Raw genomic sequence first — 109,765 nt, forward strand, 5'->3', positions numbered from 1 at the left:
GCGTTTGCGCTGATCCAGATCCCGATCGGCGAGGCGCTGGACCGGATCGGGCCGCGCCGCACCGTGGGCGTGCTGATGGCGCTCGGCGGGGGCGGGGGCGCGGCCGTCTTCGCGATGGCACAGGGGCCGATGGGCATCCACATCGCGATGATCCTGATCGGGGCGGGCTGCGCGCCGGTGCTGGTGGGCAGCTATTTCATCTTCGCGCGCAGCTTCAAGCCGGCGCTGTTCGGCACGCTCGCGGCCTCGATGATCGGGGCGGGGAGCCTTGGCAACCTCGCGGGCGCGGCGCCGCTTGCGGCCTCCATCGAGGCTTTCGGCTGGCGTCCGACGCTCTGGGCGCTCTCGGCGCTGACGCTGCTGGTGGCGGCGCTGATCCTGTGGCTCGCGCGCGATCCCGACCGGGTGGAGCAGCCCGCAGGCCGTCGCGGCACCGCGCTCGACGTGCTGCGCCTGCCGGGCTTCTGGGTGCTGCTTCCGCTGACGGTCGCGAATTACACCGCCGCCGCCGGGATCCGCGGCGTCTGGGCGGGCTCCTATCTGGCCGATGTCTTCGGCGCGGATGCGCAGCTGATCGGCAAGGTGACGTTGGTGATGGGCCTCGCGATGATCGCGGGCAATTTCGCCTATGGGCCGGCGGACAAGATTTTCGGCAGCCACAAGCGGGTCGCGCTTTACGGCAACGCGGTGCTGGCCGTGGCCTTGGCGGTGCTCTTCGTCCTGCCGGGCCAGTCGCTGTGGCTGGCGACGGTGCTTCTGGCGGCGATCGGCTTCTTCGGCGCGTCCTTCCCGGTGATCATGGCGCATGGCCGCACCTTCTACCCGCCGCATCTGACGGGCCGGGGCGTGACGCTGCACAACATGTTTTCGATCATGGGCGTGGCCGCGATGCAATTCGCCTCGCGCCCTGTCTTCGATGCGGTTTCGGTGGGGCACACGCCCGCGGTGGCCTATGGGCTGCTGTTCGCATTCTTCCTCGCGCCGCTGATGATCGGGCTGGTTTTCTACGTTTTCGCCCGCGACAGCGGCGATGGCATGAGCTAAACCCATCGCATGACCCGGCTCGGATTTCTGATCAATCGCACGCTGCGGCGCGAGGCGCCGCTGGCCGCGCTCTCTGTCTCGCAAAAGGCTTTGCTGGGCGATCTGGCAGGCAAATCCGTGGCGCTGGTCGGCAATGCCCGCGCGCTGGCCGAGGGGCAGGCGGGGGCTGCGATCGACGCGCATGACGTGGTGATCCGGATCAACCGCGCGCCGATGCCCTCGGCCACGAGCCACGGCACGCGCACCGACTGGCTGGCGCTTGCGACCTCACTACCCGAAGCCGAGCGCGCCCGCATCGCCCCTTCGCGCATCCTGTGGATGAGCCATAAGCGCAAGCGGCTCGATTGGCAGACCGCCACGAGCCCCGGTTTCTACCTGCATCCGCTGGACGACTACGAGGGGCTGAAGCTCAAGCTCGGCGCGCAGCCCACGACCGGGGCGATGCTGATCGAGATGCTCCTGCGCTCGGATCTGGCGCGGCTCGACCTCTATGGCTTCGATTTCTTCGCCTCGCTTTCGCTGTCGGGGCGGCGCTCGGCCGACAAGGTGCCGCATGATTTCGCCGCGGAAGCGGAGATGGTTGGTGGGTTTCTTGCCTCCGATCCGCGCATCATTCGGAACTAACGGGGCGTCGAACCCCTTTCATTTCCTGACGTAAAGCGGTAGGAAGCCGCGTTCTATTCGAGCAAGGAGGTCCTCATGGGCTATAAAGTCGTCGTTGCGGGCGCCACGGGGAACGTGGGCCGCGAAATGCTGAACATCCTGGCCGAGCGCCAGTTCCCGGTCGATGAACTGGTGCCGCTCGCGTCGCGCCGGAGCCTCGGCACAGAGGTCAGCTTTGGCGATCAGACCCTGAAGACTAAGGATATCGATGGGTTCGACTTCACCGGCTATGACATCGCGCTGTTTGCGATCGGCTCGGATGCCACGAAGAAATACGCGCCCATCGCCGCCAAGCAGGGCTGCGTGGTGATCGATAACTCGTCGCTCTACCGCTACGACCCGGACGTGCCGCTGGTCGTGCCGGAGGTGAACCCGGAAGCCGTCGACGGTTACGCGAAGAAAAACATCATCGCCAACCCGAACTGCTCGACCGCGCAGATGGTCGTGGCGCTCAAGCCGCTGCATGACCGCGCCAAGATCAAGCGCGTCGTGGTCTCGACCTACCAGTCGGTGTCGGGCTCGGGCAAAGAGGCGATCGACGAGCTTTGGAACCAGACCAAGGGCATGTATGTCCCCGGTCAGGAAGTGGAGCCGAAGGTCTATCCGAAGCAGATCGCTTTCAACGTGATCCCGCATATCGACGTGTTCCTCGATGACGGGTCCACCAAGGAAGAGTGGAAGATGGTCGCCGAGACGAAGAAGATCGTCGACCCGGCGATCAAACTGACCGCGACTTGCGTGCGCGTGCCGGTCTTCGTGGGCCACTCGGAAGCGATCAACATCGAGTTCGAGGAGTTCCTCGACGAGGACGAAGCGCGCGACATCCTGCGCGAAGCGCCCGGCATCATGGTCGTCGACAAGCGCGAAGATGGCGGCTACGTCACCCCGGTCGAATGCGTCGGCGATTTCGCGACCTTCATCTCGCGCATCCGTCAGGACTCGACCATCGAGAACGGCCTGAACATCTGGTGCGTGTCGGACAACCTGCGCAAGGGCGCGGCCCTGAACGCGGTGCAGATCGCCGAGACGTTGGGCAAGCGCGTGCTCAAAAAGGGCTGAGCGTTCGGCCTTTTGGGATTTGGGAAACGCCCGGTCGGAGGATCGGGCGTTTTTCTTTTGGCGGTGTTTTCTGAGACGAGGGTTTGCCCGGGCGTCCAGCCCGGGCCGCGCCCGACCCTCCCCCCGGGAGGGCGCATTGGCGATGTCATCGCGCGCATAACCGTCACTCGGGCTTGCGAGATAAAGCGCCTGGCCACAGGCGGATCGAAGCGCCCACCCAAGGCTCGGGCGCGTCCCTTACCGCGTGACCCGCTTCACCCCCAGATACGGCCCTTCGCCCGCCGCCGCGATCCGCGCCTTGGCGGCCTCGATGCCCTCATAGGCCACGCTCATCGTATGACCGTTGGCATGGATCATCGTCTCGCGATCGCAGGCCAGCGCCACATGGCCTTTCCAGAACAACAGATCGCCACGCTTCAGGGGCGCGCCCTCCGGCACCACCTCTCCCAACTCCGCCCATTGTAGATCGCTGTCGCCCGGCACGGACATCCCGCATAGCGCGAAACCGATCTGCACCAGACCCGAGCAGTCGATCCCCCCGCGGCTGTTGCCACCCCACAGATAGGGCGTGCCCAGCAGCCGCTCGGCCACCGCGACCGGATCGTCCTCGGGCCGATCGAGCGCGCGCAGATGCTGGCGCGGCACGAATCCCTCGGCGGTCACGGCGAACATGCCGTCGTCGCCCGTCAGTGCCAGACGCGCGCCCATCGAGAGCTGCATGACTTCGCCGCGCTTGATTGCCGCCTCGCGATAGACATGCGTGGCGGGGGCGGTGACGACATGGGTAGCGGGTTCGGGCGTGCCGAAGGTATCGGCGGCGATCCAGCCACAATAGCCATCCCATGCGGCCTGAACGAAGGCGAAGCCGTCGCGCTGGTCGATCACGGTTACCTCGGCGCCAAAAACAAGCTGCCGGTCGCGCAAGCTTCCGGGCTCGGGGCAGAGATCGGTCACGGGCACGACGATCCGCGCGGGCATGCCGTGGGTGAAGCCTTCCGCCTCGATCTGACCGCGCAGGGTCTCCAACGCGATCTTGCCTGAATAGGGCAGGCGGCGACGATCGGTCATTTCAGCACCTCGGGCAGGGCCGCGAGGATCGCCCGCGCGCCTTGGCCGGCCCCGCCTTTCGGGCGGGCGGGGGCGGCGGCGGGTTGCCAGCCGTAGATATCGAAATGGGCGAAACGCTCGGTCTGGGTCACGAAGCGGCGCAGGAACAGCGCGGCGGTGATCGAGCCCGCCATGCCGCCCGAGGGGGCGTTGTCGAGATCGGCGATGCCGGGCTCGATCTTCGCCTCGTAGGGCGCCCAGAACGGCATCCGCCAGAGCGGGTCTGCCACCGCGCCCGAGGCCGTCGCCAAAGCCTGCGCGACGCCCTCGTCATCGGTGTAGAACGGGTGGATGTCGGGCCCCAGAGCGACCCGCGCCGCCCCCGTCAGCGTCGCCATGCAGATCATCAGATCGGGCGGGGTTTCATCGGCATAGGCCAGCGCATCGGCCAGCACCAGCCGCCCCTCGGCATCGGTATTGTTGATCTCGACCGTCAGCCCCTTGCGGCTGGTCAGGATGTCGCCGGGGCGGAAACTGTCGCCGCCGACCGAGTTCTCTACCGCCGGGACCAACACCCGCAGGCGCAGCTTCGCGCCGGTCGCCATGATCATATGCGCAAGCCCCAACACGGTGGCCGAGCCGCCCATATCCTTCTTCATCAGCCCCATCGAAGCGCCGGGCTTGAGGTTCAGCCCGCCGGTGTCGAAGCACACGCCCTTGCCGACCAGCGTCAGCGCCGGTCCTTCGCTGCCCCAGCTCAGCTCGATCAGCCGCGGCGTGCGCGGGGAGGCGCGGCCCACCGCGTGGATCATCGGGAAGTTCTGCGTCAGAAGATCGTCGCCCTTGATCACCTTGGCCTCTGCGCTGTGACGCTCGGCGAGCAGTCGAGCGGCGCCCTCCAGCTCGTCCGGGCCCATATCGGAGGCGGGGGTGTTAATCAGGTCACGGGTGAAAGCCTCGCCCTCGGCCACGGCTTCGATCTGCGCCGCGTCCAAGCCCTCCGGGCAGACCAGCCGCGCTTTCGGCGGCGCGGCTTCGGCATAGCGGCCGAACCGATAGCCCGCGAGCAACCAGCCGAGCGCCGTTTCCGCCTTCAACTCTTCCGACAGATCGCCCTCTATCCGCCATGTACCTTCGGGCAGGGCCGAGGCCGCCCGCGTCAGAGAGAACCGCTCGCGCGCCCGCGCAGCATCAGTCCCAAGGCCCAGCAGCGCCGCCTCCGCACCATCCGGCCCGGGCAGCAGGGCGACCTGACCTGCGCTCGCCTTGAACCCCGTGGCCTCGACGAAGGCGCGCTGCGCGGGAGGCAGATCGGCCAGAGCCTGCTCCAACCCCTCGGGCGCGACGGCGATCAGCGTGCGTGCGGGCGTGTCCGCCTCGGCGAAGCGCATCGCGGGGCGCGGGGCGAGAAAGGAAAAGTCTGCGGGGACATCGGGGGTCTCGTCTGCGCTCATGGGGGGCGGCTCCTTGGCTCTGGTGGTTGCTTTCGCCCCAGAGCCTAGCGTCGCCGCGCCTGCCCGCAAGGGCCGATCGATCACGCCTCAGGAAGACAGGTTGCCGATATCCCAGACCTCGGTGAGCGAGCGTTCCGCGATCCGGCCCAGCCGCGCCATCACCGCCGCCTGCGCCACCGCATCGCCGCCCGAGATGCAGTCCAGAAGGTCGCGCGCCGTGCTGACCATCGACACCAGCCCGACTTGTTCGGCAAGCTCCATCACCTCGACGATCGCGCGGCGCAGCTTGCCGCATTGGCCCGATTTCGTGGCCTCTTCCAACGCGCTGAGATGGAAGGCGAGATCTTCGACCGTGGCGCAGATCACCCGCTCCGCCCCGTCCTGTCCCAGCTCCGCATAGAGCACCACCAGCCGCGCCGTATCCAACGACATCTTTTCCTTGCAGCGCAAGCGAGACACCTGTGTCACCCCGACACCCCCTTTGATTTCACCATCACCCGGGCGGTAACGTGATCGAGAGGTCTCAAGATTTCGTTGAGCGATACGGAAAATCTTCTCGAAACCCGGCGCGCAACGCGCTATTTGACGCAGCGATAAGACGCCAGACACCAGACGAGGGATCGATGAGAGAGCATGTGAAACCGCTGCCCAGCTACCTTGTGAGCCGTTATCAAGGATGGCACGCCACCGCCTATGACGAGAACCGCGCCTGGTATCGCCGCCTCGCTTCCGAAGGGCAGCGCCCGCGTTCGATGATCATCGCCTGCTGCGACAGCCGCGTGCATGTCACCTCGATGTTCGGCGCCGATCAGGGCGAGTTCTTCATTCACCGCAATATCGCGAACCTCGTGCCGGAATTCACGCCCGATGGCGATCACCACGGCACCTCGGCTGCGGTCGAATATGCGGTGACCAGCCTGAAGGTCGCGCATCTGATCGTGCTCGGCCACTCCAATTGCGGCGGTGTCGCGGGGTGCCATGCGATGTGCTCGGGCCATGCGCCGGAGCTGGAGGAGAAAAGCTCCTTCGTCGGCACCTGGCTGAACCTGCTGCGCCCGGGCTACGAGCGCGTGAGCGAGCTGCCCGAGGATCAGCAGGTGCTGGCGCTCGAGCGTGAGGCGGTGAAAGTCAGCCTCGAGAACCTGATGACCTTCCCCTTCGTGCGCGAGGCGCTCGATGCCGACCGGATGACGCTGCACGGGCTGCGCCACGACATCGGCGAAGGCGTTCTCGAACAGTATGACGCCGACACGGATCGGTTCGAGACGTTCTGAGGCTTTGCCATTCCCGTTGGCCCCCGCGCGGGGCCGACGGCTCCGCTGCGGCGGAAATCCGACTGGTGTTCACGGGCTGTTAAGCTCGATGCGCGAGGCTGGGGGGACCCCGCCAACGCGAACGAGCTTCGACCCGCCATGTCTCAATCTGCATCCCGCTCCTATTCTCAGCACCGCCTTGTCTCCCTGCGCCTGCCGCTCGATCTGATCGACCGCATCGCGGCGGAAGCGCGTGCGTTCGGTCTGCCCCCGGCAGAGCTGATCCGGCGCGTGTTGCAGGACGGACTGGCGGAGGAGGCTGCGCCCGAAACATCCGGTGCGAAAGCGCCGCTGCCGGAAATGCATGCGGTGCAAGAGGCGCTGGATCAGGCGCGCGACTGGTTCGATCTGCAACATCGGCTGCGGGGGGAAGGCTTCGTTCTGCGGCTTGCAGGCGGCGGGGCATTGGGGCTGCATGCATGGCCCACCAACCGCTTCCTGATGTTGCTCGACGAGATCGGGCCGAGCCTCACGGAGCTTGTGCTGCGCTTCGGCGCGCCGTTTCCGGGCGACGATGGCGGGCGCACCAAGATCGTAGGAGCAACGGCGGGGCAGGGTGCGACCGTGGCGGAGGGCGCGTCGGCACGGGCGGCTGCTGCCGAATATGCGGCAGCGCAGGCCGCGCAGGCGGTGGGACCGCAACCCGTGCCGGAGGAGAGGGCGCCCGAGGCGACCGAAAAGACCAGCGGTGCAGAGGCACAGCCCCCCGAGGCGGCGAAGGCCGAGCCCCCCGCGCGCGGGTTCCTGCGCCTCTCGCCAGCTCTGCTCGCGAAGCTGCGCGCTGCGGCCGATCCGCGAAACGCGGCCTGATCACGCGGGCCTTCGCCGCGCGGGGCTGTTCGCGCAGCCTTGCCTTAGCGCAGCACCTGATCCGTCGGCCAGCTGAGCGTGGTCTCGGTGCGGATCGTCTTGGTCTCGCCTGCGCCCAGATCGAAGCGCCATGCGAGCACGCCACGGCGATGGTCGTAGTCGGTCTCGCTTGCAGGCGGGGTCGCCTTGGTCGTGATCTTTAAGTCCTCCTGTTCGGAATAAGGCACCCGGTCGATCACCCGCATCGGCCAGCCTTTGTCGGTGAGGTTCTTCACCTCGATCTCGACCACCTCGCGGCGCTCATTGGATTTCGAGATGAAGCCGCTGTCGCCCTCCATCGTGTCGGGCATGCGGCGCTCCACGCGGATGCCTTCGATCGGCCCGAAGCCAAGCGTCAGGTCATCGCCCGCCGCGACCATCGGCAGATGCGACTGACCCACGAGCGCCCCATCCGCATAGAGGTTCGCGGGGCCGGGCAACAGGATCTCGCCGGTGTCATTCTTGCCCTCGGCCACACGATAGGCCTGCGGATCGGTCAGCGGCGCGGCCTCGGCGAAGACATCCATCGGCAGGGTCTTGGAATCGAGGCTCAGGCGCAGATCATCCACCCCGTCGCGCAGGTCCACCGCGCTCGGGTAATGGTAGGTCACCGTCTCGCCCTGCATCTGCAGATCGGCGCGGTCGCTGATCGCGGCCTCCATCATCGGGGCAGAGGCAGCGCCATCGGATGCCGCGAGGGAACGCTTCATCGGCACCGGCGTGGGCGGCGCATCGGGATCACCGATCCTGGCCAGCCGCGGATAGACCTCGCCGGGCTCGGCCCGCCCGCCGGGACGTGCTGTCGAGAGGGTCAGATCGACGCCGCGCCAATCCTCGCCGGTGGCCTGATGGACCGAGACGAAGCGCTCCATGTCCACCGCGCCCTTGTCGCGGTCGAGCCGCAGATCATAGGAGGGCTGCCAGCCCGCATTCTGAACGTAGGAAGTGATCGTCAGCGTACCCGAGCCCTGCACCTTGGCGCTCAGCACGTCACGATCCGTCGCCGGGTTCAGCAGCGCATCGAGCGCAGCCTGTGCCTGTTTCACCGTCTCTTTCGCGGGATCGAGCGCGGCTTCGGCGCGGCGCGCCTCGGCTTCGGCGGCAATTGCGCGTTCCGTTGCTGAGAGGATCTGATCCTCTACCATCTGTGCCAATGCGCGCAGTTGTTCGGGTGCGGTTACCTGCGAGTCGGTGTTCTTGAGATAGGTGATCTGGTCGCGCGCGGCCTGCGCCTTGGCGCGGATCACCGCCACCGCGTCTTCTTGTTCCGCAAGCGCCTCTTGCGCCGAGGCCAACCGATCGCGCGCAGATTTCACTGCGGCGCTGTCCTGCCCGCTGATCGCAGGCGCGCGCCCGGAGAGCAGGCTCACCGCACCGATCTGTACACCGTCGCCCGAAACCCGCAGCGTCGAGATGTCGGTGCCTTCGGGAAAGCCCGGCACCAGCAGGTCATGGCTGCCCTCGGGCGCATCGAGCGTCACCTGCCGCACCACTTGCGCGCCTTGCGGAAAGAGCGTCACGGCCGTGATCTTGCCCGGTGCCTCGATCGTGTCGGCCAAGGCGGGCAGGGCGGTCGCGGCCAGCAGGGCCGCCGTCAGGGTGATGCGCATCGGTTCCTCCCAAATCCGTACCAGATCGAGCCTGCGTCGCCCCGCGCGCAGATGCAAGCCATTGAAATCCGGCGCGGCTCGCCACTGGCGGGAACTCGCCAGAGCGTCCGGGCGCGGGGCAGGGACGCTGTGCCTGCTTGCCCTTGCGTCCGCAGCCGCGCGCGCTTACGTTGCGCCCTACCTCGGGGTGCCGGACGATCCGGCTGAGATGCGATTCACGCGAACCCGTTGAACCTGAACCGGTTAAGACCGGCGGAGGGAAGGTAGCCGGATCTCCCGGCCCCACTCCGCCCGGCAAGCCCAAGGAGTGAGGCATGAAAACCCACCTGATGCTTGCGGGAGCCCTGAGCCTGATCGCCACGATGGCGGCGGCCGAGGACAAGCCCGTACTCACCGTCTATGCGCCCGATTATTTCACGAGCGAATGGGGCCCCGGCCCTGCGATCGAGAAGGGGTTCGAGGCGAATTGCGATTGCGACCTTAAATTCGTGGCGGGCGATGTGCTGCCGCGGATCCTGCTCGAAGGCGACAAGACGCAGGCTGATATCGCGATCGGCCTGAACACCGACGTGACTGCGAAGGCGCGCGCCACGGGTCTGTTCGCCCCGCATAACGAGGACACCTCCGATCTGACCATGCCGGTCAAATGGGACGATCCGATCTTCCTGCCCTTCGACTGGTCGGAACTGGCCTTCGTCTATGACAAGACCAAGCTGAAAAACCCACCCGCGAGCTTCCAGGACCTGCTCGATGCGCCCGACGATGCCTACAAGATCGTCATCGAAGATCCGCGCAGTTCGGTCGCGGGTCTGTCGCTGCTCTTGTGGGTGAAGGACATCTACGGCGACAAGGCCGAAGAGGCCTGGACGAAGATCGCGCCCAAGGTGCTGACGGTGACGCCGGGCTGGTCCGAGGCCTACGGGATGTTCACCGATGGCGAGGCGGATATGGTGCTCAGCTACGTCACCTCGCCCGCCTATCACATCATGGCCGAGGAGGATGACAGCAAGGTCGCCGCGATCTTCCCCGAGGGGCATTACTTCACTCCCGAACTGGTCGCGCAGCTCAAGACCTCGAAACATCCAGAGCTGGCGCAGAAATTCCTCGATTACGTGCTCAGCCCCGATTTTCAGGGCATGATCGCGACGGCGAACTGGTCTTTCCCGGCGAAACTGCCGAAGGATCAACTGCCGGAGGTGTTCCAGAACCTGCCGATGCCCGACAAGACGCTTTATCTGGGTGAGACCGAGGCCGAGAAACTGCGCGGTCCGGCGCTGGACGAATGGCAACGCGCCTTCTCCAGATAAAACGCGCGCCCCTCTGGGCGATGCTGGCGGGTGCGGCTTTGGCCGCGCTCGTCCTTGGGACATTGGCTGCGGTGACGCTCCGCGCGGGCGGGCTGACGGGGTTGCGCGAGACCGACCTCGCGGCGATCCGCTTCACGCTGTGGCAGGCTGCGGCCTCGGCGCTGATCTCCTGCGCGCTGGCGATCCCGGTGGCCCGCGCGCTGCACCGGCGCCGCTTTGCGGGGCGGGGGCTGCTGATCTCGCTCCTCGGGGCGCCCTTCATCCTGCCGGTGATCGTCGCGGTCTTCGGGCTGATCGCGGTCTTCGGACGGCGCGGGCTGGTCAATGCGGCACTGGCGCCCTTCGGCATCGATCCGATCTCGATCTATGGGGCGCAGGGCGTGATCATCGCCCATGTCTTCTTCAACCTGCCGCTGGCCACACGGATGATCCTGCACGGTTGGGAGGCGATCCCGGCCGAGCGGTTCCGCCTTGCGGCCACCCTCGGGTTCGGCCCGGCCGAGGTTACCCGCCACCTCGAACGCCCGATGCTGCGCAGCGTCCTGCCCGGTGCGTTTCTCGCGATCTTCCTCGTCTGCCTGACCTCCTTCGCGGTCGCGCTGACCTTGGGCGGAGGGCCGCGCGCGACCACGGTGGAACTGGCGATCTATCAGGCCTTCCGCTTCGATTTCGACATGGGACGCGCGGCGAGCCTTGCGCTTGTGCAGGTCGCGATCTCCGTCACGGCGCTGCTGATCGCGGCGCGCGCCACCCTGCCGTCGAGCTTTGGTGCGGGGCATGACCGCCGCGCCACGCCGATCCCGCAGTTGTCCGGCGGGGCGGATCGCGTGGCCTTCGATACGCTCGCGATCCTTCTGGCGGCCGTCTTCCTGCTGCTCCCCATCGGGGCGGTCTTCGCCCGTGGGCTGCCTGCGCTGGCCGAGCTGCCCGAGATGATCTGGCCCGCCACGCTGACCTCGCTGGTGATCGCGTTGGCCTCGACCGTGATCACGCTCGCTATCGCTTTGCCGCTTGCGCTGGCCGCCACGCGGCAACGGTGGGCGGAGATCGCGGCAATGTTGCCGATGACCGCGTCGAGCCTCGTGATGGGCACCGGCGCCTTCCTGATCGCGCGGCCCTTCGTGAACCCCACGGACCTCGCCCTGCCGATGGTGCTGCTGACCAATGCCGCGCTCTCGGTGCCTTTCGCGACCCGCATCCTGATGCCTGAAATCCGCACGCTGCAGGCCGATTACGACCGGCTCGCCGCCTCACTCGGGCTGCGGGGCTTCGCGCGGCTGCGCCTGCTGACGGTCCCGCGTCTTGCCCGGCCGCTGGGCTTTTCGGCGGGGTTGGCCGCAGCCTTCTCGATGGGCGATCTGGGCGTCATCACGCTGTTCTCGGACGGGCAGACCCGCACCCTGCCGCTGGCGCTTTTCCAGCTCATGGGCTCTTATCGCATGGATCAGGCGGCGGGCGCTGCGAGCCTGCTCCTGATCCTCACATTCGCGCTTTTCTGGGCGCTCGACCGCGCGGGGCATTATGCTGACCCTCGATAGACTGACCCTCACACAGGGCGATTTCCGCCTCGATGCCGATCTGAAGATCCCTGCCGGCGCGCGCGTCGCGCTGATCGGCCCGTCCGGCGCGGGGAAATCGACGCTGCTTTCGGCCATCGCCGGGTTCTTGGCGCCCGCAAGTGGCCGCATCCTCTGGCAGGGCGAGGACATCACCGCGACGCCGCCGGGGGAGCGCCCGCTCTCGATCCTGTTTCAGGATCAGAACCTTTTCCCGCATCTGCGGCTCGAGACCAATCTCGCGCTTGGCCTGAACCCGAAGGGCAAGATCGACGCGACCGATCGCGCCCGGATCGAGACGGCACTGGCGCGTGTGGGCCTCGAGGGGATGGAGAGGCGCAAACCCGGCGCGCTGTCGGGCGGGCAGCAAAGCCGTGCGGGGCTCGCGCGGACGCTGCTCCGTGGCCGCCCGATCCTGCTGCTGGACGAGCCTTTCGCGGCGCTGGGGCCCGCGCTGAAATCCGAGATGCTGGCGCTGGTGGCCGAGATCGCCCGCGAACAGGGCACGACGGTGCTGATGGTCAGCCACGATCCCGAGGATGCGCGCGCGCTTTGCCCGCAGACGGTTCTGGTGGCCGAGGGCCACGCCCATGCGCCGCAAGAGACCGGACCGCTTCTCGACGATCCGCCGCCTGCGCTGCGGGATTATCTGGGGAGTTAGGGGCGCTGCCCCTCTTCGCTGGCGCGAATTCACCCGGGGATATTTGACCAAGAGCGAAGGGGAGATCGCTCCCTTGGCTTCGCCTTGGCCCAAATATCCCGGGGGTCCGGGGGCAGCGCCCCCGGACTTGGGCTTAGTAGATCACGACCGAGCGGATCGACTCGCCCGCATGCATCAGATCAAACGCCTTGTTGATGTCTTCGAGCGGCATGGTGTGGGTGATCATCGAGTCGATCTCGATCTTGTCGTTCATGTACCACTCGACGAATTTCGGCACATCGGTGCGGCCCTTGGCGCCGCCGAATGCGGTGCCTTTCCACGTCCGGCCCGTGACGAGCTGGAACGGGCGGGTGCCGATCTCGGCCCCCGCGGGTGCGACGCCGATGATGACCGACACGCCCCAGCCGCGGTGCGAGCATTCCAGCGCGTCGCGCATCACCTGCACATTGCCCGTGGCGTCGAAGGAATAGTCCACGCCGCCGATCTGGTCGCGCTCGGTCTTGGTCAGGTTGACGATCTGCTGCACCACCGGAACGTCCGATTTCGAGGGGTTCACGAAATGGGTCATGCCGAACTTGCGCGCCATTTCCTCTTTGCCGTCATTCAGGTCCACGCCGATGATCATGTCGGCACCCGCCATGCGCAGGCCCTGAATCACGTTCAGACCGATGCCGCCGAGGCCGAAGACCGCTGCAGTGGAGCCGATCTCGACGCCCGCGGTGTTGATCACAGCGCCGATCCCGGTGGTGACGCCGCAGCCGATATAGCAGATCTTCTCGAACGGCGCGTCGTCGCGGACCTTGGCGAGCGCGATCTCGGGCATCACCGTGTGGTTCGCGAAGGTCGAGCAGCCCATGTAGTGATAGATCGGCGTCCCATCGAGCATCTTGAAACGCGTGGTCCCGTCCGGCATCAGGCCCTGACCTTGGGTGTTGCGGATCGCGGTGCAGAGGTTCGTCTTGCCCGAGAGGCAGGACGGGCATTCGCGGCATTCCGGCGTGTAGAGCGGGATCACGTGATCGCCCGGCTTCAGCGTGGTCACGCCTTCGCCGACTTCGAGCACGATGCCCGCGCCCTCATGGCCGAGGATGGTCGGGAAGATGCCCTCGGGGTCGGCACCCGAGCGGGTGAATTCATCGGTGTGGCAGATGCCGGTGGCCTTGATCTCGACGAGCACTTCGCCCGCTTTCGGGCCTTCCAGCTCCACTTCCATGATTTCGAGCGGTTTTCCCGCCTCGAGCGCGACTGCGGCACGGGTTCTCATGGGCGCATACTCCTTGTATAAATTCCGCAATAGCCTGCGTTATCGGCGCGGCCAATGCAATGAAGGGTGCGACATGTTGAAACGATTTTTCGTCATGGGTTCGATGCTGGCGCTTGCGGCCTGCGATCCCGCGGGTCCGATGAGCGAGACCCCTACGGGTGGCGCCTATCCTGCGCCCCAGCCTGGTGCGCCCGCGCCCTATGTCACTTCGCCGGTCAGCGTCACCAAGGGCGGCTTGCAGGAGCGCGAGCCCGACACTTGCGGTGCGGTGAACTACACCTCGGTCCTCGGCCAGCCAGCGGCGCAAATCCAGACGCTGGGGATCGCCAAGCCCTATCGCATCGTGGAATGGCGCGGCGTCGAGGATCAGGTCTACAATCCGCAGCGCGTCGTGTTCCGGCTCGACTCGCGCGGCAACGTCTACAACATCGATTGCGGGTGAGCCTGATGGAACGGGACAGGGCGCGGATCGGTCTGATCGTCACATTGGGCGTAGCGGCTTTCGGGGTCGCGGCCTGCCAGCCGCACCGCATGCCGCCGCGGTCGGGTGCGCCCGCGGCCGGCGCCTGTCCGCCGCCCGGACTCGCGTCGCTCGTTGGGCGGCCTGAATCGGTGCTGGCGGGGCTCACCCTCGCGCGGCCCCATCGGATCATTCATCCGGGCGATGCGGTGACGATGGATTACGCCCCGGATCGCGTGAACTTCGAGATCGACGAGAGCGGCACGATCGCGGCGGTGCGCTGCTACTAGGGCAGAGCGTGCGGCGGAACGGAAAATGAAAAGCCCCGTGTCTGACCAGGACACGGGGCTTTTCTGCAGGAGGGAAAAGCGCCCGACGATACGAACTGGGTGGGGGCTGTTTACCGCACCGTCGGGCTTTTAGCGTTTTCCGCTGAATTGAAGGTGGCTTGGAAACCCGGCAGGAAGGCGCAGGAAATCAGGCATTTTCGCGGTCTTATTCCGGCGCGGCAAAGGCGCGTGCAACCTTAGCGCGGGTGGGCTTGATTTGCGCCACGCGCGATGTACCCTTTGTAAATGACGGTTCAAACGCCTTCCCCCTATCCGAACCCTTCCGGCGTGCCGGAGCAGATCGCTTTCGATCGCTCCGAGCTTGGCGTGATCCTGTCGCTTTACGGGCGCGCGGTCGCTGCCGGGGAGTGGCGTGATTACGGGATGAGTTTTCTGCGCGACGTCGCGGTCTTCTCGATCTTTCGCCGCGCCGCCGAAGTGCCGATCTACCGGATCGAGAAACGGCCCGCGCTACGCTCGAAACAGGGGCAATATGCGGTGATCGGGCAGCAGGGGCAGGTGCTGCGGCGCGGCCACGATCTGCGCCAGGTGCTGCGCGTGCTCGAGCGCAAGCTGATCCGCGCGGTGGAGTAGGGGCGACAAGCCGTGAAGGAGAGTGCCGCGCCCAACGCCATGCGCGTTGCCTCGCAGCCCCTGACTTGCTAAGCCAGCGCCGAAGGAAACCTGCGAGGCGCGCGTCCCATGTCGTTCAACACTTTCGGTCATCAGTTCCGCGTCACCACCTGGGGCGAAAGCCACGGGCCCGCGCTTGGCGCGACGGTGGATGGCTGCCCGCCCGGCATCGAGATCGACGAGGCGTTCATCCAGCAATTCCTCGATCGTCGCCGTCCGGGCCAGTCGAAGGAAACGACCCAGCGCAAGGAGCCCGATGCGGTGCGCATCCTGTCGGGTGTGTTCGAGGGCCGCACGACCGGCACGACGATCCAGCTGATGATCGAGAATACTGATCAGCGTTCGAAGGATTACGGCGAGATCGCGCGGCAGTTCCGCCCCGGTCATGCCGATATCACCTACCACCAGAAATACGGTGTCCGTGATTATCGCGGCGGCGGGCGCTCCAGCGCGCGCGAGACGGCGGCGCGTGTGGCCGCCGGGGGGGTGGCGCAGGCGGCGCTGCGCCAGTTGGTCCCCGATCTGCAGATCTATGGCTACATGGTGCAGATGGGCGCGAAACATCTGGACCGCGCGAAGTTCGACCGCGACGCCATCCTGCAAAACCCGTTCTTCCTGCCCGATGGCGAGGCAGCGGATGAATGGGCCGATTACCTCGCCGCGATCCGCAAGGGCCAGAACTCGGTGGGTGCCGCGATCGAGGTGGTGGCCGAGGGCTGCCCGGCAGGTCTGGGCGCGCCGATCTACGCCAAGATGGATACCGAACTGGCCGCCGCGATGATGTCGATCAATGCTGTGAAAGGCGTGGAAATCGGAGAAGGCATGGCCGCCGCGGCGCTGACCGGCGTGGAGAATGCCGACGAGATGGTGATGGGCCCCGAGGGCGTCGAATATCTGTCGAACCACGCAGGCGGCATCCTTGGCGGGATCACCACCGGCCAGCCGATCACGGTGCGCTTTGCGGTCAAGCCGACCTCGTCGATCCTGACGCCGCGCCGCTCGGTCAATGTCGCGGGGGAAGAGGTGGAGGTGATCACCAAGGGCCGTCATGACCCTTGTGTCGGCATCCGCGCGGTGCCGGTGGCCGAGGCGATGATGGCCTGTGTGATCCTTGATCAGTTCCTGATGGACCGGGCGCAGACCGGCGGTGTGCGCGGCACGATCGGCTGAGGGGGCTCTGCCTCCTTCGCCGGAGGGCGACATTATCGAGGCAAGAGGGGGCTCTGCCCCCGCTCCTTCGGAGCCCCCCGGGATATTTTGGCCAAGCCGAAGACAGGCAGTGGTCTGCCGGGCGCCGGTGCAGAGTGTTATGACGTGGCGTGCGCGACCTTGCGGGATGTGAACCGCCCGGTTTATTCTGCGGGCCCGGGTCGGTTTCCCGGGACCGGAGGGCAGATGTCACAGGCAGATCAGATCAATCGCGGGCGCAAGTTCGATCAGGTGCTCGAAGGCGCGCGGACGATCTTTCTGCGTGACGGGTTCGACGGGGCCTCGGTCGATGACATCGCCAGGGAAGCGGGCGTGTCGAAAGCCACGCTTTACAGCTATTTCCCCGATAAGCGGCTGATGTTCGTCGAGGTCGTGCGCTCGCAACTGAAAGAGCAGACCGACAGCGCGGTCGCCACGATCGATTTCGGTGCCGCCCCCGAGGTGGTTCTGTCGCTCGCCGCTGCGCAGATCGTCGACTCGATGAGCTGCAAGCTGAATCAGGGGCTCTACCGGCTCTGCGTCGCCGAATCCGAGCGGTTTCCCGAACTGGGCCGCGCCTTCTACGCGGCGGGGCCGGAGTTGGTGCATGAGCTGCTGATGGACTATCTGCGCTGCGCTGCCGATCGGGGCGAGCTGGTGATCGACGATATCGACCTTGCCGCCTACCTCTTTATCGAGCTGTGCAAGTCGGAACTGCACCCGAAGCTTCTGTTCGGGATTTGCGACAGCTTCACCGGTGAGCAGAAAGAGCGCGTGATCCGGGGCGCGGTCGCGATGTTCCTCGCGCGCTACGCGGCGAAGGCCTGATCAGGCCAGATCGCGCACCATCCACTGATTGCCCTCGCCGCGCTGCAACTGGAAGCGGCCCGTCTTGATCAGCAGGTCCGACAGCTTCGCGCTGCCATAGGTGCGGGTGTCGAAATCAGGGTTGGCCTGCGTGATGAACTGGCCGAGCTGGCCCAGCGAATACCATTCCTCTTCCAGGCCGATCGCTTTCATCGCGTTGACGATGATCGGGATCGCGGCTTTCGGCTCCTGCTTGCCGCCCGAGGATTTCGGGGCACTGGTGCTGCTGGTCTTGTCCGAAGTCGGCTTGGCGGTGGTGTCGGTTGTGCTGTCGCCATTGCCGAGGTTCTCGACATAGATGAAGCGTTTGCAGGCCTTGCGGAAGGCCTCGGGCGTCTTCTGTTCGCCGATGCCGTAGACGTCCAGACCCTGCTCGCGGATGCGGGCGGCGAGGCGGGTGAAGTCGCTGTCCGAGGAGACCAGCACGAAACCGTCGAACAGGTCGGAATGCAGGAAATCCATTGCCGCGATGACGAGCCCGATATCGGAGGCGTTCTTGCCCTTCGTATTGGCGAATTGCTGATCCGCGACGAGGCCCAGTTCGGCCACGCGCTTGGCCCAGCCCGCGAGGCGCTGCGCCGACCAGTCGCCGTAGATCCGGCGCACCGAGGCTTCGCCCAGCGACGCGATCTCTTCGAAGATCGCTTCGGCATATCCGGCGGGGACGTTATCGGCGTCGATCAGCACGCACAGGCGCGGGGCGCGGGAGGCGGGGCTGATATGGGGCAGCTCGGAAATGTCGGGCATTGTTACTCCTCTTGTCCCTTCCCAGATAGCCCGCTTGCCCGCGACATCCAAGAGCGCGGGCGCATTGCGCCGCGTCAGCGAAGCGGCAGGCTCAGCGCCCCTCGGGGCCGTCATACTGGCGTTCGACCTTGGCGACACGCAGCGCGTAATGGCGATACCAGCGATCCTTGCCGAGTTGCTGCGCGAGCTGGTGCTTTGCCACCGCTTTCCACGCGATCAGCGCCGCCTCGTCGGCCCAGTAGCTGACGGTGAGGCCGAAGCCCGTCGCGTCGCGTGCGCTTTCCATCCCGATATAGCCGGGCTGCTCTGCGGCGAGCGCGGCCATCTGTTCGGCCATCGCGCCATAGCCCTCATCGCTCGCCCCGGGCAGAGAGGCGAAGATCACCGCGTAATAGGGCGGGTCGGGCAGGGGCGCGAAGCCGGGGGGCGGGGTGGACATCGGGTATCTCCAGAGAACGGAAAACGCCCCCTCGCGGGCGAGGGGGCGTTCATCAGTCTAGCAGGTGGAGCCCGGGCTTACAGGTCGAACTTCTTGCCCTTATGCGGCGCCCAGAGCTTCTTGTTGGTCAGGTACAGCAGCGTGCTCAGCACCGCCAGCATCAGCACCGCGACGAAGCCCCAGCGCTTGCGCGATTCCAGCTTCGGCTCGGCGGTCCACATCAGGTAGGCAGCAACGTCCTGAGCCATCTGTTCGACGGTGGCGGGCGTGCCGTCCTCATATTCGATGAGGTCTTCCGAGAGCGGCGGAGGCATGGCGATCCAACCACCCGGGAAGGTGTGGTTGCCGTAGAAATACGAGCCCGCCTCTTCCTTCTCTTCGCCGGTGTAACCGGTCAGGACCGAGTAGATATACTCGGGGCCGCCGATGCCGCGGAAGAATTGGTTGATGCCGAGACCGTAGGGGCCGTGGAAGCCCGCACGCGCTTTCGCCATCAGCGACAGATCCGGACCCATGCCCATGCCGGAGATGAACGGGAAGTGGTCAGTCTCCTTGCCGGGGCGCTCTTCGCCGGTTTCCTTGTCCATTACGGTGAACTCGGCAGCATAGGCGCGCACCCAGGCCGGGTCCATCATCGGGCCGCCCTGATCAGCGAGCGTGCGGAAGGCGACATAGCGCAGGCCGTGGCAGGCCGAGCAGACCTCCCGGTAGACCTGGAAGCCGCGGCGCAGCTGCTGTTGGTCGAAGGTCCCGAAGGGGCCCTCGAAGGAGAAGTCGATATCCTCGACATGGCTTTCGCCGCTTTCGGCCGCCATCGCCGGGGAGGCCAGGGCGCTTGCCCCGATCACCAGCGCCGACAGGGCAGAGATCAGAAGATGTTTCATTTGGTGTCCCTCTTCCTTACTCATTCAGCCGATTTGATGTCGTAGTGGTGGTTGAAGTCTTCCTCGATCGTCGCCGGCATCGGTTGCGGCTTCTCGATCAGGCCAAGCAGCGGCAGGATCACGAGGAAATAGACGAACCAGTAGGTCGCGCCGATCAGCGAGATGTAGGGGTAGATCCCGTCGGTCGGCATCGCGCCCACCCACATCAGCACCATGAAGTCGATCGCCAGCAGCCAGAACCACCATTTGAACATCGGGCGGTAGGCGCCCGAGCGCACTTTCGAGGTGTCGAGCCACGGGGCCAGCGCCATCACGAGGATCGCGCCGAACATCGCGAGCACGCCGAAGAACTTCGCGTCGACGATGCCGAAGGTGATCCAGTTGACGAACATCACGGCCCAGACGTCCGAGGTGAAGGCGCGCAGGATCGCGTAGAACGGCAGGAAGTACCATTCCGGCACGATGTGTGCGGGCGTCGCCAGCGGGTTCGCCTCGATGTAGTTGTCGGGGTGGCCGAGATAGTTCGGCATGAAGCCCACAACCGCGGCGAAGACCAGCAGGATCACGGCGAGCGCGAAGAGGTCCTTGATCACGAAATAGGGCCAGAAGGGCAGAGTGTCCTTCTCGGCTTCCGCTTTCGAGCCGGTGCGGACCGGAACGCCGGTCGGGTTGTTGTTACCCGTGGTGTGGAAGGCCCAGATGTGAACGACGACGAGCGCCGCGATCACGAAGGGCAGCAGGTAGTGCAGCGAGAAGAAGCGGTTCAGCGTCGCGTTGTCCACCGCCGGGCCGCCCAGCAGCCAGGCCTGGATCGACTCGCCGATGCCCGGGATCGCGCCGAACAGGCCGGTGATCACGGTCGCGCCCCAGAAGGACATCTGACCCCAGGGCAGAACGTAGCCCATGAACGCCGTGCCCATCATGCACAGGTAGATGATCATGCCGATGATCCAGGTAATCTCGCGGGGCGCCTTGTAGGAGCCGTAATAGAGGCCGCGGAAGATGTGGATATAGACGGCGAGGAAGAACAGCGAGGCGCCGTTCGCGTGAATGTAGCGCAGCATGTAGCCGCCATTCACGTCGCGCATGATGTGCTCGACCGAGGCGAAGGCCAGATCGACATGCGGGGTGTAATGCATCACCAGAACGATGCCGGTGACGATCTGCAGCACGAGGCAGAAGGCCAGCACGATGCCCCAGATCCACCACCAGTTCAGGTTCTTGGGGGTGGGGATCATGATCGTGTCATAGATCAGCCCGATGATCGGAAGACGCTTATGCGTCCATTTCTCGAAGCCCGTCTTGGGCTCGTAATGGTCGTGGGGAATGCCCGACATTTAAATGCCTCCTCAGCCCAGCTTGATGGTGGTTTCATCGGTGAACTGGGCCACCGGGATATCGAGATTGCGCGGTGCGGGGCCTTTGCGGATCCGGCCGGCGGTGTCGTAATGCGACCCGTGGCAGGGGCAGAACCAGCCGTGGTAGTCCCCGGAGCCGTTGCCGATCGGCACGCAGCCCAAGTGGGTGCACACGCCGATCATCACCAGCCATTCGCCCGCTTCGTCGAGGGTGCGGTTCTCGTCGGTCGCTTCGGCGCCCGGCTTGTTCGCGTTCTCGGCGGAGGTGTCGACCAGATCGGAGAGCGGCACTTCACGCCCCAGTTCGATCTCTTCCTCGGTGCGGCGGCGGATGAAGACCGGCTTGCCGCGCCATTTCACCGTGAGCTGCGTGCCGGTCTCGACGCCCGAGATGTCGACATAGATCGACGAGAGCGCCTTGACGTCGGCCGAGGCATTCATCTGGTTCACCAGCGGCCAGACGGCTGCGCCGGTCACCACCGCGCCGGTACCGGCGGTGGCGTAGTAGAGGAAATCCCTCCGGGTGCCTGCGTTATTATCTGCGTGGGACACGTTGTCTCTCCTTCCCGGGCCCGCGAGGGGGCCGATAGTGACGTGCCGGGGCACGTCGCGAGGTGCCGCCAAACATGGCCGCTCTCATACCAATCACGAATTTGTCAGTCCAGAACACATTCGCCTGAATTTGTGTTGAGGGGCAGTTAAATGTCGCTCTTGCAACAGATCACCCAAGGTCAATGGCCATGCGCATCGGCGAAGGGGGCCGCGCGAGAAGCTCGACGCACAAATACTGCTCCCTATTGGGGAAAAGCGATTCGTGACCTTAAAAACATATAACAAATTCGCATTTTTGAAGATGAACGGGCCCCACGCGGCGCCTATCGCACCCCGTATGGTGGCCCCTCAACATGTAGTATCCGCCGTCCTTTCATTCAGTCGGGCGCGAGCAGGTAACCCAGACCGCGCACCGTCTGCAGATAGCGCGGCTCGCGGGGGTCGCGCTCGATCTTTCGGCGCAGGCGCGTGATCTGAACGTCGACCGCCCGATCGCCGCCGCCTTCCTCGCCACTGCCGCGCTCGCGGCCCAGCTCCTCGATCAGTTCCGTGCGGCTGACCACGTCGCCCGCATGAGTCGCGAAGATACGCATCAGCTGCACCTCGGTTGCGGTCAGCTTCACCAGCGCATCGCCATCCCACAGCTCGCCCCGCTCCTGATCGTATTTCAGCGGCCCCAGCGAGAGGTATTTCGGACCGCTCTCGGTCTCCTGCGGCACCCGGCGCAGGATCGCGTTGATCCGCAGCAGCAGTTCCTTCGGCTCGAACGGTTTCGCGAGATAGTCGTCGGCGCCCGCTTCCAGCCCCTCAATCCGCTCGCGCGTCTCGCCGCGCGCGGTCAGCAGCAGGATCGGCGTCGCGATCGATTTGCCGCGCAGATCGCGGGTCAGCGACAGCCCGTCCTCGCCCGGCATCATCACATCCATCACGATCAGGCTGAATTCCAGCCCTGACAGCAGCGAGCGCGCATGGGCTGCGTCGCGCGCTGCGGTGACGAGAAAACCGTTGCGCTGCAGAAAGCTCTTGAGCAGCGTCCGGATGCGCTCGTCATCGTCGACGATGAGGAGATGAGGGTCGGCCGAGTAGGGCATCAGTCGTCTTTCATCATTTGATAGAGCTTGTGCAGGTCGGGGCCCATCATCGCCTCCAGCACCTGCCGGAAGCCTGCCACCGCCTGCGGCCCCGCTGCGCGATAGGCAGAGCGCATCCGACCGCGCTGCGCCTCGGACAGCGCGCGTTCCAGCGTCTCGCCCTCGGCGGTCAGATGCAACCGCCGCTCGCGCTTGTCGCGGGTGCCGACGCGGCTTTCCACCAACCCGTCCTCGATCAGCGTGCGCAGCACCCGGTTGAGCGATTGCTTGGTCACGCCCAGAACCGCGAGCAGCGTCGTCACCGTCAGCCCCGGCTGGCGGTTGATGAAATGCAGCGCGCGGTGATGTGCGCGCCCGTAGCCGTATTCTTCGAGCAGACGGTCAGGATCGGCGGTAAAGGCGCGATAGGCGAAGAACATCGCCTCGATGCCCTTGCGCAATTGTTCGTCCGTCAGGAAAAGAAGTGTCTCGCCCCCGGGGCTTCCGCTATCTGCCATATCGTCCCTCTCTTTTGCGTGACTTTATGTCAGCCTTGTTGACTATCCAAGACTCAACTGCTACCGCAGAGCAGTTTTGACGCAACAAAGTGTCCACTTCGGGCGCAAGTTGCGCAATATTCGTAAAATGGCGTGACTGCAAGGAGAGTAAGATGTCGGGCTCGTATGACGATCGTGACGGCAAGATCTGGATGGATGGACAGCTTGTGGAGTGGCGCGACGCCAATGTCCACATCCTGACTCACGCGCTGCATTACGCGTCCTCCGTCTTCGAAGGCGAGCGTTGTTACAACGGCAAGATTTTCAAAGGCGAAGAGCATTCCGCCCGCCTGCGCAAATCGGCGCAACTGCTCGACATGGAAATCCCCTATTCGGTCGAGGAGATCGAAAAGGCCAAATACGACATGCTGAAAGCCAATGGCTGGACCGACGCCTATGTGCGTGCGGTGGCCTGGCGTGGCGCGGGCGAGGATATGGGTGTCTCGGCACGCAAGAACCCTGTGCGTCTGGCCGTCGCTGGCTGGGAATGGGGCAATTATTATGGCGATGCGAAGATGCAGGGCGCCAAGCTCGACATCGCGAAATGGCGTCGTCCCGATCCGCGCACCATTCCCGCCGAGGCGAAGGCCGCGGGTCTCTACATGATCTGCACCATGTCCAAGCACGCCGCCGAAGATCGCGGCTATTCGGACGCGCTGTTCATGGATTGGCGCGGCTATGTGGCCGAGGCGACCGGTGCGAACATCTTCTTCGTGAAGGATGGTGAGGTTCACACGCCCAAGGCAGACGTGTTCCTCAACGGGATCACCCGTCAGACCGTGATCGGCCTGCTTAAGGAAAAGGGCATCACCGTCCACGAACGCCTGATCGAGCCAACCGAACTGGCCGAGTTCGAACAGTGCTGGCTTACCGGCACCGCAGCCGAGGTGACACCGGTCAGCCAGATCCGCGACTTCAACTTCGAGGTCGGCGCGCTAACCCGCGATATCGCCGAGACCTACGAGAAACTCGTGCGCGCCTGATCCGCGCTTCGGTCGAGAAAACAGAAGGGCGTGCCCCCCGGCACGCCCTTTCGCGTTTTCACAGCTATTGAGAGCCGATCAGGTCGTCAGGTGGCTTCGGCCCGCTCGATCCGCAGGAACTGTTTCATCCGCGCGCCGTGATCGGGCCGCCCGCGTTTGCTGAGCTCCTTGATCACCGGGTGGATGCCTTCGCGCCGTTGCAATTCGAGAAACCGCTTCACGCGCGGCCCTTCTGCCTTGAGTTCGGCGCGGTCGATGATGTGACGGGACATATCTTCCTCCTCTCGTCATCGCCTCTGATAGGCGCACCATAGCACGATTCGACCGAGTCGTGACGCAGGGGCAGGCAGGTTTATTGTCGCAGGCGGATCGGCGCTCAGCCTTGGGGGGGGGGGCGGCCTTGCGTGCGCGTTTGCGCTCCAGTCCCAGCTGGTGTTCGCGCAGAATGATCGCGATGCCCGCGACGATGATCAGCGCCGCACCCGCGAGCGTCGCATGGGTCGGAACTTCGGCAAAGACGAAATAACCGATCAGGAGCGCCATGAGCATCGAGGCATAGTCGAAAGGTGCTATCAGCGAGGCGTCGGCGAAGCGATAGGCTGAGGTGATCATGATCTGGCCAGTGCCGCCGATGAGCCCGGCGAGGATCAACAGCGTCGCCTCCCACACTGTCGGCACGACCCAGCCGAAGGGCAGAGACAGGAGTGAAAGCACAGTGGCGGTGCAAGAGAACCAGAAGACGATGGCGGAGGTGCGCTCCGATCCGACCATGCGGCGGATCTGAATTTGCGCGAGCGCGGCGCAGGTAGCCCCCGCGAGTGCCAACCCCGCGCCAAGTGCCTCCGCGCCGCCTTCCGGCCCGCTACCGCCAAGCTTCGGCGAGAGCACGATCAGAACGCCGACCATCCCGAGCCCCACGGCGGAGAACCGGAACACCCGAACCGTCTCGCCCAGCAGTAGCGCCGCGAAGACGACCGTCAGAAGGGGCGCCGCATAGCCCAGAGCGGTCGCCTCGGGCAGCGGCAGGAAGGCGAGCGCGGCGAAGCTCAGCGCCATCGCGGTGGTTCCCACGACGCCGCGCATGACGTGGTTGATCGGTTTTTCGACCCGCAACCCGCCCTGCAATTCACCGCGCCACAGCAACCAGAGCAGGATCGGCACGATGCCGAAGAAAGACCGGAAGAACACCGCTTCGCCCGGCGGCACCCGGTCGGAGACCGATTTGATCAGCGCCTGCATGATGACGAAACCGGTGACGGTGCCGAGCTTCAGCGCGATTCCAAGGAGCGGGCGAGGGGTCTGGGTGGTAACCGGTGTCATGACCGCGATCAGATAGGCCGTGAGCGGGGCGCGGCAATCGGTTTCGTCACGCTACTTGCTCCAGCCGTGAGAGCGCCCATTGCGCGGCCTCGGCCACCACTGGATCGGGATCGTCCAGATGCGGGCGCGCGGCCTCGGTCAAACCCGGATCGCCAGAGTTTCCAATCGCATAGAGCACATTGCGCAGGAAGCGGTCGCGGCCGATCCGCTTGATCGGCGAGCCCGAGAACCGCGCCCGGAATCCGGCATCGTCGAGTGCGGCCAATTCCGCCAGAGGCGGCGCGCCGACGCCGCCATGATAGCGCGCCTCCCGCGCCTCTGCGGCGAACTTGTTCCACGGGCAGACGGCGAGACAATCGTCACAGCCATAAATCCGGTTGCCCATCTTGGCGCGCAGCTCCTCGTCGATCGGCCCCTTATGCTCGATCGTCAGATAGGAGATGCAGCGCCGCGCATCGAGTTGGTACGGCGCGGGAAAGGCCTCGGTCGGGCAGATGTCGAGACACGCCGTGCAGGACCCGCAATGGCTGATCTCGGGTGTGTCCGGCGGCAGCTCCACCGTGGTGAAGATCGCGCCGAGGAAGAACCAGCTGCCCAGATCGCGCGCCAGAAGGTTCGTATGCTTGCCCTGCCAGCCCAGACCCGAGGCTTCGCCCAAGGGCTTCTCCATCACCGGGGCGGTGTCGACGAAGACCTTGATCTCCTCGCCCTCAGGCGCCTGATCGAGCAACCAGCGCCCGACGCGCTTGAGCCGCTTCTTCACCAGATCATGGTAGTCCTTACCCTGCGCATAGGCCGAGATTACCCCGTGATCGCGCGCCTTCAGCAGGTCCAGCGGGTCGTAATCGGGCGTGTAGGTCTCGGCCAGCATCACCACCGAGCGCGCCTCGGACCACAGCGCCGTGGGATCTCCGCGCCAGCCCATGCGCTCTTCCATCCAGCCCATCTGGCCATGCATGCCCGCGCCCACGAAGGCGGCCAGCCGCTCGGCGGCCTGCGGGATCGCGTCGGGCGTGGTGATGCGCGCCTTCGAGAAACCCTCGGCAAGGGCCGTCTCGATCAACCGCGCTTTCAACTCCGCACTCATGGCTTCGCCTTGGTCCAAATATCCCGGGGGGCCGCGCCGCAGGCCGGCGGGGGCAGAGCCCCCTCGGCGCATGACGGATGCGGCCCGCATCGCACCGTCGCCGTATCCTTTCGAAGCCGGGCGGGCAAGACAAGGGGCGGGGCAGCGCGCGTCAGGTGGCGAAATGCGCCTCCGCGTAAGCCGCCACCGCGCGGGTTGCGTCGGTAAGCGGCGCGCTCAGCGCGACATATCCGTCGGGCCGCACCAGCACTGCCGCGCCGTCGCGGCCGAAGACCTGCGTGAACGCCTCCGCGTGATCGGGGGCAGGGCGAACTTTCAGGCTGTTGGCAAAGCGGCTTTCGGGGGCGGGGCCATCCCCCGCGCAGAGCAGGACGAATTCCGACGGATCGACCAGATCCTGCACGTGGGCCGGATGCAATGCCCCATCGCGGGCCACCTCCAACGGCGGATCGGGAAGCCGCGCACCCGGTGCGATGGTGCCGCGCGCATGCGGGCCGTCGGAGAGCGGTCCGCCCTCATAGCCGATCGCGATCTGGCCCATCCGGGCCGCGACTTTCTCCTGCACGAGATCGCGGCTGCCGAGATAGGGGCTGATATGGTCGATCAGCATCCGGCGCACCTGCGAGGTCGAGGCCATATTCGCGGTCAACGCCTCGGTCCCGTGCAGCAGATCGCGGATCACCGGCAGACGCTCGGCCTCATAGCTGTCGAGCAGGCTTTCGGGCGCGCGGCCCTCGATCACCCGCGCGAGTTTCCAGCCGAGGTTCATCATGTCCTGCATGCCCGTATTCATTCCCTGACCGCCGGCGGGCGAGTGGATATGCGCCGCATCGCCGCCCAGCAGGAAGCGCCCCAAGCGCAGCGTCCCGACCATCCGGCTGTTGATCGCGAAGCGCGAGGACCACGTCAGGTCATGGAGCGTCGCAGGCAGATGGGCGCGGGCGTCGAAGACCTGCTGCAATGTTTCAAGGTCGGGCTGTTCGCTGTCCGCAACATCCGAGGCGATCAGACGGAAACGTCCGCCACCCAAGGGAAACATGCCCAGAAAGCCGTCGCTGGAGGAGAAGATATGCAGCTCTTCGGGGGCGAGCGAGCCGCTGACCATCTGATCGCTCAGCACGAAGCCCTGACCCACCGATTTCCCCTCGAAGGGCAGATTGAGCGTGCGGCGGATCAGGCTATGCGCCCCACCGCTGGCGATCACCCAATCTGGGCGTAGCTCTTCGAGCGTGCCGCCGGGGCCGCGCAGCACCGCTGTGGGTCGCGCCTGTCCGTCATGGCTCTCGCGGGCGATCGCGACGAGTTCGGTGTTCCACTCCGTCTCGACGCCAAGGGCCGCGCAGGCCTCGCGCAGCACGGTCTCGGTTTCGACCTGTGAGACAAAGAGGATATAGGGAAAGCGGCTCTCGAGATGGGCGAAGTCGAGCCGGAAGAGCGGGGCGCCCTCACCATAGAACTGTGCGATCCGGGTCTGCACGCCGCGCGCCACAAGGGTGTCCGCCAGACCGCGCTGCGCCAGCATCTCCAGCGTGCGGGCCTGAACCGCGATCGCGCGCGAGGTGGTGGCGGGGCTTGCAGATTTCTCGATCAGGCGGACGGGCACGCCCTGGCGGGCCAGTTCGTAAGCGGCGGTGAGACCGGTCGGGCCGGCCCCCACGATCAGCACGGGGTGGGGCATGGCAGTCCTCGCTTTGCAGTCCGGGCCAAGCTCCGGATCGGCTTGGGCCTGTCCCTGAGGTAGTGAAGCGAATGATTAAATCAATTGTTTGAATTTCGTGAGGCGCGCACCTTTGCGTGAGCCAGCACCGTGCCGCGCAAAATGACTGCGCCGCCCGAGGGGATCGGACGGCGCAGTGAAAGTAAGGCGATGTTGGGTAGGACGCGCGCGGCGCTCAGAAATCCAGCTCCGCATATTGCGACGCGGGCGGCATGCCGGGCAGCTGGTCGGCCAGAAGCGAGCGGAAGGCCGGGCGCGACTTGATCTTCGCATACCAGTCCTTCACGGCCTCCTGCCGGTTCCAGTCGACGTCGGAAATGTAATCGAGGCAGCTCAGATGCGCGGCCGCCGAGAAATCCGCGAGCGTCATCACGTCGCCCGCAAGCCAGCGGCGCTGCTCCAGCAGCCAGCCCATGTAATCGAGGTGATACTTGATCGCCGTAAGGCCCGCCTTCACGGTCTTGCTGTCCGGATAACCTTCCTTGCGGACCTTCTTCCAGACCCGCTCGCCCATGATCCGCGCGGTGACCTCGGAATTGAACTTGTCGTCGAACCACGCGCACAGGCGGCGCACCTCGTAGCGCGCGGCGGGATCGCGCGGCATCAGCGGCGCGTCGGTATGGGTCTCGTCGATATATTCGCAGATCGCCTGGCTCTCGGCCATCATCATGCCGTCCATCTTGAGAACCGGAACCTTGCCCGCCGGGTTGCGGCGCAGGAAATCGGGCTGCTGTTCCCAGTAGCGTTCCTCGACGAGTTCGACCTCGAGTTTCTTCTCGGCCAGCGTGAGGCGGACCTTGCGGCAGAACGGGGAGAGGGCGACATGGTAGAGGCGGATCATCGGGGCGACGCTCGCAATTCTCGTTGGGGGATTTGGAGAACTGATAACGGCGGGCGCGGGCGGGTTCAATGGCGACAATCCCGCCGATGGCGCTCCCTTGCCGGAAGGTGATCGGGACGGCACAGGTCGGATGCCTCCGGCGGGGATATTTTTGCCAAGCCGAAGGGGTGCCGGGACTAGGCTTTCGGTTTGGGTTTGCGCTTTGGTTTGGGGGCGGGCAGGGCGGCCTCGATCACGCTCAGAAGGCCCAAGAGCCAGTCGGCGTCTTCCCAGAGGTCCGGGTCGATCTGCCAGTGATCCTTGCCGCGCGGATAGGGTTTGCCTGCGACGGGCGCGTGGCCGCTGTCTTCAAGGTGGCGCGTGGCCTCGGGCAATTGGCGCACGAACAGCGTGTCGTCGCACAGAAGCGCCACCGTCTTGCCGCCCATATAGACCGCGTATTCGCCGAACATCGGCCGGGTCGCGATCCGGTCGCCGAGACAGTCGCGCAGCAGCGCCTCCGTCTCGGGTCGGGTGCCCATCAGAAGCTTTTGCGGGCGCGCAGCGCCGCCTGGATCGTGCCGTCATCGAGATAATCCAGCTCGCCCCCGATCGGCACGCCTTGGGCGAGGCTGGTGACCGCGATGCCGCGCCCTTCGAGCGCCTCGGCGATGTAATGCGCGGTGGTTTGGCCCTCGACGGTGGCGTTGAGGGCGAGGATCACCTCGGTGATGCCCTCCTCGGTGGCGCGTTCGAGCAGGTCGGGGATGCGGAGGTCTTCGGGGCCGATCGCATCGAGCGCAGACAGCGTGCCGCCAAGGACGTGGTAGCGGCCCTTGAAGGCGTGGCCGCGCTCCATCGCCCAGAGGTCGGCGACATCCTCGATCACGCAAATCTCGCCAGTGGCACGTTTGGGGTCTTCGCAGATGTCGCAGATCGGCGCGGTGGAGATATTGCCGCAGCGTTGGCATTCGCGCGCGGTGCGGGCCACTTGCGCCATCGCCTCGGCCAAGGGGCCCATCAGTTGCGCGCGTTTCGAGATCAGATGCAGCACCGCGCGCCGGGCGGAGCGGGGGCCAAGCCCCGGCAGCCGCGCCATCAGGGCGATCAGCGCCTCTATCTCGTCGCGCGCGCCGCTCATCGGATCAGACCGGCAGGTCCATATTCTCGGGCAGGCCCAACTCGCGCAGGAGGCGTTTCTGTTCTTCCTGTTCGCGGAACTTGGCCTTTTCCTGCGTGTCCTTGATCGCGGCGAGGATCAGGTCTTCGACGACTTCCTTCTCGGAGGCCTGCAGGATCGAGGGGTCGATGGAGAGCCCGGTCAATTCGCCTTTCGCGGTGGCGCGGGCCTGCACGAGACCGGCCCCGGCCTCGCCGGTGACCACGATGGATTTGAGCTCCTCCTGGAGCTCGCCCATCTTCTCCTGCATTTCCTTGGCGGCCTTCATCATCTTGGCCATGTCGCCCATGGCGCCCAATCCCTTGAACATCGCTTTCTCCGTCACGTTTGGCTTGAGTGAGAGATACGCATCGCTGCGCGAAGGGACAAGGGACAAGGCGGAAAACGGCGCGGCAGGATCGCGCGGGGCCGCCCTTGGCGTGGCTCAGCCTTCCTCGAAGGGGTCCCATTCGTCTTCGACCTCGGCCAGAGCCTCGGCCTCGATCGCGGCGGTATCTTCCTCGGGCAGGATTTCGATCTTCGCGCCGGGGAAGCGGGCGAAGATCTCCGCGACCAGCGGGTTCTTCATCGCCTCGGCTTCGGCCTTCGCCATTTCCTCGGCCTTCACCTCGGCAATCGTGGGCGCGCCGCCTTCGGAGACGACCGAGACGCCCCAGCGCGCGCCGGTCCAGCCTTGCAGCCGTGCCGAGAGCGTCGCGGCGAGATCGCGCGAGGCCTGCGGGGTCGGTTCGAACTCGATCCGGCCGGGGCGGTAATTCACCAGGCGCAGGTTGCTCTCGACCTCCAGCAGCAGGGTCATGTCGCGCATCCGGGCGATCAGGTCGACCACGTCGTCGAAGCTCGCGAAACGGGCGAGCGCGTCGGCCATCGGATCGTGCTGTTGCGCAGGGGCCGCCGCGGCGACAGCCCCGCCACCGGCACGTCGGGCGCGCAGCGTCGCGCCATGGACCGGCCCGGTCGAGGGTGCGGGGCCCCGGCCTGCGGCTTGCGTGTTCGTGCTGCCCTGCTGGATCTTCTTGATCAGCGTTTCCGGGTCCGGCAGGTCGGCCACATGGGTCATGCGGATCACGGCCATCTCGGTCGCCATCATCGCATTGGGCGCGCTCGCGACTTCTTCAAGCGCTTTGAGCATCATCTGCCAGAGCCGCGAGAGCACCCGCATCGGCAGCGCTGCCGCCATTTCCTGACCGCGATTGCGTTCCTCGGGCGGAACGGTCGGGTCTTCGGCGGCCTCGGGCGTGACCTTGATGACGGAGACCCAATGGGTGATCTCGGCGAGATCGCGCATGATCGCCATCGGATCGGCGCCATCGGCATATTGCGCGGCAAGTTCGGTCAAAGCCTCGGCGGCCTGACCGTGCAGGATCATGTCGAAGAGATCGAGCACGCGGGCGCGGTCGGCCAGACCCAGCATCGCGCGGACCTGTTCCGCGGTAGTCTCGCCAGCGCCATGCGCGATCGCCTGATCGAGCAGCGAGGTCGCATCCCGCGCGGACCCTTCGGCGGCGCGGGTGATCAGTGCGAGCGCGTCATCGGCGATCTCTGCGCCTTCCGCATCGGCGATCCGGCGCAGCAGCGCGATCATCTCCTCGGGCTCGATCCGGCGCAGATCGAAGCGCTGGCAGCGCGAGAGCACGGTGACGGGCACCTTGCGGATCTCGGTGGTGGCGAAGATGAACTTCACATGGGCGGGCGGTTCCTCGAGCGTCTTTAGGAGCGCGTTGAACGCGCTCGTGGACAGCATGTGAACCTCATCGATGATGTAGACCTTGTAGCGCGCCGAGGCGGCCCGGTAATGCACGCTCTCGATGATCTCGCGGATATCGCCCACACCGGTGCGCGAGGCCGCGTCCATCTCCATTACGTCGACATGGCGGCCTTCCATGATCGCGCGACAATGTTCGCACACGCCGCAGGGGTCGGTCGTGGGGGTGCCATTGCCGTCGGGGCCGATGCAGTTGAGGCCCTTGGCGATGATCCGCGCCGTGGTGGTTTTCCCGGTGCCGCGAATCCCCGTCATGATGAAAGCCTGCGCGATCCGGTCGGCCGCGAAGGCGTTCTTCAGCGTGCGCACCATTGGCGCCTGTCCGATCAGGTCGGCGAAGGTCTCGGGACGGTACTTGCGGGCGAGAACCTGATATTGGGTGTCGGTCATCGAAGCTCCGGTGTCATAGGCAGCCGTCAGACTAGGCCCCCGGGGCGTCGGCGTCCACCCGGCTCATTCCCATTCCATCTGGCTGAACACCGCCTGCGCGTTGCGTTTGGCGAGCGTGTCGAAATCCTCGAGGTATTCGAACTGCGACTGGTCGACATTGACCGAACCGATGATGTCGCCACCCTCGTCGATATAATCGGCCATCTGACTGCGCAGATTGGTCAGGTAATCATAGGTGTCCTTCGTCGCGGTCGCGAGATCGGTGGCGGGGCCGTGGCCCGGAACGACATGGACGGGCTCATAGGCGGCCATCGCCTCGAAGGCCTCGACCCAGCCGATTGACGAGGACATGTCGAGCACGCCGAGGATGCGTCCCACGAAGACGATATCGCCGGTGAACATCACCTTTTCCGCAGGAAGCCAGACGAAGCTGTCGCCGGGCGTGTGGGCGGGGCCGGGATGGGTGATCTCGATCTCGCGCCCGCCGAGGCTGAGCGTGTAGCTCTCGTCGAAGGTCGTGTCGGCATAGACGGGTTCGGTGCCTGCGAGCGCCTCTTGTCCGACCAGCGCGTCGAGCATCGTCAGCTCCAGCGAGGCGCGGGCTTTCTGGTCGGCGAGCGCATCCTCGGAGGTGATGATCTCGGCGCCATGCTCTTTCCAGTAGCCATTGCCGAGCCAGCGGTGATCCTGCCCGCCGGTGTCGATCACGTATTTCACCGGCTGATCGGTAAGGGTGCCGATCACTTCGTCGAGCGCCGCCGCCCCCTTATAGGTGCCGCCCGCATCGATCAGCACCGCGCCCTCATCCGTGACGATCAGCCCGAAGGTCGCGTTATTGCCAAGATTCTCGGCATCGCGCTGTCCGAAGGGGCCCTCGATCGCATAGGTGTTCGGTGCGACTTCGACGGTGGTAAGCGTGCCTGCGAAGAGCGGCACAGGCATAATGGCCAGAGCGGCCAGAGCAAAACGCAACATGGTGAAACCTCCCCTTTGACGGGAAGTTTAGCTTGGCGACGTCGTCGCACAATCGGGCATGGTGACGCGGCGGCAAAGCCAAGGGAGTTTGTGGGGGGAGGGTGAGAGGCTGGACAGCGACCCAAGCGGGGCTCGTTGCGGCTGCTTCCTTCCGGACCTGACCGGGTTGGCGAGGCGCTCGCCCGCGCCAACCTCTCGAGGGGCGATATAGGAAACCCGGATCAGATTCGCAAGCGTTGTGCGGGAAGAGTTCGGGGGAGAGGGGGCGCTGCCCCCTCGGCGCGTCCGCGCCTCACCCCCGGGATATTTACGCCAAGCCGAAAATGGGCCGATTTGCGCGGCCGGGACTTACTCGGGCTGGAAGCCGTGGATCAACTGGCGCAGGCCGATCAGGCCGCCGATCACGATGGAGGCCAGCGTGACCGGTGCGGAGAAGGAGAGCACGGCCATCGCGCTCACCCCTTGGCCGATCGAACAGCCGACCGCGATCGTGCCGCCGATCCCCATCAGGGCCGCGCCGCTGACCTGACGGCCCAGTTCGCGCGGGTCTTCGCAGGCTTCCCATTTGAAGAGGCCACGAATGGCCGAGCCGAGGAAGGCTCCGCCCAGCACACCTGCGACGAGACCCACGGAGAAGGTGAGCCCGCCCGCCGTGGAGGTCATGAAATAGAGGATCGTGCGCCCGAGCGGGGCGGTGAAGGACGGCGCCTCGACGCCGGTCGCGCCCATGCTCTGGTTGAAGAGATAGGAGGTGCCGACGTAACACCAGACCACTGCGAGACCCGCGGCCACGCCCCAGGCGAGGCGGCGTTTGTCGGCGCGCAGCGGCTGATAGCTCAGCGCCCAGGCAAGGAAGCCGGCGGCGACGGGCAGGGCGAAGACCAAGGGCGGAAGCCCGGTCCGCGCCGAGAGCCAATGCGCGATGCCTTGCGGGGTGTCGGCGGCCTGCTGGTCAAAGATCAGAAGGCGCAGATGGGCGAGGGGGCCGGACAGCGTCACGAAGGCGAAGATGCCCATCACCACGACCACGACCATCGCGCGCAGATCGCCGCCGCCGAAACGCACCAGCGCACCGAAGCCGCAATTGCCGGCGAGCGCCATGCCATAGCCGAAGACGAGCCCGCCCACGATCGAGGCGAGCGGCGACCATTTGATCGTGTGATAGAAGCTGCGGGTGATGTCGGCATAGCCCAGGGCCTCGGCCACGAAGGCGCCGGTGATCGCCACGCCCAGCACGATCCCCCAGAGGCGCAGGCGCCTCTGGTCGTCGCCATAGGCCGCGCTTTCCAGCGCGCCGAGGGTGCAGAAATCGCCCAGGCGCGCAGCGAGGCCGAGAATGATGCCGCCGATCGCCCCGACCATGGCTGCCAAGGCACCCATCGGAATCTGTTCCATTGCCCTTCTCCCTCCCGGATCACCCAGTGTCCGGTCTCATGGCTCACCGGCGTCAGTCGGTGGCGCAGAACATGTCGTAAATCGTCTCGACGAGGCGACGCGCACGCGGATCCGAGAGCGTGTAGTAGATCGCCTTGCCTTCGCGGCGTGCGCTGACGAGCCCCTCGAGACGCAGCCGCGCCAATTGCTGGCTCACCGCGGCCTGGCGCGATTCCAGCAGGTTTTCCAGCTCGGTCACCGATTTCTCGCCCGAACTCAGATGGCACAGAATCATCAGCCGCCCCTCATGGGCGAGCGCCTTCATGAGGTTGGAGGCGTCTTGCGCGCGATCGAGTAGCTCTTCTGCATCCATGCGGGAACACCTCGACTCGGCCGTGGCAGAGGCAAGCTTTTCGGCATGACCGTCAGGCACCAGATGCCGCACCGCATCGTCCTTCCTTGGAGCCGCGAACACCGCGGCCGTATTGATCGAATGACTCAGGCTTTAGCATGTCGATTCGCCGGAACAAAGCCCGAGTGCACAAAAACCCGCACGAGCCGGGACAAAAGCGCGCAGGTCAAACCTCAGTTTGACGGGGTCTGATACGTCGCGCCATTCTTTTTCAGGGCCTGATCGAGGAGGCCCCAGAAGAAATCTTCGCTCGCATAGCCTTCGATGCGGGCAACCTCGACCCCGTCCTGCAGCAGGATGAAGGTCGGTGTGAAAAGCGGTTTGCCCCCGGTGATCGTGATGTCCTCGGGGAAGGGTTTGTGCAGATCGACTCGCTGCAGAGGGGCCGTCTTGCCCTCGGGAGTCTTCGGATAGATCGGCGCGAGGTCGTTGTTCCACATCCGGCAATAGACGCAGCCGACCTGCTCGACCATCAACAGGCGGAACTCGCTTTCGGCCTGCGCTTCGGTGGTCTCGGTGGCGGCCGTGGCCGAGCCTGCCGTATCGGTCGATTGCGATGCGGTATCGGCGCGCGCGACAAGACCCGTCGCACCCAGCACGACCGCCAGCGCCGCGGCCATGGAAATCGTATGCCACACAATGCGGAACATTGACGGACCCCTTTTTACATATAAAGATCGTAATGTGTTTGACGGGCCCCTTCAAGGACGGTTGGGAGACCGAGGCCATATAGGCTAGGGCGCGTCACGAGGGAGGAAACAGTGCCGATCGATATTACCTATGGTGGGGCGTTTTTTGCTGGCCTGCTGTCTTTTCTGACGCCATGCATTCTGCCGATGGTGCCGTTCTACCTGTCCTACATGGCCGGGCTGTCGATGTCGGAGTTGCGTGGCGACGGCAAGATCGCCCCGGGCGCGCAGGCGCGCATGGTGGCCTCTTCGGTGGCCTTCGCACTGGGCGTGACCACGATCTTCGTGCTCATGGGGATGGGGGCGACTGCGCTGGGGGCTGCCTTCCGCGAATGGATGGGGCCGCTGAGCTGGGTGGCCGCGGCGATCCTGCTGGTCTTCGGTCTGCATTTCCTCGGCGTGATCCGCATTCCGTTCCTCTATCGCGAGGCGCGGATGGAGGCGAAGACCGATCCCACGACTTTCCTCGGCGCCTATGTGATGGGGCTCGCCTTCGGCTTCGGCTGGACGCCCTGTGTCGGCCCCGCGCTTGCGGCGATCCTGATGGTGGCGTCGGGCATGGGCGATATCTCCAAGGGCGGGTTGCTGCTCTTTGCCTATGGGATCGGGATGACCTTGCCTTTCATCATCGCGGCCTTCTTCACGCGGCCCTTCCTCGCCTTCATGGCGAAGCACCGCGCGAAGCTCGGCTATGTCGAAAAGGCGATGGGGGTTATGCTGATCCTGTTCGCGGTTCTCATCGTGACCGGGGGGCTGCGCTACATTGGTGAGTTTCTGATCGACGTCATGCCGAGTGGGAGTCTTGGCTGACCGTCTGTTTCTAGGGAGAACGATCATGCGTCATTTTCTGACTGCCGCTTTCACCGCCGCGATGCTGGCCCTGCCGGTCCATGCGGCCGAGCTGGGCGATGACGGGCTGCACAAGGAGCCGTGGTTCCACGACACGTTCAAGGACATGTCGGACGATCTTGCGACTGCCAATGACGAGGGCAAGCGCTTCATGGTCATCTGGGAGCAGCGCGGCTGCATCTACTGCAAGAAGATTCACGAAGAGGTCTTCTCCGACGCCGATATCGCGAAATACATCACCGACAATTACTACGTCGTGCAGATGAACCTCTTCGGCGATGTCGAAGTGACCGATTTCGACGGCGAGGCTTTGCCCGAAAAAGAGATGGCGATGAAGTGGGGCGTGATGTTCACGCCGACCATGATGTTCTTCCCCGAAGAGGCCTCCGATCAGCCCGCCAACAAGCAGGCTGTGGCGCAGATGCCGGGGGCTTTCGGCAAGGGCACGACGATGGCGTTGCTCGAGTGGGTAAAGACTCACGGCTATGAGAGCGGGCAGAACTTTCAGAAGTACGTTGCCGAGAAAGTTATGGCGAAGTGAGCGCTCTCTTGGCGATTCTGACAGAGTCGTGATCGCTTGCTTGCCAGTGCAGCATTCGTGCTGCACCCGCGAATGTTTCTGATTTTGCTAAAAAAATCTTGGGTATACGGCTGTATGCTTCGATATATCCGAGTGAACATATTGGAAAATATGCGGTTTTTTGAATTTATCCATTGCACCACTGTAGCGCGCTCGCTTAAAAGTGAGTCAGGGAGAGAATTTGGGAGGACTTCTATGAAACGCCACGTTGCGTGGGCCGCAATGGCCGTCACCTTCGCAGCCAGCGCCGCGATCGCAGAAACCGCGCCGATGGATGTCAAATTCACCGATGTGGGCGCGGTGGCCGAGTCGCTGACCGGCCAGCCGGGCGATGCAGCTAAAGGCGCAGAAGTCGCGGCGACCAAGTCGCTGGGCAACTGCGTGGCCTGCCATAAGGTCTCGGCGCTCGACGCGTCGTTCCAAGGCAATGTCGGCCCGGAGCTGAACGGCGCCGCCGACCGCTGGGACGAGTCGCAGCTGCGCGGCATCGTCGTCGATGCCAAGCACACGTTCGAAGGCACGGTAATGCCGGCAATGTATAAAACCGGTCCCTTCATTCGCCCCGGCGACGGGTACACCGGCAAGGCTGCGCCTGCCGATCTGCCGCCGATTTTGAATGCACAACAGGTTGAGGATGTGGTCGCTTTCTTGATGACCCTCAAGGAAGAGTGACCCTCTGAACGACAAACCCGAGAGGAGAAGATACAACATGACCATGACCAGACGTGACGCGCTGGCGCTGGCGATGGGCGGCGTTGCTGCTTCCATGCTGCCGCTGCCCGCGCTGGCCGATGCCGGTGCCGACGCCATCGCCAAGTTCACCGGCGGCGCCGATGCCGCAATGGGTGACGGCGTCACCCTGACCGCGCCGGAAATCGCCGAGAACGGGAACACCGTTCCGATCTCCGTGGATGCGCCCGGCGCAACCGAGATCGCGGTCTTCGCGACCGGCAACCCGACGCCCGACGTCGTGACCTTCAAGTTCGGTCCGTTGGCAGGCTCGCAGATGGCTTCGACCCGCATTCGCCTCTCGAAGACCCAGGACGTGATCGCTGTCGCCAAGATGGCTGACGGCAGCTTCGTCCAGGCGAAATCGACCGTGAAGGTCACCATCGGCGGCTGCGGCGGCTAAATTCGGTATCTGAGGAGACAAGACCATGAAAGGCGTGAGACCCCGCGTAAAAGTGCCGAAAAAAGCTTCGGCCGGTGACACGATCACCATCAAAACCCTGATCTCGCACCCGATGGAATCGGGTCAGCGCAAGGATAAAGACGGCAACGTCATCCCGCGCGAGATCATCAATCGCTTCACCTGCGACTTCAACGGTGAGAACGTCGTCGACGTGACCCTCGAGCCGGCGATCTCGACGAACCCCTACATCGAATTCGAGGCGAAAGTCCCGGAATCGGGTGAGTTCAAGTTCACCTGGTACGATGATGACGGCTCGACCTACGAAGACAGCCAGAAGATCGAAGTGAGCTGATCGGCCGAATGGCTAGCGGCGCGTGAGGGAGCGCGCCGCCTCACCAAGAACAGAGAACCGCGCCTGTTTGGGGAGATCGATGGGCGCGGGGCACACCCAGGGAGGACACAGAATATGACGTTGCGCACCAGCCGCACCATCCTAGCCGCCACTGCAGCCTTCGCGCTCAGCACCGCGGCGCTGCACGCCGAAATGGCTGACGACGAACTCGTCATCAACGGCGACACCCCGATCACGGTGAAGGCGCCCGCCGCCGATCACCTCGAAGGGCACCTCGACGAGGTCTATTCCGGCTGGCTCTTCCGCACGGACGAGACCCGCGCGATGGAACAGGACGACTTCGATAACCCGATCATGATCTTTGCCGAGCAAGGCCAGGAAACCTGGTCGACCGCTGACGGCTCCGAGGGCAAGTCCTGCGCGGATTGCCACGGCGACATCAGCGAAGGCATGAAAGGCGTCCGCGCCTCGATGCCGAAGGTGAACGAAGCCGGCAAGCTGTGGTCGATGGAAGATTACATCAACGATTGCCGCACCAACCGCATGGGCGCCGAAGCCTGGGGCTGGGACAGCACTCCGATGCACAACATGACCACCGCGATCGCGGTCGAGTCGCGTGGTATGCCCGTCAGCGTCAAGATCGACGGCGAGGCCCAGCCTTTCTGGGAGAAGGGCAAGGAGATGTACTACACCCGCTACGGCCAGCTCGAACTGTCCTGCGCGTCGTGCCACGAAGAGAACTACGGCAACTACATCCGCGCTGACCACCTCAGCCAGGGCCAGATTCAGGGCTTCCCGGTCTACCGTCTGAAGAACGCGGGCGTGGTTTCGATCCACAACCGCTTCAAAGGCTGTATCCGCGACACGCGCGCGGAAACCTACAGCCCCGGTTCGGACGAGTTCCGCAATCTTGAGCTCTACGTCGCCTCGCGCGGCCTGGGTCTCGACATCGAGGGCGGCGGCGTCCGTCCCTGACCTTTGACTTGATGCGCGGGGCAGGGGCCTCCCTGTCCCGCGCGTTTCGTTTCAACATATTCAATTTTTAATATCTGTCTGAATTCGTTTGTCAATTTACCCGAATGAAACGACCGCCGGGCGCACGGGCCCGGTGAGAAGAAGGAGACACATCGCATGATTTCCCGGCGGGAATTTCTTCAGGCGAGCTTGGCCGCCTCGACTATCCTCGGTGCTTCGGGCCTGTCGCGCTGGTCGCGCGCCATGGCGCAGCAGTCGCTGACTCAGGACCAGCTCCTGCAGTTCGAGCCGCTGGGCAACGTCACGCTGATCCACATCACCGACATCCACGCGCAAGCGATGCCGATCTATTTCCGCGAGCCGGAAATCAACCTCGGCGTGGGTGAGGCCAAGGGCCGTCCGCCGCATGTCACCGGCGCGGACTTCCTCAAGATGTTCAACATCGAGCCGAACACGCCCGACGCCTACGCGCTGACCTACGAGAACTTCACCGATCTCGCGAAGTCCTACGGCAAAATGGGCGGCATGGACCGCGTGGCGACGATCGTGAAAGCGATCAAGGCCGAGCGTCCCGAAGCGCTGCTGCTCGATGGCGGCGACACCTGGCATGGCTCGATGGTCGCGCTGAAGACCAAGGGCCAGAACATGGTCGACGTCATGAACACGCTCGGCGTCGAAGCGATGACCTCGCACTGGGAATGGACCTATGGTCAGGACCGCGTGAACGAGATCGTCGACGGCCTTCCCTTCCCCTTCCTCGGCGCGAACATCTTCGACGCCGAATGGGACGAGCCCGCCTACGAGCCCTACAAGATCTTCGAGCGCAACGGCACGCAGATCGCGGTCATCGGTCAGGCCTTCCCCTACATGCCGATCGCGAACCCCGGCTGGATGTTCCCCGACTACTCCTTCGGCATCCGCGAAGAGCGCATGCAGGCGATGGTCGACGAGGTTCGTGCGAAGGGCGTCGATCTCGTCGTCTGCCTGTCGCATAACGGCTTCGACGTGGACCACAAGATGGCGAGCCGCGTGAAGGGCATCGACGTAATCCTCACCGGTCACACCCATGACGCCATTCCGGAGCCGGTCCTCGTGGGCGAGACGATCCTGATCGCCTCGGGTTCGAACGGCAAATTCGTCTCCCGCGTCGATCTCGACGTGCGCGACGGCAAGATGATGGGCTTCCGCCATAAGCTGATCCCGATCTTCTCGGATGTGATCGAGCCCGACAAAGAGATGACCGACGTCATCATGGGCCATCGCGAGCCCTACAAGGCCGAGCTCGAGGAAGTTGTGGGCGAGACCAACTCGCTGCTCTACCGCCGCGGCAACTTCAACGGCACCTGGGACGACCTGATCTGCGAGGCGATGCTGTCCGAGCAGGACGCCGAGATCGCGATGAGCCCGGGCGTACGCTGGGGGCCGTCGCTGATCCCCGGTCAGAAGATCACCATGGAAGACGTGCTCAACGCCACTTCGATGACCTATGGCGAGAACTATCGCACCGAAATGTCGGGCGAGTTGATCAAGACCATTCTCGAAGACGTGGCCGACAACATCTTCAACTCCGACCCCTACTACCAGCAGGGCGGGGACATGGTTCGTGTGGGTGGCATGGGCTACCACATCGACGTTTCGAAGCCGATCGGCGAGCGGATTTCCAACATGACGCTCCTGAAGGACGGCTCCGATATCGACCCGGCACGCAACTACGTCGTGACGGGCTGGGCCTCGGTCAACGAAGGCACCGAAGGGCCGCAGATCTGGGACGTGATCGCCGATCACCTGCGCAAGATCAAAACCGTTGACTTGAAACCGAATGACTCGGTGGTCGTGACCGGCGTTTAAGCCGGTCCCGCCCGTCGATGATTGCGCCCCGCAGGGGGTTAGAGACTGGAGGAAAACACATGGACGACAAGGAACGCCAGGGCAACCCGGCCACCAATGCCGCCCTCAGCCGCCGCGGGTTCCTCCGCGCAGGGGCTGCGGTCGGTGCGATGGCCGCAGGTGCTGGTGCCGCGCGCGCGCAAACGCAACCCGATCCGTTGATCACCGAAGTTCAGCCTTGGGCTTCGGGCTGGGGCGACGGGGTCGATGCAACCCCCTATGGCCTGCCGATCGAATTCGAAGATGACGTCATCCGCCGCAATGTCGGCTGGCTGACGGCGGATACGATTTCGTCGATCAACTTCACGCCGATCCACGCCCTCGACGGCACGATCACCCCCACCGGCTGCGCCTTCGAGCGTCACCACTCGGGCGCGATCGAGCTGAAGAAGGAAGACTATCGTCTGATGATCAACGGCCTCGTCGATAAGCCGCTGGTCTTCACCTACGAGGATCTGGAGCGTTTCCCGCGTGAGAACCGTACCTACTTCCTCGAATGTGCGGCGAACTCGGGCATGGAATGGGCTGGTGCACAGCTCAACGGTGCGCAGTTCACCCAGGGCATGATCCACAACATGCAATATTCGGGCATCCCGCTGCGGACGCTGCTCGAAGAAGCGGGGATCACCAATCTCGGCGACCAGATCAAGGACAAGTGGGTCTATGCCGAAGGCGCCGACGCGTCCTCGAACGGCCGCTCGATCCCGCTGGAGAAAGCGCTCGACGACTGTCTCGTGGCCATCAAGGCCAACGGCGAGGCACTGCGCAAGGAGCACGGCTATCCGGTGCGCCTCGTGGTTCCGGGCTGGGAAGGCAACATGTGGGTGAAGTGGCTGCGTCGCCTCGAAGTCACCGACGAGGCCGTGCAGTCGCGCGAAGAAACCTCGAAATACACCGACACGCTCGCCGATGGCACGTCGCGCAAGTGGACCTGGGTCATGGACGCCAAATCGGTCGTCACCTCGCCCAGCCCGCAGATGCCGATCAAGCACGGCAAGGGCCCGCTGGTCATCACCGGCATGGCCTGGTCGGGTCGCGGTCACATCACCAAGGTCGACGTGTCGATCGATGGCGGTGCGAACTGGCAGGAAGCCCGTCTGGCCGAGCCGGGCACCGACAAGGCGGTCTCGCGCTTCTACCTCGAGATCGACTGGGACGGTTCGGAGATGCTCCTTCAGTCCCGCGCTACCGATTCCACCGGCTACGTTCAGCCGACCAAGGACGCGCTCCGCGCGATCCGTGGCGAGAATTCGGTCTATCACAACAACGGTATCCAGACCTGGTGGGTCAAGGAAAACGGGGAGTCCGAGAATGTCGAAGTGTCGTCGTAATCTGCTGCTGGCCACGCTTCTGGCCGCTCCGCTCGTCGCGACGCCCGCTCTGGCCGAGAAATACGGTCTGGGGCGCGAAGCGCTGCCCGAGGAAATCAACGCCTGGACCGTCGAGGTCTTCCCCGATGGCAAGAACCTTCCCGAAGGGTCGGGTTCGGTTGCCGATGGCGAGAAAATCTTCGGCGACAATTGCGCGGCGTGTCACGGCGATTTCGCCGAGGGCGTCGACAACTGGCCGAAACTGGCCGGGGGCGATGGAACGCTGGCCGACAAGGACCCGGTGAAAACCGTCGGTTCCTACTGGCCGTACCTGTCCACTGTCTGGGACTATGCGCACCGCTCGATGCCGTTCGGCAACGCGCAGACGCTGACGGTCGACGAGACCTACGCCATCGTCGCCTACATCCTCTACTCGAACTATCTCGTGGACGACGATTTCGTCCTCACGAAGGATAACTTCCTAGACGTGGAGATGCCGAACGCGGATGGGTTCATCGTGGATAACCGCGATGAGGTCGAAGTGCCGAAGTTCTCGGAAGCCGCTTGCATGAGCGACTGTAAGACCGACGTGCAGATCACCAAGAAGGCGACCATTCTCGACGTGACCCCCGATGAGGGCAACGGCGAGGACACGGCGGCTGCCGATACTGCGGCGGAAACCGACACGGCCCAAAGCGATACGGCCCAAACCGACACTGCCGAAGCTCCGGCGCAGGACGCTCCGGCGGCTGCGGAGGAAGCCAAGGCAGAGGCCGCACCGGCGGAAAGCCTCTCGGCTGACCCGGAGCTGGTCGCAGCTGGCGAGAAGGTCTTCAAGAAGTGTAAGGCCTGCCACCAGGTCGGCGACGGCGCGAAGAACCGTGTCGGTCCCGTGCTCAACGGGCTGATCGGGCGCCAGGCCGGGACGGTCGACGGCTTCAAATACTCGAGCGCGATGACCCAGCACGGCGAGGACGGTCTGGTCTGGACCGAGCAAACCGTCGAGGAGTATCTCGCCGACCCGAAGGGCTACATTCCGAAGAACCGGATGTCCTTCGCCGGTCTGAAAGACCCCGAAGACGTCAAGGCGGTGCTCGCCTATATCGAGAGCCAAGGTGGCTAATACCCTCCCCGGGCGGGGGCTTCGGTCCCCGCTCACTTAAACCGACAGGGGCCTTCCGCCTGATCGTGTTTCGACGCCCGCGCTCCCCGCGGGCGTCTTTTTATTTGGTTCTGCCTTTGGCTTGTCTTCCGCTGGCGGGGTTGCAGCCCACCGCTCCCCGGGGATACTTGCACCAAACCAAGGGGGCAGGAATGGATCTGGAAGCACGCGCGCGCGAATTGTTCGACATCGGGGTGAAGACGGCCGACCCGGCAGCGGGGGTGACCCGCGCGATGGGCTGGGCGACGGACAACCCGCCGGGGCCGGGCGGGCGCTGGCAGGTGATCGCGCTCGGCAAGGCGGCGCTGGCGATGACTGCGGCAGCGCTGGACGCTCTGCCCGCGGAGGCGCAGGCGCTGGTCGTCACCAATCCCGAGAATGCCGAAGCGGCCTCGCCGCGCGCGGGCGTTACGCTGATCGCGGGCGACCACCCGGTGCCGGGCGAGGGCAGCGAGCGGGCTGGGCGCGCGATTCTGGAGTGCTTGCAGGGCTGTGGGCCGGAGGATCGGGTTCTGGCGCTGATCTCCGGCGGCGGCTCCGCGCTGGCCGTCGCGCCTGCCGAGGGGCTGAGCCTGTCGGACAAGGCCGAGGTCAGCCGCCTGCTGCTCGGCTGCGGGGCGGATATCACGCAGATGAACCTGATCCGCCAGCAACTTTCCCAGCTCAAGGGCGGCGGTTGGCTGCTTGCCAGCGGGGCCCCCGTGACCGGGCTGATCCTGTCCGATGTGCCGGGCGACGATCTGCGCGTGATTGCCTCGGGGCCGACGGTCGAGCCGATCGGTACGCGGGCTGAGGCGGCGCAGCTTTGCCGTGATCTCGGGATCTGGGAGGCTTTGCCCGCCCCTGTGCAGGCGCATCTTGAGGCCTCGGGCGCGGAGCCTGCTTTGCCCGCTGCCCGCAATCGCCTGATCGGGGCGAACGGGCTGTCGGTCGCGGCGATGGTGTCGGCTGGAGCCGAGGCCGCGCCCTTCGCGCTCGACGGGGACGTGGCCGATCTTGCGCCGCAGATCGTGGCTCTGCTGCGCGATATGCCTGCTGGCGCTTTGGTCATGGGCGGTGAGACCACCGTGACGATCAAGGGCGACGGGCGCGGCGGGCGCAATCAGGAGCTCGCTCTGCGGGTGGCTTGCGCGGCAGAGGTGGCCGGGATCGAGGGTGATTGGCGCTTCCTGTCGGGCGGTACCGATGGCCGCGATGGGCCGACGGATGCGGCGGGCGGTCTGGTAGGGCCGGGGACCTGCGCGGCAGCGCGGGCGGCTGGCGTCGATTGCGATGCGGCGCTTGCGCGCAATGACAGCTATCACGTTCTGCAGGCGGCGAGTGCGCTGCTGATGACGGGGGCGACCGGCACGAATGTGGCCGATCTCGCGGTTCTGGTGAAAGGCTAGCTTAGCCGCGCTCTGCTTCGGCAGAGCGCATCATCGGGCGCAGGCGGAGATAGGCTTCGCGAATGGCGGCGACGGTGATGATCGCGAGAGCGAGGGTGTCGAAAGCAACCATGCGTGTTTTCCTCGTAACGAAGCCTGAGTGGCGCGGCCTGAACGGCGGGCGCCCTCGGAGCCTCGGTAAAGATTGAGGCGCAAAAAAGGCAGGATCACGACGATTGCGGGCCAAGCCCGCTCAGCGCTCGAGGATCAGTGTGCCCCGCGCGAATTCCACCTTCGCGAAGCGGGTGAGATAGGTCATGCCCAGAAGCGAGGTATCCATCGATCCGCGATTGACCACGGCGCGCAGGTTGCTGTCGTGGATCGGCCCCAGATCGAAGCGCTCCAGCCGCACCGGCGCGGTCGCGACGATGCCATTGGCGGTGCGCGCCTGCCCGATATAGGCGAGATCGGAAGTGTTGATGCCCGCGCGCTCGGCGGCGCGCTGGGTCAGTACGATCTGGCTCGCGCCGGTATCGACGACGAAGCGGATCGGCGTGCCGTTGACCTCTGCGGTGAGGTAGTAGTGGCCGTCGGGCGCTTGCGGTACCTCGATCCGGCCATCGCGCATCACCGCCTGATCGGGGATCGAGACTTGCCGCTGGATATCGGTCCAAAGCCCGACCGCGGCGAGGGTGCCCAGAAAGATCAGTCCCCAGATCGCGGCCTGTTGCATGGTGCGACCGGGACGGCGGCGGATTTCGAGCACGAAATACCCGCCCACGGCGACGAGCAGGAGGCTCAGATAGACCAGCCGTCCCCAGTTTTCGCTGATGATCGTCTCCACCATGATCCTCGTTACCCCTACCGATCTCTTTCAGATAGGTCCGCTCAGGTGACTTTCCCAGAGGGCGGATTGCCTCAGCCGGTCGGGACGCCGCCCATCAACCCCGCACCGTGCAGCCCGTCGAGGATGAACTGGATCGCCAGCGCGGCCAGCAGCATCCCCAGAAGCCGGGTGACGACCATCGTGCCGGTGCGCCCCAGCGCGCGCTCGATCGGAGTGGCGAGCAGGAACATCACGAGGACACAGCCCAGCACCAGAAGCATCATGGCGATGATCGCCACGACATGCAGCCAGTCGCCGCCCTCGCGCCCTGCCAGCAGGATCATCGTGGCCATCGCGCCGGGCCCGGCCAGCAGTGGCGTGGCCAGCGGGAAGACGGAGGGGTCGGTCTCAGGGTCGGCCTCGTGTTCTTCGCCCTGCGCCTCGCGGCGCTTGGTGCGGCGTTCGAAAAGCATGTCGAGCGCGGTGAGGAACAAAAGCACCCCGCCCGCGATGCGGAAGGCGGGCATGGAGATGCCGATCCCGGCGAGAATCTTGTCGCCGAAGATGCCGAACAGCGTCAGCAGCACGGCGGCGATGATGAGCGCGCGGAAGGCGATGCGCAGACGCGCGCGGTGGCTTTCGCCCAGCGTCAGCGCGATGAAGACCGGGGCCAGACCGATTGGATCGATGATGACGAAAAGCGTCACGAAAGCAGTGATGTATTCGGCACCGATCACGTGGGGGCATCCCTTCCAAGTTTCGCGGGCGAGCCTAGCGTCATCCCCGATCCCCCGCCAGTCCTTCCCCGGCGTCTTCGGGAGAGGCTTCGACGGGCGCAGAGGGCAGGGCGGCGCGGATCTTCGCGGCCAGGCTCGCGGCCCCTCCGGCAAGGCGCGGATCGTCCACCGCCTCGGCCAGATCGAGCAGGTGATCGAGTGCGGCCAGCTCTTCGCGGGTCAGCACCAGAGGCGGTAGCCCCACCGCCCGGCGCAGGATGTAGCCCACGCCGCGCTCGCCCTCGACAGGCACCCCATAGGCCGAGATTTCCGCCATGTCGCGCCAGATCGTGCGGGCGGAAACGCCCAGCCGCTCGGCCAGATCGCTGGCACGATGCATCTTGCCGTCGCGCAGGATAGCGATGATCTGTTGCAGCCGCTCGTCGCGGGTCATGGGGTTCTCCGATCGGGTCGCGAGAAGGGTAACGCGAGGGAGGGCAACTGACAATGAACTGTCAGTAATCTGCCCCTCAAAGCCCCGTTTGGGCGGAATCGCTCTAGGATTGAGGCCCGCATGATCCTAAAACTCGGGACCGACATAAGGCGCGGGCGGCGGGCCCGTGACCAGAGGAGAGACAACAATGCTCAACAATATCGGCCTTCCCGGCCTTCTTCTGATCGCCGTCGTGGTTCTGGTTCTTTTTGGCCGCGGCAAGATTTCCTCGCTCATGGGTGAAGTCGGCAAAGGCATCACCGCCTTCAAGAAAGGCGTGAGCGACGGCTCGAAAGAAATCGAGGACGGCACCGTCGACGAGGCACGTGACGTGACCCCGGCTGACGAAGTCCAGAAAGAAAAAGACAAGGCCTGAGCCTGATCGCATTCGGGGGTTGCGGGCTGGTGCCCGTTTGCCTTTGCGTCCTCAATCGGCCGGAGGCCTGAGCACTCATGTTAGACATCGGTTGGAGCGAGCTTCTGCTGATCGGCGTCGTGGCGCTGATCGTCGTGGGGCCGAAGGATCTGCCCAAGATGTTCCACCAGCTTGGCCGCATCACTGCGAAGGCCAAGGCGATGGGGCGCGAGTTTTCGCGGGCGATGGAAGATGCGGCGAAGGATACCGGGCTCGATGAAGCTGCGGGCTCCGTGCGCGACCTGAAATCGCTGGCGTCCAAGAAATCGCTCGGGCTCGACGCGCTGGAAAAAGCGACCGACGCTTTCGAGAAATGGGAGCCGGGCCGGTCCGAGAGCGGGAAGACCTCGCTCAAGCCCGATCCCGAGGCCGAGCCGCCCAAGCCCGAGGCTGCCCAACCCGAGGCGAGCCCGGCCGAGACGGCCAAACCCGAGACATCCAAGACGGCAAGCAAGCCGGCGGCCAAGCCCGCTGCGAAGAAAGCCGCGCCGAAGACCGCAGCCAAGACTGGCGCCAAGACGACTGGCACCAAGACGGGCACTTCGACCGCAGCGAAATCCAGCGCCAAGCCGGCAACCAAATCGAGCAGTAAACCCGCCGCGAAAACCGGTGCCAAACCGGCGGCCAAAAAGACGGCGGCGAAGAAACCCGCCGCGAAGAAGGGTGACGCATGAGCGACAATAACGAGATCGAGGAAAGCTCGGCCCCGCTGATCGAGCACCTTGCCGAACTGCGCACGCGCATCCTCTATTCGCTGGGGGCCTTCATCGTCGCGATGGTGGTCTGCTACACGGTCTGGAACCCGATCTTCAACTTCCTGACCCGTCCGGTCTGCTCGGCACTGGAATCGCGCGGCGAGCAATGCGGCCTCTACCTGATCAAGCTGCAGGAAGGCTTCTTCGTCGCGATCAACATCTCTTTCCTCGGCGGTTTTGCCCTGGCTTTCCCGATCATCGCCTATCAGATGTGGCGGTTCGTGGCGCCGGGCCTCTATCGCAACGAGAAGAACGCGTTCCTGCCTTTCCTGGTCGCCTCGCCGGTGATGTTCTTCCTTGGCGCGGCGTTTGCCTATTACATCATCCTGCCGCTGGCCTTTAACTTCTTCCTCGGCTTCCAGCAGGGCGAGATCGGCGCGACTTCGGGCGCGAACGAGATGGCCGCGATCGGCTTCCAAGGCTCGGTGCAGGAATATCTCAACCTGACGATCAAGTTCGTCATGGCCTTCGGGATCTGTTTCCAGCTGCCCGTGCTGCTGTCGCTGATGGGCAAGGCGGGGCTGGTGTCCTCAGAAGGTCTCGGCAACATGCGCAAATATGCCGTGGTCGCGATCCTCGTGGTGGCGGCGATCGCCACGCCCCCGGACGTGATCTCTCAGGTCATCCTGTTCACGGTGGTTTACGGTCTCTACGAGATTTCCATCCAGCTCGTGAAACGGATCGAGAAGACCCGCGAAGCCCGGATGCGCGCCGAAGGCACCTGGATCGACCCCGACGAGTGGGACGATGACGAGGACGAAGAGGATGAGAAGGACGGCAAGGCATGAGTGACGCGGCGCTGAACCGGATCGCCACGGCGCTGGAGCGGCTCTCGCCCGCTCCGCAGCCCGCGCCCGACTTCGCCTCGGCCAGCGCGTTCATCTGGCACACCTCGCCGGATCGGCTGGAGCCCGTGCCGCAGGTGAACCGCGTCGACCTCAGCCTGCTGCACGGCATCGACCGCTCACGCGACACGCTGCTGGCCAACACGCTGCAATTCGCGCGTGGGGCGGCGGCGAACAACGCGCTTCTCTGGGGTGCGCGCGGGATGGGGAAGAGCTCGCTCGTGAAAGCTGCCCATGCTGCGGCGGTGGCCGAGGGGCTGCCGCTCAAGCTGGTGGAGCTTGCGCGCGAGGATCTGCCCTCGGTCGGCCGTCTGCTCGCGCATCTGCGCGACGCGCCCGAGATGCGTTTCGTCCTGTTCTGCGACGACCTCTCGTTCAGCCATGACGACCAGCATTACAAATCGCTCAAGGCGGTGCTCGATGGCGGGATCGAGGGGCGGCCCGCGAACGTGATCCTCTATGCCACGTCGAACCGGCGCCACCTGATGCCGCGCGACATGATCGAGAACGAACGTTCGACCGCGATCAGCCCGTCCGAGGCGGTGGAGGAGAAAGTCTCGCTGTCCGATCGTTTTGGGCTGTGGCTGGGCTTCCACCCGTGTTCGCAGGACGAATACCTCACGATGATCCGCGGCTATTGCGACAGCTATGGCGTGGAGATTTCCGACGAAGACCTGCGCGCCGAGGCCATCGAATGGCAGGCGACGCGCGGGGCGCGTTCGGGCCGCGTGGCTTGGCAGTATTTTACCGATCTGGCCGGGCGGCGCGGCGTCGCGCTGTAAGCGCGTCTCTCCGCATCACTGGCGTCGCGGGCAGGGGGCTTACACCCCCAGCCGATCGCGCAGCGCATACCACCACGACCCCGCGACCGAGTAGGGCACGCGGAAGGTGCGCCCGCCGGGAAACGGGATCCACGGCAGTTTCGCGAACGTGTCGAACCGGGTCAGATCGCCGTTGATCGCCTCCGACAGGATGCGCCCGAAGGTATGCGACCCGGTCACGCCGTGGCCCGAGTAGCCATGCGCGAAATAGGTGTTCTGCCCGATCCGGCCCATCTGCGGCACCCGGCTGAAGGACAGCGCGAAATTGCCCGACCATGCGTAGTCGATCTTGGTGCCCTTGAGCTGCGGGAAGACCTTCTCGAGGTTCTTCCAGAGCTTCGCCTTGATGTCCTTCGGATCCGCCCCGCCATAGACCGTGCCGCCGCCGAAGAGCAGGCGGTTGTCGGCGGACATGCGGTAATAGTCGAGGATATAGCGCACGTCTTCAATGCAGGCGTCGGACGGCATCAACTCGCGCGCCTTCGCCTCGCCCAGCGGTTCGGTCGCCATCACCTGCGTCGAGACGGGCATCACGCGGCGCTCCAGCGTCGGGACCACATGGCCGAGATAGGCGTTACCACAGAGCACCAGCGTCTTCGCGGTGATCTGGCCTTTTGCGGTCTTGATCACCGGGCGCGCGGCCTCGGTATCGACCGAGGTCACGGGCGACATCTCGTAGATCGTGCCGCCGAGCTTCTCGACTGCCGCCGCCTCGCCAAGCGCGAGGTTGAGTGGATGCAGATGGCCGCCCTTATGGTCGATCATCCCGCCCGCATAGAGGTCAGAATTCGCATGCTCGCGCATCTGCTCGCGGCTCAGCATCTCCTGGCTTTCGATGCCGTAGCTGCGCCAGAGCTTCCAGCGCGCTTCCAGTTCCTGCATGTGCTTGGCCGTCAGCCCCGCGAAGACATTGCCGGGCTTCAGGTCGCACTGGATGTCATAGGTCGCGACGCGCTCGCGGATGATGTCGCCGCCTTCCATCACGAGGCCGGCTACGAAATTCGCGGTGTCCTGCCCGTAGCGGCTCTCGATTACGTCGAGGCTGGCGTTCAGCCCGTTCACGACCTGACCGCCATTGCGGCCCGAGGCGCCCCAGCCGATGCGTGCGCCCTCGACGACGGTGACGCTATAGCCCTTTTCTGCCAGATGCAGCGCGGTGGACAGCCCCGAGAAGCCTGCGCCCACGACGCAGATATCCGCCTCCTGTTCACCCACCAGTTCTGCGCGCAAGGGCGCCGGATTGGCCGAAGCCGCGTAGTAGCTGCCGGTGTGGCTGCCGTCGCCCGCATAGGGATGGGTCTGATGGGTCATGTCGCGCACTCGTCTGAAAGGGGCGTTTGGCTTTCGGTGCCACGCGCGCGCGCCGAGCGCAAGCGGGGCTCAGCCCGCCCGCGTCAGCATCCCGAACAAATCGCGCGGATCGTCGGGGTCTGCCATAAGATCGAGCATCTGCGCGTGGTCGCCACCCTTCACGCGGTCATGGATGTAGCGCAGCGCGCTGAAATCCTCGATCGCGAAGCCCACGCTATCGAACAGCGTGATTTGTTTTGCGTCGCGACGGCCTTTCGCCTCGCCGCGCATGACCTTCCACAGCTCGGTCACCGGATGGTCTTCGTCGAGCGCCTGAATCTCGCCCTCGATGCGGGTCTGCGGCGGGTATTCGACGAAGATCTCCGAGCGGGTGAGGATGTCACGATGCAGTTCGGTCTTGCCGGGGCAGTCGCCGCCGATCGCGTTGATGTGGATGCCGGAGCCGACCATGTTGTCGGTCAGGATCGTCGCATATTGCTTGTCAGCAGTGCAGGTGGTGATGACCTGCGCGCCTTCGACGGCTTCCTCGGCCGAGCGGCATTTGGTGACGTTGAACCCTTGAGCGGTCAGGTTCTTCGCGGCCTTCTCGGTCGCAGTCGGGTCGATGTCATAGAGCCGCAGCGTATCGATACCGCAGATCGCGCGGAAGGCCAGCGCCTGAAACTCGCATTGCGCGCCGTTGCCGATCATGCCCATGACGCTCGCACCTTTCGGAGCGAGGTATTTGCCCACCAGCGCCGAGGTGGCCGCAGTGCGCAGTGCGGTCAGCATCGTCATCTCGGTCATCAGCAGCGGATAGCCCGTGGCGACGGAAGACAGCACGCCGAACGCGGTGACAGTCTGGTGCCCGGTGCGGCCGTTCTTGGGGTGGCCGTTGACGTATTTGAAGCCGTAATTCTCCGCGTCCGCGGTCGGCATCAGCTCGATCACGCCCTCCGCCGAATGGCTCGCCACGCGCGGGGTCTTGTCGAAATCCGGCCAGCGGCGGAAATCCTCTTCAATATAGGCGGCGAGGTCGCGCATCACCTGTTCGGGGCCGATCTCGTTCACCAGCTTCATCATGTTGGCGACGGAAACGAAGGGCACGAAGGCCAGCTTGGAGGGGGCGAGAGGGGACATATCCATCAAAAGCTCCGTGTCATGCGGTCGAGAACGCGGCGGCCGAAGAGGCTGGCTGCGAGGTCGCATAGCAGTTTCGCCGTGCGACCGCGTTCGTCGAGGAAAGGGTTGAGCTCGACAATGTCGAGCGAGGTCACGAGGTCGCTGTCGCCGACCTCTTCCATGATCAGATGCGCTTCGCGGAAGGTGGCGCCACCCGGCACGGTGGTGCCCACGGCGGGCGCGATCCCGGGGTCGAGGAAATCGACGTCGAAGCTGACATGCAGCAGGCCGTTGGCTTCGCGCACGCGATCGAGGAAGGCGCGCAGCGGGGCCAGCACCCCGGTCTCGTCGATGGCGCGCATGTCATGGACTTCCAAGCCGATCTTCTTGATGCGCTCGCGCTCCGCCGGATCGACCGAGCGGATGCCCATCATGCAAAAATTCTTCGGATCGATGCTGGCTTCCAGCGGCGGGAAGGCCTCGAAATCGGGCTGCCCGGTGACATAGGCCACGGGCGTGCCATGCAGGTTGCCGCTGGTGGTGGTCTCCAGCGTGTGCAGGTCCGGGTGCGCATCGAGCCAGAGCACGAAGAGGGGACGATCTTGCGTCTTCGCATGCCGCGCGAGGCCGCTCAGCGTGCCTGCGGCCAGCGCGTGATCGCCGCCGATGAAGATCGGGCGGTCATGGGTCTGCGCGGCGTCAAAGGCGGCCTGCGAGAGCGCCTCGATCCAGGCACGGGTTTCGGCCAGATCGTGGATCGCGGGGTTCTTATGCGGCACCGGCTCTTGCGGGGGAATCGACAGGTCGCCCAGATCATCCACCTCCCAGCCCAGCTCGGTCAGGATGTCGCCCAGCCCCGCGATGCGCAGACTGGCCGGTCCCATGATGCAGCCGGGTTGCGAAGCGCCAGTTTGAATAGGCGCGCCCAGAATCGAAACTGTGCGTGTCATCGAAATCTCCCTTGTTGATCTTAGTCTGACGAAATGGCGCAGAGGTTTCGCTTGTCAATTTGCGCAAAACGGAACTAAATTTGATCAATTCGACTAGACGATTGATCAAAACGGAGGGTAAATGCAGCTCGACGATACGGACCGCGCGATCATGGCCGCGCTGCGCGCGGATGCGCGGCTCTCGATGACCGATCTGGCGCTGCAGGTGGGCGTGTCGCGCACGACCGCGCGGGCCCGGCTGGAGGCGCTGGTCGCCTCGGGTCAGATCCGGCGCTTCACCATCGAGACAGAGACGGATGTCGAGGGGCAGGTGCGCGCGATCACGCTCGTGGAGTTGCAGGGCAAGATGTCGCGCGCGGTGATCCGGGCGCTGCACCGCATCCCTGAGGTGACGACGGTCTTCGCGACCAATGGCAACTGGGATCTGGTGGCGGAAATCCGGGCCGAGACCCTGGGCGAATTCGACCGGGCCTTGCGCGATGTTCGGGAAATTCCGGGGGTGCTCAACAGCGAGAGCTGTCTGCTGCTTGCGCCTGTCGCGGGGTGAGCGGGCAGGGCGTGCGGGCGGGCCGGAACATCTCCGGCCCGCCGCAAAAGATCAGTTGAGGTAGGGCATCGGATCGACGGAATCGATCCCCTTGCGGACCTCGAAATGCAGATAGCCCTGATCGCCGGAGGCGACTTTCGCGATGGTCTGGCCGCGCTTGACGCTTGCGCCTTTCTTCACCGTGATGCCGGTCACGTTGTAATAGACCGTCACCAGATTGTCGGGATGCTTGATCGCGAGGAAGGCGACATCGTCGGTGTCCTGGCTGATCAGCAGCACGGTGCCGCTCTCGGCGGCTTTCACCGCCGTCCCGGCCGAAGCCGAGATATCCACGCCGTCGTTCGAGCCCTTCTTGTAGGGTCGGATGATCGAACCCGGCACCGGCATCGCCATCTTCGACGTGTCCGACGCCTTGGTGCGATCGGTGCTCATGTCCGGGGTCTTCGTCTTGACCGGCTCGGATGCTTTCGGCGGCGTCTTCTGGGGCAGGGGCTCTGCCGCGGACGGCGGCACCGGGGTCGGCGAGCCGGTGCCCGGCGCGGTCGTGGCCGTCGCGGTCTCGACTTTCGCGGGCTGACGGCTCGACGCGACCGGGATGATCAGGACCTGACCTTCGCGCACCCGCAGATCGTTCGGCAACCCGTTCCACTCGGCCAGCGCCTTCACCGGCACCGAGTAGTAGCGCGCGATGGAATAGGCGGTCTCGCCGCGTGCGACCTTGTGGCGGATCGGCTCGGCGCTGTTGGTGGAGACCGGGGCCGAGGCCGGGGTCGGTTTGGCGGGCTGGTTCGCCTGCGATCTATCGATCGCGTTCGAGGCGAGCGAGGTGATGTCGATCGTCTCCGAGGTCAGCGCGCTGGAGTTGCCCGGCGTCGCGGAGCCGCCCGTGGTCGCGACCTTGTTGGGCAGGGCCAGCACTTCGCCCGCGTTCAGCACCGCATCGGGCGAGACCGCGTTGTAGCGGGCCAGCGCGCCGGGATCGGTGCCGATACGCTGCGCGACCGAATTGACCGTATCGCCGCGGCGCGCCACCACGACCTGATAATTCGGGTAGGTGATGATGCCCTGATCATTCGGGCGCGGGCGATCCTGCACCGCCTGCCGGGCGGCGGCGCTCGTGTCGAGCCCGCCATTGCCATAACCGCGCATGTCCAGATCGAACCCGTTCGGGTTACAGGCGGCCAACGCCGTCAGCGCGACGCCACCTGCCAGGATCAGCCGCAGCCGGGAAATCTTCGTTGCCATCCGCTCGTCCTCACTGTCTCTCAGACCTCTTCGGGGTCCGTTCTTACCTGCCACTTAGTCGTTTGCCACGCCCTCTACGAGGGGAACAAAGCGCACCGGACGTAATTCTTCGTAATCGAAACCCGTCTCGAGCCGGCGCACCCGGATCAGGCTTTGCACCGTGTCCGACTGGCCCACGGGTAGAACCATGATACCCCCGATCTTCAGCTGGGCCAAGAGCGGCCCGGGAGGGTCTTCCGCGGCGGCAGTCACGATGATTCGATCAAAGGGCGCCTGATCGGGCAGCCCGTGCGAGCCATCCCCGGAAATCGCGACGATATTGGTGAGCCGCAGCGCGTTGAAGACGCCTTCGGCTTCGCGTACCAGCCTGCGATGCCGGTCCACCGTATAGACGCGGCGGGCGAGCTGGCTCAGGATCGCCGCCTGATAGCCCGAGCCGGTGCCGATCTCGAGCACGGTGTCGCGCGAACCCACATCCGCGGCCTGCGTCATCAGCCCCACGACCGAGGGCTGCGAGATAGTCTGCCCGCAGGCGATCGGCAGCGGCATGTCCTCATAGGCGCGGTCGGCGAAGATGCCGCGCACGAACTGGCCGCGGTCGATCCCCTCCATCGCGTGCAGCGTGCGCGCGTCGGTCACGCCCTTGGAGCGCAGTGCGAAGAGGAACCGCATCTTGCGCTCGGCCAGATCCTCTTCCGCATCCTCGCTCATCCCAGACGGGCCTCCAGATCGGCGATCACGTCATGCGCCGTCAGATCGGCGCGCATCGGCGTGACCGATATATAGCCGTCGAGATTGACGGCGGCATCGGTGCCCGGCTGCGTCGGGGTGTGCTGCGGGCCGCCCTTGATCCACAGAAAGCGCCGCCCCGAGGGCGCGTGATGCGCCTCGGTCGAGAAGAAGCAATCCTTGCGGAAGCCTTGGGCTGCGACCTTGTGGCCTTTTACGTCCTTGGCCAGCACCGGCGGGAAGTTGACGTTGTAGAAGACCCGGTAATCGCCGTCGTCCCAGATGCCATCATCGATCAGCTTGCGCACCAGCGCCGCGCCATGGACCCGGGCTGCCTCGAACATGTCGGGGGCGTTGAAGACCTCGGGGCCGATGAATTGCGACAGGGCGATCGCGGGCACGCCTTGCAGTGCCGCCTCCATCGCGCCGCCCAACGTGCCGGAATAGAGCGCGTTATCTGCGGAGTTGTTGCCCCGGTTCACACCCGAGAGCACCAGATCGGGCCGCTGACCTTCCAGCACGTCATACAGCCCAGCCATCACGCAATCGGCGGGGCTGCCTTCGGCTGCGAAACGGCGTTCGGCCAGTTTCGAGATCATCATCGGCCGGGTGTACGAGATGCAATGCCCGACGCCCGATTGCTCGAAAGCCGGCGCGACCGTCCAGACCTCGCCATCGGGGCCTGCAAGTTCTTCGGCGATCTCGCCCAGAACGGCCAGTCCCGGTGCGTCGATCCCGTCGTCATTGGTGATGAGAATACGCATGTTGCCCCCAGTTCGCCGTCGCGTCACCCGATGCTTACCGTGCGGCGGATGAAGGGTAAAGCGGGGGCGGGCGACAGCGCGGATGTGTCGCCAAAGCGCCGCAGCCGAAGGGCATTTCGGCGGCGCTTTGGTCGTTCTCAGAGCGTGTCGAGGATGCGCCGCGCCTCGGCGTGGCGGTCGGCCAGCGCGTCGCGATCTTCGCCGGGGAAGAACCGTCCGCGCAGCGCGGTCGCCATCGGCGCAGGCTCCGCAATCATCACGCGCGGCCCGATCTTCACGGTCTCGGCCTGCCACGAGCGCATCATCGCCATCTGCGCGGCTTTCGTAGCCCCATAGATGCCGAAGAATTTCTGCCCTGCACGCGGATCGTCGAAGGCCAGCGCGGTGCCTTCGCGCGCGAGCAGCAGCGGCTCCATCAGCCCGATCAGCTGCGCGGTCGCGGTCACGTTCACCTTGACCGAATTGGCCAGTTCCTTCGCGTCGATATGACCCGTCGGCGACAGCGGCGCGGCATGGATCGCCGTGTGCACCCAAAGATCGAGCCCACCCCAGCGCGCGCCGATCGACTGCGCGAGATGCGCCATCTGATCGGGTTCGGTCACGTCGAGCGGACCGAGCGAGGCGGTACCGCCCTTCGCCTGAATGCGGTCGTCGAGCTCTTCCAGCGCGCCGGTGGTCCGTGCGACGGCCATGACATGCCAGCCATCTGCGGCCAAAGCTTCGGCGATCGCCCCGCCAAGGCCACGCGAAGCGCCTGTGACAAGCGCCAGTTTCTTGCCCTGCGAAGGGTCTTGGGTCTGATCCGTGCTCATGGCGCGTTTCTTGCCACCACGCCCGCCGTCGCGCAAGCGTGCAGATGCACGTCCCGCGCCTTTCCCGCTGTTTTGCAGCTTGGCGCGCAGGCCGGGTTGGTCAGCTTTGCGGCGCCGCCACCCTCCTGACGGGGGGCGGCGCTACGCCTCGTCCTGAAGTCGCGCGAGAGCGGCGGCGCACATGCCCGCGCCCAGCCATTGGCATTCGGCGCAGATCGTCTGATGCACATCGGCGGGCAGGGCGGCCATCCGCTCCTGCGCCTCGCCCCATGTCAGCACATCGCCCGGCGCAATATCCAGCGCCTCGGCATGGGCCGCGTCCAGCCGGTCGATCTTCGCCTGCGCGGTGCATCCCGATCCGCGCCGCGACGGGCAGGGGCCGCAGATGTCATCCGCCGCGCCCACCACTTCGATCTCCACTGCGGCGCCCTCCGGTTGCCGCAAGCGTCCTTCGACGATCTCGGTCATATTCGCGGTGAAGCGATCCGAATATCCCTTCCCCTCGAAACCGAGCGAGCAGAGGAAATGATGCGGGCGATATGTCAGACGGTCAGCCATGTCTTCGCTCTTGGGTAAATATCCCGGGGGATGAATGGCGCAGCCAGAAGGGGGCAGCGCCCCCTTTTCCCGGGTATCAGAATAGAAAACGGGCCGGAAGGTCTCCCCTCCGGCCCGCAATGATTTGGCATACGCTCAGCGCTTGGCGATATCGACGTAATCGCGATAGGTCGCGCCGGTATAAAGCTGACGCGGGCGACCGATCTTGCCGGTCGGATCCTCGATCATCTCTTTCCACTGCGAGATCCAGCCGACGGTGCGCGAGAGCGCGAAGATCGGGGTGAACATCGAGGTCGGGAAGCCCATCGCCTCGAGGATGATGCCCGAGTAGAAGTCGACATTCGGATAGAGCTTCTTGGAGACGAAATAGTCGTCCTCCAGAGCGATCTTCTCGAGTTCCTTGGCGACCTGAAGGGTCTCGTTGTCGTGGATGCCGAGCAGGTCGAGCACCTCGTCCGCCGATTCCTTCATGACCTTCGCGCGCGGGTCGAAGTTCTTGTAGACGCGGTGGCCGAAGCCCATCAGGCGGAAGGGGTCATCCTTGTCCTTGGCGCGCTTGATGTATTCCGGGATCTGATCGACGGTGCCGATTTCGCGCAGCATCTCGAGGCAGGCCTGGTTTGCGCCGCCGTGGGCAGGGCCCCAGAGGCAGGCGATGCCGGCTGCGATACAGGCGAACGGGTTCGCGCCCGAGGAGCCTGCCAGACGCACGGTCGAGGTCGAGGCGTTCTGCTCGTGATCGGCATGGAGCGTGAAGATACGGTCCATCGCCTTCGCGAGCGCCGGCTCGATCTTGTAGTCTTCGGCCGGGACCGAGAAACACATGTGCAGGAAGTTCTCGGCGTAGCTCAGCTCGTTCTTCGGATAGACGAAGGGCTGACCGATCGAATACTTGTAGGCCATCGCGGCGATCGTCGGCAGCTTCGCGATCAGACGGATCGAAGCGACTTCGCGCTGCCACGGGTCCGAGATGTCGAGGCTGTCGTGATAGAAGGCCGAGAGCGCGCCCACGACGCCGACCATGGTCGCCATCGGGTGGCTGTCACGGCGGAAGCCCTGGAAGAACTGCTTCATCTGCTCGTGGATCATCGTGTGACGGGTCACGCGATATTCGAAATCTTCCATCTGCTGCTTGCTCGGCAGTTCCCCGTAGAGAAGCAGGTAGCACACTTCGAGATAGTGCGATTCCGAGGCGAGCTGGTCGATCGGGTAGCCGCGATACAGCAGCTCGCCCTTGCCACCATCAATGAAGGTGATCTTGGACTCGCAGGCTGCGGTCGAAGTGAAGCCCGGATCGTAGGTGAAGACGTCGGCTTGACCGTAGAGCTTGCGGATATCGAGCACGTCGGGACCAGCCGAGGGCGAGAGCACGGGAAGCTCATAGGTTTGTCCGTCAAGCGAGAGCGTGGCGGTCTTCGAATTGTCTGCCATGTAAATTCCCTTTCATCCTCCGGCTGGGCCGCGCCGGTCTATCGCGTCCGGACAGGCGTCCGGAGAGGGCGGCCAGGCCTCAGGCCGCCTGATCGTCGAGTCGTGCCAGAGTCTCCTCTTGGCCCAAAACGAGCATCATATCGAATACGCTGGGGGTAGCCGCTCGCCCCGCCAAGGCCGCCCGCATCGGAGCAGCGACCTTCCCAAGGCCCAGTCCGTGCGCTTCGGCAACCTGTCCGACGGCGGCTTCCAGGTCTTCCCGCGACCAATTAGCGCGTTGCAGCGCAAAGGTCAATTCACTCAGTATACCACGGGATACATCATTGAGCGCCTTGGCCGCTTTCTCTTCGATCTCGATCGGGCGCTGCGTCAGAGAGAAATGCGCCTTTTCAAGAAGTTGCGGCAACAACTTCGCCGAGCCCTTCACGATGGGAAGCGTGCGCATAAGCGCAGATTTCTGTGCGTCACCCAGCGGCGGTTTTTCTGCAGCTGCGAGATAACCTTCGATTTCGCGCAGCAATTCGGCCTCATCGGTGATGGCGATATGCTGGCCGCAGATATTTTCGAGCTTCTTGAAGTCGAGCCGCGCCGGCGCCTTGTTGATGCCGGTGATGTCGAACCATTCCTTCGCCTGATCGTCGGTGAAGAATTCGTCGTCGCCATGGCTCCAGCCGAGCCGCGCGAGGTAGTTGCGCATCCCCGTCGCGGGATAGCCCATGGCCTGATACTGCTCGAGGCCGACCGCGCCGTGGCGCTTCGACAGCTTCTTGCCGTCGGGGCCGTGGATCAGCGGGATATGCGCGAAGGTGGGCACGTCCCAGCCCATCGCGCGATAGACCAGCATCTGCCGCGCGGCATTGACGAGATGGTCGTCCCCGCGGATCACATGGGTCACGCCCATATCATGGTCATCGACGACAACGGCCAGCATGTAAGTCGGTGTGCCATCAGAACGTAAACAAATCATGTCATCGAGCTGATCGTTGCGGATCGTCACCTCGCCCTGCACGGCGTCGGTGATCACGGTCGTGCCCTCGCGGGGCGCTTTCAGACGGATCACATAGGGCGCATCCGGATGCGTCGCGGGATCGGCATCGCGCCACGGCGAGGGGAACATCTGCCCCTTGTTCGCCGGGTCCTCGCGGAAGGCCGCGATCTCTTCCTGCGTGGAGAAGCACTTATAGGCGTGGCCTTTCTCCAGCATTTGATGGGCGACCTCGGCATGGCGCGCCGCGCCCGCAGCTTGGCTCACCACGTCGCCGTCATAATCGAGCCCAAGCCATTCGAGCCCCTGCAGGATCGCCGCCGTGGCCTCGGGGGTGGAGCGTTCGCGATCGGTATCCTCGATACGGAGCAGGAATTTGCCGCCGCGCCCACGGGCATAGAGCCAGTTGAACAGCGCCGTGCGCGCACCGCCGATATGCAGATAGCCGGTGGGAGAGGGGGCGAAACGGGTGACAATCTGGTCGGACATGTCGGGACCTTTCTTCGCGGGCTCTTACCGGCCCGCGTTAACCTATCGGAAACCATCAAGCGCATAGGCTTTCTCGGCTCGATGCATAAGCAGGGACGGGGCCGAGGACAAGCATGGCGATCAATGCCGAACCCGGCGACTGGGCGCAGGCGGAGGGCGCGACGGGCGCGGGGCGCGCTCCGCGTCTGATCGCGGCGCTCTTCGGGGGGCTCTCCGATCCGCTGGGCGCGCTGGCGCGGGCCCGCGCGCAGCTTTTCCTGTGGATGCCGGTGGCGCTCGGCGTCGGGGTCGGTGCGTATTTCTCCCTCGGCGTCGAGCCGGGATGGCCTATCTACCTGAGCACGCTCGTAATCTGCGTACTCTCGCTTACGCTTTGGCTGTGCGCTGCGGCATGGTTTCGGCTGCCCGCGGCGCTGATCGCCCTTGCGGCTCTGGGGCTGTTGCTCGCGGGGCTGCGCGCCCATCTCGTCGCCGCCCCGGTGCTGCAGTATCGCTACTACGGCCCCGTCAGCGGGCGGATCGTGAAGATCGACCGCGCGCGCTCCGACCTGATCCGGCTGACGCTGGACCGGGTGCGGATCGACCGGATTCCTCCCGCCAAGACCCCTGCGCGGGTGCGCGTGACGCTGCATGGCGATCAAAGTCAGTTCAGCCCCGAGCCCGGCACGCAGGTCATGCTCACGGCGAATCTCTCTCCCCCGCCGCCGCCAGCGGCCCCAAGGGATTACGATTTTCGCCGCACCGCTTGGTTCGACCGGCTCGGCGCGATCGGCTATACCCGCGCGCCGGTGATGCGAGTGGCGCCGCCCGATCCCGGCGATTGGGCAATGGCGGCGCATCGCGCGCGGATGCGGCTTTCTGCGGCGATCCAATCGCGGATCGCGGGACAGCCCGGCGCGGTCGCGGCGGCTTTGATGACCGGCGATCGCTCGGGGTTGAGCGAGGCCACGCGCGAGGTGATGCGCCGCTCCAGCCTCGCCCATTTGATCGCGATTTCCGGGCTGCATATGGGGATGCTGGCGGGCTTCGTCTTCGGTCTGGTGCGTTACGGGTTGGCGCTGGCGGGGCGCCCGGCCCTGATCTGGCCCACGAAGAAACTGGCCGCCATCGCGGCGCTGGTTGCGGCCAGCGCCTATCTCTGGCTCGCGGGGCCTGCTGTCTCGACCCAGCGCGCTTGGATCATGGTGTCGATCATGCTTCTCGCGGTGCTCTTCGACCGGCGCGCGCTGAGCCTGCGCACCGTCGCGCTCGCCGCGACGCTCTTGTTGATCTGGCAGCCCGAGAGCCTGACCGAGCCTGGCTTCCAGATGTCCTTCGCCGCGACCACCGCGCTGATCGTGGCGCTGGGTCCGTGGACCCGCGCGGCGTGCCATCTGCCGCGCCTGCTGCGCCCGGTCCTGATGCTGGTCGCGACCTCTCTGATCGCAGGCGCGGCCACCGCACCGATCGTGGCCGCGCAGTTTCACAGGCTCTCGGAATACGGGGTGCTGGCCAACCTCTTCGCGGTGCCCGCAATGGGGCTCGTGATCATGCCGATGGGCGTGCTCGCGGCGCTGCTCGCCCCCCTCGGTCTGAGTGGTCCCGCGCTTTGGGCGATGGGGCAAGGCACGGCGTGGATCTTGCGCGTGGCGGAGTGGGTGAGCGGCCTCGACGGCTCGGTTCTCGCGATCGTCCAGCCGGGGCCGTGGGTGATCCCTTTGATTGCGCTTGGCGCGTTGGGGGCGATCCTGACGCGCGGGGCCGTGCGCAGTGTGAGCGTCGTGTTGATCGCCGTGGCTTGCGCGTTATGGCTGCGCGCCGGGGCGGAGCGTCCGGCGCTGCTGATCGCGCCCGAGGCGCAGCAGGTCGGTCTGATGACCTCGCAAGGCCGGGCGCTGTCGAAGCCGGGCGCGGGGTTCATCTCCGAACGCTGGCTAGCGGCGGATGGCGATCCGGCGTCGCTGGAAGAGGCCGCCGCACGCCCCGCCTTCTCTGGGCCGCGCGGTGCGCGGATTGCGCAGTTTCGACGCGCTCCGCTCGCCCATCTCACTGGAAAATCGGCAAAAGAGGCTCTGCCTGCAATTTGCGCGAAGGGCGGCATCGTCGTGATTTCCAGTAAGATCGAAGCGCCCACGGGCCTCTGCGATCTATGGGACGCCGCGCGCCTGCGGGAGGCTGGCGCTGTCGGCTTCAGCGCCACGGGCGAGGTCACGACGACTGCGCAAATCAAGGGTCGTCGCCCTTGGACGCGCCCCTGATCTTCGCTCTTTCCAAATATCTCCGCCGGAGGCTCCAGCCCACGCCACCCGCGCGACATACGAAAAAGAGCGCCCCGCAGGACGCTCTTTCCCAGGAATTCACCAAATCTCAGTAGCTCCGGATCAGCCCGACGAGCCGCCCCTGCACCTTCACCTGATCGTCGCGCAGCAGCCGCGTCTCATAGGCCGGGTTCGCGGCTTCCAGCGCGATCATCCCGCTGCGCCGGTAGAAGCGTTTCAGCGTCGCCTCATGGCCCTCGACCAGCGCGACCACGATATCACCATTGTCGGCGGTGCCCTGTTCGCGGATCACCACGACATCGCCGTCGTTGATCCCGGCCTCGATCATCGAGTCGCCTTTGACCTCGAGCGCGTAATGCTCCCCACGACCGCTCAGCATCGAGCCGGGGACGGCGACGTGATGCGAGACCTCCGAGATCGCCTCGATCGGGACACCTGCGGCGATCCGGCCCATCACCGGCAGTTCCAGCGCGTGGATCACGTCGACCGGCATCGCGCCGCGCGGCGGGTCGGTCTTGTCACCTTCGATCACCTGCGGCGCGAAGCTGCCAGCGCTGTCGCCCGCGGGGGCGCCGAATTTCTTCTCCAGAGCCTCGGGCAGTTTCACGATCTCGATCGCGCGGGCCCGATGGGCGAGGCGGCGGATGAAGCCACGTTCTTCCAGAGCAGTAATCAAACGGTGGATGCCGGATTTCGAGCGCAGGTCCAGCGCGTCCTTCATCTCGTCGAAAGAGGGTGGAACACCGTCCTTCATCATCCGTTTTTGAATGAACTCCAGTAATTCCAGCTGCTTGCGCGTAAGCATCCGCGACCCTCCGTTCCCCGGTCAAGGCACATGTTCAAGGATTGTTCTACCCTTGTTCACGGAGGCTGTCAACGCCCGAGGCGGGTGCGGCTCAATCCAGCGGCAGGATTTCGACCGTCTCGCCTGCCTTGCGCGGCCCGTCGCCCAAGGGGCGGATCAGAAGGCAATTGGCTTGCGACAGGAGGCTCAGCATCGCGGAGTCCTGATTGTCGAAGGACGTGACGCGGGGCAGGGGATCGCCGGGCGCGAGGCGCGCGCGCATGTAATGGGTGCGCGGGCCGGTCGGGCCGGTATCGGTCGCGAGGATCGCCTGTTGCACGCGGCTTTCCGGCGGCAGACCCGAAAGCTTGCGCAGCATCGGGCGCAGGAACAGCTCGGCGCAGACGGTGGCCGAGACGGGGTTGCCCGGCAGGCCCAGCATCGCGGCCTCGCCGATCCGGCCCGCCATCAAGGGCTTGCCGGGGCGCATCGCGATCTTCCAGAAGCTGCGGTCGAGCCCCAGTTCCGCGGCGACCTCACCCACCAGATCATGCGCACCGACCGAGGCGCCGCCCGAGGTCGCCACCAGATCGGCGCCTTTCGCGAGCTCGAACACGGTGCGCAAGCTGTCGCGGTCGTCGCGCGCGATCGGCAGCATGCGGGCCTCGGCGCCCATGCGCTCGGCCAGTGCCGCGACGATGAAGCTGTTGGAGCAGATGATCTGGTCCGGCCCCGGCTCTTCGCCCGGCATCACCAGCTCGTCGCCGGTGGCGATGATTGCGACGATGGGGCGGCGGCGCACGGTGACCGCGGCCACGTTCATCGCGGCCAGCAGGCCCAGATCGCGCGCGGTCAGCGGGCGGTCGGGGCAGAAGCTCTCGCCCTGCGCGAAGTCCTGACCCTTGGGGCGGATATTGGCGTTGCTATCAAGCTCTTGCGGCAGGGTGATCGTGTCGCCTTCACGCGTCACGTTCTCCTGCAGAACGACCACGCCATTCGGGCCCGGCACCGGTGCGCCGGTGAAGATGCGCACGGCTTGGCCCGGAGTCGGCGTGCCTTCATAGGCGCGACCGGCGGCGGCCTCGCCCTCGACGGTGAGCGTCGCGCCGGGCAGGTGGTCGGCCACGTCGATCCAGTAGCCATCCATCGCCGAGCCCGAGAACGGCGGCTGGGTCAGTTGCGCCGTGGCGGGCTCCGCCATGACGCGGCCAAGGGCGTGACGCAGGCTCACGCGCTCGGTGCCCAGCGGCTCGACCAGTGCCAGAACCTTTTCCAGCGCCTCTTCGACGGGCAACAGGCTCATGATGCGCTCCCTTCGGCCTCGTATTTGCCGGATTTCCCGCCGTCTTTCAGCACGACGCGGATACCTTCGATCTGCATGGATTTCTCGACCGCCTTGAGCATGTCATAGACCGTCAGCGCCGCCGCCGACACCGCCGTCAGCGCCTCCATCTCGACGCCGGTCTGACCCGAGGTCTTCACGGTCGCGCGAATCCGAACGCCGGGCAGCGCCTCGTCGGGCTCCAGGTCCAGCGTGACCTTGGTGATCGGCAGCGGGTGGCAGAGCGGGATCAGATCGGAGGTCTTCTTCGCGGCCATGATCCCCGCAATCCGTGCGATGCCCAGAACGTCCCCCTTCTTCGCGGTGCCCTTCAGGACATAGTCCAGCGTTTCGGGCAGCATCACCACGCGCCCCTCGGCCACGGCGATGCGGTCGGTCACCTCCTTATCGGAGACGTCGACCATATGGGCCTGACCGTCCTTGTCGAAATGCGACAGGCTCATGCGACCTCCAGAAGCGTCCGGGTGGCGCCTGCGACATCGTCCTGCCGCATCAGGCTTTCGCCGATCAGGAAGCGGCGCGCGCCGACTTCGGCCATCGCGGCCATATCGTCGCGAGTGAAGATGCCGCTTTCGCAGACCAGATCGCGGCCTTCGGCGAGAATGCTCGGCGCAAGTTCGCGGGTCACGTCGAGCGTAACCTCGAAAGTCTTCAGGTTGCGGTTGTTCACGCCCAGAAGCGGCGATTTCAGGTGTTTGAGCGCGCGCTCGGTCTCTTCCATGTCATGCACTTCGACCAGCACATCCATGCCCCAACCGAAGGCCGCGTCTTCCAGCTCGGCGGCGAGGGTATCCTCGACCGAGGCCATGATGATCAGGATGCAATCGGCGCCCCAGGCACGGGCTTCCGCGACCTGATAGGTGTCATAGAGGAAATCCTTGCGCAAAGCGGGCAGCGAACAGGCCGCGCGCGCCGCCGACAGGAATTCCGGCGCGCCCTGGAACGAGGGCGTGTCGGTCAGCACCGACAGACAGGCCGCGCCGCCCTCTTCATATGCTTTCGCGAGCGAAGGCGGGTCGAAATCGGGGCGGATCAGCCCTTTCGAGGGCGATGCCTTCTTGATCTCGGCGATCAGCCCGTAGCCCGTTTCCGCCTTCGCGGTAAGGGCGTTGGCAAAACCGCGCGTGGACGCCTGCGCCTTGGCCTGAGCCTCAACTTCGCTCAGCGGGCGCGCGGCTTTGGCCGCTTTGATCTCTTCCAGCTTATAGGCTTTGATCTTGTCGAGGATCGTGCTCATCCGGCGACCTCCTGCGTGATGCGGGCGAGCGTTTCCAGCGCGGTCTTCGCCTTTCCGCTATCGATGCTCTCGGCGGCCATTTCCGCCCCGGATTTCAGGTCTGCGACCTTGTCGGCCACGACGAGCGCGGCAGCCGCGTTGAAGATCACCGCGTCGCGATAGGCAGAAGCCTCGCCATCCATCAGCGCGCGCAGGGCGGTGGCGTTCTCGGCCGCCGTGCCGCCAACCAGATCCTTGAACTTGTGCACGGGCAGGCCCGCATCCTCGGGGTGGATCTGGATCGACTCGATGCGGCCATTTTCCAGCGCGGCGACTTCGGTCGTGCCGCAAATGGTGATCTCGTCGGTCCCGTCCGAGCCATGCACCAACCATGCCTTCTCGGAGCCGAGCATCTGCAGCGTCTCGGCCATCGGGAAGATCAGGTCGGGCGCGAAAGCCCCGGTCAGCTGCCGCTTCACGCCTGCGGGGTTGGTCAGGGGGCCGAGGATGTTGAAGATCGTCTTGCAGCCCAGTTCCTGACGCACCGGCATGACGTGACGCATCGCGGGGTGGTGGATTTGCGCCATCATGAAGCCGATCCCGGCCTCGGCCAGACCGCGCTCGGTCGCCTCGGGACCGGCCATCACGTCGATGCCGAGCTCGGATTGCACATCCGCCGTGCCCGATTTCGATGAGGCCGCGCGGTTGCCATGTTTCGCGACCGGCACGCCCGCGCCCGCCACGACGAAGGCCGCAGCCGTCGAGATGTTGAGCGTGTGCATCCCGTCGCCGCCGGTGCCCACGATATCCATCGCGCCTTCTGGGGCTTTCACCGGCACGCATTTCGCACGCATCGCGGCGGCGGCGGCGGCATATTCCGACACGGATTCCCCGCGCGCCCGCAGCGCCATCAGCAAACCGCCGACCTGTGCCGGTGAGGCTTCGCCTTCGAACAGCAACTGGAACGCCATTTCGGCCTGCGCGCGGCTCAGCGGACCTTCCGACGCCGCGAAAATCAGCGGCTTCATCGCTTCGCTCATCGGTTGGCTCATGCGGGCACCTTCAGGCTGACGCCTGCCTCTGTCAGGAAATTCTTCAGCATCGCGTGGCCATGCTCGGAGGCGATGGATTCCGGGTGGAATTGCACGCCCTCGATCGGCAGCTCGCGATGACGCAGGCCCATGATCGTGCCGTCGTCCAGCTCGGCGGTGATCTCGAGGCAGTCGGGCAGGCTCTCGCGCTCCACGATCAGCGAGTGGTAGCGCGTCGCTTTCAGCGGAGAGGGCAGGCCCTTGAAGCAGCCTTTGCCCTCGTGGCGGATCTCGCCCATCTTGCCATGCACGATCTCGGAGGCGCGCACCACTTTCCCGCCAAAGGCCTGACCGATGGTCTGATGCCCCAGACAGACGCCGAACAGCGGCAGTTTCGCTTCGGCGGCGGCCATCACCAGCGGCAGGCAGATGCCCGCCTGATCGGGATCGCAAGGCCCGGGCGACAGCACGATCGCCTCGGCGCCCATGCCCATCGCGTCTTGCACGTTCAGCGCGTCGTTACGCCAGACCTTCACATCGGCGCCCAGCTCGCCAAAATAGTGCACCAAATTATAGGTGAAGCTGTCATAATTATCGATGAGCAGCAGCATGGCCGGGCCCTTTCGTTTGTTGGCCCCCGGCGTCCCCCATGCACTCAAGCGCCGATGCGCTTATCAAGGGGGGTGAACCGGGGAACGGGTCGGGCTATAGATGCTATCAGCGAAGGGTCGGGGTCAAGGGCAGTCCCCGGGAAAAGCCGCGCATCAAGAGCGGTGAAGATGGAGGCAGGCAATGATGCGATCTGTGATGAAGGGCGGACTGGCCGGTCTGCTGGTCGCGGTACTCGGTGCGGGCGTGATGTCGTTGATCTTCCCGGCGCCGAAAGAGCCCGGCGCAGAGATCAAGCTCGCCGGAAGCCCGACGCCCGAAGAACCCGCGAATGTGGACCTGCCCGCGGGCTCCGATTTCTCGCGCCCCGCGACCGATCGCACGCCCTCGATGCCGACACCGGACGGGGCGCCGATTTCAGCGCCGACCAAGACGCCGCGCGTGTCCGAGCCGCAGCCGAGCCTCGCGCCGCCCAGTGCCGACGAAATCCAAAGCGCCGCGCGCCCGGAAATGGCGACCGAGATGGCCGAGCCGCGTCCCGAGGCGGACGGGGAGACCGTCGCGCTCGCCGAGCCGGTCACGCCGGAGGCAGGGGCCCAACCCGACAGCGCCCCGCCTGCCTCTTTGCAAGGCGCGCCCGCGCCCGATGCCACGCCCGAGATTGCCGCCGCGCGCGCGCCTGCGCCCGAAGCGCAACCGCAGGAGATCGCCGAAACTGCGCCCGCAGCCGAGATGCCCGCGCTGCCCGACGTGACCTTGCAGCCGCCGAAAGCGCCCGAGCAAGCGACGCCGTCTGCCGATGAGGGCGAAACGACCGTCGCGGCGAGCGAGATGCCCGCACTGCCCGAGGCCGAGATCGCCCCCCCCGAGGCGGAGCCCCAAGCGGCCCCGTCGCTCGGTGATATGCCCGCGCCCGATCAGTTGCCGCCCGAGGGGGAGGGCATCGACACCGCGCAGGCCGACAAGCCCGAGATCTCGAACGACCCGGCCACAAGCCCGGACCTGCCCGCCGGGCGCGCCCTGCCGCAAGCCGGGGATGCAGCCCCGATCAAGCCGCGCATCTTCTCGTTGCAAGACGCCCCGTCGCTGCCGGGCAAACCGATGGGCGGGTTCAAATCCGCGCCCGGCGTGGTGGTGGATCGCCTGCCGCAAGTGACGCCTTCGACCGCGCCTTCGCCGGAGGAAGGCCTCGACGCGCAGTCCGCGCAGGACATGCCCGAGGTCGCTGCGGTCGATGCAGCCGATCTGAACCCGATCCAGAAATTCGCAGCCCCCGCACCGATCAGCGACAAGCCGCAAATCTCGCTCGTGCTGATCGATCAGGGCGTGGCGGCCGGCGGGCTCGACCCGGCGACGATCACCGCGAGCGATCTGCCGATGACCATCGCGATCGATCCGACCCGCGACGGCGCGGCTGACGATGCGAAAGCCTTCCGCGCGGCGGGGTTCGAGGTCGCGATCCTCGCAGCCGGGCTCCCCGCGAACGCCGCGCCCGAGGATGTCGAAGTGGCGCTCGAGGCCTGGCGTCACGTGATCCCCGAGGCGGTCGCCGTCGTGGAGCCGCCGCAGCCGCAATTCCAGAACAACCGCCCGCTTGCGCGCCAGATGATCTCGGCGCTCAGCCGCGGCGGGCTGGGTGTGGTGACGCAGAAGAAGGGCTTCGACAGCGCCAACCAGATCGCGACCTCGGCCGATCTGCCGCGCGCGCAGGTCTGGCGCGTGATCGATGACGGGCGCGAGAAGGCCGCGGTGATCTCGCGGATGCTGGCGCGCGCCGATTTCGAGGCGGAGCGTAACGGTTCGGTCGTGGTGATGCTTTCGGCCTGGCCGGAATCGGTTCAGGGGATCGAGGACTGGTATGTCGATGCGCAGAACAAGGTAACGCTGACCCCGGTGTCGGCACTGGCGCTTGACAGCGTGGCGGCTGGCACTCCGGACACCGAGCCGAAAATGGAAAACGCGGGCCAGTAAGCCCGCGTTCTCAAAGCTTGGGAAAAGGCGACTGCCTCAGCCGTTGCCGCGAGTGGCGACGAACAGCCCCGCATCCTCGGCGGCTTTGCGCAGCGCCTTGGACTTGTTGACCGTCTCCATCCATTCGGCCTCGGGGTCGCTGTCATAGACCACGCCGCCGCCCGCCTGAATGTAGAGCGTCTTGTCCTTCACCACCGCCGTGCGCAGCGCGATGCACATGTCCATCTCGCCATTGGCCGCGAAATAGCCCACGGCGCCGCCATAGATGCCGCGTTTCTCCGGCTCCAGCTCGTCGATGATTTCCATCGCGCGGACCTTGGGTGCGCCGGAGACCGTGCCCGCGGGCAGACCGGCCAGCAGCGCCGAGAGCGCGTCCTGATCATCGGCCAGCTCGCCCACGACGTTCGAGACGATATGCATGACGTGGCTGTAACGCTCGATGATGAATTTCTCGGTCGGGTGGACCGAGCCAATCTTCGCGACGCGCCCCACATCGTTGCGGCCCAGATCGAGCAGCATCAGGTGCTCGGCCAGTTCCTTTTTGTCGGCCAGCAGGTCCTCTTCCAGCGCCTTGTCCTCGGCGGGCGTCGCGCCGCGCGGACGGGTGCCCGCGATCGGGCGGATCGTCACCTCGCCCTCGCGCACGCGCACGAGGATCTCGGGCGAAGCGCCCACGATCTGGAAGCCCCCGAAGTTCAGGAAGAACATGAAGGGGGAGGGGTTGGTGCGTCGCAAGCTGCGGTAAAGCGCGAAGGGCGGCAGCGGGAAATGCGCCGACCAGCGCTGTGCCGGAACCACCTGGAAGATGTCGCCCGCGCGGATGTAATCCTTCGCCTTCTCCACGGCGGACATGTAGCCCTCTTTCGTGAAGTTCGAATGCATCTCGCCGACCTGCAGGCTCTCGCCCAGATCGCGGCTCTCCACCGGGGTGCGGTCGAGATCGCGCAGCGCATCCGAGACGCGTTCGGCGGCCTGCGCATAGGCCGCACGCGCGGACTTGCCCTCGGCCTGGAAGGCCGGCGCGCAGATGATCACGTCGCCCTTCACCCCGTCGAGCACGGCCACGACCGACGGGCGCAGCAGCATCGCGTCGGGCACGCCCAGCGGATCGGGGTTCACGTTCGGCAGCTTTTCGACCAGACGGATGGTGTCGTAACCGAGATAGCCGAACAGACCCGCCGCCGCGGCGGGCAGATCGTCGGGCATCTCGATGCGGCTTTCAGCGATCAGGGCGCGCAGGCTGTCGAACGGGTGGCCCGGAAGGTCCTCCCACGCCTCGTCGAAGCGCGCCGAGCGGTTGATCCGTGCCTGCTCGCCCCGGCATTCCCAGATCACGTCAGGCTTCATGCCGACGATCGAGTAGCGCCCGCGAACCTCGCCGCCGGTCACCGATTCCAGCATGAAGGAATTCGGCTGCGCCTCGGCGAGCTTGAGCATCAGCGAGACGGGCGTGTCCAGATCGGCCGCGAGACGCGCGTAGACGAGCTGGTTTTCACCCTTGGCCCAGCGTTCCTCGAACGCCTCGAAAGAGGGGGAGAGAGCGACCACGGTGGGCCTCCTTACTGCATCTGCGACTGCACGGCGGTCACGGTCTGGTTGTCGAGATCGAGCCCGGCTTCCGACTCCACGGCGGTCGCGTAGAAATTGAGCAGGTCATTGGCCAGCGAGTTCGACAGCTGGGTACCGATCTGACCCGAGATCAGCTTGGTGTCGGCATCTTCCATATCCGCCGGAATGACCTTGTCGGTGACGAAGACATAGACCTTGCCGTTGGCGGTGATCTGCGCGGGCTTGCCCGGTTCGGTCTTGAAGACCTTCGAGATCACCGGCGGCGGCAGTTCGTCGGAATAGCCGCCCCGGCCGATGCTCGCGACCTTGGTGGTCAGCACGCCGGTCTCGCCCAGCGACTTGCCGCCCTCGACCGCCGAGACGATCTCCTTGGCGCGGTCCTCTTCGGCCTGCACCACCTGATCGGCGCGCCATGCCGCCGCGACCTCGTCCTTCACATCGGCGAAGGGCTTGGGCTGGGGCGGCACGATCTTGTTGAGGCGCAGCGCGAAGACGCCGCCATCCGAGAGCGTCTGTAGATCGGGATAGGCGTCGGTCGTGGCCTCGTCGGCCGCTTTGCGGAACTCGTCATAGCCCGCGATGCCGTCGGTGCTGTCGGCGGTGTAGTCGATCTGGCCAAGCTCCATATCGGTTTCCTTGGCCATTTCCTCGAGCGTCGCGCCGCCTGCCAGACGGTCCTGCAGATCTTCGCTCATCTTGCCGATCTCGTTGCGCGCTTTCTCTGCTTCGGCATCGCCCGCGAGTTCGTCGCGCGCTTCGGCAAAGGAGGTTTCCTGCGCATCGATGATGCCGTTCACCTTGAACAGGGCCGGGCCCAGATCGGTCTCGACGGGGCCGACCACGGTGTTGTTCTCGGCCGAGAAGACCGGATCGGCAGCCTTGCCCAGATCGTCGCGGGTCACATCGCCCAGATCGGCGTCGTCGAGCGACAGGCCGCGATCCTTGGCGAGATCGGCGAAGGTTGCGCCGCCATCCAGCTTGGCTTTCGCGGCCTTGGCTGCGTCCATGTCGGAGTAGACGAGACGCTCCACAAGGCGCTTCTCGGGCTGCTTGAACTCGTCGGCGCGGCGCTCGTATTCGGCCTTCAGCGTGGCGTCGTCGATCTTGACCTTGTCGGCCAGCATGTCCGGCGTCAGCCACGCATAGGTGATGTCGCGCGTCTGCGGCGCGGTGAATTGATCGATGTGGTCGTTGTAATAGGTCTGAAGCTGATCGTCGGTCGGGTCCGGGATCGCCTTGGTCAGATCGCTTTCGCTCACTTCGGCCCAGGTGAAGCCGCGCTTCTCGCTGACATATTTCGTATAGGCGTCGACCACCGGCTTGGGCGCATCCACGCCCCCTGCGACCGCGCCCTGAATGATCGAGCGCGAGAGATCGTCGCGCAGCTGCGCCTCGAATTGCGGCTCGGTATAGCCCTGCTGGCGGAGCGCAAATTTATAGGTCTCGCGGTCGAACTTACCCGAGGCGTTCTGGAAGGCCTGAACGTCGTAGAGCTGTTTTTGCAACTGCTGGTCGCCCACCGACACGCCAAGACGCCGCGCGCCTTCGCCGATCGCGGCCTGACCGATCAGCTTGCCCAGCACCTGCTGGTCGACGCCGGAGGAGCGCATCTGCGCCATCGTGACCGGCTGGCCAAGCTGCTGGCTGCGTTGCTGCATCTCCTGACGCAGGGCGCGAGCGTAATCGTCGACGGTGATCTTGGTGTCGCCGACCGCGCCGACCGCTTTGGCCGAACCGGAGAAATTGCGTAGCCCGAAACCGCCGAGACCAAGGATCAGCATGGCCAGCAAGATCCAGACGACGACACTCTTGCCGTGGCTGCGCATCTTCATCGGGGTTCCTCCTCGGGCATTGTTTGTTGGGCGCTGTTTAGGGCTTTGATTACTGGCCTGCAAGGCTAGCCGCGCGCGAGGCCCGCCAGCCGGTCGCGAAGGGCCGCGATCCCGTCCGTATCGACATTGGCGAAGGCGATCCGCATCTGCTGCGCGGCCCCGTTTGCGCCTTGCGGCATGAACATCGTACCGGGCAGCATCAGCACGCCCGCCTCGCGCACCAGAGCCTGCGCGAAATCAGGAGAGGGGCGGGGATCGGGATGCGTCACATAGGCGAAATAGGCCCCGCAGCCGAGCATCTCCCAGCCTTCCAGATCGGCGAAGGCGGCCTCCATGGCCGCGCGCCGGCGCAGGATTTCCGCGCGTTCGCCCGCGACCCATTGCGACAGGTGCAGCATGCCCCAATGCGCGGCCATCTGACCAAGCTGCGAGGGACAGATCGCGACCGTGTCGAGGAATTTCTCAACCTCGGCGAGGCGCGCCTCGCCCGCGACGATGGCGCCGACGCGGTGGCCCGTCAGGCGATAGGCTTTGGAGAAGGAATAGAGATGGATGAAATAGCGCGGCCAGTCGGGATCCGAGAACAGGTCATGCGGCGCGCCAGTGCGCGAGTCGAAATCGCGATAGGTCTCGTCCACGATCAGCGCGAGCTTGTGCCGCTTGGCCAGATCGGCGAAGGCGCGCAGCAATTCGGCCGGATATTCCGCCCCGCCCGGATTGTTGGGCGAGACCAGCACGATCGCGCGCGTCTTGTCGGTGATCTTTGCGGCGGCCTCCTCCGGGTCGGGCAGAAGCCCCGCGCCGGGGGCCAGCGGCACCGTCTGCACGCCCGCCATGTCGAGCCACATCTTGTGATTGAAATACCACGGCGTCGGCAGGATCACCTCGTCGCCCGGACCTGCGAGCGTGGCCAGCGTCGCGCAAAACGCCTGATTGCAGCCTTGCGTGATCGCGACCTGACGCGCTGCGATCTCGCCGCCATAGGCGAGGCCCCATTGATGCGCGAGTTCCGCACGCAGATCGGGCAGGCCCAGAACGGGGCCGTAAAGATGCGCCTGCGGATCGTTCAGCGCGGCCTCGGCGATCGCCTGACGCAGCGCCTCGGGCGGCGGATCGACAGGGGCTGCCTGAGAGACATTGATCAACGGGCGATCGGCGGCGAACTCGACCCCGTCGAGCCAGCGCCGCGCCTCCATGACCGGGGGCGGGAAGGTGGCGGCGAGGGCGGGATTGAGCGGATGCGGCATGGGGGTCCTTCTGGATGATCGGCGCGAGATCAGCAGAGCGTCGCGCGCTTGGCAAGAGGCGGGAGCCTCCGGCGGGGATATTTGGATCGAGAAGAAGGGGTTTGCGCTTACTCTTGGCGAAACTATCGCCGGGCAGGCGAAGGGAGGCGGCGCGCCCTAGCTGCGTCTCTCACGGTGATTGCGCCAAGCGAAGTTGTGCCGCACGTACCATTCGCGCAGGGTCAGCGCGATCACAACGAGATCCAGCACCGTCAGCGCCAGCATGCCCGCACCATGGTTCAGGCTATAGAGATACATCTGGTAGGCCACGAAGCCCGTCATCATCACGATCGCCATCGGATAGGCCCAGATCAGCCCGCGGATCAGCAGCAGCACGACGACAAGTTTCAGCAAGCCGTGGCTGGTGAAATAGAAGCCGTAGAAATCCTGCGTCTGGATCGAGAAGTGATGGGCCGCGTTCAGGAATGCATTGGCGATGCGGTCATTGGGATCCTCGCGCAGCTCGCGCGCGGTCAGCCAATGCGCCGCATCGAACAGCGCATTCTTCGGCAGGCCGAGAAGCGCGAGGCCAGACAGCGTTTCCGCAATCTCGAAGATTGCCTTGATGATCAGGCTGACCTCGAAGAGCCAGTGCAGGAACCGACCCAGAGGGGTTCCGGGGGCGCCGAATTTCACCGATCAGTCCGTGCCGCGATACGGCTGCACATATTGCAGCGCCATGTCCCAGGGGAAGAAGATCCAGGTGTCCTGGCTGACCTCGGTGATGAAGGTATCGACCAGCGGCGCGCCCATCGGCTTGGCGTAGACGGTGGCGAATTGCGCCTTCGGGAAAAGGTCGCGCACCAGCTTCAGCGTGTTGCCGGTATCGACGAGGTCGTCGACGATCAGCACGCCCTCGCCGCCGTTTTCCATCAGGCTCTCTTGCGTCGGCTTGATGACCTGCGCTTCGCGCTGTTCCTGATGGTTGTAGCTTTTGACCGAGATCGTATCGACCGTGCGGATGTCGAGCTCGCGTGCGACGATCGCCGCGGGCACCAGCCCGCCACGGGTGATGCCCACCACCGCGCGCCAGCTGCCGTCGCCCGGGCCCTTGCCGTCGAGGCGCCATGCGAGCGCGCGCGCATCGCGGTGGATCTGGTCCCAGCTGACATGGAAGCCTTTTTCATGCGGCAGACGATCGGACATCGGGGGTCTCCTCAGCTCAGAGCGAGTTTCAGACCGAGCAGCGCCAGCAGGCCGCCAAAGCAGCGCTCGATCACGGTTTTCAGGTTCAGATAGGCCGCGCGCGTCTTCTCGAGCGAGAAGATTCGCGCGACGATGACGTTCCATCCCGCATCGTTGAACATCACGATGCCGAGGATCGCGACATAGGCCCAGGCGGGCGCCGACGGCGGGATGAAGGTCAGGAAGACAGTGCCGAAGAACACGGCGGGTTTGGGGTTGGCGAGCTGGGTCGAGACGCCGAGCCAGATCAGCCGGGGAATGGAGCGGGTGCGCGGCAGGTCGGGGATCTCTTCATCCATCGGATCGCCCGCATGGCGCCACATCTTATAGGCGAGCCAGAGCAGATAGGCCGCGCCCGCGATTTTCAGTGTGGTCAGCAGGGCAGGGGCGACCTTGAAGACGAGGGCGAGGCCGAACAGAGCCGCCGCTGCCCAGATCACCGCGCCCAGGCCGATGCCGAGCGCGAGCCAGATGCCGCGTCCGAAGCCTTCGCGCAGACCCGTGCGCGCAGCCAGCAGCACCGCTGGCCCCGGCGACATCGCCGCGGCCAGATGCACGAAATAGATCGCGGTGAGGGCCGCGAGGGTCATCTCATTCCTTCCGCTTGGTGACCACGTCGATATCGGGCGCGTCGACCGCTTTCATGCCCACCACGTGATAGCCAGCGTCGACATGCAGCGTCTCGCCGGTGGTGCCGGAGCCGAGATCGGAGAGCAGGTAGAGCGCGGCCTTGCCGACCTCTTCCTGCGTCACGTTGCGGCGCAGCGGCGAATTCAGCTCGTTCCACTTCATGATGTAGCGGAAGTCACCGATGCCCGAAGCCGCGAGGGTCTTGATCGGGCCGGCGGAGATCGCGTTGCAGCGGATGCCGTCCTTGCCCAGATCCTCGGCGATATACATCACGCTGGCTTCCAGCGCCGCTTTCGCCACGCCCATCACGTTGTAATGCGGCATGACCTGCTCGGCACCGTAATAGGTGAGCGTGAGCAGCGAGCCGCCCTCGTTCATCATCGCTGCGGCTTCCTTGCACACGGCAGTGAAGGAATAGACCGAGATGTCCATCGTGGTTTTGAAATTTTCGCGCGAAGTATCGACATAGCGCCCGCGCAGCTCCGACTTGTCGGAGAAACCGATCGCATGGACAACGAAATCGATGCTGTCCCAATGGGTGCGCAGCGTCTCGAAAAGCGCCTTGATCGAGTCACCGTTGGCGACGTCGCATTCGACGAGGATCTCGGAGCCGAGCTGTTCGGCCAGCGGGCCCACGCGCTTCTTCAGCGCCTCGCCCTGGAACGAGAAGGCCAGCTCCGCACCGGCATCCGCGAGGGCTTTGGCGATGCCCCAGGCGATGGATTTGTCATTCGCAAGGCCCATAATCAGCCCGCGTTTGCCTGCCATCAGGTTGTTTGACATGTCAGGTTTTCCCCCGCTTCGCTCTGGTAAGTCCGAATGCTTTAGGCGAAAGGTGGAGACGCATCAAGGCTACTGACCTCCGGTCAAGCATGATCGTGTGGATCGTGTTGCAGATCGGGGCGTTGCGCCTGATGTGCGAGCGGCGGCGAGACTGGAGGCTAGTATGAGTGACAGAACCGGAATTTTCGCAGGCGACGATCCTTTTGCCATCGCGCAGACATGGCTGGATGAGGCCGCGGACACCGAGATCAACGATCCCAATGCGATTGCCCTGGCGACAGTCGATCCGGACGGGTTGCCCAATGCGCGTATGGTTCTTCTCAAGGAAATCGAAGGGCGCGACATGCCCTCCGGCGGGGCTTTCGTCTTCTACACCAACTACGGATCGGTGAAGGCGCAGGAGATCGAAAGCGCGGGAAAAGCCGCCTTCGTGATGCATTGGAAATCGCTGCGCCGGCAGATTCGGGTTCGCGGTATGGTTGAGCGCGAAGAGGGGCCGCAGGCTGACGCCTACTACAAGTCGCGCTCGCTGAAATCGCGTCTCGGCGCCTGGGCCTCACGGCAAAGTGAGCCGCTGAGTTCACGCAGCGCCTTGATGGCGGAGGTCGCGAAGGTGACCGCGAGCCACGGTGCGAATCCCGATCGACCGCCGTTTTGGGGAGGGTTCAGAATCAAGCCGTTGGAGTTGGAATTCTGGGCAGACGGTTCTTTTCGCCTTCATGATCGCTTCCGCTGGAGCCGGCAAACCCTTGCCGATCAGTGGGTTGTGACCCGCCTGAACCCCTGAAACTCGCGCTTCGTGAATTGCATAGGGTCTTGAAACTTTGGGCAATCTCTTGAAGTGTCCCCTAAACACCGCATTTCCAGAAGGACGTGCGGAGGAAATGCGAACAGGAAAGCCCGCGAATGCAAACGGGATGGAATATGCTGGGGGAGTCCGAGGCAGAGCTTCGTGAGGTGACCGGCACCGTCAAATGGTTCGACCCTGTCAAAGGGTTCGGCTTCATCGTCGATGGCGAAGGAGGGCCTGACATCCTTCTTCATGCGAATGTTCTGCGCAATTTCGGTCAGGGCTCGATTGCCGATCACGCGCGGATTCGTGTCCAGATGCAGCTGACCCCGCGCGGCGCGCAGGCGGTCGAGGTTTTGGAGATTCTTCCTCCGGAAGGCGAGCCCGTCGCGCCGATCGAGGATTTGGGCGACAACACGTTCGACGATATCGCGGCGCTGCCGCTTGAGCCTGCACGGGTGAAGTGGTTCGAAAAATCCAAGGGCTTCGGCTTTGCCAATGTCTTCGAGAATGACGAGGACATTTTCATCCATATGGAAGTTCTGCGCCGGTCGGGTTTTGCCGATCTTACCCCCGGCGAAGCGGTGTGCCTGCGCGTGATCGAAGGCAAGCGCGGTCGGATGGCGGCACAGGTTCTCGCATGGGATGCCGGTTTGAAATCCGGGCGCTGAGCGCCGCGCTTTTCCTTGCCGTAACGCCGGGCCTCGCCGCGGCGGAAGGGGCGCAGTGCCGCGATGACCTCGCCATTCTGCGCACCGGGGACCAGCCGGTCAGCTTCACCGTCGAAATTGCCGATAGCAGCGCCGAGCGCGCGCAGGGCCTGATGGGGCGGCGCGAGATGGACGAAGGGGCAGGGATGCTCTTCATCTACGAGCATGCGCGGGAGGTTGCCTTCTGGATGCATGACACGCCGCTGCCGCTCGATATGGTGTTCATCGACCCGACGGGCGAAGTGGTGAAGGTCGCGGCCAATACGACGCCCAATGACGACACCCCGATTCCCTCCGGCGCACCGGTGCGCTACGTGCTCGAGATCAATGCCGGGATGGCGGCGCGCCACGGCATCGCGCCGGGGGCGCAGCTGGCACATCCCAGCGTCGATCCCGCGCTGGCCGCATTTCCCTGCGAATGACCCTTTCCTTGGGCCGAACCTCTTTGTAAGGAGAGGGCGTCGGGGCGTAGCGCAGCCTGGTAGCGCGTCTGTTTTGGGTACAGAAGGTCGTGAGTTCGAATCTCGCCGCCCCGACCATCCCCTCGAAATCGCCGGAATCAGGCCCGCTATATCTAGTGGTAGGCTCTTGATTGTGACACTAGCGACACGCTCTTCGGCTTTGCCCAATTTTTGCGCAACCCGGGCGAGGCTATCCACAAGATATTGCGTTCTGTGGATTGAAATTGCCAGATGAGCGGCCAAAGCCCCCGAATCTTCAATGAAATTTGGCCCTTATTGGTGCCGCAATGCAGCGCCCATGCGTTAACCAAATGTGGAGGAATCGTGCAGCGCGCTTCCCTTGGGGTCGGTCAACTGAAAAATGGACTGACTCAAGGTGAAAGTTTCGTTGACGGCTCGGTACGCCTACGGCAGGTTGTGTGGTGTCGGAGGCTAACCCACCAGATGTAGTGGAGCCTAGGGCCAAGGGACAGATTTCGGACATTGCACCCCCGAATCCGGGGCGCGCAGCTCTCGCGGTGTCGACTGCGAGGCCCGGGCTTCTTTGTCTTCTGCGGCTCCCGCCGGCACCAGATTGGACTGACTGCAAACGGGGACAGGGCAATGAAGATCGAACGGAAGTTCACCACCGACGAAACCGGCGCTTACGGCGCGCTGGAATTCACGACGACCACGTCTGAGATTCGCAACCCCGACGGGAAAGTGGTGTTCCGAAATGAGTCGGTCGAAGTGCCCGGCCGCTGGAGCCAGGTGGCATCCGACGTGCTCGCGCAGAAATACTTCCGCAAGGCCGGCGTTCCGGCGGCGCTGAAGAAGGTCAAAGAGAAGGGCGTGCCGGAATTCCTGTGGCGCTCGGTCCCCGATGAAGAGGCGCTTGCTCAGCTCCCCGAAGAGGCGCGCTACACCGGTGAAAACTCAGCCAAGCAAGTGTTCGACCGTCTCGCCGGTGCCTGGTGCTATTGGGGCTGGAAGGGCGGCTACTTCTCCACGGAAGCTGATGCGCAGGCTTACTATGACGAGATGCGCTTCATGCTGGCCGAACAGATGGCCGCGCCGAACTCGCCGCAGTGGTTCAACACCGGCCTGCATTGGGCTTACGGCATCGACGGCCCCGGTCAGGGTCACTTCTATGTCGATCACAAGTCGGGCAAGCTGACCTCCTCGACCTCGGCCTACGAGCATCCGCAGCCCCATGCCTGCTTCATCCAGTCGGTCTCGGACGATCTGGTGAAAGAGGGCGGGATCATGGACCTCTGGGTCCGTGAAGCACGCCTGTTCAAATACGGCTCGGGCACCGGCACCAACTTCTCGAGCCTACGCGCCGAGGGCGAGAGCCTCTCGGGCGGCGGCAAATCCTCGGGCCTGATGGGCTTCCTCAAGATCGGCGACCGCGCAGCGGGTGCGATCAAGTCGGGCGGCACCACGCGCCGCGCGGCGAAGATGGTGATCTGCGACATGGATCACCCGGACATTGAGGAATTCGTCAACTGGAAGGTCATCGAAGAGCAGAAAGTGGCTTCGCTGGTCGCGGGCTCCAAGCTGCATGAGCGCGAACTTAACGGCATCTTCACCGCGATCCGCGAATTCGACGGTTCGGCGGAGACCTCGGTCGATCCGAGCGAGAACGAGGCGCTGAAAGCCGCGATCAAATCCGCCAAGCGCGTGATGATCCCGGAGACCTATATCAACCGCGTGCTGCAATATGCGCGGCAGGGCTACAGCTCGATCGAATTCCCGACTTACGATACCGATTGGGACTCGGAAGCCTATGTCTCGGTCTCGGGCCAGAACTCGAACAACTCGGTGCGCGTCACCAACGCTTTCCTGAAGGCGGTGAAGGACGATGCCGATTGGGAACTGATCCGCCGCACCGACGGTAAGGTCGCGAAGACCGTGAAGGCGCGCGATCTGTGGGAGCAGGTTGGCCACGCCGCCTGGGCCTGCGCCGATCCGGGCATCCAGTTCCACGACACGGTCAACGAATGGCACACCTGCCCCGAAGACGGTGCAATCCGCGGCTCGAACCCGTGCTCGGAATACATGTTCCTCGACGACACGGCGTGTAACCTCGCCTCGATGAACCTGCTGACCTTCTACAAGGACGGCAAGTTCGACGCGGAAAGCTACATGCACGCCACCCGCCTGTGGACCGTGACGCTGGAAATCTCGGTGCTGATGGCGCAGTTCCCCTCGAAGGAAATCGCGCAGCGCAGCTACGACTTCCGCACGCTGGGCCTCGGCTACGCGAATATCGGCGGCCTGCTGATGAACATGGGTCTGGGCTATGACAGCAAAGAGGGCCGGGCGCTCTGTGGCGCGCTGACCGCCGTGATGACCGGTGTCTCCTACGCCACCTCGGCTGAGATGGCGGGCGAGCTGGGCGCGTTCCCGGGCTACGAGAAGAACGCCAAGCATATGCTCCGCGTCATTCGCAACCACCGCAACGCGGCTTATGGCAAGACCGACGGCTACGAGGCGCTCGAGACCAAGCCGGTCGCGCTCGACCACAAGGGCTGCCCCGATCAGGATCTGGTCGCACTCGCCACCCAAGCCTGGGACGAGGCGCTGGCGCTGGGCGAGAAGCATGGCTACCGCAACGCGCAGGTGTCGGTGATCGCGCCGACCGGGACGATCGGTCTCGTGATGGATTGCGACACCACCGGGATCGAGCCGGACTTCGCGCTGGTGAAGTTCAAGAAGCTCGCAGGCGGCGGCTACTTCAAGATCATCAACCGCTCGGTGCCGGGCGCGCTCGAAACGCTGGGCTACGGGTCGGCGCAGATCGAAGAGATCATCGCCTATGCCGTGGGTCACGCCAGCCTCGGCAACTGCCCCGACATCAACACCACGGCGCTGATCGGCCACGGTTTCGGCCCGCGCGAGATCGAGAAGGTCGAGGCCGCGCTGCCGACCGCCTTCGATATCCGCTTCGTCTTCAACCAGTGGACGCTGGGCGAGGAGTTCTGCACCCAGACGCTGGGCATCCCGGCCGAGAAGCTGAACGATCCGACCTTCGACATGCTGCGTCACCTCGGCTTCACCAAGAAGCAGATCGACGCCGCAAACGACCATGTCTGCGGGACGATGACGCTGGAAGGTGCGCCGCACCTGAAGGACGAGCATCTGAGCGTGTTCGACTGCGCCAACCCCTGCGGCAAGAAGGGCAAGCGCTACCTCAGCGTCGACAGCCACATCTACATGATGGCCGCCGCGCAGAGCTTCATCTCGGGCGCGATCTCGAAGACGATCAACATGGCGAACCACGCCTCGATCGAAGACGTGAAAGCGGCCTACGAGCTCAGCTGGTCGCTCGGCATCAAGGCCAACGCGCTCTATCGTGACGGATCGAAACTGTCGCAGCCGCTGGCCGCAGCCCTGGTCGAGGATGACGAGGAGGCCGAGGAAATCCTCGCCACCGGTTCGACCCAGGAAAAAGCCGCCGTGCTCGCCGAGAAGATCGTCGAGAAGGTGCTGGTCAAGGAGATCGTGCGCAGCCACCGCGAGAAGCTCCCCGAGCGCCGCAAGGGCTACACCCAGAAGGCGGTCGTGGGCGGCCACAAGGTCTATCTGCGCACCGGCGAATACCACGACGGCACGCTGGGCGAGATCTTCATCGACATGCACAAGGAAGGCGCTGGCTTCCGGGCGATGATGAACAACTTCGCGATCGCCGTGTCGGTCGGCCTGCAATACGGCGTGCCGCTGGAGGAGTTCGTGGACGCCTTCACCTTCACCAAGTTCGAACCCGCCGGCATGGTTCAGGGCAACGACTCGATCAAGAACGCGACCTCGATCCTCGATTACGTGTTCCGCGAACTGGCCGTGTCCTATCTCGACCGCACCGACCTTGCGCATATCAAGCCGCAGGGCACCAGCTTCGACGATCTGGGCGGCGGCGAAAACGAGGGCAAGCGCGCCGATGGCAATGTCGAGCCGATGTCCGAGAACGCGTCGAAATCGCTCGAAGTGCTGCGTCAGATTTCCTCGACCGGTTACCTGCGCAAGCGCCTGCCGCAAGAGCTGATGGTGCTGCAGGGCGGTGTGGACGTCGTGACCTCGCAGATGCCCGCGCAAAGCGCGCAGGCCCGTGCGTCCAGCTCCACCGCGGTCTCCTCTGGCGGTGTCCAGATGGATGCGCGCGCCAAGGCGAAGATGCAGGGCTACGAGGGCGAGGCCTGCGGCGATTGCGGCAACTACACGCTCGTGCGCAACGGCACCTGCATGAAGTGCAACACCTGCGGGGCGACCAGCGGTTGCTCTTGAGGGACAGGGGTCTCGGTCTGGCGGCCGGGGCCCCGACGACGACGCCACGCGATCCGCGTGGCGGGGACTGGGACGTGAAGGCTGGGGCCCATTCGCATGGCGGGCCGAGGGACAGAACGACCGCCAAAGGCGGCAAAAGGAGCGGAAATTGGATCTGATCGTCGGCAATAAGAAGGTGACCCCGAAAGCCACGCGCCGGATTCCCGGTGGCATCGAGGCCGAGCTGGTGGGCGAGGAACTGACCTCGCTGATCGACGCGACCTTCACCGGCATCGAGATCGCCTGCCTCGGCGGCGACCTCGATCACCACGCGCTCGACGTGACCGATATCCGCATGGGAGGCGGTGCGACCACCGTCACCCTGATGACCGCGCGCGAGATGGCGCTGCACTAAGCGCCGCGCGCGAAAACGAGATCCGGGGCGGGTGCGCTCGCCCCAGACGCTGAGAAGGCCCAGGCAAAACGACGATAAGCTCGGGCGGTCAACGAATGAGCCTGATCGGCGAAACTGGCCCTCTCCAACCCCCCGGAGAGGGCCGCATTATTTCTTGCGGAGAGGGCAGGGGCGGGTTCTGGTCATTTGCGCGGCCTCGCGTCACGATATGCGCAGGGGCCCGAGGGGGCCGAGGATCGAAACCCGCAACCGGAAGGACCGCAGATGACCGCATCCGGACCGACAGTCTCCTTCACCCAGATGAAAGACGGCACCCGCGAGGATTACGAACTGCTCGAAGAGCTGGAAAAGCCCTTCCTTGCAGGGACGGCGGACCGGCTGTTGCGCGAATTGGCCGCGCAGGCGGAGGAGACGCTGTCGGGCTACCAGATCACGCGGCTCGAACACGGGCTGCAGGCGGCGACGCGGGCCCGGCGCGACGGGGCGGATCTCGATTGGGTCGTAGCGGCGCTGCTGCACGATATCGGCGACCGGCTCGCCCCGCAGAACCACGATCGGATGGCCGCTGAAATCCTGCGCCCCTATGTCCGCGAAGAGGTCTCTTGGGTGGTGGAGCATCACGGCATATTCCAGATCGCCTATTACGGCCATCACTACGGTTGGGACCCGGAAGAGCGCCAGAAATTCAAGGATCATCCCTGCTACAACAGCTGCGAGCAATTCTGCGAGCGCTGGGATCAGTCGAGCTTCGATCCGGCCTATCCGATGGACCCGCTGGAGAGCTTCGTCGAGGATGTCCGCGAGGTGTTCGCCCGCAAGGCCTATGCGCCCGAGGTGCTGCGCGCGGGCGAGGTTCACGGCCTGCCAGACCCGGCCTGAGCGGGCTGGGACCGCACCGGTCGCACCGGTCCTCTCCCGCTTTTTGTCGCAGGTGAACGATTTTTCTGGCGATAACAGGCGCGTGAGACTAAGGGCATGACCCATGAGCGATACCTTGCCCCCGTGCCCCGAATGCAATTCGTCCTTCACCTACGAGATGGACGCCCTCCTGATCTGTCCCGAATGCGGCCATGAATGGTCGGCCTCGGGTGACGCGGATGCGCCTGCCGAGGTGCGCGACGCGGTCGGCAACGTACTGAACGACGGCGACACGGTGACCGTGATCAAGGACCTCAAGGTGAAGGGCTCCTCCTCGGTCGTGAAGGTCGGCACCAAGGTGCGTGGCATTCGTCTCGTGGATGGCGATCACGACATCGACTGCAAGGTGCCCGGCATCGGTCAGATGGGGCTGAAGTCGCAATTCGTGAAAAAGGTTTCCGAGTAAGCCTCCTCACTGACGCGTGGCGACCCAGCTGCCCCTGCACCCATCGACGTTTTCATAATTCCCCACGAGGCGCCCTTTGACGAGGTGCCCCTTGAGCGAGCCGACAGAGCGCGTCCGGAAGTAGAAATTCCCGACGATCCGGTCGGCTCCGACGACATGCCCGGAAATCCTGTAGGAGGCTCCGTAGGTGTTGGTGGCCTGGCCCGAAAGCCGGCCGTCCTGGATGAGTATCCCGCCATAGCCCGGCGTGCAGGGGCGATCCATCACATGCATGGTCTGGGGGGTGTACCTTCCGACCCAGTGCCCATCGAGCGGGCTTGGCCGACCGTCGGGTGGCTCTGGAACGCAGGCTGCGAGCGCGATCAGGGTTACGCTCGCCCGGATCGCGGTTGCGGCCCTGCGTGTGAGTGTCGTCATCATGGTCATCGAACTGCTCTCACCGGTTTACGCCCGCGTGCTCACTCGATCCCGACGATCATCGTGAAGGGGGCCGGGGCGTCACCGATATTGTAGACCGTGATCCGGTTCTCGCCGTTGAGCCAGAGCTGTCCGCGATAGTCGCGCTTGCCGCCGCGGCTCTCGTAAAGAAGCTCGCCGTCCGGGGTGAAGATGTTGAAATGCACCGCAGGCGAGTCGGTCTGGAGCTGCGCCGTCAGGAACTGCTTTTCCCGAGCACCGAGCCGGTAGTTCACCGCGGCTCCGGCGGCGAGGGTCGATCTCAGCACCGCGCCGCTCGTGCCGGGGGCGAACTGGACCTGCTGATCGCGGGTCTCGGGTTCGGCCACGCGTGGCGGCGGGGCGGAGCCTTCACGAAGGTAGCGCCCGGCGACCCAGCCGGTCAGAGAGCCTTCGGTGGCCGCGACCTGACACCAGCGCTGACCCTCGGCCATCCGGCAGCCCATGTTGCGCAGGATCGCCCCCTCGGGGAACCGCCCGAGGATCGCCGCCCCGGTCGAGGGCCCCGCGCGCAGGTTCAGCGGATCGTTGATGTCGCCGGTCTGGACCTCCCAGAAATCCGGCCCGCCCTGCAGCCCGTCGGCATAATCGCCCTGCACGATCGCGCCGGTCTTCCCGGTGATCCCGATCCGGATGTCGAAATTCGCAACCTCGTCGCGCCGCGCCGCCGAGCGCATCATGTAGACCGAGATCTTGTAGGTTCCCGAGCTGGGCAGCGTGCCTGTGTAGTGGTTCAGCTCGGGCGTTAACTGGCTGGTCATGATCGCCTGATCGCCCGGGCCGCTCCCGGGACCGTAGAGGTTGAAATACGTGGCGGTGTGGTTCGTGGACAGCTTGATATCGATCGTCTGACCGGCCTCGGCGCCGATCGTGTAGATCACGCTGTCATAGCCCTTGATGCGGTCGCTCAGAACCGCGTTATCCGCTCCGGCTGAGAAATAGACCGGAACCTCACGCATCTCCTCGGCAAGGACAGGTGTGGTGAACGACAAAGCCGCGACGAAGACATAACCCAGAAACCGGTTCATACCGATCCTCCCTCTTTGGTTTATGGCGCGCGTCATCGGGGAGTGTAGCACGAAAATCGTACAGAGGCGCGGGGTCACGCAGTGCTGGTGTGCGGGCGGCCGAAATAGGCCCGCAGATGGGGCAGGGCGGCAAGTTGCATCGCGATCAGGATCAGCGCGACCGGCCAGATCACCAGCGCGCCGGGCGCGGCCAGCGTGATCAGCGGGACCGCGATCAACACGAGTGCGGTCGTCAGCGCGGCGCGGCCCACCTGTGGCAGCGCCATGATCCGCGACAGCCGCCAGAGCGCCACGCCAAGGCCGATCGCCTCGCCCGCGACCCCGAGCCAGATCACCGGCACGACCGAGCCGGTCTCAATCAGCGCCCAATAGCTCAGCGGCAGCACCGCGATCCGGGGCAGGTTCCCCCAAAAGCCGTTATCTGTCTGCCCCGCCGAGAGCGCGACCGTGCTCGGCCCGTTCTTGATCGCGCGGAGCGCATTCATCAGCGCGAAGGGGATCAGGAGCGGCAGGAGGCTTGCATATTTCGCCCCCAAAAGGGCCGTGACGACGAGCGGTCCGATAAGGACCGTGCCCAGCAGCAGGATCGATCCGGTAAGGAACATCCCCTCGAAAGTCGCCCCGGCAAGCTGGCGATGCGCGAGGGCGTCCGCACGGCCATGCGCGGCCGAGAGTTTCGGCAGAAAGAGGTTCTGCACCGACTTCGCGCCGATCAGCGTGGGCGTCAGCGTCAGCGTCATGCCCATCGCAAAGATCGCCAGCGCCTCCATCCCCGCCAGCCGCCCGACGATGATCTTGTCGCCCTGAAAGACCAGATACATCAGGGCCGCATTGGCCAGAAGTGGCGCGCCGAAAAGCAGGTTCGCGCGCATCTCGGCGCGGTCGAGGCGCAGGCGGTAGCGGCGCTCGGCCATCAGGTGCGAGACCAGAACGCCGAGGGCCGCGTGCAGCAGGATCGCCCAAAGCGCTACCTGCCAGTCGTCGAAGAGGCGCGAGAGCGGCCAGATCGCGATCAGCGCGGCCAGTGCGGGCAGGGCGCCTGTCAGCAGCATCGGGCGATAGTGGCCCCTGCGCTGGGCGCGGTGGATGTCGAAATGCTGCGCCGCCGTCAGGAGCGGCACAAGCGCGAGCCAGCGATAGGCAGATGCGGCCTCGGGGATATCGAGGAAGCCTGCGATCGGCCCGGCCAGTACGAACAGCGCCGCCGCCGCGATGACGCCGCGCAGCAGTTGGAAACCTTGCAGTGCCGCCTGAAACGCCGGGTCGTCGCCGCGCTTCGACTGCACGATCTGCTGCTGCAGCCCCAGCGTCGAGCCCATCTCGATCACCGCCATCACCATCGCGAAAGTCGCGGCCACGCCGTAATCGGCCACCGGGATCAGCCGCGCGATCGCGAGGTTGCGCGCGAGCATCAGCGCCGAGGTGGCGGCGTTCCCGCTGAGGATGAGGATCGCGGTGCGAAGCATGTACTGTCCGATATGGCGCGGGGTTTGGCCGCCCGCGCATGTTTTGCGCCCATAATCCCGCCCGAGGGGCCGTCGGGTCAAGCGCGCTGTGGCGGCTGTGGCTTGACGGCCACGTCACGCGCGCCGACCGACCCAGCCAAGCCTTGCCAGATTCACGGCTTTGCTGTTCAACTCCTTGAAAAACCAGATCGGCCGAGCATGACCCATCACAGCCCCATTTCGACGCCTTCGAGCGAGGCGCTCGCCCATGTCGCGGCGGGCGATCTCTGCGCGGGCTGCGGGCTGTGCGCCGGGGTCGCGCCGGATGAGATCGCGATGGCGCCCGATGCGCGGGGCTTCCTGCGCCCGGTGCAAAGCGCCGAGATCAGCGCGCGTGCGGAGACCGCGATTGCCGCCTGCTGCCCGGGCTTGGGCCAGAGCGCGCAGCGCGTCGCGCCCGGGGAGGAGCCGCTCTGGGGGCGCTTCGCCGAGATGAAAAGCGGTCACGCCACCGACGCGGACCTGCGCCATGCGGGGGCGTCGGGCGGGGCGCTCTCGGCGCTGGCGCTGCATCTGCTGCAATCGGGCCGCGTCGACGCCATCGCCCAGATCGAGCCCGATCCCGACAACCCGATCGGTAACCGGATGCGGCTGAGCACCACGCGCGACGAGGTTCTGGGGGCGGCGGGCTCGCGCTATGCGCCTTCGGCGCCGCTGGCCGATCTGTCGTCGCTGATCGCGGATGGGCGGCGCTTCGCGGTGATCGGCAAGCCTTGTGATGCGGTGGCTTTGCGGGCGCTGGTCGCGCGCGATCCGAAATTTGCGCGGAGTTTCCCGGTGATCCTGTCCTTCTTCTGCGCGGGCGTTCCCAGCGCGGAGGGCGCGCGGGAATTGCTGGCGGAAATGGGCGCGCCCGAGGATCAGCTGGCGGGCCTGCGCTATCGCGGCAATGGCTGGCCGGGAAAGACGGTGGCCGCGCTGCATGATGGCTCCACCCGCGAGACGAGCTATCACGCGGCCTGGGGCGGGGTGCTCTCGCGCCATGTCCAGCACCGCTGCAAGATTTGCGCCGATGGCACCGGCGTCGCCGCCGATCTGGTCTGCGCCGATGCGTGGGAGGCCGACGATGCGGGCTATCCGCTGTTCGAGGAGGCGCCGGGGCGCAGCCTGATCGTGGCGCGCACGCGGCTCGGCGCGGAGATTCTGCATGAGGCCGAAGCTGCAGAGGCGGTCGAGACCGCGCCGTTCGATGTGGCGGAACTGGCCGCGATCCAGCCCGGCCAGCGCGAACGTCGCCGTGCCCTTTTCGCGCGTCTCGCGGCGCTCAAACTGATGGCCCGCCCGATCCCGCGTTACGAGGGGATGAACCTGCGCGCCTGCGCATTGCAAAACCCGGTCACGCGGAACCTGCGCAATTTCGCAGGCACGGTCCGACGTGTGTTGCGGGGCCGAAAATGAGCCGCACGCTGCGCGTCTGCCTGATCTTCCACTCGACGCGCTCGGACAATCTTGGCGTCGGCGCGCTGACCGTGTCGGAGATCGCCCTGCTGCGCGATCTTGCCGCCAAAGCGGGGCGCCAGGTCGCGATCACCGTGCTCGACTGGAAAGACCGGCGCGCGCCCTATGTGGCAGGCGATGACTTGCGGCTGATCGAGGTGGATGGCGCGTTTCTGAAATCTCCCAAAGGGTTGTGGGCCGAAGTTAAGGCCGCCGATCTGGTGATCGACATTGGCGGCGGCGACAGTTTCGCGGACATCTATGGGGCCTCGCGACTGGTGAAGATGTTCTGGATGAAGTTCGCCACACATCTCGCGGGCACGCCTTTGGTGGTCGCGCCGCAGACCGTGGGGCCCTTCACCAAGGGCTGGTCGAAGCGGCTGGCGCGGATGAGCCTCAACCGCTCGGGCTTGGTGGCGATGCGCGACGAACGCTCCCGCGCGGCGCTGGACGATCTGGGCTATCGCGGCGCGCCGGTTCTGGCCTCCGATCTGGCGCTGCGGCTGCCCTATGACCCGCCCGCGCCGCGCGACAGTGGTCCGGTGCGCGTGGGTATCAACGTCTCGGGGCTGCTGATGGCGGGGGGCTATCACGGGGCCAATGATTTCGGGATGGCGCTGGATTATCCCGCGCTGATCGCGCGCGCGATCGACTGGTTCAAGGGGCAGGGGGCCGAGGTCCATCTGGTCCCGCATGTGATCGTGCCCGAAGGTCCGATGGTGATCGAGGATGACCTGCGCGCCTGCGAGGCGTTGGCCGCCGAGCATGACGTGATCTGCGTGCCCGCCTTCGCAAGCCCGTCCGAGGCGAAGAGCTATATCGCGGGGCTCGATTTCTTCACCGGGGCGCGGATGCATGCCTGTATCGCGGCGTTCTCGTCCGGTGTCGCTGTGGTGCCGCTCGCCTATAGCCGCAAGTTTGCGGGGCTGTTCGGCGCGCTTGGCTACGACCATACGGTCGATGCGACCAAGGCGGATGCGGATGCGGTGATGGCGGCGCTGGAGCAGGGTTTTGCCAATCGCGAGACGCTGGCCGCAGAGGCGAACGCGGCGCTGGCGCGCGGGATCGAGCGGCTTGGGGCTTATGACGCGGCGCTGCTTGAGTTGATGGAGGCGCTGTGATGGCCGAGGCCGCGATCATCATCCCGCATTACAACGATGTCGCGCGGCTCATGCGCTGCCTCGAGACGCTCGCGCCGCAGCTGGATGCGCGTTGCGAGTTGCTGGTGGTCGACAATGGCTCGACCGAGGATCTTGGCCCCGTCCGCGCGGCCTATCCCGACCTGCGGATCGTGACCGAGACTAAGAAGGGCGCGGCAGAGGCGCGCAATCGTGGCGTGGCGGAGACGACAGCGGCGCGGCTGTTCTTCATCGACAGCGACTGCGTGGCCGACCCGGACTGGATCGCGACCGCCTTCGCCATGGCCGGGCAGGGCGATCTGGTTGGCGGGCATGTCTTCGTCTTCGATGAGACTCCGCCGCCGCGATCCGGCGCAGAGGCCTTCGAGACCGTCTTCGCCTTCGATTTTCGCCGCTATATCGAGGAGAAGGGCTTCTCCGGCACCGGCAACCTGCTGACCCGGCGCGATGTCTACGAGGCGACGGGGCCCTTCATCGCCGGGCTGTCGGAGGATCTCGACTGGTGCCGTCGCGCGACCGCGAAGGGCTATTCGCTGATCTATGCCGACGGGCTGCGCGTAGGCCATCCGTCGCGGCAAAACTGGGCGGCGCTGTCGCGCAAATGGCGGCGTCTGACCGAAGAAGGCTTCGGCGTGAATGGATCAAACCTGCCCGCGCGGCTGCGCTGGGGGGCGAAGGCGCTCTTGATGCCCGTCTCGATCCTCGCCCATCTGCCCATGGTGCTGCGCCATCCCGACCTGCGCGGCGCGACCGAGCGGTGGCGCGCCGTGGCGACGCTCGCGAGACTGCGGCTCGCGCGGATGGGCTGGATGCTCCGGCAGGCGGTTTTCGGGCGGCTTTAGCGGCGCGAAGGCCACAATGGCAATGTGCAAGGTTTAATCTGGGTTAAAGCTCTTGCCGCGTCGATCTTCCTCACGCTAGCGTGACGGCAAGATATCAGAGCCGCAAAAAGCGGCCCGGAACAGGCAGGCAGCGATGGAGCAGATCGCATTCACCACGAGGCATGCAGCCCGCGTCGGACGGCGTGGGCTTTTGGCCGTCGGTCTTCTCGTGCTTGGGGCGCTGCCCGCACTGGCGCGCGACTGGCAGGTCTCGGATAAGGCCGGGCTGGCGCGGATCGGGGCGAAGCTGGCGCCGGGCGACACGGTTCTGATCGCGCCGGGCGACTATGACGCGCTCGATCTGCGGGGGCTGGCAGGGCGCGAGGATGCGCCGATCACCTTCCGCTCTGCCGATCCGGACAACCGGGCGGTGATCGCGCAGATGAACCTGCGGGAAGTCAGTCATGTCGTGATCGAGGCCGTGACCTTCGATTACCGTTACACCGAGGGCGACCGATCCAACACCCGCCCGTTTCAGGTCTTCACCACACGCGATCTGACGATCCGCAATGCGCTGTTCGATGGGGATCTCGCCCCCGCCGATCCGGATCTGATCGAGCAGGGGCCGTTGCCCACGGCCTTTGGCCTCGCAGTACGCGCCTCGACCGGGATCACGGTCGAGCGCTCCGAGTTTCGTCGCTTTTATCGCGGCGCGATCTTCACTGACTGCACCGATCTGGTGGTGGTCGCCAACGACATCCATGACATGCGGATGGACGGGCTGAACTTTGCCCAGATCGAACGCGCAGAGGTCGCAAACAACCACATTCACGATTTCCGCCGTGCCGTCGCGTCGGGCGATCATGCCGACATGATCCAGTTCTGGACCGCAGGCACGGAACGGCCCAGCCGCGACATCGCGATCACGAACAACCTGCTCAATTCCGGCGAGGGCGGCTTCACCCAGTCGATCCTGATGCGCAACGAGCTGGTCGATCGCGGCAAGGCGGGCGCGGAGATGTTCTACCGCAATGTCGAGATCAGCGGGAACGTCATCATCAACGCCCATCTGCACGGGATCACGGTGGGCGAGGCGGAAGGCGTTAAGATCGCCAACAACACGCTCATCCATGACGTCTATTCCGAGGGCGAGAAACGCGATCCGGTTCTCTGGATCCCGCAGATCCGCGTGGCGCGCGACGCCCGCGCCGTGGAGATCGCCCGCAATGCGGTGAGCGAGATCGCAGGCCCGGCGGGGCAGCCCGACTGGAAGCTCCGCGACAACCTGCTGATTCAGGACATCACGCCGCAGCGGGCGAGCTATTACGACCAGCTCTTCGTCGCCGCGCGCACCGGTGCGCCGCGTGAGATCATGAATTACGCCTATCTTCCGGGTGGGGCCTTGGCCGGGAGCGGGATCGGTGCGCCGATGCTCGATATTCTCGGCGGTCCGGAGGCGTTCCAGCCGGTCATGCGGTTCGCGCGCAGCGAGGGCGGCGGCACCACGCTGCAATTCGACGCGCGCGAGAGTGTGCTGCCCGAGGGGGTGGACCCTGCCGAGGTCGCCTATCACTGGCAGATCGACGGGCAGACCAGCCTCGACGGCGCGCAGGTGCCGGTGGGCTTCCGCATGCCGGGGCGGCACAAGGTGACGCTGTCGCTGACTCTGCCCGACGGGCGGAGCGCGCAGAGCAGCGGCTATGTTATGGTCCGCGACGACCGTATCCTCAGCTATGACCCCGAGCTGGGCCGACTGATCTCGCATGCCGGGGCGCAGCCGGAGGCGCTCGACTCGATCCCGCTCAGCCCCGGCGCGCTGGAATTCGGGTTGGGCGGCGGCGCCGTGGTGATCCCGCGCGAGATGGTCGCGCCGCTCTACGGGGCGGATCGCTTCGCGCTGCATATGAAGCTGCGCGCGGTAGGCGATTACAAATCCGCCGGGGAGTTGTTGCGCGTGCATCAGTCGTTGATCGTGCGAGTGACCGGACGCGGCACGTTCGAGGTCGAGTTCTGGCCCGAGAGCGGGCAACGGCTGTTCCTGCGTACCAAGCGCGTCCCGATCTATGACGGCAAGTGGCACGACATCACCTTCCGCTACGCGTCCGACGATAGCCTATTCGAGGTGCTCGCGGGCGAGGAGGTGATCGGCAAGGGCACCGTCTCGGGGCGGCTCAAACCGATGGAATATTGGGGCCTCGCGCTGGGCAATCCCTTCGGCAAGGGCAGCTTCCATGGCGAGCTTGAGGCGCTTGATCTGACCGCGAGCCGCCCCGCGGTGAGCGGGGCGATGCGCTGATGCGCGCCGGGGCGATTGGCAGTGCCACTCCGCAACGTGCGCGCCCGACAAGCCGCGCGGGCGGGCGATCCCGTATCGCCGAGACCGCCGCGCTCGCGACCGCGAAACTGCCGTGGCCGGTGCTGCTGTTCGTGCTGTCGATCCTGCTGCCCTTCAAGTTCAACCTCGGCCCGCTTGCGATCACCGGGAGCCGCCTTGTGCTGATGGCCTTCATCCTGCCCGCCTTCGCGCGGGTCTTCAGCGGGCGGGCAGGGCGGATACTGCCGGTCGATTGGCTGTTCCTGTTCCATGCGCTGTGGCTGTCGGTCGCGCTGGCGGTGAACAACCCCGACCGGGTGATCCAGCAGGCAGGCTCTGTCGGGCTGGAGGTTCTGGGCGGTTACCTGATCGGGCGCGCCTATATCCGCTCGCGCGAGGATTTCGCGGCGCTGGGCAAGGTGCTGATCTGGTCGGTGCTGATCCTGACGCCCTTCTCGCTTTACGAAACGAAGACCGGCACGACCCTGATCCCGACGCTGATCGACAAGCTGCCGGGGATGGGCACGATCACCTACAACTTTCAGGAGCCGCGCCTGGGGCTGGAGCGGGTGCAGGGCCCCTTCGCGCATCCGATCCATTTCGGGCTCTATTGCTCGGTCGTTTTCGCCTTCGCCTTTGTGGCCTTCGACGGGATCAAGACGCTCGGCTGGCGGGTGGTGGCGAGCGGGCTGATCCTGCTCAACGGCTTTCTTGCGCTCTCCTCGGGGGCGCTTCTGTCGCTGCTGCTGCAACTGGGACTGATAGGCTGGTACGTCACTTTCGTGCGGATCGAATGGCGCTGGTGGCTGCTGACGGGGCTGTGTGCCTTCGCCTATGTCACGGTCGACCTGCTGTCGAACCGCTCGCCGATCATGGTGTTTCTCAGCTACGCGACCTTCTCGGCCCATACCGCCTATTGGCGCACGATCATTTTTGACTGGGGGCTGAAGAATGTCTGGGCCAACCCGATCTTCGGCATCGGCCTGAACGACTGGGTGCGGCCGTGGTACATGTATTCCGGCTCGATGGATAATTTCTGGCTGGTGATGGCGGTGCGCTATGGCATCCCGGGCTTCCTGCTGGTCACGAGCGGTTATGTCTGGGGGCTTTTCAAGGTGATGTTCCGCGATTTCGGCGGCGATACGCGGATGCAGAATTTCCGCCGCTCCTGGGTGTTCACCTTCGCGGGGATGACCTTCACGCTCTGCACCGTCTATGTCTGGGAGTCGATCTATGCCTTCACCTTCTTTCTGTTCGGCGCGGGCATGTGGATGCTGACCGAGGCGGTGAAAGAGGGGGGCGATGCACCCGAGGATGCGAGACGGCCTGAGGCGCGCGGCACCAGCTACACACGGTTTGCGCAGACGCATCGGCGAGGGGATTAACGCCCGATCTTCGCTCGCGCATCGGGGCTGAGCGCGGCCAGAACTTGTGCAGGCGGCGCCATCCCGAAGAACCCCCGCAGCAGGGCGGCGGCTTCCGCCCCATGCCCCTGCACACGAAGTTGCGCGGCTTTCGCCAGCGACCACGCCGCACCGCCGATCAACCCGGCGGGGAAATGGCGGCGCAGGAACATCGCCCGCGCGCGATGCTTGAAATATTGCGAGAACGGCGAGGCGACCGAGCCCATCCGCTGCGAGCCGATCGCCGTGCCCGCGACGTGATGGACGACCGCGCCTGCGCAATAGGAGATCGGCAGATCGCCCCGGCGTAGCGCCCAGTCGACCTCTTCGTAATAAAGGAAATAGTCTTCCGTCATCGGCCCCGCGCGCTCGAGATGGGCGCGGGTGGCGACAAGGCTCGCGCCGGTGACGAAGTCGATGTGCTCCGGGTCCGGGGCAGGGCTGTCGGCGGGAGCGAACTGGTTGAGGTTATGGGTGATCCCGGTGCGCCGGTCGATCACCCCACCGTCGATCTGGATCTTGTCGGGCGCGTCGCCATAGACCACCCGATGCGCGATCATCGCGGCACCTCGCGGTCTAGTATCATGCGAGGCGAGAAGGGCAGGCGTCTCGGGCGGCACCACGCAATCGGGGTTGAGTAGCCAGAACCGGTCGACCGCGGGATTGGCCGCGAGCCGCGCCAGCCCCAGATTGACGCCCGCAGCAAACCCTCCATTGCTCCCCGCTTCGATCAGAGCAATGCCTTCCTGACCCGCCTCCGCTGCCCCCATCAGATCGGGGACGGCTGCGCGGATCACCTCCACCGTGTCATCGGGCGATGCATTGTCGACTACCACCACATGCAGCGCCACGCCGGTCGCTGCCCGCAGCGAGGCAAGGCAGGCCGCGATCACGTCCGAAGACCGATAGGTGACGATGACGACACCCAGAGCAGGACCGGTGGCGGGGTGCGGCTCTGCCATGTCGCTCTGGCTCAGGCCCCGCGCGAGAGGGCCGCGACCCCGGTGCGGGCCACTTCGGCCAGACCCAGCGGGCGCATCAGATCGGCGAAAGCGTCGATCTTCTCGGGCGTGCCGGTGATCTCGAAGACAAAGCTCTCCAGCGTCGAGTCGACCACATTGGCGCGGAAGATCTCGGCCAGACGCAGCGCTTCGATGCGCTTGTCGCCCGTGCCCGCAACCTTGATCAGCGCCAGTTCGCGCTCGACCGGGTAGCCCTCGACGGTGAGGTCCTTCACCTCATGGACCGGCACGATCCGGCCCAGCTGCGCCTTGATCTGGTCGATCACGTTCTCGGTGCCGCGGGTGACGACGGTGATCCGGCTACGGTGACCCTTATGATCCACCTCGGCCACGGTCAGGCTGTCGATGTTGTAGCCGCGGCCCGAGAACAGCCCGATCACACGGGCCAGAACCCCGGCCTCGTTATCCACGATCACCGCGAGCGTATGGCTGCGCTCAATCTGGTCGTGGCTGTCGCGCAGGTCGTAAGCGGAATGGCTCGAGGAGCCTTTCTTGATCTTCAGAGCGGCCATTGCCTCTCTCCTTTTCCTAGTTCGGACCCGATCTTCGGCTTGGTCCAAATATCCCGGGGGTCCGGGGGCAGCGCCCCCGGCGTCGCTCACACCAGCGCCGCGCCTTCCTTGAAGACATCGGCATCGGCCGCCAGCAGCATCTCGTTATGCGGCTTGCCGGACGGGATCATCGGGAAGCAATTCTCGTGCTTCTCCACGAGGCAGTCGAACAGCACCGGGCCGTCATGCTTGATCATCTCCATGATCGCATCGTCGAGATCGGCGGGGTCGGAGACCTGCATCCCCTTCCAGCCGAAGCTCTCGGCGAGCTTCACGAAATCGGGCAGGCTTTCGGACCAGCTATGCGAGTAGCGCTCGCCATGCAGCAGTTCCTGCCACTGGCGGACCATGCCCAGACGCTCGTTATTGAGGATGAACTGCTTGACCGGCACGCGGAACTGGGTCGCGGTGCCCATCTCCTGCATGTTCATCAGCCAGCTCGCCTCGCCCGCCACGTTGATCACGAGGCTCTCGGGATGGGCGATCTGCACGCCGATCGAAGCCGGGAAGCCATAGCCCATCGTGCCCAGACCCCCGGAGGTCATCCAGCGGTTCGGATCCTCGAAGCCGAGGAACTGCGCGGCCCACATCTGGTGCTGGCCCACCTCGGTCGTGATGTAGCGATCCATGCCCTTGGTCAGCTCTTCGAGACGCTGCAGCGCATATTGCGGTTTGATCGTCTTTTCCGAGTTGGTGTAGGCGAGGCAGTTCACCTTCTTCCACTCGTCGATCTTCTTCCACCACTTCTCGATCGCGGGCTTGTTCACCTTGCGCCCGCGCGATTTCCAGACCTTGAGCACGTCTTCGAGCACATGGCCGATATCGCCGAGGATCGGCAGGTCGACGGCGATGATCTTGTTGATCGAGGAGGCGTCGATATCGACATGCACCTTGGTCGATTTCGGCGAGAAGTCCGCCACGCGGCCGGTGATCCGGTCGTCGAAGCGCGCGCCGAGGTTGATCATCAGGTCGCAGCCATGCATCGCGAGGTTGGCTTCATAGAGACCGTGCATCCCGAGCATGCCGAGCCAATTCTTGCCCGAGGCGGGGTAGGCGCCCAGACCCATCAGGGTCGAGGTGATCGGGAAGCCGGTCGCATCGACAAGCTCGCGCATCAGCTGGCTCGCGGCGGGGCCCGAATTGATCACGCCGCCGCCGGTATAGAAGACCGGCTTCTCGGCGGTTTCGACCAGTTCGACCAGCTTGGTGATCGCGTCGAGATCGCCTTTCACCTGCGGCTGGTAATGGTCGACCCGCGCGGCTTTCGGCTCGGTATAGGTGGCCACTGCGAATTGCACGTCCTTGGGCATGTCGATCAGCACCGGGCCGGGACGGCCCGAGGTGGCGACGTGGAAAGCCTGATGGATCGTCTCGGAGAGCTTCGCGGGATCCTTCACCAGCCAGTTATGCTTGGTGCAGGGGCGGGTGATGCCCACCGTGTCGGCCTCCTGGAAACCGTCGGTGCCCACGAGGAAGGTCGGCACCTGACCCGACAGCACGATCAGCGGGATCGAGTCCATCAGCGCATCGGTCAGCCCGGTCACCGCATTGGTCGCGCCGGGGCCCGAGGTCACCAGCGCCACGCCCGGCTTGCCGGTCGAGCGCGCATAGCCTTCGGCCATGTGGATCGCGGCCTGCTCGTGGCGGACGAGGATGTGACGGATGTCGTTTTGCTGGAAAATCTCGTCATAAATCGGAAGGACCGCGCCGCCCGGATAGCCGAAAATTACTTCGACCCCGTGATCCTTCAGCGCCTGAACCACCATCTTCGCGCCGGTCATCTGCCGTGCCATATGCTCACTCCATCCTTGCGCGAGGGCCACGCCGCCCACCGCTAACTCTCAAGCATCCACCTGTCCAAGAAAAAGCCCCCGGCTTTGAGGCGGGGGCGCATGGGAACCTTCATGGTTGTACCGTTACCGGCCCATGCGCTTGGCTCCTACGACGACAAGAAGAATCGCATCCATTGCGGATCCCTTTCGGACTGCTTTGCGCGGACATTAGGATCGGGCGTTGGGGGCGTCAATGCCCAAACGCTGAATAAAATGTCGCGAGCGACGGAATTTTCTTCCCGATTATTGCGCGCTGCGGCCTGCGAGTCGCAACTTTGAGAAATCGGAAGAGGCTCCCGAGCCGGGTGCCGCAGGGGCAGTCGCGGTGAATTGATCTCGTTGACGCTTGGTCAGTCGCGATATCGGGCTCAGAGGCGGGGCTTTTAGGCCGATCTGGTCAAGTGAACAGACCAGATGGAGCCTTAATTGCTTGACCTTTCTCCCCCACTCGGCCAATCACGGGCAAAGCCTCAGGCAGGCTTTCGGGACAAAATTAGGGAGGAAGTGAGATGGGCGCTTTGCTGGCCCTTTCACGCGCGATCGACCGGATAAACGAGACCATCGGCAAGGCGGTGTCGTGGCTTATTCTGGTGTCGGTCCTCGTGAGTGCGACCAACGCCATTGTGCGCAAAGCCTTCGACATGTCGTCGAACGCTTGGCTGGAATTGCAATGGTATCTTTTCGGCGCGGCGTTTCTGGGCGCTGCCGCTTACACGCTCAAGCAAAACGAGCATATCCGCATCGACATCGTCTATGGTGCCTTCTCGCGGAAAGTGCAGCACTGGATCGATCTGCTCGGGCATATCTTCTTCCTGATGCCGTTCGTCTTGCTGATGCTGTTCAAGCTGACGCCCTTCGTGATGATCTCGATCCGCTCGGGCGAGATGTCGACGAATTCGGGCGGTCTGATCCTGTGGCCGGCCAAGCTCCTGCTGCTGATCGGCTTCTGGCAGCTGTTCTTCCAAGGCGTGTCCGAGATCATCAAGAAGATCGGTGTGATGCGTGGGTTGATCGACGATCCCCATGCCGACAGCGCGGGCCATCACGGCCATGATCCCATCGCCGAAGAGGAGGGTCTGTAATGCTCGAGCTTATCGCTCAGAACATGGCCCCGATCATGTTCATCTCGCTGATCGTCTTCCTGCTGATCGGCTATCCTGCGGCCTTCGCACTCGCGGCCAACGGTCTTTTGTTCTTCGTCATCGGCGTTGAACTGTCGGGTTACTCCGGCGGGACGATCAATCTTGACTGGCCGTTGTTGAATGCGATGCCGCAACGGTTCTACGGGGTCTTGTCGAACGAGACCTTACTTGCCATTCCATTCTTCACATTCATGGGCATCGTGCTCGAGAAATCGGGCATGGCCGAGGATCTTCTCGACACGATCGGTCAGCTGTTCGGCCCGGTGCGCGGCGGTCTCGCTTATGCGGTGATCATCGTGGGCGCGCTTCTGGCGGCGACAACGGGCGTAGTTGCGGCCTCAGTGATCGCGATGGGCCTGATCTCGCTGCCGATCATGTTGCGCTACGGCTATGATCGGAAGGTGGCCACAGGTGTCATTGCGGCGTCAGGGACACTGGCGCAGATCATCCCGCCCTCGCTCGTGCTGATCGTTCTGGCTGACCAGCTGGGCGTTTCGGTGGGCGACATGTACAAGGGCGCGCTGATCCCCGGTATGGTGCTGACCGGCATCTACCTCGGCTATGTGCTCGTGATGTCGATCATCAAGCCGAAGTCGATGCCGGCTCTGCCGAAAGAGGCGCGCACGCTGGGCTCTGGCGTGATGTCGCTCCTGGTGGCGCTGGCCGGTGCGGTCGCGATCTTCATCTTCGCCGAGAAGTATTTCGAGGCGAGCGGGTCGAGCGTCAACAACTCCGAGATCCTCGCAGCCGGTGTGGCCGTGATCGCGATCTATATCGTGGCGTTGCTGGACAAGGCGCTGAAAACCAACCTGATGAGCCGTCTGGCGCAGCAGGTGGTGATCGTGCTGATCCCGCCGCTGGCGCTGATCTTCCTCGTGCTGGGCACGATCTTCCTCGGCGTCGCGACGCCCACCGAAGGCGGCGCAATGGGCGCGGTCGGCGCGCTAGTGCTGTCGGCGGTGAAGAAGCGTCTGACCTTCCCCGTCGTGCGTGACGCACTGGCGGCGACGACGCGCCTGTCGGCCTTCGTGCTGTTCATCCTGCTGGGCGCGCGGGTCTTCTCGCTCACCTTCTACGGGGTGAACGGGCAGGTCTGGGTCGAGCATCTGCTGACCTCGCTTCCGGGTGGCCAATTGGGCTTCCTGATCGTGGTGTCGTTCCTGGTGTTCTTCCTCGCCTTCTTCCTCGATTTCTTCGAGCTGGCCTTCATCATCGTGCCGCTTCTGGCGCCTGCCGCGCAGGCGCTGGGGATCGACCTGATCTGGTTCGGGGTGATCCTGGGCGTGAACATGCAGACCTCGTTCATGCACCCGCCATTCGGCTTCGCGCTGTTCTACCTGCGCTCGGTCGCGGCCAAGGTGCCCTATATCGACAAGGTCACCGGCAAGAAAATGGAGCCGGTGAAGACCTCGCAGATCTATTGGGGCGCTATCCCCTTCGTGTTCATCCAGGTTGCGATGATTGCCATCGTGATCGCCTTCCCGGCCATGGTGATGCACTACAAGGGGCCGCAGGTGGATCTGAAGGATGTCGAGATCAAGCTGCCGCAGATGCCGGGCATGGGCGATGGGGGCGGCCTCGGTGGCCTGCCGTCGCTGGCGCCTCTGGGTGGCTCGACCTCTGGCGGGTCGGGCTCGGGAAGCGCGGCTCCGGGCGGGCTGCCCCCGCTTCCCACACCGGGCAGCAACTGATCGACCGGAAAATGAAAGATCGGGGCGGCCTTCAGGGGCCGCCCCTTTTTTATAGAGAGAGAGTGGAGGGCGAGGGATGCGGTATCCTCTTTTCGTTATTGTCGGGGTTTCGTTGCTTGCGCTGGCGGGCTGCGGCGAGACCAAGGAGCAGCGCGCGGCGACGGGCGGCGTGGCCGGTCTCGTGGTGGCGGGACCTGTCGGAGCGGTCGTCGGAGCCGGGCTCGGCGTCGTGACGCGCAAGAATTGACGGCCAGCTAATCGCGGTACTTGGGAACCGCGGCGGGCGTTTCGGCGTCTTGTCCTTGAGGAAGCCGCGCATTGTGGCTGCTATCGAAAGGACGAGAAGATGCGAATTGCGACGATCTTGATGGCGGGCGGCCTGCTGGTTTCGCTCGCGGCATGTGGTGACAACGCGACCGAACGTGCCGCCACCGGCGGTGTCGGCGGCCTCGTGGTTGCAGGGCCGGTTGGCGCCGTGGCGGGTGCCACGGTTGGCGCGGCCACGACGAAGTGAGTTTTGTGACCAGACCAATAGAAAAGTCCCCGGGGCGCGAACCCCGGGGACTTCTCAATTCACGCTAGACGCGGCTTAGACCTTCAGATTGCCCGCAGCCTGCTGGCGCATCATGAAGTAGTCAGAGTTGAACTCCGACAGCTGCCACCAGCCATAGGCATCGTTGCGGAAGCCGAACTGGCTGTCGTAGATCTTCTTGAACGCAGCGTTCGAGCTGTTGATCTCGGCATAGACCTCGTTGGCCGCGTTGAAGCAGGCTTCGAGGATCTCCTGGCTGAACGGACGCAGCTGCGCGCCTTGGCCCAGCAGCTTCTTCAGCGCGCTCGGGTTCTTGTAGTCATAGGACGCCATCATGTCCGAGTTCGCCGCCTGCGTCGCCGCCGTCAGCGCGATCTTGTAGGCCTCGGGCAGTTGCTCATAGGCGTTCTTGTTGAACATGGCGTGCAGACAGGCGCCACCTTCCCACCAGCCGGGATAATAGTAATAGGGCGCGACCTTGTAGAAGCCGAGCTTCTCATCGTCGTACGGGCCGACCCATTCGGTGGCGTCGATCGTGCCTTTTTCGAGCGACGGGTAGATGTCGCCACCCGCGATCTGCTGCGGCACCACACCGAGCTTCTCGACGACCTTGCCGCCGAAGCCACCGATGCGCATTTTCACGCCCTTCATGTCTTCGACGGTGTTGATTTCCTTACGGAACCAGCCGCCCATCTGGGCACCGGTATTGCCGCACGGGAAGGCCGTGATGTTGTAGTTCGAATAGAACTCGTTCATCAGGTCGTTGCCGCCGCCATAGTAGAACCAGGCGTTCTGCATGCGCATGTTCAGGCCAAACGGCACTGCGGTCGCGAAAGCGAAGGTCGGATCTTTACCCCAGTAGTAGTAGGAGGCGGTGTGGCAGGCCTCGACGGTGCCGTTCGACACCGAGTCCATTGCCTGCAGGCCGGGGACGATTTCGCCCGCCGCGAAGACCTGAATGTTGAATTTCCCGTCGGTCATGCCCTTGACGTAATTCGCCATCGTCTCGGCGGCGCCGTAGATCGTGTCGAGCGATTTCGGGAAAGACGAGGTCATGCGCCACGTCACAGTAGGGGTTTCTTGCGCAATAGCCGGTGCGGCGAGCGCGCTACCTGCAGCTGCGGCTGCCCCGCCAAGCGCACCTTTGCGCAGGAAAGAACGACGATCCATATGGTTTCCTCCCAAGTCGTGGATGTCTGTCAATTTTTCTGACCACACCGCTCCATTATTAGCGTTCCCTCCGGTGTGGGCATTGCGGTCACAATACTTGACCGGTTCCGCGTGTAAACCGACCTGCAAGTAATTTTATGTCGCATATGGTCACAGTTTCGAAAGCTTGCTGCAGTGTGGCAATGCAGGCGCAGAATATCCGTTGGGTATCTTCGGTCGTCAGGGCATAGAAAAAGCCCCGGCGCAGGTTGCGCCGGGGCTTCGGTTATCTGGCTTGACCAGTTTGGGCGGCTTACAGCTCGCCTTTGTTGGCTTCGCTCATCATGAAGTAGTCGTAGTTGAACTCGGCCAGCTGTTCCCAGGTGAACCAGTCCTTGCGGAAGTCCTTGATCGAACCCCAGATCTTCGCGAATTCGGCGTTGTTCGCCTCCATCTCCGAATAGACCTCGTTGGCTGCCTTGAAGCAGGCCTGCATGATCTCGGGGGAGAAAGCGCGCAGCTGGGTGCCGTTGGCGACCAGCGTCTTGAGCGCCTTCGGGTTCTTCATGTCGTATTTCTGCAGCATGTCCGCATCGGCCGCTTGCGATGCGGTGTGCAGGAGCTGCTGGTACTGTTTCGGCAGGCTTTCCATCTTCTCTTTCGAGAACATGAAGTGGACCGTCGGGCCACCTTCCCACCAGCCGGGGTAGTAGTAGTAGGGCGCGACTTTGTAGAAGCCGAGCTTCTCGTCGTCATAGGGGCCGACCCATTCGGTCGCGTCGATCGTGCCTTTTTCCAGCGCCGGGTAGATGTCGCCGCCGGCGATCTGCTGCGGCACGAGGCCAAGCTTCTCCATCACCTTGCCCGCGAAGCCGCCGACACGCATCTTGAGACCCTTGAGGTCTTCGACCGTCGAGATCTCCTTACGGAACCAGCCGCCCATCTGTGCGCCGGTGTTGCCGCCCGGCAGACCATAGAGGCCCTGCTTGCCGAGGAACTCGTTATAGAGCTCGATGCCGCCGCCGTGGTAGTGCCATGCGTTCATGCCGCGCGCGTTGAGCGAGAAGGGCACAGCTGCGCCGAGCGCCCAGGTCGGATCCTTGCCCCAGAAGTAGTAGCCGACGGTGTGGCAGGCTTCGACCGTGCCGTTCATCACCGCATCGGCGACCTGAAGGCCGGGGACGATCTCGCCAGCGGCGAAGACTTGAATCTTGAAGTTACCGTCCGAGGCTTCCTCGACCATCTTCGACATCACTTCCGCGCCGCCATAGATCGTGTCGAGCGACTTCGGGAAAGACGAGGCGAGACGCCAGGTGATTTGCGGATTGCTTTGTGCGATCGCGGGGGCTGCCAGCGTGCTCGCGGCCGCGCTACCCAGCGCGGCTTTCGTCAGAAAGGAACGACGGTCCATTTAGGATCCTCCCATTATTGCTCCGTTGTGCGAGGCCGGTCCTCGCCGCCCGCCTCGTGTCCTCCGCGGCGGGTCTGTCGGGACCGTTTCACCACGGGCCGGGAGTGTCCAGAGTTCACGGGCCCGTAATCGTCGGAAGTCACGGAATAGTTTTGAAAAAATGAGTTGACAGATGGTGTCTGCCGAACGGTTGAGCAATTGCCTGCGAGAGTGACGTCCGTTGCTGGGTGTTGCTCAACTATTGCGTGTATCGGGGAGTTGAATCCGGGCGACCTGTTCCGCGATGGGCGGCACGGAAAGCGGATGAGTCTCCGTCTCGTGCGTGGCCGGATCGCCAAGATCGGTCCATTGACCGCCCTTGTAGATTTCGAGCGCGGAGAAGTTCGCCTTGTAGTTCATCTTCGGCGAGCCGGGCACCCAATAGCCGAGATAGACGTAGGGCAGGCCCACGCGTTGCGCGATCTCGACATGGTCGAGGATCAGGTAGGTGCCGAGGGAGTCGCGGATCCGCTCGGGCTCGTAGAAGGAATAGACCATCGACAGCCCGTCATCGAGCACATCGGTCAGGCAGGTCGCGATCAGGGCGCGCATGCTGTCTGGCGTGGCGGCGGTCTCGCGATATTCGATCACGCGCGACTTCACGGGCGTCTCCTCGATCATCGCGGCGAATTCGAAGATGTCCATGTCAGCCATGCCGCCATCGGCGTGGCGCGCATCGAGATAGCGGCGGAACAGTGCGAATTGCTCTTCCGTCGCCCAGGGCGAGGTCGCGGTACGCTTTAGGTCGCCGTTTTTCTTCAGCACCCGACGCTGCGATTTCGACAGTTTGAAATCTGCGACCCGGATGCGGGCCGACAGGCAGGCGGTGCAATCTGCGCAGGAGGGCCGATAGAGCACATTCTGCGAGCGCCGAAAGCCTTGCCGCGACAGCGCATTGTTGAGCTTCTCGGCCGACTCCCCCTGCAATGCGGTGAACAATTTCCGCTCCGACCTGCCGTCCAGATAGGGGCAGGGCTGCGGCGCGGTTACGTAGAACTGCGGTGCAAGCGGAAGCGAATGGCGCATCAGTAGCCTCGTCGGGGAGGGGTCGCGGCAGGCTAGCAAAGGAGCGCGCACCCGCCAAGTGTTTCATGTTGATGACATAGAAAGCGCCCCGGTTACGTCAACCGGGGCGCCGAAATCGCATTGCGAACTGTCTATATGGTTAGGCTTTCGCGTCCTCGGAGGTGTCCTCCGACTGAGCCGCTTCCTTGGCGCGCTCTTCCATGTACTGGTCGAACTCTGCCTTGTCGCGGGCTTCGCGCAGACGGCCGAGGAACTCTTCGAATTCCTGCTGTTCGCGCTGCAGTCGGTCGAGCGTGTCGGCCTTGTAGGCGTCGAACGCCGCGTTGCCGGTCGAACGCGAGACATGGACGCCACCGACGCCGGAGCAACCGAAGCTGCGTTTTTGAACCGCCTGTCCCGTGCGCCAGCGACGCCCGAAGCGGCCGGTGAACAGGATGAAAGCGAGAATGACGAGGCCGAGGGGGCCTGCGAAAATGAAACCGGCCACCATCAGCGCGATCCAGGCGCCGGGGCCGTTCCCATCCATCCAGTTAACGGCGCGGGTAAACCAGTTACCAACCGCGACGGGCATGGAGTTGGTGGAATAGGCGGACATTTGAACCTCCGGGTTGAGCATGTGAATTCCTTTCACATACCCAAGATCGGAAGTCAGGGCGGTTCTTGCAAGGGGGTATGTAAATGATTTTTACATTTTTCTCGCAAATCACTGGATTCTCTTTGTTTTATTCGGTGAAATCGGCCTGTTTCGCACCGCTGATCCGCTCCAGATCGGCCGGGGCGATGGCGAAAACATGCCGTGGCGTGCCTGCTGCAGCCCAGACGGTATCAAATTCGAACAGTCGGGGGTCGAGGAAAGCCGTCACCGGGCCGACATGGCCAAGGGGCGCGACGCCGCCGATCGCGAAGCCCGTCTCCGCCCGGATCAGCGCCGCATCGGCCTTGCCCAAGGGCTGGCCCGCGACCGCGTTTGCCTTCTCCGCGCTCACCCGGTTGCCGCCTGCGGTGATGAACAGCACGACATGGCCGCTGTCTTCGCCGCGAAAGATGATGGATTTGGCGATCTGGTCGACCTCGCAGCCTACCGCCTGTGCGGCCATCTCGGCGGTGCGGGCCTCGCCCGGCTCGGTGATCTCGAAGGGCACGCCTGCGGCTTCGAGGGCGGCACGGACGCGTTTGAGGGATTTGCTCATGGCGAGGCTCCGGAGGATCTGAGGTCGGGCGCGGAGGCGCCGGGGCGGGGTGTAGTTATGGCCAGATGTCGCGCGACAGCAATCCCCATTGACCGGCTCGCGTGGCGGCGTAAGCATGGCGCCATGCCGTTTGCCTCGCGTCTCACCCGTTCGCCCCTGCCTTTCGAGCGCGACCGCGCCGCCGAAGCCGAAGAGCTGTTCTCCGATCTCGCGCCGGAGTTGCGCGAATTGCTCGGGGGGACGGCAGGGTGCAGCCCTTATCTCAAAGGCCTGATGGAGAAAGAGGCCGAGTGGCTGCGCCCCGCGATTTCGGGCAATCCCGAAGCCGCGCTGGCCGAGGAATTCGCGCGGATCACGCCCGTCAGCCTCGCCGATCTGCCGTCAGAGCTGCGTCGGGCGAAGCGTCGCGTCGCGTTGCTGGCCGGGCTTGCCGATCTGGGCGGTGTCTGGTGTCTCGAAGAAGTGACCGGCGCCTTGACCCGGCTTGCCGATATTGCGGTCGATCTGGCGATGAAGCGGCTGGTGGCCGAGGAAATCCGCCGCGGCAAAATCCCCGGGGCGACCAACGATGATATAGATAGTGCCGCCGGGATGGTCGCGCTCGCGATGGGCAAGATGGGGGCGGGGGAGCTGAACTACTCCTCCGATATCGACCTGATCTGCCTGTTCGACGAAAGCCGCTACGATCCCGACGATGCGATGGAGGCACGCAGCGCGCTGATCCGGGCGACGCGCAAGATGGCGGCGATGCTCAACGACCGCACCGCCGAGGGCTATGTCTTTCGCACCGATCTGCGGCTGCGCCCCGATGCCGCCGTCACGCCGGTCTGTATCTCGATGGGCGCGGCCGAGCTTTATTACGAGGCCGAGGGCCGCACATGGGAGCGCGCGGCCTATATCAAGGCGCGTCCCTGCGCCGGTGACATCGCGGCGGGCGAGCAATTCCTTGAGCGGCTGCGGCCCTTCGTCTGGCGCAAGCATCTCGATTTCGCGGCCATTCAGGACGCCCACGACATGCGCCTGCGCATCCGCGAGCATAAGGGGCTGCATGGCCCGATCGAAGTGGCGGGTCACAATATCAAGCTCGGCCAGGGCGGCATCCGCGAGATCGAGTTCTTCACCCAGACCCGGCAATTGATCGCAGGCGGGCGCGACGAGAGCCTACGCGACCGGACCACCGTGGGCGGGCTGCGCGCGCTCGCGGCGAAGACTTGGGTGCCCGAGGATGTGGCGGAGGAGTTGATCGATCACTACCGCGAGCATCGCGAGATCGAGCACCGTCTGCAGATGGTGGGCGACGCCCAGACCCAGATTCTGCCCGGCAACGAAGAGGGGCTCGCGCGGATCGCCGCGATGATGGGCGAGGGGGATGTGGCGCGCTGGCGCGACCGGCTGCGCGACCGGCTGGAGCGGGTCGAAGGGCTGACGAATGATTTCTTCGCCCCCGATGCCGCCGCCGAGCGTCCCGACCTGAGCGAAGCCGCGCGCGAGATCGTCGAGGGCTGGACGGGCTATCCGGCGCTGCGATCCGAACGGGCGCGCGCGATCTTCAAGCGGCTGGAGCCGGAACTGCTCGACCGGATGCGCCGGGCGGCAAATATGGAGGAGGCGCTGACTCAGTTCGACGGCTTCCTCAAGGGGCTGCCCGCCGGGGTGCAGTTGTTCTCTCTATTCGAGGCCAATCCCCAGCTCGTCGATCTGATCGTCGATATCTGCGCCACGGCGCCGGGGCTGGCGAGCTACCTTTCGCGCAATGCCGGTGTGCTGGACGCGGTTCTGGGCGGCTCGTTCTTCGCGCCATGGCCGGGCAAACCGGCGCTGGAGGCCGATCTTGCGCGGCTGCTGGGGCGGGCGGGCGACTACGAGGCCGCGTTGATCGCGGCGCGGCGCTGGGCGAAGGAGTGGAAGTTCCGTGTCGGCGTTCACCACCTGCGCGGTCTCGTCGATGCGTCAGAAGCCGCGGGCCAATATGCCGATGTGGCGGGGGCGGTGCTGGGCGCGCTCTGGCCGATTGTGCAGGGCGAATTCGCGCGTCGCTACGGGCCGTGCCCCGGCAAGGGCGCGGTGGTTCTGGGGATGGGCAGCCTCGGCGCAGAGCGCCTGAACGCGCAATCCGATCTCGATCTGATCGTGATCTACGACGCGGACGGACAGGAGTTTTCCGAAGGCAAGAAACCCATCGCCTCAAGGGCTTACTACGCGAAGCTCACGCAGGCCCTGATCACAGCGCTCAGCGCGCCGATGCCGGAGGGGATGCTCTACGAGGTCGATATGCGGCTGCGGCCTTCGGGGCGGCAAGGGCCCGTAGCGACCTCTGTGCAAAGCTTCGAGAGCTACCAGATGGAAGAGGCCTGGACCTGGGAGCATCTGGCGCTGACCCGCGCGCGGCCCGTCGCGGGATGCGCCGATCTGGCCGACCGGGTCGAGGCGATCCGTCTCAAGGTTCTGGAGGCGAAAGGCGGCGGAGACGCGGTGCTCCACGAGTTGGCGCAGATGCGCGCCCGGATCTTCGCGGCCAAGGCCCCCGATGGCGATTGGGAGGCGAAGGTCGGCCCCGGACGGCTGCAGGATATCGAGCTTCTGGCGCAAAGCTTCGCGCTTCGTGCAGG

General features: G+C 65.0%; 108 protein-coding genes, 1 tRNA gene, 1 other RNA gene, 1 pseudogene and 1 riboswitch (2 of these 112 cut by a window edge). Of the genes and pseudogenes, 49 read left to right on the plus strand and 62 right to left on the minus strand.

Features of this window, described 5'->3' with window-relative positions:
* From ACZ7GB_RS08945 to ACZ7GB_RS08955, 3 genes are all read left to right on the plus strand, one after another.
* Positions 1–1,044 carry the 3' portion of an MFS transporter gene (locus ACZ7GB_RS08945; protein ID WP_472158355.1) on the plus strand. Its footprint begins 147 nt before the window's first position, so only the last 1,044 of its 1,191 coding nucleotides appear in the window; the start codon falls outside the window, past its left edge; it ends in the stop codon at positions 1,042–1,044.
* Positions 1,045–1,053: 9 nt separating this feature from the next.
* Positions 1,054–1,668: a glycosyltransferase family 29 protein gene (locus tag ACZ7GB_RS08950; protein WP_472158356.1), complete on the plus strand. Its 615-nt coding sequence runs from the start codon at positions 1,054–1,056 to the stop codon at positions 1,666–1,668.
* Between the two features lie 75 nt (positions 1,669–1,743).
* Positions 1,744–2,766 carry an aspartate-semialdehyde dehydrogenase gene (locus ACZ7GB_RS08955; RefSeq protein WP_472158357.1) on the plus strand — a complete coding sequence of 341 codons (1,023 nt, stop codon included), beginning with the start codon at positions 1,744–1,746 and terminating at the stop codon, positions 2,764–2,766.
* Between the two features lie 237 nt (positions 2,767–3,003).
* On the opposite strand, the gene ACZ7GB_RS08960 is transcribed toward ACZ7GB_RS08955, so the two are convergent.
* The 3 genes from ACZ7GB_RS08960 to ACZ7GB_RS08970 form a co-directional block, all read right to left on the minus strand.
* Positions 3,004–3,834 carry a C40 family peptidase gene (locus tag ACZ7GB_RS08960; protein ID WP_472158358.1) on the minus strand — a complete coding sequence of 277 codons (831 nt, stop codon included), beginning with the start codon at positions 3,832–3,834 and terminating at the stop codon, positions 3,004–3,006.
* Positions 3,831–5,204, minus strand: a complete 1,374-nt coding sequence (locus ACZ7GB_RS08965) for a leucyl aminopeptidase family protein (protein WP_472158472.1) — start codon at positions 5,202–5,204, stop codon at positions 3,831–3,833. The genes ACZ7GB_RS08960 and ACZ7GB_RS08965 overlap by 4 nt, the downstream gene beginning before the upstream one ends.
* Before the next feature lie 150 nt (positions 5,205–5,354).
* Positions 5,355–5,699, minus strand: coding sequence for a hypothetical protein (locus tag ACZ7GB_RS08970; protein ID WP_078547851.1), 345 nt, complete (start codon positions 5,697–5,699; stop codon positions 5,355–5,357).
* Positions 5,700–5,890: 191 nt separating this feature from the next.
* On the opposite strand from ACZ7GB_RS08970, the gene ACZ7GB_RS08975 reads away from it, so the two are divergent.
* Both ACZ7GB_RS08975 and ACZ7GB_RS08980 read left to right on the plus strand, forming a co-directional pair.
* Positions 5,891–6,541: a carbonic anhydrase gene (locus ACZ7GB_RS08975; RefSeq protein ID WP_078571997.1), complete on the plus strand. Its 651-nt coding sequence runs from the start codon at positions 5,891–5,893 to the stop codon at positions 6,539–6,541.
* A gap of 138 nt (positions 6,542–6,679) precedes the next feature.
* A complete protein-coding gene (locus ACZ7GB_RS08980; RefSeq protein WP_472158359.1) occupies positions 6,680–7,390 on the plus strand; it encodes a hypothetical protein in 711 nt (236 codons plus the stop codon).
* A gap of 44 nt (positions 7,391–7,434) precedes the next feature.
* On the opposite strand, the gene ACZ7GB_RS08985 is transcribed toward ACZ7GB_RS08980, so the two are convergent.
* Entirely contained in the window at positions 7,435–9,039 is a 1,605-nt protein-coding gene (locus ACZ7GB_RS08985; protein ID WP_472158361.1) for a DUF4139 domain-containing protein, read from the minus strand.
* Positions 9,040–9,212: 173 nt separating this feature from the next.
* Positions 9,213–9,317, plus strand: a riboswitch (TPP riboswitch).
* Between the two features lie 36 nt (positions 9,318–9,353).
* Between ACZ7GB_RS08985 and thiB the strand changes: the two genes are divergently transcribed.
* Genes thiB through ACZ7GB_RS09000 form a run of 3 tightly spaced genes read left to right on the plus strand, consistent with a single transcriptional unit; the run spans position 9,354 to position 12,563 of the window.
* Entirely contained in the window at positions 9,354–10,346 is a 993-nt protein-coding gene (gene thiB / locus ACZ7GB_RS08990; protein WP_472158362.1) for a thiamine ABC transporter substrate binding subunit, read from the plus strand.
* Positions 10,322–11,884, plus strand: a complete 1,563-nt coding sequence (locus ACZ7GB_RS08995; protein WP_472158363.1) for a thiamine/thiamine pyrophosphate ABC transporter permease ThiP — start codon at positions 10,322–10,324, stop codon at positions 11,882–11,884. Before thiB ends, ACZ7GB_RS08995 begins: the two co-directional genes overlap by 25 nt.
* Positions 11,868–12,563: a thiamine ABC transporter ATP-binding protein gene (locus tag ACZ7GB_RS09000; RefSeq protein ID WP_472158364.1), complete on the plus strand. Its 696-nt coding sequence runs from the start codon at positions 11,868–11,870 to the stop codon at positions 12,561–12,563. The genes ACZ7GB_RS08995 and ACZ7GB_RS09000 overlap by 17 nt, the downstream gene beginning before the upstream one ends.
* Before the next feature lie 133 nt (positions 12,564–12,696).
* On the opposite strand, the gene ACZ7GB_RS09005 is transcribed toward ACZ7GB_RS09000, so the two are convergent.
* Positions 12,697–13,827 carry an S-(hydroxymethyl)glutathione dehydrogenase/class III alcohol dehydrogenase gene (locus ACZ7GB_RS09005; protein WP_098411561.1) on the minus strand — a complete coding sequence of 377 codons (1,131 nt, stop codon included), beginning with the start codon at positions 13,825–13,827 and terminating at the stop codon, positions 12,697–12,699.
* A gap of 73 nt (positions 13,828–13,900) precedes the next feature.
* On the opposite strand from ACZ7GB_RS09005, the gene ACZ7GB_RS09010 reads away from it, so the two are divergent.
* From ACZ7GB_RS09010 to ACZ7GB_RS09030, 5 genes are all read left to right on the plus strand, one after another.
* On the plus strand, positions 13,901–14,269 hold the full coding sequence (locus tag ACZ7GB_RS09010) for an I78 family peptidase inhibitor (RefSeq protein WP_083078170.1): 369 nt from the start codon (positions 13,901–13,903) through the stop codon (positions 14,267–14,269).
* 5 nt (positions 14,270–14,274) lie between these two features.
* Entirely contained in the window at positions 14,275–14,577 is a 303-nt protein-coding gene (locus ACZ7GB_RS09015; RefSeq protein WP_472158365.1) for an I78 family peptidase inhibitor, read from the plus strand.
* A 285-nt stretch (positions 14,578–14,862) separates the two neighbouring features.
* A complete protein-coding gene (locus tag ACZ7GB_RS09020; protein WP_078520175.1) occupies positions 14,863–15,210 on the plus strand; it encodes a DUF2794 domain-containing protein in 348 nt (115 codons plus the stop codon).
* Between the two features lie 108 nt (positions 15,211–15,318).
* The gene (gene aroC / locus ACZ7GB_RS09025) at positions 15,319–16,419 is read left to right on the plus strand and encodes a chorismate synthase (RefSeq protein ID WP_078571981.1); all 1,101 of its coding nucleotides are present in this window, start codon (positions 15,319–15,321) and stop codon (positions 16,417–16,419) included.
* Between the two features lie 225 nt (positions 16,420–16,644).
* Complete coding sequence (locus ACZ7GB_RS09030; protein ID WP_472158367.1) at positions 16,645–17,265, plus strand: TetR/AcrR family transcriptional regulator; 621 nt, start codon at positions 16,645–16,647, stop codon at positions 17,263–17,265.
* Here the strand turns inward: ACZ7GB_RS09030 and ACZ7GB_RS09035 are convergent, their stop codons facing one another.
* From ACZ7GB_RS09035 to ACZ7GB_RS09065, 7 genes are all read right to left on the minus strand, one after another.
* Positions 17,266–18,051, minus strand: coding sequence for an NYN domain-containing protein (locus ACZ7GB_RS09035; RefSeq protein ID WP_078571977.1), 786 nt, complete (start codon positions 18,049–18,051; stop codon positions 17,266–17,268).
* 91 nt (positions 18,052–18,142) lie between these two features.
* Positions 18,143–18,490, minus strand: coding sequence for an antibiotic biosynthesis monooxygenase family protein (locus ACZ7GB_RS09040; protein ID WP_078571975.1), 348 nt, complete (start codon positions 18,488–18,490; stop codon positions 18,143–18,145).
* Positions 18,491–18,567: 77 nt separating this feature from the next.
* Positions 18,568–19,374, minus strand: coding sequence for a cytochrome c1 (locus tag ACZ7GB_RS09045; protein WP_232621623.1), 807 nt, complete (start codon positions 19,372–19,374; stop codon positions 18,568–18,570).
* A gap of 20 nt (positions 19,375–19,394) precedes the next feature.
* The gene (petB, locus tag ACZ7GB_RS09050) at positions 19,395–20,711 is read right to left on the minus strand and encodes a cytochrome b (RefSeq protein WP_078520170.1); all 1,317 of its coding nucleotides are present in this window, start codon (positions 20,709–20,711) and stop codon (positions 19,395–19,397) included.
* Positions 20,712–20,723: 12 nt separating this feature from the next.
* On the minus strand, positions 20,724–21,284 hold the full coding sequence (gene petA, locus ACZ7GB_RS09055; RefSeq protein WP_078520169.1) for a ubiquinol-cytochrome c reductase iron-sulfur subunit: 561 nt from the start codon (positions 21,282–21,284) through the stop codon (positions 20,724–20,726).
* A gap of 377 nt (positions 21,285–21,661) precedes the next feature.
* Positions 21,662–22,375, minus strand: a complete 714-nt coding sequence (locus ACZ7GB_RS09060; protein WP_472158369.1) for a response regulator — start codon at positions 22,373–22,375, stop codon at positions 21,662–21,664.
* Positions 22,375–22,872: a MarR family winged helix-turn-helix transcriptional regulator gene (locus tag ACZ7GB_RS09065; RefSeq protein WP_075775697.1), complete on the minus strand. Its 498-nt coding sequence runs from the start codon at positions 22,870–22,872 to the stop codon at positions 22,375–22,377. The genes ACZ7GB_RS09060 and ACZ7GB_RS09065 overlap by 1 nt, the downstream gene beginning before the upstream one ends.
* Before the next feature lie 152 nt (positions 22,873–23,024).
* Here ACZ7GB_RS09065 and ACZ7GB_RS09070 point away from each other — a divergent pair, with 152 nt between their 5' ends.
* Complete coding sequence (locus tag ACZ7GB_RS09070) at positions 23,025–23,894, plus strand: branched-chain amino acid aminotransferase (RefSeq protein ID WP_078547823.1); 870 nt, start codon at positions 23,025–23,027, stop codon at positions 23,892–23,894.
* Between the two features lie 387 nt (positions 23,895–24,281).
* On the opposite strand, the pseudogene ACZ7GB_RS09075 reads toward ACZ7GB_RS09070, so the two are convergent.
* The 13 genes and pseudogenes from ACZ7GB_RS09075 to ACZ7GB_RS09135 form a co-directional block, all read right to left on the minus strand.
* A pseudogene (locus ACZ7GB_RS09075) lies at positions 24,282–25,214 on the minus strand (DMT family transporter); the annotation flags it as partial.
* 46 nt (positions 25,215–25,260) lie between these two features.
* Positions 25,261–26,301 carry a tRNA epoxyqueuosine(34) reductase QueG gene (gene queG / locus ACZ7GB_RS09080; RefSeq protein ID WP_472158371.1) on the minus strand — a complete coding sequence of 347 codons (1,041 nt, stop codon included), beginning with the start codon at positions 26,299–26,301 and terminating at the stop codon, positions 25,261–25,263.
* 151 nt (positions 26,302–26,452) lie between these two features.
* Positions 26,453–27,979 carry an FAD-dependent oxidoreductase gene (locus ACZ7GB_RS09085; protein ID WP_472158372.1) on the minus strand — a complete coding sequence of 509 codons (1,527 nt, stop codon included), beginning with the start codon at positions 27,977–27,979 and terminating at the stop codon, positions 26,453–26,455.
* Positions 27,980–28,193: 214 nt separating this feature from the next.
* Positions 28,194–28,859 carry an FtsZ-binding protein FzlA gene (fzlA, locus tag ACZ7GB_RS09090; protein ID WP_078571966.1) on the minus strand — a complete coding sequence of 222 codons (666 nt, stop codon included), beginning with the start codon at positions 28,857–28,859 and terminating at the stop codon, positions 28,194–28,196.
* A gap of 176 nt (positions 28,860–29,035) precedes the next feature.
* Entirely contained in the window at positions 29,036–29,380 is a 345-nt protein-coding gene (locus tag ACZ7GB_RS09095) for a TfoX/Sxy family protein (RefSeq protein ID WP_472158374.1), read from the minus strand.
* On the minus strand, positions 29,380–29,979 hold the full coding sequence (recR, locus tag ACZ7GB_RS09100; protein WP_078547815.1) for a recombination mediator RecR: 600 nt from the start codon (positions 29,977–29,979) through the stop codon (positions 29,380–29,382). The genes ACZ7GB_RS09095 and recR overlap by 1 nt, the downstream gene beginning before the upstream one ends.
* Positions 29,980–29,983: 4 nt before the next feature.
* Complete coding sequence (locus ACZ7GB_RS09105; protein WP_078520159.1) at positions 29,984–30,328, minus strand: YbaB/EbfC family nucleoid-associated protein; 345 nt, start codon at positions 30,326–30,328, stop codon at positions 29,984–29,986.
* Positions 30,329–30,442: 114 nt separating this feature from the next.
* A complete protein-coding gene (locus ACZ7GB_RS09110) occupies positions 30,443–32,173 on the minus strand; it encodes a DNA polymerase III subunit gamma/tau (RefSeq protein ID WP_472158375.1) in 1,731 nt (576 codons plus the stop codon).
* A gap of 63 nt (positions 32,174–32,236) precedes the next feature.
* The gene (locus ACZ7GB_RS09115; RefSeq protein WP_472158377.1) at positions 32,237–33,148 is read right to left on the minus strand and encodes an MBL fold metallo-hydrolase; all 912 of its coding nucleotides are present in this window, start codon (positions 33,146–33,148) and stop codon (positions 32,237–32,239) included.
* Positions 33,149–33,248: 100 nt separating this feature from the next.
* Positions 33,249–33,345, minus strand: an RNA gene (gene ffs / locus ACZ7GB_RS09120) — signal recognition particle sRNA small type.
* Between the two features lie 151 nt (positions 33,346–33,496).
* Positions 33,497–34,543, minus strand: coding sequence for a YeeE/YedE family protein (locus tag ACZ7GB_RS09125; RefSeq protein ID WP_078520156.1), 1,047 nt, complete (start codon positions 34,541–34,543; stop codon positions 33,497–33,499).
* Between the two features lie 52 nt (positions 34,544–34,595).
* Entirely contained in the window at positions 34,596–34,895 is a 300-nt protein-coding gene (locus ACZ7GB_RS09130; protein ID WP_078520155.1) for an ArsR/SmtB family transcription factor, read from the minus strand.
* Positions 34,896–35,107: 212 nt separating this feature from the next.
* Positions 35,108–35,584 carry a thioredoxin family protein gene (locus ACZ7GB_RS09135; RefSeq protein WP_472158378.1) on the minus strand — a complete coding sequence of 159 codons (477 nt, stop codon included), beginning with the start codon at positions 35,582–35,584 and terminating at the stop codon, positions 35,108–35,110.
* A 111-nt stretch (positions 35,585–35,695) separates the two neighbouring features.
* Between ACZ7GB_RS09135 and ACZ7GB_RS09140 the strand changes: the two genes are divergently transcribed.
* The 10 genes from ACZ7GB_RS09140 to ACZ7GB_RS09185 all read left to right on the plus strand — a co-directional run bounded on the left by ACZ7GB_RS09140 (position 35,696) and on the right by ACZ7GB_RS09185 (position 45,258).
* The gene (locus ACZ7GB_RS09140) at positions 35,696–36,433 is read left to right on the plus strand and encodes a cytochrome c biogenesis CcdA family protein (RefSeq protein ID WP_232621622.1); all 738 of its coding nucleotides are present in this window, start codon (positions 35,696–35,698) and stop codon (positions 36,431–36,433) included.
* Between the two features lie 25 nt (positions 36,434–36,458).
* On the plus strand, positions 36,459–37,013 hold the full coding sequence (locus ACZ7GB_RS09145) for a thioredoxin family protein (protein WP_472158379.1): 555 nt from the start codon (positions 36,459–36,461) through the stop codon (positions 37,011–37,013).
* A gap of 234 nt (positions 37,014–37,247) precedes the next feature.
* On the plus strand, positions 37,248–37,724 hold the full coding sequence (gene soxX, locus ACZ7GB_RS09150; RefSeq protein ID WP_078520153.1) for a sulfur oxidation c-type cytochrome SoxX: 477 nt from the start codon (positions 37,248–37,250) through the stop codon (positions 37,722–37,724).
* Positions 37,725–37,761: 37 nt separating this feature from the next.
* Entirely contained in the window at positions 37,762–38,184 is a 423-nt protein-coding gene (gene soxY / locus ACZ7GB_RS09155) for a thiosulfate oxidation carrier protein SoxY (protein ID WP_078520152.1), read from the plus strand.
* A gap of 25 nt (positions 38,185–38,209) precedes the next feature.
* Complete coding sequence (soxZ, locus tag ACZ7GB_RS09160; protein ID WP_078520151.1) at positions 38,210–38,536, plus strand: thiosulfate oxidation carrier complex protein SoxZ; 327 nt, start codon at positions 38,210–38,212, stop codon at positions 38,534–38,536.
* A 114-nt stretch (positions 38,537–38,650) separates the two neighbouring features.
* Entirely contained in the window at positions 38,651–39,511 is an 861-nt protein-coding gene (gene soxA, locus ACZ7GB_RS09165; RefSeq protein WP_472158381.1) for a sulfur oxidation c-type cytochrome SoxA, read from the plus strand.
* A gap of 156 nt (positions 39,512–39,667) precedes the next feature.
* Positions 39,668–41,359, plus strand: a complete 1,692-nt coding sequence (gene soxB, locus ACZ7GB_RS09170; protein WP_472158382.1) for a thiosulfohydrolase SoxB — start codon at positions 39,668–39,670, stop codon at positions 41,357–41,359.
* Between the two features lie 59 nt (positions 41,360–41,418).
* On the plus strand, positions 41,419–42,729 hold the full coding sequence (soxC, locus tag ACZ7GB_RS09175; protein ID WP_078520148.1) for a sulfite dehydrogenase: 1,311 nt from the start codon (positions 41,419–41,421) through the stop codon (positions 42,727–42,729).
* Positions 42,710–43,831 (plus strand): c-type cytochrome, encoded by a 1,122-nt coding sequence (locus ACZ7GB_RS09180; RefSeq protein WP_078547804.1) that lies wholly within the window; start codon positions 42,710–42,712, stop codon positions 43,829–43,831. Before soxC ends, ACZ7GB_RS09180 begins: the two co-directional genes overlap by 20 nt.
* Positions 43,832–44,022: 191 nt before the next feature.
* Positions 44,023–45,258, plus strand: coding sequence for a glycerate kinase type-2 family protein (locus ACZ7GB_RS09185; RefSeq protein ID WP_472158383.1), 1,236 nt, complete (start codon positions 44,023–44,025; stop codon positions 45,256–45,258).
* 232 nt (positions 45,259–45,490) lie between these two features.
* Here ACZ7GB_RS09185 and ACZ7GB_RS09190 read toward each other — a convergent pair whose 3' ends face one another.
* The 3 genes from ACZ7GB_RS09190 to ACZ7GB_RS09200 all read right to left on the minus strand — a co-directional run bounded on the left by ACZ7GB_RS09190 (position 45,491) and on the right by ACZ7GB_RS09200 (position 47,233).
* Positions 45,491–46,084: a retropepsin-like aspartic protease family protein gene (locus ACZ7GB_RS09190; protein WP_078520145.1), complete on the minus strand. Its 594-nt coding sequence runs from the start codon at positions 46,082–46,084 to the stop codon at positions 45,491–45,493.
* A 71-nt stretch (positions 46,085–46,155) separates the two neighbouring features.
* Positions 46,156–46,800 carry a MarC family protein gene (locus ACZ7GB_RS09195; RefSeq protein ID WP_078520144.1) on the minus strand — a complete coding sequence of 215 codons (645 nt, stop codon included), beginning with the start codon at positions 46,798–46,800 and terminating at the stop codon, positions 46,156–46,158.
* 40 nt (positions 46,801–46,840) lie between these two features.
* Positions 46,841–47,233 carry a helix-turn-helix transcriptional regulator gene (locus tag ACZ7GB_RS09200; protein ID WP_078547795.1) on the minus strand — a complete coding sequence of 131 codons (393 nt, stop codon included), beginning with the start codon at positions 47,231–47,233 and terminating at the stop codon, positions 46,841–46,843.
* Positions 47,234–47,420: 187 nt separating this feature from the next.
* Here ACZ7GB_RS09200 and ACZ7GB_RS09205 point away from each other — a divergent pair, with 187 nt between their 5' ends.
* The 4 genes from ACZ7GB_RS09205 to ACZ7GB_RS09220 all read left to right on the plus strand — a co-directional run bounded on the left by ACZ7GB_RS09205 (position 47,421) and on the right by ACZ7GB_RS09220 (position 50,069).
* Positions 47,421–47,648, plus strand: a complete 228-nt coding sequence (locus ACZ7GB_RS09205) for a twin-arginine translocase TatA/TatE family subunit (RefSeq protein ID WP_078520142.1) — start codon at positions 47,421–47,423, stop codon at positions 47,646–47,648.
* Between the two features lie 77 nt (positions 47,649–47,725).
* A complete protein-coding gene (tatB, locus tag ACZ7GB_RS09210) occupies positions 47,726–48,361 on the plus strand; it encodes a Sec-independent protein translocase protein TatB (protein WP_078601716.1) in 636 nt (211 codons plus the stop codon).
* Positions 48,358–49,230, plus strand: coding sequence for a twin-arginine translocase subunit TatC (tatC, locus tag ACZ7GB_RS09215; protein WP_078542830.1), 873 nt, complete (start codon positions 48,358–48,360; stop codon positions 49,228–49,230). The genes tatB and tatC overlap by 4 nt, the downstream gene beginning before the upstream one ends.
* Positions 49,227–50,069, plus strand: coding sequence for an ATP-binding protein (locus ACZ7GB_RS09220; protein WP_472158385.1), 843 nt, complete (start codon positions 49,227–49,229; stop codon positions 50,067–50,069). The genes tatC and ACZ7GB_RS09220 overlap by 4 nt, the downstream gene beginning before the upstream one ends.
* 39 nt (positions 50,070–50,108) lie before the next feature.
* Here the strand turns inward: ACZ7GB_RS09220 and ACZ7GB_RS09225 are convergent, their stop codons facing one another.
* From ACZ7GB_RS09225 to rocF, 3 genes are all read right to left on the minus strand, one after another.
* Positions 50,109–51,419, minus strand: coding sequence for an NAD(P)/FAD-dependent oxidoreductase (locus tag ACZ7GB_RS09225; RefSeq protein WP_472158387.1), 1,311 nt, complete (start codon positions 51,417–51,419; stop codon positions 50,109–50,111).
* A 69-nt stretch (positions 51,420–51,488) separates the two neighbouring features.
* Positions 51,489–52,538, minus strand: coding sequence for an ornithine cyclodeaminase (locus ACZ7GB_RS09230; protein WP_472158473.1), 1,050 nt, complete (start codon positions 52,536–52,538; stop codon positions 51,489–51,491).
* A 5-nt stretch (positions 52,539–52,543) separates the two neighbouring features.
* The gene (rocF, locus tag ACZ7GB_RS09235; RefSeq protein ID WP_472158388.1) at positions 52,544–53,470 is read right to left on the minus strand and encodes an arginase; all 927 of its coding nucleotides are present in this window, start codon (positions 53,468–53,470) and stop codon (positions 52,544–52,546) included.
* A 121-nt stretch (positions 53,471–53,591) separates the two neighbouring features.
* Between rocF and ACZ7GB_RS09240 the strand changes: the two genes are divergently transcribed.
* Positions 53,592–54,017, plus strand: coding sequence for an Lrp/AsnC family transcriptional regulator (locus tag ACZ7GB_RS09240; protein WP_472158390.1), 426 nt, complete (start codon positions 53,592–53,594; stop codon positions 54,015–54,017).
* A gap of 51 nt (positions 54,018–54,068) precedes the next feature.
* Here the strand turns inward: ACZ7GB_RS09240 and ACZ7GB_RS09245 are convergent, their stop codons facing one another.
* From ACZ7GB_RS09245 to gltX, 7 genes are all read right to left on the minus strand, one after another.
* On the minus strand, positions 54,069–55,262 hold the full coding sequence (locus ACZ7GB_RS09245) for a LysM peptidoglycan-binding domain-containing protein (protein ID WP_078547785.1): 1,194 nt from the start codon (positions 55,260–55,262) through the stop codon (positions 54,069–54,071).
* Positions 55,263–55,316: 54 nt separating this feature from the next.
* Positions 55,317–55,973 carry a protein-L-isoaspartate(D-aspartate) O-methyltransferase gene (locus ACZ7GB_RS09250; protein WP_078520134.1) on the minus strand — a complete coding sequence of 219 codons (657 nt, stop codon included), beginning with the start codon at positions 55,971–55,973 and terminating at the stop codon, positions 55,317–55,319.
* Positions 55,970–56,755 carry a 5'/3'-nucleotidase SurE gene (gene surE, locus ACZ7GB_RS09255; RefSeq protein ID WP_078601720.1) on the minus strand — a complete coding sequence of 262 codons (786 nt, stop codon included), beginning with the start codon at positions 56,753–56,755 and terminating at the stop codon, positions 55,970–55,972. The genes ACZ7GB_RS09250 and surE overlap by 4 nt, the downstream gene beginning before the upstream one ends.
* 137 nt (positions 56,756–56,892) lie before the next feature.
* Complete coding sequence (locus ACZ7GB_RS09260; protein WP_078601721.1) at positions 56,893–57,567, minus strand: SDR family NAD(P)-dependent oxidoreductase; 675 nt, start codon at positions 57,565–57,567, stop codon at positions 56,893–56,895.
* Between the two features lie 141 nt (positions 57,568–57,708).
* On the minus strand, positions 57,709–58,125 hold the full coding sequence (locus ACZ7GB_RS09265) for a DUF1284 domain-containing protein (RefSeq protein WP_078601722.1): 417 nt from the start codon (positions 58,123–58,125) through the stop codon (positions 57,709–57,711).
* 135 nt (positions 58,126–58,260) lie between these two features.
* On the minus strand, positions 58,261–59,556 hold the full coding sequence (gene gltA, locus ACZ7GB_RS09270) for a citrate synthase (RefSeq protein ID WP_078520131.1): 1,296 nt from the start codon (positions 59,554–59,556) through the stop codon (positions 58,261–58,263).
* A gap of 79 nt (positions 59,557–59,635) precedes the next feature.
* Positions 59,636–61,030 (minus strand): glutamate--tRNA ligase, encoded by a 1,395-nt coding sequence (gltX, locus tag ACZ7GB_RS09275; RefSeq protein ID WP_472158392.1) that lies wholly within the window; start codon positions 61,028–61,030, stop codon positions 59,636–59,638.
* 113 nt (positions 61,031–61,143) lie between these two features.
* Between gltX and ACZ7GB_RS09280 the strand changes: the two genes are divergently transcribed.
* Complete coding sequence (locus ACZ7GB_RS09280) at positions 61,144–63,267, plus strand: ComEC/Rec2 family competence protein (protein ID WP_472158393.1); 2,124 nt, start codon at positions 61,144–61,146, stop codon at positions 63,265–63,267.
* Positions 63,268–63,376: 109 nt separating this feature from the next.
* Here the strand turns inward: ACZ7GB_RS09280 and lexA are convergent, their stop codons facing one another.
* From lexA to ACZ7GB_RS09310, 6 genes are all read right to left on the minus strand, one after another.
* On the minus strand, positions 63,377–64,093 hold the full coding sequence (lexA, locus tag ACZ7GB_RS09285) for a transcriptional repressor LexA (protein ID WP_078547774.1): 717 nt from the start codon (positions 64,091–64,093) through the stop codon (positions 63,377–63,379).
* A 91-nt stretch (positions 64,094–64,184) separates the two neighbouring features.
* Positions 64,185–65,369 (minus strand): molybdopterin molybdotransferase MoeA, encoded by a 1,185-nt coding sequence (locus ACZ7GB_RS09290; protein WP_472158474.1) that lies wholly within the window; start codon positions 65,367–65,369, stop codon positions 64,185–64,187.
* 2 nt (positions 65,370–65,371) lie between these two features.
* Positions 65,372–65,857, minus strand: a complete 486-nt coding sequence (gene moaC, locus ACZ7GB_RS09295; protein ID WP_078520127.1) for a cyclic pyranopterin monophosphate synthase MoaC — start codon at positions 65,855–65,857, stop codon at positions 65,372–65,374.
* Positions 65,854–66,651 (minus strand): indole-3-glycerol phosphate synthase TrpC, encoded by a 798-nt coding sequence (gene trpC, locus ACZ7GB_RS09300; RefSeq protein WP_472158395.1) that lies wholly within the window; start codon positions 66,649–66,651, stop codon positions 65,854–65,856. The genes moaC and trpC overlap by 4 nt, the downstream gene beginning before the upstream one ends.
* On the minus strand, positions 66,648–67,670 hold the full coding sequence (gene trpD, locus ACZ7GB_RS09305; protein ID WP_078542893.1) for an anthranilate phosphoribosyltransferase: 1,023 nt from the start codon (positions 67,668–67,670) through the stop codon (positions 66,648–66,650). The genes trpC and trpD overlap by 4 nt, the downstream gene beginning before the upstream one ends.
* A gap of 8 nt (positions 67,671–67,678) precedes the next feature.
* Positions 67,679–68,272, minus strand: coding sequence for an anthranilate synthase component II (locus tag ACZ7GB_RS09310; RefSeq protein WP_075775655.1), 594 nt, complete (start codon positions 68,270–68,272; stop codon positions 67,679–67,681).
* Between the two features lie 181 nt (positions 68,273–68,453).
* Between ACZ7GB_RS09310 and ACZ7GB_RS09315 the strand changes: the two genes are divergently transcribed.
* Positions 68,454–70,241, plus strand: a complete 1,788-nt coding sequence (locus ACZ7GB_RS09315; RefSeq protein ID WP_472158397.1) for a divergent polysaccharide deacetylase family protein — start codon at positions 68,454–68,456, stop codon at positions 70,239–70,241.
* Positions 70,242–70,277: 36 nt separating this feature from the next.
* Here ACZ7GB_RS09315 and trpE read toward each other — a convergent pair whose 3' ends face one another.
* From trpE to fabI, 7 genes are all read right to left on the minus strand, one after another.
* Positions 70,278–71,789, minus strand: coding sequence for an anthranilate synthase component I (trpE, locus tag ACZ7GB_RS09320; RefSeq protein ID WP_078542842.1), 1,512 nt, complete (start codon positions 71,787–71,789; stop codon positions 70,278–70,280).
* An 11-nt stretch (positions 71,790–71,800) separates the two neighbouring features.
* Positions 71,801–73,642 carry a SurA N-terminal domain-containing protein gene (locus ACZ7GB_RS09325; protein WP_472158398.1) on the minus strand — a complete coding sequence of 614 codons (1,842 nt, stop codon included), beginning with the start codon at positions 73,640–73,642 and terminating at the stop codon, positions 71,801–71,803.
* Between the two features lie 65 nt (positions 73,643–73,707).
* Positions 73,708–74,889 (minus strand): aminotransferase, encoded by a 1,182-nt coding sequence (locus tag ACZ7GB_RS09330; protein ID WP_472158399.1) that lies wholly within the window; start codon positions 74,887–74,889, stop codon positions 73,708–73,710.
* A 156-nt stretch (positions 74,890–75,045) separates the two neighbouring features.
* A complete protein-coding gene (locus ACZ7GB_RS09335) occupies positions 75,046–75,564 on the minus strand; it encodes a DUF2127 domain-containing protein (RefSeq protein WP_078547759.1) in 519 nt (172 codons plus the stop codon).
* 3 nt (positions 75,565–75,567) lie between these two features.
* Positions 75,568–76,074 carry a xanthine phosphoribosyltransferase gene (gene gpt / locus ACZ7GB_RS09340; RefSeq protein ID WP_075775650.1) on the minus strand — a complete coding sequence of 169 codons (507 nt, stop codon included), beginning with the start codon at positions 76,072–76,074 and terminating at the stop codon, positions 75,568–75,570.
* Between the two features lie 11 nt (positions 76,075–76,085).
* Positions 76,086–76,703 (minus strand): LysE family translocator, encoded by a 618-nt coding sequence (locus ACZ7GB_RS09345; protein ID WP_078547756.1) that lies wholly within the window; start codon positions 76,701–76,703, stop codon positions 76,086–76,088.
* Position 76,704: 1 nt separating this feature from the next.
* The gene (gene fabI, locus ACZ7GB_RS09350) at positions 76,705–77,526 is read right to left on the minus strand and encodes an enoyl-ACP reductase FabI (RefSeq protein ID WP_472158401.1); all 822 of its coding nucleotides are present in this window, start codon (positions 77,524–77,526) and stop codon (positions 76,705–76,707) included.
* A gap of 163 nt (positions 77,527–77,689) precedes the next feature.
* Between fabI and pdxH the strand changes: the two genes are divergently transcribed.
* The 8 genes from pdxH to ACZ7GB_RS09390 all read left to right on the plus strand — a co-directional run bounded on the left by pdxH (position 77,690) and on the right by ACZ7GB_RS09390 (position 85,468).
* A complete protein-coding gene (gene pdxH, locus ACZ7GB_RS09355) occupies positions 77,690–78,313 on the plus strand; it encodes a pyridoxamine 5'-phosphate oxidase (protein ID WP_078542894.1) in 624 nt (207 codons plus the stop codon).
* A 137-nt stretch (positions 78,314–78,450) separates the two neighbouring features.
* The gene (locus tag ACZ7GB_RS09360; protein ID WP_078520559.1) at positions 78,451–78,987 is read left to right on the plus strand and encodes a cold-shock protein; all 537 of its coding nucleotides are present in this window, start codon (positions 78,451–78,453) and stop codon (positions 78,985–78,987) included.
* Positions 78,957–79,448 carry a DUF192 domain-containing protein gene (locus tag ACZ7GB_RS09365; RefSeq protein ID WP_472158402.1) on the plus strand — a complete coding sequence of 164 codons (492 nt, stop codon included), beginning with the start codon at positions 78,957–78,959 and terminating at the stop codon, positions 79,446–79,448. The genes ACZ7GB_RS09360 and ACZ7GB_RS09365 overlap by 31 nt, the downstream gene beginning before the upstream one ends.
* Positions 79,449–79,488: 40 nt before the next feature.
* A tRNA-Pro gene (locus ACZ7GB_RS09370) sits at positions 79,489–79,565 on the plus strand.
* A 525-nt stretch (positions 79,566–80,090) separates the two neighbouring features.
* A complete protein-coding gene (locus ACZ7GB_RS09375; protein ID WP_472158403.1) occupies positions 80,091–83,750 on the plus strand; it encodes a vitamin B12-dependent ribonucleotide reductase in 3,660 nt (1,219 codons plus the stop codon).
* Positions 83,751–83,898: 148 nt separating this feature from the next.
* Entirely contained in the window at positions 83,899–84,144 is a 246-nt protein-coding gene (locus tag ACZ7GB_RS09380) for a hypothetical protein (RefSeq protein ID WP_078520114.1), read from the plus strand.
* Positions 84,145–84,408: 264 nt separating this feature from the next.
* Entirely contained in the window at positions 84,409–85,023 is a 615-nt protein-coding gene (locus tag ACZ7GB_RS09385) for an HD domain-containing protein (RefSeq protein ID WP_246832055.1), read from the plus strand.
* Between the two features lie 103 nt (positions 85,024–85,126).
* On the plus strand, positions 85,127–85,468 hold the full coding sequence (locus tag ACZ7GB_RS09390) for a zinc ribbon domain-containing protein YjdM (RefSeq protein WP_075775641.1): 342 nt from the start codon (positions 85,127–85,129) through the stop codon (positions 85,466–85,468).
* Between the two features lie 6 nt (positions 85,469–85,474).
* Here the strand turns inward: ACZ7GB_RS09390 and ACZ7GB_RS09395 are convergent, their stop codons facing one another.
* The 3 genes from ACZ7GB_RS09395 to ACZ7GB_RS09405 form a co-directional block, all read right to left on the minus strand.
* Positions 85,475–85,885 (minus strand): hypothetical protein, encoded by a 411-nt coding sequence (locus ACZ7GB_RS09395; RefSeq protein ID WP_472158405.1) that lies wholly within the window; start codon positions 85,883–85,885, stop codon positions 85,475–85,477.
* Positions 85,886–85,926: 41 nt separating this feature from the next.
* Positions 85,927–86,952 carry an SH3 domain-containing protein gene (locus ACZ7GB_RS09400; RefSeq protein ID WP_472158406.1) on the minus strand — a complete coding sequence of 342 codons (1,026 nt, stop codon included), beginning with the start codon at positions 86,950–86,952 and terminating at the stop codon, positions 85,927–85,929.
* A 74-nt stretch (positions 86,953–87,026) separates the two neighbouring features.
* Positions 87,027–88,418 carry an oligosaccharide flippase family protein gene (locus tag ACZ7GB_RS09405; protein ID WP_472158407.1) on the minus strand — a complete coding sequence of 464 codons (1,392 nt, stop codon included), beginning with the start codon at positions 88,416–88,418 and terminating at the stop codon, positions 87,027–87,029.
* Between the two features lie 198 nt (positions 88,419–88,616).
* Between ACZ7GB_RS09405 and ACZ7GB_RS09410 the strand changes: the two genes are divergently transcribed.
* The 5 genes from ACZ7GB_RS09410 (at position 88,617) to ACZ7GB_RS09430 (ending at position 95,553) form a co-directional block, all read left to right on the plus strand.
* Entirely contained in the window at positions 88,617–89,855 is a 1,239-nt protein-coding gene (locus tag ACZ7GB_RS09410; protein ID WP_472158409.1) for a Coenzyme F420 hydrogenase/dehydrogenase, beta subunit C-terminal domain, read from the plus strand.
* Complete coding sequence (locus ACZ7GB_RS09415) at positions 89,852–91,015, plus strand: polysaccharide pyruvyl transferase family protein (protein ID WP_472158410.1); 1,164 nt, start codon at positions 89,852–89,854, stop codon at positions 91,013–91,015. The genes ACZ7GB_RS09410 and ACZ7GB_RS09415 overlap by 4 nt, the downstream gene beginning before the upstream one ends.
* Positions 91,015–91,875, plus strand: a complete 861-nt coding sequence (locus ACZ7GB_RS09420; RefSeq protein ID WP_472158412.1) for a glycosyltransferase family 2 protein — start codon at positions 91,015–91,017, stop codon at positions 91,873–91,875. The genes ACZ7GB_RS09415 and ACZ7GB_RS09420 overlap by 1 nt, the downstream gene beginning before the upstream one ends.
* Positions 91,876–92,008: 133 nt before the next feature.
* Entirely contained in the window at positions 92,009–94,150 is a 2,142-nt protein-coding gene (locus ACZ7GB_RS09425) for a right-handed parallel beta-helix repeat-containing protein (protein WP_472158413.1), read from the plus strand.
* Positions 94,150–95,553 (plus strand): O-antigen ligase family protein, encoded by a 1,404-nt coding sequence (locus tag ACZ7GB_RS09430; RefSeq protein ID WP_472158415.1) that lies wholly within the window; start codon positions 94,150–94,152, stop codon positions 95,551–95,553. Before ACZ7GB_RS09425 ends, ACZ7GB_RS09430 begins: the two co-directional genes overlap by 1 nt.
* On the opposite strand, the gene ACZ7GB_RS09435 is transcribed toward ACZ7GB_RS09430, so the two are convergent.
* From ACZ7GB_RS09435 to ACZ7GB_RS09445, 3 genes are all read right to left on the minus strand, one after another.
* Positions 95,550–96,533, minus strand: a complete 984-nt coding sequence (locus ACZ7GB_RS09435) for a glycosyltransferase family 2 protein (protein WP_472158416.1) — start codon at positions 96,531–96,533, stop codon at positions 95,550–95,552. The two genes, ACZ7GB_RS09430 and ACZ7GB_RS09435, sit on opposite strands and share 4 nt — an antisense overlap.
* An 11-nt stretch (positions 96,534–96,544) precedes the next feature.
* A complete protein-coding gene (ilvN, locus tag ACZ7GB_RS09440; protein ID WP_075775634.1) occupies positions 96,545–97,105 on the minus strand; it encodes an acetolactate synthase small subunit in 561 nt (186 codons plus the stop codon).
* An 86-nt stretch (positions 97,106–97,191) separates the two neighbouring features.
* A complete protein-coding gene (locus ACZ7GB_RS09445; protein ID WP_472158418.1) occupies positions 97,192–98,937 on the minus strand; it encodes an acetolactate synthase 3 large subunit in 1,746 nt (581 codons plus the stop codon).
* Between the two features lie 548 nt (positions 98,938–99,485).
* Between ACZ7GB_RS09445 and ACZ7GB_RS09450 the strand changes: the two genes are divergently transcribed.
* The 4 genes from ACZ7GB_RS09450 to ACZ7GB_RS09465 all read left to right on the plus strand — a co-directional run bounded on the left by ACZ7GB_RS09450 (position 99,486) and on the right by ACZ7GB_RS09465 (position 102,323).
* Positions 99,486–100,058: a TRAP transporter small permease subunit gene (locus ACZ7GB_RS09450; protein ID WP_078542858.1), complete on the plus strand. Its 573-nt coding sequence runs from the start codon at positions 99,486–99,488 to the stop codon at positions 100,056–100,058.
* On the plus strand, positions 100,058–101,809 hold the full coding sequence (locus ACZ7GB_RS09455) for a TRAP transporter large permease (RefSeq protein WP_078542859.1): 1,752 nt from the start codon (positions 100,058–100,060) through the stop codon (positions 101,807–101,809). The genes ACZ7GB_RS09450 and ACZ7GB_RS09455 overlap by 1 nt, the downstream gene beginning before the upstream one ends.
* 76 nt (positions 101,810–101,885) lie before the next feature.
* A complete protein-coding gene (locus ACZ7GB_RS09460; RefSeq protein ID WP_098411498.1) occupies positions 101,886–102,056 on the plus strand; it encodes a hypothetical protein in 171 nt (56 codons plus the stop codon).
* Positions 102,057–102,155: 99 nt separating this feature from the next.
* Complete coding sequence (locus ACZ7GB_RS09465; RefSeq protein ID WP_158522199.1) at positions 102,156–102,323, plus strand: hypothetical protein; 168 nt, start codon at positions 102,156–102,158, stop codon at positions 102,321–102,323.
* Positions 102,324–102,398: 75 nt separating this feature from the next.
* Here the strand turns inward: ACZ7GB_RS09465 and ACZ7GB_RS09470 are convergent, their stop codons facing one another.
* The 5 genes from ACZ7GB_RS09470 to ACZ7GB_RS09490 form a co-directional block, all read right to left on the minus strand.
* Positions 102,399–103,511, minus strand: a complete 1,113-nt coding sequence (locus ACZ7GB_RS09470) for a TRAP transporter substrate-binding protein (RefSeq protein ID WP_078547720.1) — start codon at positions 103,509–103,511, stop codon at positions 102,399–102,401.
* A 292-nt stretch (positions 103,512–103,803) separates the two neighbouring features.
* Positions 103,804–104,901: a TRAP transporter substrate-binding protein gene (locus ACZ7GB_RS09475; RefSeq protein WP_078520100.1), complete on the minus strand. Its 1,098-nt coding sequence runs from the start codon at positions 104,899–104,901 to the stop codon at positions 103,804–103,806.
* 234 nt (positions 104,902–105,135) lie between these two features.
* The gene (locus ACZ7GB_RS09480; RefSeq protein WP_078520099.1) at positions 105,136–105,966 is read right to left on the minus strand and encodes an arginyltransferase; all 831 of its coding nucleotides are present in this window, start codon (positions 105,964–105,966) and stop codon (positions 105,136–105,138) included.
* Positions 105,967–106,105: 139 nt separating this feature from the next.
* Positions 106,106–106,561 carry a DUF2852 domain-containing protein gene (locus ACZ7GB_RS09485; RefSeq protein WP_078520098.1) on the minus strand — a complete coding sequence of 152 codons (456 nt, stop codon included), beginning with the start codon at positions 106,559–106,561 and terminating at the stop codon, positions 106,106–106,108.
* A gap of 127 nt (positions 106,562–106,688) precedes the next feature.
* Positions 106,689–107,156, minus strand: a complete 468-nt coding sequence (locus ACZ7GB_RS09490; RefSeq protein ID WP_078542861.1) for a YbaK/EbsC family protein — start codon at positions 107,154–107,156, stop codon at positions 106,689–106,691.
* A 123-nt stretch (positions 107,157–107,279) separates the two neighbouring features.
* On the opposite strand from ACZ7GB_RS09490, the gene ACZ7GB_RS09495 reads away from it, so the two are divergent.
* On the plus strand, positions 107,280–109,765 hold the 5' portion of the coding sequence (locus ACZ7GB_RS09495; RefSeq protein WP_472158419.1) for a [protein-PII] uridylyltransferase family protein. It continues 289 nt past the right edge of the window; only the first 2,486 of its 2,775 coding nucleotides appear in the window; it begins with the start codon at positions 107,280–107,282; the stop codon falls past the right edge of the window.

The sequence above is a fragment of the Thioclava sp. PTB-PU3-1 genome, from assembly GCF_055666785.1.

What these genes read in the sequence shown, in the direction of transcription:
- ACZ7GB_RS08950 (WP_472158356.1), top strand. Translation starts at nt 1,054, where the DNA reads ATGACCCGGCTCGGATTTCTGATCAATCGCACGCTGCGGCGCGAGGCG.
- ACZ7GB_RS08955 (WP_472158357.1), top strand. Translation starts at nt 1,744, where the DNA reads ATGGGCTATAAAGTCGTCGTTGCGGGCGCCACGGGGAACGTGGGCCGC.
- ACZ7GB_RS08960 (WP_472158358.1), bottom strand. Translation starts at nt 3,834, where the DNA reads ATGACCGATCGTCGCCGCCTGCCCTATTCAGGCAAGATCGCGTTGGAG.
- ACZ7GB_RS08965 (WP_472158472.1), bottom strand. Translation starts at nt 5,204, where the DNA reads ATGCGCTTCGCCGAGGCGGACACGCCCGCACGCACGCTGATCGCCGTC.
- ACZ7GB_RS08970 (WP_078547851.1), bottom strand. Translation starts at nt 5,699, where the DNA reads ATGTCGTTGGATACGGCGCGGCTGGTGGTGCTCTATGCGGAGCTGGGA.
- ACZ7GB_RS08975 (WP_078571997.1), top strand. Translation starts at nt 5,891, where the DNA reads ATGAGAGAGCATGTGAAACCGCTGCCCAGCTACCTTGTGAGCCGTTAT.
- ACZ7GB_RS08980 (WP_472158359.1), top strand. Translation starts at nt 6,680, where the DNA reads ATGTCTCAATCTGCATCCCGCTCCTATTCTCAGCACCGCCTTGTCTCC.
- ACZ7GB_RS08985 (WP_472158361.1), bottom strand. Translation starts at nt 9,039, where the DNA reads ATGCGCATCACCCTGACGGCGGCCCTGCTGGCCGCGACCGCCCTGCCC.
- thiB (WP_472158362.1), top strand. Translation starts at nt 9,354, where the DNA reads ATGAAAACCCACCTGATGCTTGCGGGAGCCCTGAGCCTGATCGCCACG.
- ACZ7GB_RS08995 (WP_472158363.1), top strand. Translation starts at nt 10,322, where the DNA reads ATGGCAACGCGCCTTCTCCAGATAAAACGCGCGCCCCTCTGGGCGATG.
- ACZ7GB_RS09000 (WP_472158364.1), top strand. Translation starts at nt 11,868, where the DNA reads ATGCTGACCCTCGATAGACTGACCCTCACACAGGGCGATTTCCGCCTC.
- ACZ7GB_RS09005 (WP_098411561.1), bottom strand. Translation starts at nt 13,827, where the DNA reads ATGAGAACCCGTGCCGCAGTCGCGCTCGAGGCGGGAAAACCGCTCGAA.
- ACZ7GB_RS09010 (WP_083078170.1), top strand. Translation starts at nt 13,901, where the DNA reads ATGTTGAAACGATTTTTCGTCATGGGTTCGATGCTGGCGCTTGCGGCC.
- ACZ7GB_RS09015 (WP_472158365.1), top strand. Translation starts at nt 14,275, where the DNA reads ATGGAACGGGACAGGGCGCGGATCGGTCTGATCGTCACATTGGGCGTA.
- ACZ7GB_RS09020 (WP_078520175.1), top strand. Translation starts at nt 14,863, where the DNA reads ATGACGGTTCAAACGCCTTCCCCCTATCCGAACCCTTCCGGCGTGCCG.
- aroC (WP_078571981.1), top strand. Translation starts at nt 15,319, where the DNA reads ATGTCGTTCAACACTTTCGGTCATCAGTTCCGCGTCACCACCTGGGGC.
- ACZ7GB_RS09030 (WP_472158367.1), top strand. Translation starts at nt 16,645, where the DNA reads ATGTCACAGGCAGATCAGATCAATCGCGGGCGCAAGTTCGATCAGGTG.
- ACZ7GB_RS09035 (WP_078571977.1), bottom strand. Translation starts at nt 18,051, where the DNA reads ATGCCCGACATTTCCGAGCTGCCCCATATCAGCCCCGCCTCCCGCGCC.
- ACZ7GB_RS09040 (WP_078571975.1), bottom strand. Translation starts at nt 18,490, where the DNA reads ATGTCCACCCCGCCCCCCGGCTTCGCGCCCCTGCCCGACCCGCCCTAT.
- ACZ7GB_RS09045 (WP_232621623.1), bottom strand. Translation starts at nt 19,374, where the DNA reads ATGAAACATCTTCTGATCTCTGCCCTGTCGGCGCTGGTGATCGGGGCA.
- petB (WP_078520170.1), bottom strand. Translation starts at nt 20,711, where the DNA reads ATGTCGGGCATTCCCCACGACCATTACGAGCCCAAGACGGGCTTCGAG.
- ACZ7GB_RS09060 (WP_472158369.1), bottom strand. Translation starts at nt 22,375, where the DNA reads ATGCCCTACTCGGCCGACCCTCATCTCCTCATCGTCGACGATGACGAG.
- ACZ7GB_RS09065 (WP_075775697.1), bottom strand. Translation starts at nt 22,872, where the DNA reads ATGGCAGATAGCGGAAGCCCCGGGGGCGAGACACTTCTTTTCCTGACG.
- ACZ7GB_RS09070 (WP_078547823.1), top strand. Translation starts at nt 23,025, where the DNA reads ATGTCGGGCTCGTATGACGATCGTGACGGCAAGATCTGGATGGATGGA.
- queG (WP_472158371.1), bottom strand. Translation starts at nt 26,301, where the DNA reads ATGAGTGCGGAGTTGAAAGCGCGGTTGATCGAGACGGCCCTTGCCGAG.
- ACZ7GB_RS09085 (WP_472158372.1), bottom strand. Translation starts at nt 27,979, where the DNA reads ATGCCCCACCCCGTGCTGATCGTGGGGGCCGGCCCGACCGGTCTCACC.
- fzlA (WP_078571966.1), bottom strand. Translation starts at nt 28,859, where the DNA reads ATGATCCGCCTCTACCATGTCGCCCTCTCCCCGTTCTGCCGCAAGGTC.
- ACZ7GB_RS09095 (WP_472158374.1), bottom strand. Translation starts at nt 29,380, where the DNA reads ATGGGCACCCGACCCGAGACGGAGGCGCTGCTGCGCGACTGTCTCGGC.
- recR (WP_078547815.1), bottom strand. Translation starts at nt 29,979, where the DNA reads ATGAGCGGCGCGCGCGACGAGATAGAGGCGCTGATCGCCCTGATGGCG.
- ACZ7GB_RS09105 (WP_078520159.1), bottom strand. Translation starts at nt 30,328, where the DNA reads ATGTTCAAGGGATTGGGCGCCATGGGCGACATGGCCAAGATGATGAAG.
- ACZ7GB_RS09110 (WP_472158375.1), bottom strand. Translation starts at nt 32,173, where the DNA reads ATGACCGACACCCAATATCAGGTTCTCGCCCGCAAGTACCGTCCCGAG.
- ACZ7GB_RS09115 (WP_472158377.1), bottom strand. Translation starts at nt 33,148, where the DNA reads ATGTTGCGTTTTGCTCTGGCCGCTCTGGCCATTATGCCTGTGCCGCTC.
- ACZ7GB_RS09125 (WP_078520156.1), bottom strand. Translation starts at nt 34,543, where the DNA reads ATGGAACAGATTCCGATGGGTGCCTTGGCAGCCATGGTCGGGGCGATC.
- ACZ7GB_RS09130 (WP_078520155.1), bottom strand. Translation starts at nt 34,895, where the DNA reads ATGGATGCAGAAGAGCTACTCGATCGCGCGCAAGACGCCTCCAACCTC.
- ACZ7GB_RS09135 (WP_472158378.1), bottom strand. Translation starts at nt 35,584, where the DNA reads ATGTTCCGCATTGTGTGGCATACGATTTCCATGGCCGCGGCGCTGGCG.
- ACZ7GB_RS09145 (WP_472158379.1), top strand. Translation starts at nt 36,459, where the DNA reads ATGCGTCATTTTCTGACTGCCGCTTTCACCGCCGCGATGCTGGCCCTG.
- soxX (WP_078520153.1), top strand. Translation starts at nt 37,248, where the DNA reads ATGAAACGCCACGTTGCGTGGGCCGCAATGGCCGTCACCTTCGCAGCC.
- soxY (WP_078520152.1), top strand. Translation starts at nt 37,762, where the DNA reads ATGACCATGACCAGACGTGACGCGCTGGCGCTGGCGATGGGCGGCGTT.
- soxZ (WP_078520151.1), top strand. Translation starts at nt 38,210, where the DNA reads ATGAAAGGCGTGAGACCCCGCGTAAAAGTGCCGAAAAAAGCTTCGGCC.
- soxA (WP_472158381.1), top strand. Translation starts at nt 38,651, where the DNA reads ATGACGTTGCGCACCAGCCGCACCATCCTAGCCGCCACTGCAGCCTTC.
- soxB (WP_472158382.1), top strand. Translation starts at nt 39,668, where the DNA reads ATGATTTCCCGGCGGGAATTTCTTCAGGCGAGCTTGGCCGCCTCGACT.
- soxC (WP_078520148.1), top strand. Translation starts at nt 41,419, where the DNA reads ATGGACGACAAGGAACGCCAGGGCAACCCGGCCACCAATGCCGCCCTC.
- ACZ7GB_RS09180 (WP_078547804.1), top strand. Translation starts at nt 42,710, where the DNA reads ATGTCGAAGTGTCGTCGTAATCTGCTGCTGGCCACGCTTCTGGCCGCT.
- ACZ7GB_RS09185 (WP_472158383.1), top strand. Translation starts at nt 44,023, where the DNA reads ATGGATCTGGAAGCACGCGCGCGCGAATTGTTCGACATCGGGGTGAAG.
- ACZ7GB_RS09190 (WP_078520145.1), bottom strand. Translation starts at nt 46,084, where the DNA reads ATGGTGGAGACGATCATCAGCGAAAACTGGGGACGGCTGGTCTATCTG.
- ACZ7GB_RS09200 (WP_078547795.1), bottom strand. Translation starts at nt 47,233, where the DNA reads ATGACCCGCGACGAGCGGCTGCAACAGATCATCGCTATCCTGCGCGAC.
- ACZ7GB_RS09205 (WP_078520142.1), top strand. Translation starts at nt 47,421, where the DNA reads ATGCTCAACAATATCGGCCTTCCCGGCCTTCTTCTGATCGCCGTCGTG.
- tatB (WP_078601716.1), top strand. Translation starts at nt 47,726, where the DNA reads ATGTTAGACATCGGTTGGAGCGAGCTTCTGCTGATCGGCGTCGTGGCG.
- tatC (WP_078542830.1), top strand. Translation starts at nt 48,358, where the DNA reads ATGAGCGACAATAACGAGATCGAGGAAAGCTCGGCCCCGCTGATCGAG.
- ACZ7GB_RS09220 (WP_472158385.1), top strand. Translation starts at nt 49,227, where the DNA reads ATGAGTGACGCGGCGCTGAACCGGATCGCCACGGCGCTGGAGCGGCTC.
- ACZ7GB_RS09225 (WP_472158387.1), bottom strand. Translation starts at nt 51,419, where the DNA reads ATGACCCATCAGACCCATCCCTATGCGGGCGACGGCAGCCACACCGGC.
- ACZ7GB_RS09230 (WP_472158473.1), bottom strand. Translation starts at nt 52,538, where the DNA reads ATGTCCCCTCTCGCCCCCTCCAAGCTGGCCTTCGTGCCCTTCGTTTCC.
- rocF (WP_472158388.1), bottom strand. Translation starts at nt 53,470, where the DNA reads ATGACACGCACAGTTTCGATTCTGGGCGCGCCTATTCAAACTGGCGCT.
- ACZ7GB_RS09240 (WP_472158390.1), top strand. Translation starts at nt 53,592, where the DNA reads ATGCAGCTCGACGATACGGACCGCGCGATCATGGCCGCGCTGCGCGCG.
- ACZ7GB_RS09245 (WP_078547785.1), bottom strand. Translation starts at nt 55,262, where the DNA reads ATGGCAACGAAGATTTCCCGGCTGCGGCTGATCCTGGCAGGTGGCGTC.
- ACZ7GB_RS09250 (WP_078520134.1), bottom strand. Translation starts at nt 55,973, where the DNA reads ATGAGCGAGGATGCGGAAGAGGATCTGGCCGAGCGCAAGATGCGGTTC.
- surE (WP_078601720.1), bottom strand. Translation starts at nt 56,755, where the DNA reads ATGCGTATTCTCATCACCAATGACGACGGGATCGACGCACCGGGACTG.
- ACZ7GB_RS09260 (WP_078601721.1), bottom strand. Translation starts at nt 57,567, where the DNA reads ATGAGCACGGATCAGACCCAAGACCCTTCGCAGGGCAAGAAACTGGCG.
- ACZ7GB_RS09265 (WP_078601722.1), bottom strand. Translation starts at nt 58,125, where the DNA reads ATGGCTGACCGTCTGACATATCGCCCGCATCATTTCCTCTGCTCGCTC.
- gltA (WP_078520131.1), bottom strand. Translation starts at nt 59,556, where the DNA reads ATGGCAGACAATTCGAAGACCGCCACGCTCTCGCTTGACGGACAAACC.
- gltX (WP_472158392.1), bottom strand. Translation starts at nt 61,030, where the DNA reads ATGTCCGACCAGATTGTCACCCGTTTCGCCCCCTCTCCCACCGGCTAT.
- ACZ7GB_RS09280 (WP_472158393.1), top strand. Translation starts at nt 61,144, where the DNA reads ATGGCGATCAATGCCGAACCCGGCGACTGGGCGCAGGCGGAGGGCGCG.
- lexA (WP_078547774.1), bottom strand. Translation starts at nt 64,093, where the DNA reads ATGCTTACGCGCAAGCAGCTGGAATTACTGGAGTTCATTCAAAAACGG.
- moaC (WP_078520127.1), bottom strand. Translation starts at nt 65,857, where the DNA reads ATGAGCCTGTCGCATTTCGACAAGGACGGTCAGGCCCATATGGTCGAC.
- trpC (WP_472158395.1), bottom strand. Translation starts at nt 66,651, where the DNA reads ATGAGCACGATCCTCGACAAGATCAAAGCCTATAAGCTGGAAGAGATC.
- trpD (WP_078542893.1), bottom strand. Translation starts at nt 67,670, where the DNA reads ATGAGCGAAGCGATGAAGCCGCTGATTTTCGCGGCGTCGGAAGGTCCG.
- ACZ7GB_RS09310 (WP_075775655.1), bottom strand. Translation starts at nt 68,272, where the DNA reads ATGCTGCTGCTCATCGATAATTATGACAGCTTCACCTATAATTTGGTG.
- ACZ7GB_RS09315 (WP_472158397.1), top strand. Translation starts at nt 68,454, where the DNA reads ATGATGCGATCTGTGATGAAGGGCGGACTGGCCGGTCTGCTGGTCGCG.
- ACZ7GB_RS09325 (WP_472158398.1), bottom strand. Translation starts at nt 73,642, where the DNA reads ATGAAGATGCGCAGCCACGGCAAGAGTGTCGTCGTCTGGATCTTGCTG.
- ACZ7GB_RS09330 (WP_472158399.1), bottom strand. Translation starts at nt 74,889, where the DNA reads ATGCCGCATCCGCTCAATCCCGCCCTCGCCGCCACCTTCCCGCCCCCG.
- gpt (WP_075775650.1), bottom strand. Translation starts at nt 76,074, where the DNA reads ATGTCCGATCGTCTGCCGCATGAAAAAGGCTTCCATGTCAGCTGGGAC.
- ACZ7GB_RS09345 (WP_078547756.1), bottom strand. Translation starts at nt 76,703, where the DNA reads ATGACCCTCGCGGCCCTCACCGCGATCTATTTCGTGCATCTGGCCGCG.
- fabI (WP_472158401.1), bottom strand. Translation starts at nt 77,526, where the DNA reads ATGTCAAACAACCTGATGGCAGGCAAACGCGGGCTGATTATGGGCCTT.
- pdxH (WP_078542894.1), top strand. Translation starts at nt 77,690, where the DNA reads ATGAGTGACAGAACCGGAATTTTCGCAGGCGACGATCCTTTTGCCATC.
- ACZ7GB_RS09360 (WP_078520559.1), top strand. Translation starts at nt 78,451, where the DNA reads ATGCTGGGGGAGTCCGAGGCAGAGCTTCGTGAGGTGACCGGCACCGTC.
- ACZ7GB_RS09365 (WP_472158402.1), top strand. Translation starts at nt 78,957, where the DNA reads ATGGGATGCCGGTTTGAAATCCGGGCGCTGAGCGCCGCGCTTTTCCTT.
- ACZ7GB_RS09375 (WP_472158403.1), top strand. Translation starts at nt 80,091, where the DNA reads ATGAAGATCGAACGGAAGTTCACCACCGACGAAACCGGCGCTTACGGC.
- ACZ7GB_RS09385 (WP_246832055.1), top strand. Translation starts at nt 84,409, where the DNA reads ATGACCGCATCCGGACCGACAGTCTCCTTCACCCAGATGAAAGACGGC.
- ACZ7GB_RS09390 (WP_075775641.1), top strand. Translation starts at nt 85,127, where the DNA reads ATGAGCGATACCTTGCCCCCGTGCCCCGAATGCAATTCGTCCTTCACC.
- ACZ7GB_RS09395 (WP_472158405.1), bottom strand. Translation starts at nt 85,885, where the DNA reads ATGACGACACTCACACGCAGGGCCGCAACCGCGATCCGGGCGAGCGTA.
- ACZ7GB_RS09400 (WP_472158406.1), bottom strand. Translation starts at nt 86,952, where the DNA reads ATGAACCGGTTTCTGGGTTATGTCTTCGTCGCGGCTTTGTCGTTCACC.
- ACZ7GB_RS09405 (WP_472158407.1), bottom strand. Translation starts at nt 88,418, where the DNA reads ATGCTTCGCACCGCGATCCTCATCCTCAGCGGGAACGCCGCCACCTCG.
- ACZ7GB_RS09410 (WP_472158409.1), top strand. Translation starts at nt 88,617, where the DNA reads ATGACCCATCACAGCCCCATTTCGACGCCTTCGAGCGAGGCGCTCGCC.
- ACZ7GB_RS09415 (WP_472158410.1), top strand. Translation starts at nt 89,852, where the DNA reads ATGAGCCGCACGCTGCGCGTCTGCCTGATCTTCCACTCGACGCGCTCG.
- ACZ7GB_RS09420 (WP_472158412.1), top strand. Translation starts at nt 91,015, where the DNA reads ATGGCCGAGGCCGCGATCATCATCCCGCATTACAACGATGTCGCGCGG.
- ACZ7GB_RS09425 (WP_472158413.1), top strand. Translation starts at nt 92,009, where the DNA reads ATGGAGCAGATCGCATTCACCACGAGGCATGCAGCCCGCGTCGGACGG.
- ACZ7GB_RS09430 (WP_472158415.1), top strand. Translation starts at nt 94,150, where the DNA reads ATGCGCGCCGGGGCGATTGGCAGTGCCACTCCGCAACGTGCGCGCCCG.
- ACZ7GB_RS09435 (WP_472158416.1), bottom strand. Translation starts at nt 96,533, where the DNA reads ATGGCAGAGCCGCACCCCGCCACCGGTCCTGCTCTGGGTGTCGTCATC.
- ilvN (WP_075775634.1), bottom strand. Translation starts at nt 97,105, where the DNA reads ATGGCCGCTCTGAAGATCAAGAAAGGCTCCTCGAGCCATTCCGCTTAC.
- ACZ7GB_RS09445 (WP_472158418.1), bottom strand. Translation starts at nt 98,937, where the DNA reads ATGGCACGGCAGATGACCGGCGCGAAGATGGTGGTTCAGGCGCTGAAG.
- ACZ7GB_RS09450 (WP_078542858.1), top strand. Translation starts at nt 99,486, where the DNA reads ATGGGCGCTTTGCTGGCCCTTTCACGCGCGATCGACCGGATAAACGAG.
- ACZ7GB_RS09455 (WP_078542859.1), top strand. Translation starts at nt 100,058, where the DNA reads ATGCTCGAGCTTATCGCTCAGAACATGGCCCCGATCATGTTCATCTCG.
- ACZ7GB_RS09460 (WP_098411498.1), top strand. Translation starts at nt 101,886, where the DNA reads ATGCGGTATCCTCTTTTCGTTATTGTCGGGGTTTCGTTGCTTGCGCTG.
- ACZ7GB_RS09465 (WP_158522199.1), top strand. Translation starts at nt 102,156, where the DNA reads ATGCGAATTGCGACGATCTTGATGGCGGGCGGCCTGCTGGTTTCGCTC.
- ACZ7GB_RS09470 (WP_078547720.1), bottom strand. Translation starts at nt 103,511, where the DNA reads ATGGATCGTCGTTCTTTCCTGCGCAAAGGTGCGCTTGGCGGGGCAGCC.
- ACZ7GB_RS09475 (WP_078520100.1), bottom strand. Translation starts at nt 104,901, where the DNA reads ATGGACCGTCGTTCCTTTCTGACGAAAGCCGCGCTGGGTAGCGCGGCC.
- ACZ7GB_RS09480 (WP_078520099.1), bottom strand. Translation starts at nt 105,966, where the DNA reads ATGCGCCATTCGCTTCCGCTTGCACCGCAGTTCTACGTAACCGCGCCG.
- ACZ7GB_RS09485 (WP_078520098.1), bottom strand. Translation starts at nt 106,561, where the DNA reads ATGTCCGCCTATTCCACCAACTCCATGCCCGTCGCGGTTGGTAACTGG.
- ACZ7GB_RS09490 (WP_078542861.1), bottom strand. Translation starts at nt 107,156, where the DNA reads ATGAGCAAATCCCTCAAACGCGTCCGTGCCGCCCTCGAAGCCGCAGGC.